Annotated in this window: 108 protein-coding genes and 2 pseudogenes (2 of these 110 running past the window's edge); 53 read left to right on the top strand and 57 right to left on the bottom strand. The window is 71.3% G+C overall.

Annotation, left to right across the window (positions count from 1 at the left end; translation table 11 throughout):
* The 3 genes from ACVDFE_RS34255 to ACVDFE_RS34265 all read right to left on the bottom strand — a co-directional run.
* Positions 1-127: the 5' end (the start) of a hypothetical protein gene (locus ACVDFE_RS34255; RefSeq protein ID WP_458433389.1), read on the bottom strand. The gene continues 731 nt to the left of window position 1, outside the view; 127 of the gene's 858 nt are visible here — the first part of the coding sequence; its start codon is at positions 125-127; the stop codon falls past the left edge of the window.
* A 67-nt stretch (positions 128-194) separates the two neighbouring features.
* On the bottom strand, positions 195-1,697 hold the full coding sequence (locus tag ACVDFE_RS34260) for a sugar transferase (RefSeq protein ID WP_360386819.1): 1,503 nt from the start codon (positions 1,695-1,697) through the stop codon (positions 195-197).
* A 376-nt stretch (positions 1,698-2,073) separates the two neighbouring features.
* Complete coding sequence (locus ACVDFE_RS34265) at positions 2,074-2,289, bottom strand: RNA-binding S4 domain-containing protein (protein WP_360386817.1); 216 nt, start codon at positions 2,287-2,289, stop codon at positions 2,074-2,076.
* A 91-nt stretch (positions 2,290-2,380) separates the two neighbouring features.
* Here ACVDFE_RS34265 and ACVDFE_RS34270 point away from each other — a divergent pair, with 91 nt between their 5' ends.
* Positions 2,381-3,064, top strand: a complete 684-nt coding sequence (locus ACVDFE_RS34270; RefSeq protein ID WP_458433390.1) for a DUF2306 domain-containing protein — start codon at positions 2,381-2,383, stop codon at positions 3,062-3,064.
* Between the two features lie 269 nt (positions 3,065-3,333).
* On the opposite strand, the gene ACVDFE_RS34275 is transcribed toward ACVDFE_RS34270, so the two are convergent.
* The 4 genes from ACVDFE_RS34275 to ACVDFE_RS34290 are packed head-to-tail and all read right to left on the bottom strand — an operon-like array spanning position 3,334 to position 5,831.
* Entirely contained in the window at positions 3,334-3,750 is a 417-nt protein-coding gene (locus ACVDFE_RS34275; protein ID WP_360386813.1) for an SLATT domain-containing protein, read from the bottom strand.
* Positions 3,747-4,949, bottom strand: coding sequence for a DUF4231 domain-containing protein (locus ACVDFE_RS34280; protein WP_458433391.1), 1,203 nt, complete (start codon positions 4,947-4,949; stop codon positions 3,747-3,749). Before ACVDFE_RS34280 ends, ACVDFE_RS34275 begins: the two co-directional genes overlap by 4 nt.
* A 43-nt stretch (positions 4,950-4,992) precedes the next feature.
* The gene (locus ACVDFE_RS34285; protein WP_360386808.1) at positions 4,993-5,115 is read right to left on the bottom strand and encodes a hypothetical protein; all 123 of its coding nucleotides are present in this window, start codon (positions 5,113-5,115) and stop codon (positions 4,993-4,995) included.
* Complete coding sequence (locus tag ACVDFE_RS34290; RefSeq protein ID WP_360386805.1) at positions 5,112-5,831, bottom strand: haloacid dehalogenase-like hydrolase; 720 nt, start codon at positions 5,829-5,831, stop codon at positions 5,112-5,114. The genes ACVDFE_RS34285 and ACVDFE_RS34290 overlap by 4 nt, the downstream gene beginning before the upstream one ends.
* Positions 5,832-5,867: 36 nt before the next feature.
* On the opposite strand from ACVDFE_RS34290, the gene ACVDFE_RS34295 reads away from it, so the two are divergent.
* The 4 genes from ACVDFE_RS34295 to ACVDFE_RS34310 all read left to right on the top strand — a co-directional run bounded on the left by ACVDFE_RS34295 (position 5,868) and on the right by ACVDFE_RS34310 (position 11,732).
* A complete protein-coding gene (locus ACVDFE_RS34295; RefSeq protein WP_360386802.1) occupies positions 5,868-7,253 on the top strand; it encodes an SDR family NAD(P)-dependent oxidoreductase in 1,386 nt (461 codons plus the stop codon).
* A 94-nt stretch (positions 7,254-7,347) separates the two neighbouring features.
* Positions 7,348-8,010, top strand: coding sequence for a non-homologous end joining protein Ku (gene ku / locus ACVDFE_RS34300; RefSeq protein WP_458433392.1), 663 nt, complete (start codon positions 7,348-7,350; stop codon positions 8,008-8,010).
* Between the two features lie 108 nt (positions 8,011-8,118).
* Positions 8,119-10,989, top strand: coding sequence for a DEAD/DEAH box helicase (locus tag ACVDFE_RS34305; protein WP_458433393.1), 2,871 nt, complete (start codon positions 8,119-8,121; stop codon positions 10,987-10,989).
* 311 nt (positions 10,990-11,300) lie between these two features.
* Entirely contained in the window at positions 11,301-11,732 is a 432-nt protein-coding gene (locus tag ACVDFE_RS34310) for an LPXTG cell wall anchor domain-containing protein (protein WP_458433394.1), read from the top strand.
* Positions 11,733-11,837: 105 nt separating this feature from the next.
* Here ACVDFE_RS34310 and ACVDFE_RS34315 read toward each other — a convergent pair whose 3' ends face one another.
* Complete coding sequence (locus tag ACVDFE_RS34315; RefSeq protein WP_360386792.1) at positions 11,838-12,584, bottom strand: PIG-L family deacetylase; 747 nt, start codon at positions 12,582-12,584, stop codon at positions 11,838-11,840.
* A 103-nt stretch (positions 12,585-12,687) separates the two neighbouring features.
* Positions 12,688-14,478, bottom strand: a complete 1,791-nt coding sequence (locus tag ACVDFE_RS34320) for a S8 family serine peptidase (protein ID WP_458433395.1) — start codon at positions 14,476-14,478, stop codon at positions 12,688-12,690.
* Between the two features lie 298 nt (positions 14,479-14,776).
* On the opposite strand from ACVDFE_RS34320, the gene ACVDFE_RS34325 reads away from it, so the two are divergent.
* Positions 14,777-15,589, top strand: coding sequence for a helix-turn-helix domain-containing protein (locus tag ACVDFE_RS34325; protein WP_458433396.1), 813 nt, complete (start codon positions 14,777-14,779; stop codon positions 15,587-15,589).
* Positions 15,590-15,669: 80 nt separating this feature from the next.
* Here ACVDFE_RS34325 and ACVDFE_RS34330 read toward each other — a convergent pair whose 3' ends face one another.
* Complete coding sequence (locus tag ACVDFE_RS34330; RefSeq protein WP_458433397.1) at positions 15,670-17,547, bottom strand: S41 family peptidase; 1,878 nt, start codon at positions 17,545-17,547, stop codon at positions 15,670-15,672.
* Between the two features lie 118 nt (positions 17,548-17,665).
* Here ACVDFE_RS34330 and ACVDFE_RS34335 point away from each other — a divergent pair, with 118 nt between their 5' ends.
* Together ACVDFE_RS34335 and ACVDFE_RS34340 are read left to right on the top strand one after the other, a co-directional pair.
* Positions 17,666-20,206: a hypothetical protein gene (locus ACVDFE_RS34335; protein ID WP_458433398.1), complete on the top strand. Its 2,541-nt coding sequence runs from the start codon at positions 17,666-17,668 to the stop codon at positions 20,204-20,206.
* A 13-nt stretch (positions 20,207-20,219) separates the two neighbouring features.
* Positions 20,220-20,831: a superoxide dismutase family protein gene (locus tag ACVDFE_RS34340; RefSeq protein WP_458433399.1), complete on the top strand. Its 612-nt coding sequence runs from the start codon at positions 20,220-20,222 to the stop codon at positions 20,829-20,831.
* 98 nt (positions 20,832-20,929) lie between these two features.
* On the opposite strand, the gene ACVDFE_RS34345 is transcribed toward ACVDFE_RS34340, so the two are convergent.
* A complete protein-coding gene (locus tag ACVDFE_RS34345; protein WP_360386775.1) occupies positions 20,930-21,985 on the bottom strand; it encodes a helix-turn-helix domain-containing protein in 1,056 nt (351 codons plus the stop codon).
* A 143-nt stretch (positions 21,986-22,128) separates the two neighbouring features.
* Between ACVDFE_RS34345 and ACVDFE_RS34350 the strand changes: the two genes are divergently transcribed.
* The 3 genes from ACVDFE_RS34350 to ACVDFE_RS34360 all read left to right on the top strand — a co-directional run bounded on the left by ACVDFE_RS34350 (position 22,129) and on the right by ACVDFE_RS34360 (position 28,115).
* A complete protein-coding gene (locus ACVDFE_RS34350) occupies positions 22,129-24,792 on the top strand; it encodes a type 2 lanthipeptide synthetase LanM family protein (protein ID WP_458433400.1) in 2,664 nt (887 codons plus the stop codon).
* Entirely contained in the window at positions 24,789-24,977 is a 189-nt protein-coding gene (locus tag ACVDFE_RS34355; protein ID WP_360386770.1) for a hypothetical protein, read from the top strand. The genes ACVDFE_RS34350 and ACVDFE_RS34355 overlap by 4 nt, the downstream gene beginning before the upstream one ends.
* A 258-nt stretch (positions 24,978-25,235) precedes the next feature.
* Positions 25,236-28,115 carry an ATP-binding protein gene (locus ACVDFE_RS34360; RefSeq protein WP_458433401.1) on the top strand — a complete coding sequence of 960 codons (2,880 nt, stop codon included), beginning with the start codon at positions 25,236-25,238 and terminating at the stop codon, positions 28,113-28,115.
* On the opposite strand, the gene ACVDFE_RS34365 is transcribed toward ACVDFE_RS34360, so the two are convergent.
* On the bottom strand, positions 28,064-28,462 hold the full coding sequence (locus ACVDFE_RS34365) for a hypothetical protein (protein WP_360386765.1): 399 nt from the start codon (positions 28,460-28,462) through the stop codon (positions 28,064-28,066). The genes ACVDFE_RS34360 and ACVDFE_RS34365 overlap by 52 nt on opposite strands.
* 88 nt (positions 28,463-28,550) lie before the next feature.
* On the opposite strand from ACVDFE_RS34365, the gene ACVDFE_RS34370 reads away from it, so the two are divergent.
* From ACVDFE_RS34370 to ACVDFE_RS34380, 3 genes are read left to right on the top strand one after another with little or no spacing between them, the layout of a single operon-like run.
* A complete protein-coding gene (locus tag ACVDFE_RS34370) occupies positions 28,551-28,982 on the top strand; it encodes a DUF4383 domain-containing protein (protein WP_360386763.1) in 432 nt (143 codons plus the stop codon).
* The gene (locus ACVDFE_RS34375) at positions 28,966-29,943 is read left to right on the top strand and encodes a carboxylate-amine ligase (protein WP_458434446.1); all 978 of its coding nucleotides are present in this window, start codon (positions 28,966-28,968) and stop codon (positions 29,941-29,943) included. The genes ACVDFE_RS34370 and ACVDFE_RS34375 overlap by 17 nt, the downstream gene beginning before the upstream one ends.
* Positions 29,943-30,929, top strand: a complete 987-nt coding sequence (locus tag ACVDFE_RS34380; RefSeq protein WP_458433402.1) for an iron-containing redox enzyme family protein — start codon at positions 29,943-29,945, stop codon at positions 30,927-30,929. The genes ACVDFE_RS34375 and ACVDFE_RS34380 overlap by 1 nt, the downstream gene beginning before the upstream one ends.
* Here ACVDFE_RS34380 and ACVDFE_RS34385 read toward each other — a convergent pair.
* Together ACVDFE_RS34385 and ACVDFE_RS34390 are read right to left on the bottom strand one after the other, a co-directional pair.
* Positions 30,851-31,075, bottom strand: a complete 225-nt coding sequence (locus ACVDFE_RS34385; protein ID WP_458433403.1) for a CDGSH iron-sulfur domain-containing protein — start codon at positions 31,073-31,075, stop codon at positions 30,851-30,853. The two genes, ACVDFE_RS34380 and ACVDFE_RS34385, sit on opposite strands and share 79 nt — an antisense overlap.
* Positions 31,017-31,712 carry a HemK2/MTQ2 family protein methyltransferase gene (locus tag ACVDFE_RS34390; RefSeq protein WP_458433404.1) on the bottom strand — a complete coding sequence of 232 codons (696 nt, stop codon included), beginning with the start codon at positions 31,710-31,712 and terminating at the stop codon, positions 31,017-31,019. The genes ACVDFE_RS34385 and ACVDFE_RS34390 overlap by 59 nt, the downstream gene beginning before the upstream one ends.
* 72 nt (positions 31,713-31,784) lie before the next feature.
* Here ACVDFE_RS34390 and ACVDFE_RS34395 point away from each other — a divergent pair, with 72 nt between their 5' ends.
* Complete coding sequence (locus ACVDFE_RS34395) at positions 31,785-32,384, top strand: hypothetical protein (RefSeq protein WP_458433405.1); 600 nt, start codon at positions 31,785-31,787, stop codon at positions 32,382-32,384.
* Here ACVDFE_RS34395 and ACVDFE_RS34400 read toward each other — a convergent pair.
* From ACVDFE_RS34400 to ACVDFE_RS34410, 3 genes and pseudogenes are all read right to left on the bottom strand, one after another.
* Positions 32,379-32,576, bottom strand: coding sequence for a DUF1360 domain-containing protein (locus ACVDFE_RS34400; protein WP_458433406.1), 198 nt, complete (start codon positions 32,574-32,576; stop codon positions 32,379-32,381). The two genes, ACVDFE_RS34395 and ACVDFE_RS34400, sit on opposite strands and share 6 nt — an antisense overlap.
* 61 nt (positions 32,577-32,637) lie before the next feature.
* Positions 32,638-32,796: pseudogene (locus ACVDFE_RS34405) on the bottom strand (DUF1360 domain-containing protein); the annotation flags it as partial.
* A 128-nt stretch (positions 32,797-32,924) separates the two neighbouring features.
* On the bottom strand, positions 32,925-33,719 hold the full coding sequence (locus tag ACVDFE_RS34410; RefSeq protein WP_458433407.1) for an SDR family NAD(P)-dependent oxidoreductase: 795 nt from the start codon (positions 33,717-33,719) through the stop codon (positions 32,925-32,927).
* Between the two features lie 162 nt (positions 33,720-33,881).
* Here ACVDFE_RS34410 and ACVDFE_RS34415 point away from each other — a divergent pair, with 162 nt between their 5' ends.
* From ACVDFE_RS34415 to ACVDFE_RS34425, 3 genes are read left to right on the top strand one after another with little or no spacing between them, the layout of a single operon-like run.
* Entirely contained in the window at positions 33,882-34,874 is a 993-nt protein-coding gene (locus ACVDFE_RS34415; protein ID WP_360386743.1) for an efflux RND transporter periplasmic adaptor subunit, read from the top strand.
* The gene (locus ACVDFE_RS34420; RefSeq protein WP_360386741.1) at positions 34,874-35,584 is read left to right on the top strand and encodes an ABC transporter ATP-binding protein; all 711 of its coding nucleotides are present in this window, start codon (positions 34,874-34,876) and stop codon (positions 35,582-35,584) included. The genes ACVDFE_RS34415 and ACVDFE_RS34420 overlap by 1 nt, the downstream gene beginning before the upstream one ends.
* A complete protein-coding gene (locus ACVDFE_RS34425) occupies positions 35,584-36,906 on the top strand; it encodes an ABC transporter permease (RefSeq protein WP_360386739.1) in 1,323 nt (440 codons plus the stop codon). Before ACVDFE_RS34420 ends, ACVDFE_RS34425 begins: the two co-directional genes overlap by 1 nt.
* Before the next feature lie 117 nt (positions 36,907-37,023).
* Here ACVDFE_RS34425 and ACVDFE_RS34430 read toward each other — a convergent pair whose 3' ends face one another.
* Both ACVDFE_RS34430 and ACVDFE_RS34435 read right to left on the bottom strand, forming a co-directional pair.
* Complete coding sequence (locus tag ACVDFE_RS34430) at positions 37,024-37,815, bottom strand: aldo/keto reductase (RefSeq protein WP_360388317.1); 792 nt, start codon at positions 37,813-37,815, stop codon at positions 37,024-37,026.
* A 54-nt stretch (positions 37,816-37,869) separates the two neighbouring features.
* On the bottom strand, positions 37,870-38,640 hold the full coding sequence (locus ACVDFE_RS34435) for an SDR family NAD(P)-dependent oxidoreductase (RefSeq protein WP_360386737.1): 771 nt from the start codon (positions 38,638-38,640) through the stop codon (positions 37,870-37,872).
* An 84-nt stretch (positions 38,641-38,724) separates the two neighbouring features.
* Between ACVDFE_RS34435 and ACVDFE_RS34440 the strand changes: the two genes are divergently transcribed.
* Genes ACVDFE_RS34440 through ACVDFE_RS34455 form a run of 4 tightly spaced genes read left to right on the top strand, consistent with a single transcriptional unit; the run spans position 38,725 to position 41,560 of the window.
* Positions 38,725-39,162, top strand: a complete 438-nt coding sequence (locus tag ACVDFE_RS34440; RefSeq protein WP_360386734.1) for a MarR family winged helix-turn-helix transcriptional regulator — start codon at positions 38,725-38,727, stop codon at positions 39,160-39,162.
* A 21-nt stretch (positions 39,163-39,183) separates the two neighbouring features.
* The gene (locus tag ACVDFE_RS34445; RefSeq protein WP_360386732.1) at positions 39,184-40,284 is read left to right on the top strand and encodes an acyl-CoA dehydrogenase family protein; all 1,101 of its coding nucleotides are present in this window, start codon (positions 39,184-39,186) and stop codon (positions 40,282-40,284) included.
* Positions 40,285-40,310: 26 nt separating this feature from the next.
* Positions 40,311-41,108 (top strand): thymidylate synthase, encoded by a 798-nt coding sequence (locus ACVDFE_RS34450; protein WP_360386729.1) that lies wholly within the window; start codon positions 40,311-40,313, stop codon positions 41,106-41,108.
* Positions 41,105-41,560: a dihydrofolate reductase gene (locus ACVDFE_RS34455; RefSeq protein WP_458433408.1), complete on the top strand. Its 456-nt coding sequence runs from the start codon at positions 41,105-41,107 to the stop codon at positions 41,558-41,560. The genes ACVDFE_RS34450 and ACVDFE_RS34455 overlap by 4 nt, the downstream gene beginning before the upstream one ends.
* 18 nt (positions 41,561-41,578) lie before the next feature.
* Here the strand turns inward: ACVDFE_RS34455 and ACVDFE_RS34460 are convergent, their stop codons facing one another.
* The gene (locus ACVDFE_RS34460) at positions 41,579-41,938 is read right to left on the bottom strand and encodes an MmcQ/YjbR family DNA-binding protein (RefSeq protein WP_458433409.1); all 360 of its coding nucleotides are present in this window, start codon (positions 41,936-41,938) and stop codon (positions 41,579-41,581) included.
* A 9-nt stretch (positions 41,939-41,947) separates the two neighbouring features.
* On the bottom strand, positions 41,948-42,838 hold the full coding sequence (locus tag ACVDFE_RS34465) for a proteasome assembly chaperone family protein (RefSeq protein ID WP_360386720.1): 891 nt from the start codon (positions 42,836-42,838) through the stop codon (positions 41,948-41,950).
* A 159-nt stretch (positions 42,839-42,997) separates the two neighbouring features.
* Between ACVDFE_RS34465 and ACVDFE_RS34470 the strand changes: the two genes are divergently transcribed.
* Positions 42,998-43,588, top strand: coding sequence for a DUF4230 domain-containing protein (locus tag ACVDFE_RS34470; RefSeq protein WP_360386718.1), 591 nt, complete (start codon positions 42,998-43,000; stop codon positions 43,586-43,588).
* Between the two features lie 96 nt (positions 43,589-43,684).
* Positions 43,685-45,310, top strand: coding sequence for a serine/threonine-protein kinase (locus tag ACVDFE_RS34475; protein ID WP_458433410.1), 1,626 nt, complete (start codon positions 43,685-43,687; stop codon positions 45,308-45,310).
* A gap of 54 nt (positions 45,311-45,364) precedes the next feature.
* Here ACVDFE_RS34475 and ACVDFE_RS34480 read toward each other — a convergent pair whose 3' ends face one another.
* The 4 genes from ACVDFE_RS34480 to ACVDFE_RS34495 all read right to left on the bottom strand — a co-directional run bounded on the left by ACVDFE_RS34480 (position 45,365) and on the right by ACVDFE_RS34495 (position 52,077).
* The gene (locus ACVDFE_RS34480) at positions 45,365-47,362 is read right to left on the bottom strand and encodes a DUF3488 and transglutaminase-like domain-containing protein (protein ID WP_458433411.1); all 1,998 of its coding nucleotides are present in this window, start codon (positions 47,360-47,362) and stop codon (positions 45,365-45,367) included.
* Positions 47,359-48,474, bottom strand: coding sequence for a DUF58 domain-containing protein (locus ACVDFE_RS34485; protein ID WP_458433412.1), 1,116 nt, complete (start codon positions 48,472-48,474; stop codon positions 47,359-47,361). Before ACVDFE_RS34485 ends, ACVDFE_RS34480 begins: the two co-directional genes overlap by 4 nt.
* Before the next feature lie 481 nt (positions 48,475-48,955).
* Positions 48,956-49,921: an AAA family ATPase gene (locus ACVDFE_RS34490; RefSeq protein WP_458433413.1), complete on the bottom strand. Its 966-nt coding sequence runs from the start codon at positions 49,919-49,921 to the stop codon at positions 48,956-48,958.
* Complete coding sequence (locus tag ACVDFE_RS34495; protein WP_458433414.1) at positions 49,918-52,077, bottom strand: hypothetical protein; 2,160 nt, start codon at positions 52,075-52,077, stop codon at positions 49,918-49,920. Before ACVDFE_RS34495 ends, ACVDFE_RS34490 begins: the two co-directional genes overlap by 4 nt.
* 244 nt (positions 52,078-52,321) lie before the next feature.
* Between ACVDFE_RS34495 and ACVDFE_RS34500 the strand changes: the two genes are divergently transcribed.
* On the top strand, positions 52,322-52,966 hold the full coding sequence (locus ACVDFE_RS34500; protein WP_360398621.1) for a hypothetical protein: 645 nt from the start codon (positions 52,322-52,324) through the stop codon (positions 52,964-52,966).
* 179 nt (positions 52,967-53,145) lie between these two features.
* Here ACVDFE_RS34500 and ACVDFE_RS34505 read toward each other — a convergent pair whose 3' ends face one another.
* Entirely contained in the window at positions 53,146-53,790 is a 645-nt protein-coding gene (locus ACVDFE_RS34505; protein ID WP_458433415.1) for a fibronectin type III domain-containing protein, read from the bottom strand.
* Positions 53,791-53,816: 26 nt separating this feature from the next.
* Positions 53,817-54,419 (bottom strand): hypothetical protein, encoded by a 603-nt coding sequence (locus ACVDFE_RS34510; protein ID WP_360398625.1) that lies wholly within the window; start codon positions 54,417-54,419, stop codon positions 53,817-53,819.
* 80 nt (positions 54,420-54,499) lie between these two features.
* Between ACVDFE_RS34510 and ACVDFE_RS34515 the strand changes: the two genes are divergently transcribed.
* The gene (locus ACVDFE_RS34515) at positions 54,500-55,387 is read left to right on the top strand and encodes a LysR family transcriptional regulator (RefSeq protein ID WP_458433416.1); all 888 of its coding nucleotides are present in this window, start codon (positions 54,500-54,502) and stop codon (positions 55,385-55,387) included.
* On the opposite strand, the gene ACVDFE_RS34520 is transcribed toward ACVDFE_RS34515, so the two are convergent.
* Positions 55,290-56,153, bottom strand: a complete 864-nt coding sequence (locus ACVDFE_RS34520) for an EamA family transporter (RefSeq protein ID WP_458433417.1) — start codon at positions 56,151-56,153, stop codon at positions 55,290-55,292. The two genes, ACVDFE_RS34515 and ACVDFE_RS34520, sit on opposite strands and share 98 nt — an antisense overlap.
* A gap of 93 nt (positions 56,154-56,246) precedes the next feature.
* On the opposite strand from ACVDFE_RS34520, the gene ACVDFE_RS34525 reads away from it, so the two are divergent.
* A complete protein-coding gene (locus ACVDFE_RS34525; protein WP_458433418.1) occupies positions 56,247-57,155 on the top strand; it encodes an RluA family pseudouridine synthase in 909 nt (302 codons plus the stop codon).
* Here the strand turns inward: ACVDFE_RS34525 and ACVDFE_RS34530 are convergent.
* Both ACVDFE_RS34530 and ACVDFE_RS34535 read right to left on the bottom strand, forming a co-directional pair.
* A complete protein-coding gene (locus ACVDFE_RS34530) occupies positions 57,150-58,043 on the bottom strand; it encodes a hypothetical protein (protein WP_458433419.1) in 894 nt (297 codons plus the stop codon). The genes ACVDFE_RS34525 and ACVDFE_RS34530 overlap by 6 nt on opposite strands.
* 13 nt (positions 58,044-58,056) lie before the next feature.
* The gene (locus tag ACVDFE_RS34535) at positions 58,057-61,251 is read right to left on the bottom strand and encodes a GH92 family glycosyl hydrolase (protein WP_458433420.1); all 3,195 of its coding nucleotides are present in this window, start codon (positions 61,249-61,251) and stop codon (positions 58,057-58,059) included.
* Between the two features lie 133 nt (positions 61,252-61,384).
* Between ACVDFE_RS34535 and ACVDFE_RS34540 the strand changes: the two genes are divergently transcribed.
* The 4 genes from ACVDFE_RS34540 to ACVDFE_RS34555 all read left to right on the top strand — a co-directional run bounded on the left by ACVDFE_RS34540 (position 61,385) and on the right by ACVDFE_RS34555 (position 64,273).
* On the top strand, positions 61,385-61,768 hold the full coding sequence (locus ACVDFE_RS34540; RefSeq protein WP_360398637.1) for a VOC family protein: 384 nt from the start codon (positions 61,385-61,387) through the stop codon (positions 61,766-61,768).
* A 109-nt stretch (positions 61,769-61,877) separates the two neighbouring features.
* Positions 61,878-62,567, top strand: a complete 690-nt coding sequence (locus tag ACVDFE_RS34545; protein ID WP_360398639.1) for a chitinase — start codon at positions 61,878-61,880, stop codon at positions 62,565-62,567.
* 112 nt (positions 62,568-62,679) lie between these two features.
* Complete coding sequence (locus ACVDFE_RS34550) at positions 62,680-63,744, top strand: glycoside hydrolase family 19 protein (protein ID WP_360398641.1); 1,065 nt, start codon at positions 62,680-62,682, stop codon at positions 63,742-63,744.
* A gap of 37 nt (positions 63,745-63,781) precedes the next feature.
* Positions 63,782-64,273, top strand: coding sequence for a DinB family protein (locus ACVDFE_RS34555; RefSeq protein ID WP_360398643.1), 492 nt, complete (start codon positions 63,782-63,784; stop codon positions 64,271-64,273).
* Between the two features lie 63 nt (positions 64,274-64,336).
* Here the strand turns inward: ACVDFE_RS34555 and ACVDFE_RS34560 are convergent, their stop codons facing one another.
* Positions 64,337-64,582 (bottom strand): mycoredoxin, encoded by a 246-nt coding sequence (locus ACVDFE_RS34560; RefSeq protein ID WP_360398645.1) that lies wholly within the window; start codon positions 64,580-64,582, stop codon positions 64,337-64,339.
* Positions 64,583-64,864: 282 nt separating this feature from the next.
* Between ACVDFE_RS34560 and ACVDFE_RS34565 the strand changes: the two genes are divergently transcribed.
* Both ACVDFE_RS34565 and ACVDFE_RS34570 read left to right on the top strand, forming a co-directional pair.
* Positions 64,865-65,491 (top strand): DUF4360 domain-containing protein, encoded by a 627-nt coding sequence (locus ACVDFE_RS34565; protein ID WP_360398647.1) that lies wholly within the window; start codon positions 64,865-64,867, stop codon positions 65,489-65,491.
* Positions 65,492-65,545: 54 nt separating this feature from the next.
* Positions 65,546-66,190, top strand: coding sequence for a DUF4360 domain-containing protein (locus ACVDFE_RS34570; protein ID WP_360398649.1), 645 nt, complete (start codon positions 65,546-65,548; stop codon positions 66,188-66,190).
* 54 nt (positions 66,191-66,244) lie between these two features.
* Here the strand turns inward: ACVDFE_RS34570 and ilvA are convergent, their stop codons facing one another.
* Entirely contained in the window at positions 66,245-67,480 is a 1,236-nt protein-coding gene (gene ilvA / locus ACVDFE_RS34575) for a threonine ammonia-lyase IlvA (RefSeq protein ID WP_360398651.1), read from the bottom strand.
* A 104-nt stretch (positions 67,481-67,584) separates the two neighbouring features.
* Between ilvA and ACVDFE_RS34580 the strand changes: the two genes are divergently transcribed.
* Together ACVDFE_RS34580 and ACVDFE_RS34585 are read left to right on the top strand one after the other, a co-directional pair.
* On the top strand, positions 67,585-68,295 hold the full coding sequence (locus ACVDFE_RS34580) for a lytic polysaccharide monooxygenase auxiliary activity family 9 protein (RefSeq protein ID WP_458434447.1): 711 nt from the start codon (positions 67,585-67,587) through the stop codon (positions 68,293-68,295).
* Positions 68,296-68,378: 83 nt separating this feature from the next.
* Positions 68,379-69,614: a ThuA domain-containing protein gene (locus ACVDFE_RS34585; protein WP_360398653.1), complete on the top strand. Its 1,236-nt coding sequence runs from the start codon at positions 68,379-68,381 to the stop codon at positions 69,612-69,614.
* A 12-nt stretch (positions 69,615-69,626) separates the two neighbouring features.
* Here ACVDFE_RS34585 and ACVDFE_RS34590 read toward each other — a convergent pair whose 3' ends face one another.
* The gene (locus tag ACVDFE_RS34590; RefSeq protein ID WP_360398655.1) at positions 69,627-70,007 is read right to left on the bottom strand and encodes a hypothetical protein; all 381 of its coding nucleotides are present in this window, start codon (positions 70,005-70,007) and stop codon (positions 69,627-69,629) included.
* A 164-nt stretch (positions 70,008-70,171) separates the two neighbouring features.
* Here ACVDFE_RS34590 and ACVDFE_RS34595 point away from each other — a divergent pair, with 164 nt between their 5' ends.
* The 5 genes from ACVDFE_RS34595 to ACVDFE_RS34615 are packed head-to-tail and all read left to right on the top strand — an operon-like array spanning position 70,172 to position 73,910.
* A complete protein-coding gene (locus ACVDFE_RS34595; RefSeq protein WP_360398657.1) occupies positions 70,172-70,609 on the top strand; it encodes a helix-turn-helix domain-containing protein in 438 nt (145 codons plus the stop codon).
* A 3-nt stretch (positions 70,610-70,612) separates the two neighbouring features.
* The gene (locus ACVDFE_RS34600; RefSeq protein WP_360398659.1) at positions 70,613-71,125 is read left to right on the top strand and encodes a hypothetical protein; all 513 of its coding nucleotides are present in this window, start codon (positions 70,613-70,615) and stop codon (positions 71,123-71,125) included.
* The gene (locus tag ACVDFE_RS34605) at positions 71,125-72,234 is read left to right on the top strand and encodes an MAB_1171c family putative transporter (protein ID WP_360398661.1); all 1,110 of its coding nucleotides are present in this window, start codon (positions 71,125-71,127) and stop codon (positions 72,232-72,234) included. Before ACVDFE_RS34600 ends, ACVDFE_RS34605 begins: the two co-directional genes overlap by 1 nt.
* A 15-nt stretch (positions 72,235-72,249) precedes the next feature.
* Positions 72,250-73,314, top strand: a complete 1,065-nt coding sequence (locus tag ACVDFE_RS34610; RefSeq protein ID WP_458433421.1) for an ATP-dependent DNA ligase — start codon at positions 72,250-72,252, stop codon at positions 73,312-73,314.
* A complete protein-coding gene (locus tag ACVDFE_RS34615; RefSeq protein WP_458433422.1) occupies positions 73,311-73,910 on the top strand; it encodes a YigZ family protein in 600 nt (199 codons plus the stop codon). Before ACVDFE_RS34610 ends, ACVDFE_RS34615 begins: the two co-directional genes overlap by 4 nt.
* Here ACVDFE_RS34615 and ACVDFE_RS34620 read toward each other — a convergent pair.
* Entirely contained in the window at positions 73,907-74,722 is an 816-nt protein-coding gene (locus ACVDFE_RS34620; protein ID WP_458433423.1) for a helix-turn-helix transcriptional regulator, read from the bottom strand. The two genes, ACVDFE_RS34615 and ACVDFE_RS34620, sit on opposite strands and share 4 nt — an antisense overlap.
* 108 nt (positions 74,723-74,830) lie before the next feature.
* On the opposite strand from ACVDFE_RS34620, the gene ACVDFE_RS34625 reads away from it, so the two are divergent.
* Complete coding sequence (locus tag ACVDFE_RS34625) at positions 74,831-75,883, top strand: aldo/keto reductase (protein WP_458433424.1); 1,053 nt, start codon at positions 74,831-74,833, stop codon at positions 75,881-75,883.
* Between the two features lie 60 nt (positions 75,884-75,943).
* Here the strand turns inward: ACVDFE_RS34625 and ACVDFE_RS34630 are convergent, their stop codons facing one another.
* Positions 75,944-78,547 carry a glycoside hydrolase family 3 protein gene (locus tag ACVDFE_RS34630; protein ID WP_458433425.1) on the bottom strand — a complete coding sequence of 868 codons (2,604 nt, stop codon included), beginning with the start codon at positions 78,545-78,547 and terminating at the stop codon, positions 75,944-75,946.
* Between the two features lie 217 nt (positions 78,548-78,764).
* Positions 78,765-80,411 carry a glutamate--tRNA ligase gene (locus ACVDFE_RS34635; RefSeq protein WP_458433426.1) on the bottom strand — a complete coding sequence of 549 codons (1,647 nt, stop codon included), beginning with the start codon at positions 80,409-80,411 and terminating at the stop codon, positions 78,765-78,767.
* 76 nt (positions 80,412-80,487) lie between these two features.
* On the opposite strand from ACVDFE_RS34635, the gene ACVDFE_RS34640 reads away from it, so the two are divergent.
* Both ACVDFE_RS34640 and ACVDFE_RS34645 read left to right on the top strand, forming a co-directional pair.
* Positions 80,488-81,669, top strand: a complete 1,182-nt coding sequence (locus ACVDFE_RS34640; RefSeq protein WP_360398673.1) for a zinc-dependent alcohol dehydrogenase — start codon at positions 80,488-80,490, stop codon at positions 81,667-81,669.
* A 20-nt stretch (positions 81,670-81,689) separates the two neighbouring features.
* Positions 81,690-82,310 carry an L-threonylcarbamoyladenylate synthase gene (locus ACVDFE_RS34645; protein WP_458433427.1) on the top strand — a complete coding sequence of 207 codons (621 nt, stop codon included), beginning with the start codon at positions 81,690-81,692 and terminating at the stop codon, positions 82,308-82,310.
* A 324-nt stretch (positions 82,311-82,634) separates the two neighbouring features.
* Here the strand turns inward: ACVDFE_RS34645 and ACVDFE_RS34650 are convergent, their stop codons facing one another.
* Both ACVDFE_RS34650 and ACVDFE_RS34655 read right to left on the bottom strand, forming a co-directional pair.
* Complete coding sequence (locus tag ACVDFE_RS34650) at positions 82,635-84,461, bottom strand: S8 family serine peptidase (protein ID WP_458433428.1); 1,827 nt, start codon at positions 84,459-84,461, stop codon at positions 82,635-82,637.
* A 254-nt stretch (positions 84,462-84,715) separates the two neighbouring features.
* The gene (locus tag ACVDFE_RS34655; protein ID WP_458433429.1) at positions 84,716-85,072 is read right to left on the bottom strand and encodes a hypothetical protein; all 357 of its coding nucleotides are present in this window, start codon (positions 85,070-85,072) and stop codon (positions 84,716-84,718) included.
* Between the two features lie 349 nt (positions 85,073-85,421).
* Here ACVDFE_RS34655 and ACVDFE_RS34660 point away from each other — a divergent pair, with 349 nt between their 5' ends.
* Entirely contained in the window at positions 85,422-85,673 is a 252-nt protein-coding gene (locus tag ACVDFE_RS34660; protein WP_458433430.1) for a hypothetical protein, read from the top strand.
* 324 nt (positions 85,674-85,997) lie between these two features.
* On the opposite strand, the gene ACVDFE_RS34665 is transcribed toward ACVDFE_RS34660, so the two are convergent.
* Complete coding sequence (locus ACVDFE_RS34665; protein WP_360398681.1) at positions 85,998-86,582, bottom strand: NUDIX hydrolase; 585 nt, start codon at positions 86,580-86,582, stop codon at positions 85,998-86,000.
* 130 nt (positions 86,583-86,712) lie between these two features.
* Here ACVDFE_RS34665 and ACVDFE_RS34670 point away from each other — a divergent pair, with 130 nt between their 5' ends.
* Positions 86,713-87,810 (top strand): helix-turn-helix domain-containing protein, encoded by a 1,098-nt coding sequence (locus tag ACVDFE_RS34670; RefSeq protein WP_458433431.1) that lies wholly within the window; start codon positions 86,713-86,715, stop codon positions 87,808-87,810.
* Between the two features lie 15 nt (positions 87,811-87,825).
* On the opposite strand, the gene ACVDFE_RS34675 is transcribed toward ACVDFE_RS34670, so the two are convergent.
* Together ACVDFE_RS34675 and ACVDFE_RS34680 are read right to left on the bottom strand one after the other, a co-directional pair.
* Complete coding sequence (locus ACVDFE_RS34675; RefSeq protein WP_458433432.1) at positions 87,826-88,719, bottom strand: streptomycin biosynthesis protein; 894 nt, start codon at positions 88,717-88,719, stop codon at positions 87,826-87,828.
* Between the two features lie 79 nt (positions 88,720-88,798).
* Complete coding sequence (locus ACVDFE_RS34680) at positions 88,799-89,191, bottom strand: CoA-binding protein (protein ID WP_458433433.1); 393 nt, start codon at positions 89,189-89,191, stop codon at positions 88,799-88,801.
* A 131-nt stretch (positions 89,192-89,322) separates the two neighbouring features.
* Between ACVDFE_RS34680 and ACVDFE_RS34685 the strand changes: the two genes are divergently transcribed.
* Positions 89,323-89,745: a YciI family protein gene (locus tag ACVDFE_RS34685; protein WP_458433434.1), complete on the top strand. Its 423-nt coding sequence runs from the start codon at positions 89,323-89,325 to the stop codon at positions 89,743-89,745.
* Between the two features lie 59 nt (positions 89,746-89,804).
* Here ACVDFE_RS34685 and ACVDFE_RS34690 read toward each other — a convergent pair whose 3' ends face one another.
* Entirely contained in the window at positions 89,805-90,551 is a 747-nt protein-coding gene (locus ACVDFE_RS34690) for a LysR substrate-binding domain-containing protein (RefSeq protein WP_458433435.1), read from the bottom strand.
* Between the two features lie 74 nt (positions 90,552-90,625).
* Between ACVDFE_RS34690 and ACVDFE_RS34695 the strand changes: the two genes are divergently transcribed.
* From ACVDFE_RS34695 to ACVDFE_RS34705, 3 genes are read left to right on the top strand one after another with little or no spacing between them, the layout of a single operon-like run.
* Entirely contained in the window at positions 90,626-90,991 is a 366-nt protein-coding gene (locus ACVDFE_RS34695; RefSeq protein WP_360398876.1) for a DUF5997 family protein, read from the top strand.
* A gap of 56 nt (positions 90,992-91,047) precedes the next feature.
* The gene (gene ligD / locus ACVDFE_RS34700) at positions 91,048-91,992 is read left to right on the top strand and encodes a non-homologous end-joining DNA ligase (RefSeq protein ID WP_360398693.1); all 945 of its coding nucleotides are present in this window, start codon (positions 91,048-91,050) and stop codon (positions 91,990-91,992) included.
* Positions 91,982-92,899 carry a DNA polymerase domain-containing protein gene (locus ACVDFE_RS34705; RefSeq protein WP_458433436.1) on the top strand — a complete coding sequence of 306 codons (918 nt, stop codon included), beginning with the start codon at positions 91,982-91,984 and terminating at the stop codon, positions 92,897-92,899. Before ligD ends, ACVDFE_RS34705 begins: the two co-directional genes overlap by 11 nt.
* Before the next feature lie 5 nt (positions 92,900-92,904).
* On the opposite strand, the gene ACVDFE_RS34710 is transcribed toward ACVDFE_RS34705, so the two are convergent.
* From ACVDFE_RS34710 to ACVDFE_RS34740, 7 genes and pseudogenes are all read right to left on the bottom strand, one after another.
* Entirely contained in the window at positions 92,905-93,765 is an 861-nt protein-coding gene (locus ACVDFE_RS34710) for a hypothetical protein (protein WP_458433437.1), read from the bottom strand.
* Between the two features lie 89 nt (positions 93,766-93,854).
* Positions 93,855-95,546, bottom strand: coding sequence for an ABC transporter family substrate-binding protein (locus ACVDFE_RS34715; protein WP_360398699.1), 1,692 nt, complete (start codon positions 95,544-95,546; stop codon positions 93,855-93,857).
* A 77-nt stretch (positions 95,547-95,623) separates the two neighbouring features.
* Positions 95,624-97,429 (bottom strand): dipeptide ABC transporter ATP-binding protein, encoded by a 1,806-nt coding sequence (locus tag ACVDFE_RS34720; protein ID WP_458433438.1) that lies wholly within the window; start codon positions 97,427-97,429, stop codon positions 95,624-95,626.
* Between the two features lie 97 nt (positions 97,430-97,526).
* Positions 97,527-97,754: pseudogene (locus ACVDFE_RS34725) on the bottom strand (ATP-binding cassette domain-containing protein); the annotation flags it as partial.
* Positions 97,751-98,731 (bottom strand): ABC transporter permease, encoded by a 981-nt coding sequence (locus tag ACVDFE_RS34730; RefSeq protein ID WP_360398703.1) that lies wholly within the window; start codon positions 98,729-98,731, stop codon positions 97,751-97,753. The gene ACVDFE_RS34730 and the pseudogene ACVDFE_RS34725, both read right to left, overlap by 4 nt.
* A 14-nt stretch (positions 98,732-98,745) precedes the next feature.
* Entirely contained in the window at positions 98,746-99,723 is a 978-nt protein-coding gene (locus ACVDFE_RS34735; RefSeq protein ID WP_360398705.1) for an ABC transporter permease, read from the bottom strand.
* A 526-nt stretch (positions 99,724-100,249) separates the two neighbouring features.
* Entirely contained in the window at positions 100,250-101,287 is a 1,038-nt protein-coding gene (locus ACVDFE_RS34740) for a hypothetical protein (protein ID WP_458433439.1), read from the bottom strand.
* 18 nt (positions 101,288-101,305) lie between these two features.
* Here ACVDFE_RS34740 and ACVDFE_RS34745 point away from each other — a divergent pair, with 18 nt between their 5' ends.
* Together ACVDFE_RS34745 and ACVDFE_RS34750 are read left to right on the top strand one after the other, a co-directional pair.
* Positions 101,306-101,851, top strand: a complete 546-nt coding sequence (locus tag ACVDFE_RS34745) for a DUF6886 family protein (protein WP_458433440.1) — start codon at positions 101,306-101,308, stop codon at positions 101,849-101,851.
* Positions 101,852-101,896: 45 nt separating this feature from the next.
* Positions 101,897-102,274, top strand: coding sequence for a PH domain-containing protein (locus ACVDFE_RS34750; protein ID WP_360398711.1), 378 nt, complete (start codon positions 101,897-101,899; stop codon positions 102,272-102,274).
* A 52-nt stretch (positions 102,275-102,326) separates the two neighbouring features.
* Here ACVDFE_RS34750 and ACVDFE_RS34755 read toward each other — a convergent pair whose 3' ends face one another.
* The gene (locus tag ACVDFE_RS34755) at positions 102,327-102,755 is read right to left on the bottom strand and encodes a hypothetical protein (protein ID WP_360398713.1); all 429 of its coding nucleotides are present in this window, start codon (positions 102,753-102,755) and stop codon (positions 102,327-102,329) included.
* A 274-nt stretch (positions 102,756-103,029) separates the two neighbouring features.
* Here ACVDFE_RS34755 and ACVDFE_RS34760 point away from each other — a divergent pair, with 274 nt between their 5' ends.
* Complete coding sequence (locus ACVDFE_RS34760; protein WP_458433441.1) at positions 103,030-103,428, top strand: VOC family protein; 399 nt, start codon at positions 103,030-103,032, stop codon at positions 103,426-103,428.
* Between the two features lie 72 nt (positions 103,429-103,500).
* A complete protein-coding gene (locus tag ACVDFE_RS34765; RefSeq protein ID WP_360398718.1) occupies positions 103,501-103,902 on the top strand; it encodes an SAM-dependent methyltransferase in 402 nt (133 codons plus the stop codon).
* Here ACVDFE_RS34765 and ACVDFE_RS34770 read toward each other — a convergent pair.
* The 7 genes in view from ACVDFE_RS34770 to ACVDFE_RS34800 are tightly spaced (at most 33 nt apart) and all read right to left on the bottom strand, a layout consistent with a single transcriptional unit that may run on beyond the window.
* Positions 103,885-105,591: a DUF2264 domain-containing protein gene (locus ACVDFE_RS34770; protein ID WP_458433442.1), complete on the bottom strand. Its 1,707-nt coding sequence runs from the start codon at positions 105,589-105,591 to the stop codon at positions 103,885-103,887. The genes ACVDFE_RS34765 and ACVDFE_RS34770 overlap by 18 nt on opposite strands.
* Complete coding sequence (locus ACVDFE_RS34775) at positions 105,588-106,538, bottom strand: hydroxyacid dehydrogenase (RefSeq protein ID WP_458433443.1); 951 nt, start codon at positions 106,536-106,538, stop codon at positions 105,588-105,590. Before ACVDFE_RS34775 ends, ACVDFE_RS34770 begins: the two co-directional genes overlap by 4 nt.
* Positions 106,535-107,368, bottom strand: a complete 834-nt coding sequence (locus ACVDFE_RS34780) for a carbohydrate ABC transporter permease (RefSeq protein WP_458433444.1) — start codon at positions 107,366-107,368, stop codon at positions 106,535-106,537. Before ACVDFE_RS34780 ends, ACVDFE_RS34775 begins: the two co-directional genes overlap by 4 nt.
* Entirely contained in the window at positions 107,365-108,243 is an 879-nt protein-coding gene (locus ACVDFE_RS34785) for a carbohydrate ABC transporter permease (protein WP_360398730.1), read from the bottom strand. Before ACVDFE_RS34785 ends, ACVDFE_RS34780 begins: the two co-directional genes overlap by 4 nt.
* Positions 108,240-109,538 (bottom strand): ABC transporter substrate-binding protein, encoded by a 1,299-nt coding sequence (locus ACVDFE_RS34790; protein ID WP_458433445.1) that lies wholly within the window; start codon positions 109,536-109,538, stop codon positions 108,240-108,242. Before ACVDFE_RS34790 ends, ACVDFE_RS34785 begins: the two co-directional genes overlap by 4 nt.
* A 33-nt stretch (positions 109,539-109,571) precedes the next feature.
* Entirely contained in the window at positions 109,572-110,603 is a 1,032-nt protein-coding gene (locus tag ACVDFE_RS34795; protein WP_458433446.1) for a substrate-binding domain-containing protein, read from the bottom strand.
* Between the two features lie 7 nt (positions 110,604-110,610).
* Positions 110,611-111,033, bottom strand: the 3' portion of a protein-coding gene (locus ACVDFE_RS34800; protein ID WP_458433447.1) for an MFS transporter. Its footprint extends 768 nt past the window's final position; 423 of the gene's 1,191 nt are visible here — the last part of the coding sequence; its start codon lies off the right edge, out of view; it ends in the stop codon at positions 110,611-110,613.

A 111,033-nucleotide genomic window follows, 5' to 3' on the forward strand; every position in this document is an offset into this window, starting at 1 on the left:
CGCCCGGTCGCACCACGGCCGCGCTCGAGGTCAGTTCCACCTCGGGCGGGGCCGCCGTGGCCGGCACCGCCGCAGCGGCGCCGAGCAGTCCGGCGATCGTCGTGATCGCCAGCGTTCGCCGAAACATCGTTCTCCTCCGGCTCGTCGTTGTTCCAGACCGATCCACTCCCCTCCCCCTGGAGGCCTTGGGCACCTCAGTACGCGCCGTGGCCGCCGAAGACGGCCCGGAACGTCTTCCACAGGATCACCGCGTCCAGGGCGAGGGACCAGTCCTCGACGTAGCGCAGGTCCAACCGCACCGACTCCTCCCAGGAGAGGTCGCTGCGCCCGCTCACCTGCCACAGCCCGGTCAGCCCCGGCTTGACGAGCAGCCGGCGCCGCACGTCGGAGGAGTACCTCGCGCTCTCCTCCGGCAACGGCGGGCGGGGGCCGACCAGCGACATGGCGCCGGTGAGCACGTTGAGCAGCTGCGGCAGCTCGTCGATCGAGTAGCGCCGCAGGAACGAGCCCACCTTGGTGATGCGCGGGTCCTTCTTCATCTTGAACAGCAGTCCGTGGCCCTCGTTGGCCGCGGCGAGCCTGGTGCGCAACGCGTCGGCGTCGGTGACCATCGTGCGGAACTTGATGATCGTGAACGGGACGCCGTCCTTGCCGACGCGCTTCTGGCGGTAGAACACCGGACCGCGGCTGTCGATCATCACGAACGCCGCGACCGCGAACATCAGCGGTGCGAGCAGGAGCAGCAGGAGGAACGCGCCGACCTTGTCGACGACGCCCTTGACGAGGCGGCGGAACCCGGTCAGCGCCGGTTCGCTCACCCGGAGCAGCGGCATGCCGAGCACGGCGCTCATGTGCAGGCGAGGACCGGCGACCTCCATCAGGCCCGGCGAGACGACCATCTCGGTGCCGGAACCCTCCAGCGCCCAGGCGAGCTGCTGCAGCCTGCGCGGAGTCCAGTAGGCGTCGGGGGTGACGGCGACGATGCGGTAGCCGCCGCGGCGGACCTGGTCGGCGAGCTCGCGCAGCTGGCCCACGACGGGCACGCCGTCGACGTCGGGACCGACGCGGCCGCGGCCGTCGAGCGTGCAGACCGCGTCCACGCGCCAGCCCAGGTGGGCCATGCGGCGGGTGCGGTGGATGAGGTCCTCGACCGTTTCCAGGTTGCCCGCGGCCAGGACGGAGAGCATGAACCTGCCTTCACCGCGACCGCTGTGCAGCGGCCGGCGCAGGAGGTAGCGCAGGGGGAAGGCCACCAGGGCGATGGCGGGCACCACGACGAACACCCACAGGCGGGCGCCGGGGATATCGACGGCGAGCGCACCCAGACCGAGTGCGACCACCGCCCCGAACAAGCCCCGGCCGAGTCGCCGGAACTCCTCGGCCCCCTGACCGAGCACGGCCGGCGTCCAGACCCGGTTGAGGGTGAGCGAGCCGACCACGACGACTACTGTGAGTATGTCCAGCAGGGCAAGGGAAAGCGGGCCGAAGGCGGCGTGCCGCGAGTGCATGACGGCGCCCACCGCCACGACGACCAGCACCGTCGTCAGCACGTCGGCCGTGATGACGGCGTAGCGGTAGCGCGTCTCCCACCGTGCGATCGGCGGGTGCGTCTGTCTGTGTTCGTGGCTGCGTTCAGGACTGAGCGTCGAGCCCCGCCCGTGCACAGCGTCACGGGCAGAGCGGACCTGCTCACTCATCGTTGTGATCTCCCCGGCTCAGCGGTGATTCCGGACGTGCAGGTGCGCAGGTCACCCCGAGGACCTTTGGTGCTCCGCGCAGACCGCACAGCCCCTCCCACAGGGCGGTGCCGGAAATCCCGGAGCTTGCAAACCGTGATTCGCCCGCTCCGGCGTCCGCGTTACAGGCTGTGGAAAAAAGTTTCCTCCGCGCCCGAATGGCGGACGTGACGTGCGTCTCACCATCTGGAAACCGAGCAGCCACAAGACGATTGGCCAAGTCCACAACGGACACAAATGTCACGCGCGGTATGAGCCGACGGTCGGAAAAAGGTCTTCAGACTCTGGCGCTTCGACCTGTTTTGAGCGTTGTATTACCGCCGAACGGAGCAATCACCTACGGCCGAACGGAAATGCGCACCTCTTCCCGGCCGACCACCACCACGTCACCCGCGCGCAGCTGCGCACCCCTGCGCAGCTCCACGGCACCGTTGACGTGGACCTCTCCGTCCTCGATGAGCTCCTTCGCGTGCGCGCCGTCGTCCGCGAGCTGGGCCAGCTTGAGGAACTGCCCTAGCCTGATCGGCTCTTCCGAGATCTCCACCGTCCGCATGAGCCGCATCATCCCAGTAGGGCCGTCCCCACTGCTCGCTCGGGGGCGCGCACCAGGGCGAACGGGTGACGTCGTTGACAGGCTCACGGCCATGAAAACTTCGTGGGGGTACACCGCCTGGTTGGCGGTGTCGGGACTGGTCGCGGTGGGCATCACGGCGTTCGCCGCGAGTGCCTACGTCACCCTGGACGTGGCGCAGGCGCGGCCGGAACTGCACGGGCCGGCGCATTACGGCCTGCTTGTCGCGCACATCTTCACCGGAACGGTCGCGGTCCTCGCGGGCGTCTCGCAGTTCTGGCCGCGGCTGCGGGCCAGGCACCCGCGGGTGCACCGGGTGCTGGGCCGCGTGTACTTCGGCGCGGTCCTGCCGTCGTCGGTGCTGGGCGTCGTGTGCGCGCAGCTGTCGTTCTACGGGCTGGCGTCCTCGGGGCCGCTGGCGCTGCTGTCCGTCCTGTGGTTCGCGAGCGCCGTCCTGGGCCTGCGGACGGCACGGCGGCGCCAGTTCGGCGCTCACCGCATCTGGATGATCCGCGGGTTCGCGCTGACGGGCGCCGCCGTGACCGGCAGGCTGTGGGGACTGCTGCTCGGCGGCCTGCTGCCCGAGGCGGACGGGCTGCTGGTCTTCGCCACCGCGAACTGGCTGTCGTTCGTGGTGAACCTGCTGGTCGCCGAGTGGTGGATCCAGTCGCGGGGCTACACCCGCGCCTTGCCCTCCACGGCCGACAGGCCGAGCATCTCGAGCAGGTCGGCGCAGTCCAGGGCGTCGGTCGCGTGACACGCCACGGTGCGCGCGGCCTTGCTGTTCTGGATCGTGCTGTGCTCCTTCTCCGCAGCCTTGGCCTCGGCGAAGGTGCCGGTGTCAGGCTCAGCCAAAGGGGTACGCGCCCAAGTCATGTCGTGCCTGCTTCCGCATCGGGGGATGTGGTCATCATGACAACGGGATCACCGAAACACCAGAACTAGTGCTTTCCGTAATCGATCGTCCACGGAGCGTGCAAAACGCGAAAACGCTTTCCGCGGCTGTTTTTGATCAATTACCGGGAATCAGCGCCCGTACCTGAGCACGGACTCCACTTCGGTCACGAATGCGACGAGGCGCTCGTCGTCCACGTCGTCGGGCGTGGGACCGTCCACGGCGAGCCGTTGCAGCGCAACGGATGCCGCGGCGTTCTCCCGCGCCAGCCGGCGGAAGCCGAACGTCGCCTCGTACGCGGTGACCGCGGTGGCAAGTGCCGCAAGGGTTGTGGCCGCGAAGCCCCACACCGCGCGGCGCGGTCCGTCCGCCATCCCGGCTGCGGCCGCTGCGGCGGCCGCGATGAACAGCGCGGCGGCGATCGCCACCGTCCACGTGCGAGCGCTGGAGTACCGCCTGCGGCCGCGTTCGAAGTGGTCGAGGCGGTCGGAGAACCGGTGCCGCAGGTACGCCTCGACGAACTGGGCCTGGCGCTGCTCGTCGCTCATGTCCGCACCACCTCGTGCTTGCGGTCGCTGACCGCGGCCTCCAAGTCCGCCACCCGGTCCTGCCGCTCCTCCTGCGTGCCGGGAGCGGGAGCGGCGAGGTGGGCGAAGTACAGCGCCCGCAACCGTTCCGCGCGGGCACGGGCGGTCAGGTACCTGTCGAGCGACTCCCGCTTGCGCGCCACGATCGTGATCGCCGCGGCGAACGCGCCACCGGCCACCACGAGCACACCGGGCCACGGCGTCTCGTTCAGCCACGTCTGCAGCGCGCCGAACACCGTGGTCATGAGCCCGCCGGCGATCGCGAGGACCGCGAGCAGCCGGTAGCGGTTCTGCTCGGACTCCGCCTCCGCGTCGAGCTCGTGGAACACCGGCGCCACGACCTGGTTCGCGTCGTGGATGGCGTCGGCGAGCAGCGGGTAGGCGACCACGAAACCGGGGTCGACGAGCGGGCGCGGTTCCGGTGCCCGGTAGCGGACCCGCGGCCAGATCCGCGGCGGCATGACGGGCTTCTCCTCGCCCAGCAACCGTTCCAGCGCGGTGACGACCTTGCCGGGTCCCTCGTCGGCGTGGACGACGGAGACCTTGCCGCTGCGCACCAGCACGGCGAGGTCGCCGGTCAGGTCACCGGTCGCGATCCGGTCGGCCAGTCCACCGGTGCCCGCGACGACGAGCAGCGGGTGGTCGCCGCTGAGGTGCTCGACGACCTCCTGCTCGCTCTCGCCGCCGACGACGAGCGCGACGGTGGCCTTCTTGCCGCGGATCGCGTCCACGACGCGGAACAGCACCGGTGTGGCGTCCGTCCACTCCGAACCGGGGACGACGACGGCGACGCCGTGGTTGGGCTCCAGCGCGACCTGGTCACCGGTGGGGGTCTCGGTGCGGTCGTGCACCTTGCTGGAGGGTGCGACGCCGACCACGACGGGCCGGCGCCCCTCACAGGCCTGCAGGGCCAGGCCCAGCAGGTGGACCACACCCCTGTCGGTGCCTTCGGTGACGAACACGGCGCCGTTGCGCGCCGCGATCACCACCACGGATCTGAGCACCGGCAACAGCTTCGCGGCGAGATCCGTCTCGATGTCCGCTGTGGAGCCGAACACGGGGATCACCGCGCGGCCTCGGGGCAGACCGAGGGAACGGGGCCTTATGTCGGCGTCCGGCTGGGACAGCCGGGTGACCGTCGGGCCGCCTGCATTGGGCATGCCGCGCACCATAACGTCGTGATCGACCGCGGACCAGGGCCGTTCAGACGTCCTCGTCGAGCGGGACCTCGCGCTCGGCGTCGAGCGGCGCCGGCTCGACCGGCTCCTGGGGCACCACGTCCTGCTGCTGTTCGGCGCTGTCGGCTTCAGGCACTTCGGGGTTCATGCGGTGCGGGTTCCCCCGTCCAGGCCGGACCACACGTGCCGGCGCACCCGGTCGAGGTCGCTCAGGTCGTCGAGCACGGTCGTGGCACCGGCCGCGGCGAGCTGTGCGGCGGTGCTGCGCCCGGTGGCGACCGCGACGAGCCGCACCCCCGAGTCCAGCGCGGCGCGCACGTCGTGCGGCGTGTCGCCGATCAGCACGACCTCGTCGTCGGCGAACCGGCGGACGTGCCGGGCCCGGTCGCGGGCGAACGCCACCAGCTCGGCCCGGTCGGCATGATCGTCGCCATAGGCGCTGACGTCCCAGTCGACCAGGTGCGCGAGCCCGAACTCCTCCAGCTTCACCCGCGCGACGCTGCCCAGGTTGGCCGTCAGCACGCCCTGGTGCACCCGCGGGTCGGCGGCGAACGCCTCCAGCGCCTCCCGCGCGCCCGGCAGCACCTCGCCGTGCCCGGTCAGCTCGCCGCGACGGGCCTCGAAGCAGCCGGCCAGCGCCGCCGCGAGCCGCGCGGAGGACTCCGGCGTGTGCTCGATGCCGTGCTGCCGCAGGCACTCGGCGATGATGTCCAGCTCGGTGCGTCCGCCCAGGTCGACGGGGCCGGCGAGGTCCCGCCCGAACGCGGTGCGGAACGCCTCCCGGTACATCAGCCCGCCGAAGCCCCTGGCCGAGATCAGCGTGTTGTCGATGTCCCACAGGACCAGCACGTCGGGACCCGTCACCGGACCGCCACCTCTCCACCCGTAAAATGCCTGCTCATGACCTCGATCGACCCCGCAGAGCTGGAAGTCTGCCTGCGCGTGCTGGCACAGGTCGAGGACCTGCCCGCGGAACACGACGACGCGGTGCGCGTCCGCCTGGCCACCGCCAAGATCTTCAAGGCCGCGAAGAAGCACCGGAAGTCCGAGCGCAGGGCCGCCATCACCGCGAACGACCGCGCGGTGACCTCGCTCACCGCGACCGGCTCACCGGACCGCATCGACGACGAGACCCAGGGCCTGCCGCTGGTCTCGACCGCCGCCGGTGCCACCGCGGGCACCCTGCTGCGCGCCCGGTCCTGCTACACCTGCCGCAAGCGGTTCGTCGAGGTCGACGCCTTCTACCACCAGCTCTGCCCCGACTGCGCCCGGTTCAACCACGGCAAGCGCGACGCGCGGACGGACCTCACCGGCCGCCGCGCGCTGCTCACCGGCGGCCGCGCGAAGATCGGCATGTACATCGCGCTGCGGCTGCTGCGTGACGGTGCCCACACCACGATCACGACCCGGTTCCCCAAGGACGCCGCGCGCCGGTTCGCGCAGATGCCCGACGCCGGCGAGTGGATCGACCGGCTGCGCATCGTCGGCATCGACCTGCGCGACCCCGCCCAGGTGCTCGGGCTCGCCGACTCGGTGGCCGACCAGGGGCCGCTCGACATCCTGATCAACAACGCGGCGCAGACCGTGCGCCGCTCCCCCGGTGCCTACGCGCCGCTGGCCGCCGCCGAGCACGAGGCGCTGACCGGCGACGCCCGCCGCCCCGAGCTGATCACGTTCGGCGGGCACGGCCAGCTGGCCCTGCCCGGCACCGCAGTCCCCGAGGCGCACTCGGTCACGACGCTCGCGTTGATGGCGGGCGGCAAGGAGATCGACGCGGGCGGTCTCGTGCCGGACACGGCGGCGACGAACTCGTGGATCCAGAACGTCGACGAGGTCGACCCGGTGGAGCTGCTGGAGGTGCAGCTGTGCAACTCCACGGCGCCGTTCCTGCTGATCTCCCGGCTGCGCGCGTCGATGGCGAAGTCGTCGTACCGGCGCAAGTACGTGGTGAACGTGTCGGCCATGGAGGGCCAGTTCTCCCGCGTGTACAAGGGTTCCGGCCACCCGCACACGAACATGGCCAAGGCAGCGCTGAACATGTTGACGCGCACCAGCGCCGAGGAGATGCTGCAGGCCGACGGCATCCTGATGACCGCCGTCGACACCGGGTGGATCACCGACGAGCGCCCGCACCCGATGAAGATGCGCCTGGCCGACGAGGGCTTCCACGCCCCGCTGGACCTGGTCGACGGCGCGGCCAGGGTGTACGACCCGATCGTGCGCGGCGAGGCCGGCGAGGACCTGTACGGGTGCTTCCTGAAGGACTACGCGCCCTCGGCGTGGTGACGCACGTGTCCGAGGTACCCGTCGGACGCACCCGAACGAGCTGTTTCGTCAGGTCATAGCGGTATTTGAACACCTGTTCGAGTACTCATTTGTCATGAGGACTGTGTGGCGGGGAGCACTTCGGTTCGGCATGACGACGATGGCGGTGCGGCTGGGGTCCGCGGCGTCCGAGCACCGCGGCAGGGTGCACCTCGTGCACCGCGAGGACAGCGGCCGGGTGCGGCACCAGCAGGTGTGCGGCGAGTGCTCGCTGCACCTGACACCCGACGACATCGGCCGCGGCTACGAGCTCGACGACGGCCGCATCGTGCAGGTGGACCCGCGGGAGCTGCCGGCGCCCGAGGAGGGGGTCATCGACGTCCAGCAGTTCGCGCCGGTCGCGGACGTCGACCCGATCTCGTTGCACCGCAGCTACTACGTCGAGCCCGACGACCTGTCGGTGCGCTCGTACGTGCTGCTGCGCGAGACGCTGGAACGCACGAAGACCGCCGCGATCGTGAAGTTCGGGCTGCGCGGCAAGGACACGCTGGCGGCGATCCGGCAGCAGGCGGGCGTGCTCGTGCTGCACACGCTGCTGTGGCCGGACGAGGTGCGCGAGCCGCACTTCGCGTTCCTGCACCGCGACACCGAGGTGCGCACCGGTGAGCTGGCCGCGGCGGCCGCTCTGGTGCGGGCGCAGACCCGGCCGTTCCGGCCGCACGACTACCCGAACTCCCACCACGAGGCGCTGCTCAGGCTGGTCGAGGCAGCCGTCTAGTCAGCGGGCGGACGGGCCGCGTACCGGGGATGGACGCGGGCCGTCCGCCCGTGTCCGCCGGGTGGCGTTGCCGGGGTCCGCCGGTGCCGGCGGCTAGCATCGGCGGTCATGCTCGCCAGTCCGTCGGACCTCGTCGACCTGCTCGAGTGCGAGCACCGCAGCTTCCTGGGGCGTTCGGAGCGGCGGGGTGACCCGGAGGAGCTGCACCGCGCGGCCTCCCGCACGGCCGCCGACGTGCGCGCGGGTGCGGAGATCGTCGAAAACGCCGTCTTCTTCGACGGCGCCTTCCACTGCGCGGTGCCGAGCCTGGTGCGGGTCGGCACCGGCTACGAGCCGTGCTTCGACGGCTCTGAGGCAACTCCGTTGGCCGTGCTGAACCTGACGGCGGCCGCTCTGGCGTTGGGTGCCGAACGCGCGCACCTGCTGGTCAACGGCCGGCGGACGACTTTCCGGGTGGCCGACTTCGCACCGTTGCTGGGCCGTCTGCGGACCAGGCTGGCGAAGCCGGGACCGGCGCCGGCGCGCTCGTGGGGTGACGTGCGGGCGGCCTGCACCGGGTGCCGGTTCGCCCGTCATTGCGCCTCCGGGCGGGAGGAGGCCCGCGACCTGTCGCTCGTGGCCGGACTGCGCGCCGACCAGCGGCGGAAGCTGGTTTCGGTTGGCATTGAAACAATCGATGCGCTAGCGGCGACCGAGGAGCGACCACCTGCCCTGTCCCCCGCGAGCTTCGCCGCGCTGGCCGCGCAGGCCCGGTTGCAGGTGCGGCAGGAGCGCACCGGCGTGACCACCTACGAGGTCGTGGCCCCCGAGGCGTTGCAGACCCTGCCGGAACCGGCGGAGGACGACGTGTTCCTGGAGGTCGAGGGCGACACGTTCCGCACGCCGGGCTGGGAGGGCACGTTCGCGGAGTTCGTCGACCGCACGCCGACCGGCCGGGTCTACCACTTCACGCCGCACGACCTCGCCGGGCGTGCGGCGCGCACCGCGACCAGGGAGTCCGAGGTGGACGAGCTGGTGCGGCGCTGCGTCGACCTGGGTGCGTTGACCCGCCGGGTGCTGCGGGTGTCCACAAGGGAGTACACGCTGCCCGCGCTGCGCCCGTTGCTCGCGGACGACAACCCGACGCGCGGGGTGCGGGACCTGCTGGAGAAGGTGAAGCGGGAGCACGGCGTGCAGACCGCTGTACGCGACGAGGAGCTGGACGAGGCGGCGCGGGAGAAGGCCGCCGAGCGGGCCCGCAGGATGGCGGCGCTGACCGAGCCGCTGCTCGCGGAGGGCCACGCGCTGTTCGCGGCGACCGTCGGCTACCACCGGCGGGAGGCGAGCCCGGCCTGGGGCGACTTCTTCCGGCAGGCCGCGGCGCCGATCTCGGACCTGGAGACGGACTCGAACTGCGCGGTGCCGATCACGCTGCGGGCCGAGGACTGGGTGCCGCCCAGCGGGCGGGTGCGGACGTCGAAGCGGCAGGTGCGCGCGCGGATCGACCCGGAGCGGCCGCACCCGTTCGGCGCGGGCGAGCAGGTCAGGCTGCTCTACCCCGGCAACGTCACGCGCCCGGCCGTGGTGTCCGATGACAACCCGCACGAGCTGGTGCTGACCGAGAGCGCGGCGGCCGAGCACACCGAGCTGCCGCTGGCGGTGCTGCCCGGCAGCCCGGTGCCGGCGAAGCCGAAGGACGAGGCGGTCGCCGAGCTCGCGCAGCAGGCCGTGGAGCTGTTGCCGTTGCTGCCGCGCAGCCCCGGCATCGACCTGATGCTGCGCACGCCGCCCGCGCAGCCGCTGCCGCGCGACGAGGACACGGTGCGGGCGGTGATCAGGGCGGTCGACCAGCTCGACGGCGGCACGCTCGCGGTGCAGGGCCCGCCCGGCGCGGGCAAGACGTACCTCGCGACGAAGCTCGTGGCGCACCTGGTCGACCAGGGCAAGACGGTCGCGGTGACCTCGACGTCGCACAAGGCCGTGGAGAACGTGCTGCGGTCGTGTTCCGGTGACGTGCCGATGGCCAAGCGGCCCAAGGGGAAGCCGGAGGAGGACGTGCCGTGGGACCAGCCGAAGGACAACGGTGCGCTGGCCCGCTGGCGCGAGGAGCACCCGGCCGGACACCTGGTCGGCGGCACGGCGTGGACGTTCTCCAACGCGGTGATCAAGGCGCAGCCGTTCGACGTGATGATCATCGACGAGGCCGGCCAGTTCGCGCTGGCGGACGCGGTGGCGGTGGGGACGGCGGCCCGCAACCTCGTGCTGCTCGGTGACCCGCAGCAGCTGCCGCAGGTCGTCCAGGGAGTGCACCCACCGGGGTCGGACGCGTCCGCGCTGGGCCACTTGCTCGGCTCGGCGGACGTCATCCCCGGCCACCTCGGGTACTTCCTCGCGGAGACCAGGAGGATGCACCCCGCGGTGTGCCGCCCGGTGTCCGAGCTGTCGTACTCCGGGCTGCTCCACTCGCACCCGGTGGCGGCGCAGCGGTGGATCGAGGGCGTCGAACCCGGCATCTACCTGCGCGAGGTCGACCACCGGCACAACATCACGTCCTCGGCGGAGGAGGCCGACGCCGTGGTGGACACCGTGCGGTCGCTCGTCGGTCGCACGTGGACGGACAACGGCGAGACGCGCGAACTGACCGACGCGGACGTCCTCGTCGTGGCGCCGTACAACCTCCAGGTGCGGGTGATCCGCCGGCGGCTGGCCGACGCGGGGTTCGACGGGACGCGGGTCGGCACCGTCGACCGGTTCCAGGGCCAGGAGGCACCGGCCGTGGTGATGTCGATGACGTCGTCGTCCACCGTGGACCTGCCGCGCGGCCTGGACTTCCTGCTGTCGCGCAACCGGTTGAACGTGGCGCTGTCCCGCGCGCAGGCGGTGGCCGTGGTGGTCTGCTCACCGCGCCTGCTGGACGCCGACGTGCGCGGGGTGGAGCAGATGCGGCTGGTGGCGGGGTTCATCGCCCTAGCGGAAAACATGAAGGTTTGTTCGTGGTGACACCTCACCGTTGTCAGACGGTGACCTTTCGACTGCCGTCGGTTGCTAGCGTGGCGCGGTTCACCCGGTCGGGTGATTTGTGTTTTGAATGGTTTTCCCGCCACGCATCAACCCTGAGCAGGAGTTTCCGTTGGCAAGACGAGTTCTCGGCGCGTTCGCGGTGACCGCCACCGCGGCTCTGGCGTCAGTGGCGCTGGCCACGCCTGCCTCCGCACACACCGACGTCGTGGACGCCGGGTGCAACGAGAAGGCCGGCAAGTCCTTCCTGAGCGTCGAGCTGCACGAAGTACAACGGCCAGGCCGACAACTTCTTGACGATCACCGTCGACGGCAAGGAGCAGCCCGCTCAGCCGTTCCGCGAGTCGTTCAAGCAGACCTGGACGTTCCCCGCCGACGTCAAGCACGACTTCAAGATCAAGGTCGCCGCGCACGACGATCCCAACAACAAGCACGGCTACTCGAAGACCTACGACCGGTCAAGCACGGCGTGCGTCAAGTACGTCCCGCCGACGACCACCACGACCACGACGCCGCCGGTGACGACCACCACCACGGAGGCGCCCTCGTCCTCCGCCGAGGTGCCGCCGTCGACGACCTCCGCCGCCCCGGCCCCCGGTGGCAGCACCCCCGAGCCGCCGCTCGCCGCGACCGGCGCGTCCCCGACCTGGCTGCTGCTGTCCGGCCTGGGCCTCGTGGGCGCCGGTGCCGCCGCACTCCTGGTCGTCCGCCGCCGCCGCGCGTGACCCGCTGAAGGGGCGGCCCGCACGTGGCGGGCCGCCCCTTCACGTTCCCAGGCGTCTGCAAGTACCAGTACTTGCAGACGCCTGTGCAGCAAGGGGGGCGGGCGGTCAGAGGGCGAGGGTCTTTTCGGGGCCGTGGCCCGCGCGGATGAAGTACTCCGTGCCGAACGCGTGCGCGAAAGTCTCGTCGTCCAGCGACAGGAAGAACGACTGCTCGGGGATCTGCGAGGCGTGTGCCCGCATCGCGGCCCGCTTCACCCCGAGGTACTCCGCGACGTCCACCTCGGTCGTGATCTCCGACTCAGGCACGGCTCCCTCCATGAGCGGCGGCTCCTCGGCCCCCGACCGCCTCATCGCCTCCCGGAACCGCGTCTCGCTCACCATCGCCTGGTACACGGCGGGCGTGCCGGCGATCTCCGCGGCCCGCATGCCCACCCGGTGCACCTGGATGTGGTCGGGGTGCCCGTACCCGCCGAAGCTGTCGTAGGTGGTGAACGCCTTCGCGTCCTCCTCCCGCAGGATCGCGGCCAGCTTGTGCGCCGCCTCCTCGACGTCCGCGGTCCAGAACGAACCGGGCCGGTCGTTGAGCTCGTCCCCCATCATCCCGGAGTCGCGGTAGCCCAGGAACTCGACGCGGTGCACCCCCAGCAGCTCGGCGGCGGCGTGCGTCTCCCGCACCCGGCGCTCCCACAGCTCCTCGCCCTCGTCGAGGAAGTCGGGAACCTCGCCGCTCTCACCGCGGGTGGCGACGACGAGCACGACCCGGTGGCCCTCGTCGGACGCCTTCCGCATCACACCTCCCGTGACGATGCACTCGTCGTCGGGGTGGGCGTGGAACGTCACCAGTGTTGCCATGGGTAGGACGTTACCCGCGGCGGGCGGCGGTGCTCCCGGCACGTGAAAGGGCGGCGCCTCCCGGAATCCGGTGGGAGGCGCCGCCCTCGGCGAACACGTGGAGCTATCGCAGGGTCAGGTTCCAGGAGTTGATGTACCCGGTGTCACCGGAGTACACGTCCTGGACCCGCAGCTTCCACGTGCCCGCCGCGACCTCGGACGAGGCGTTGACCGTGTAGGTCGCCACCACGTTGTCGGCGCTGTCCGAAGTGGACGAGTTCTTGAGTCGGTAGGCGGTGCCGTCCGGGGCGACCAGGTCGACGACCAGGTCTCCGCGGTAGGTGTGGACGATGTCCACGCCGACCTTGGTGGTGGAGGAGGCGTTGCCCGTCAGCGAGGACGTGATCGAGGACGTGACGGCGGTGCCGCGGTCCGGGATGGCCACGTCGGTGGTGTTCTCCAGGCCACCCGACGGGGGCTGCGTGGAGTCGACGGCGTTGACCGTCTTGGTGGCGTCGGCGAGGCCGGCGCCGCAGCCGCCCGAGCAGGTGCCGGGCAACGGGCGGACGTTGGCCTTGATCAGGTCCTTGACCTGGGCCGGGGTCAGCGACGGCTTCTTCGCGACCAGCAGCGCGGCGAGGCCCGCGATGTGCGGGGCGGCCATCGAGGTGCCCTGGTACGGCTTGTAGTTCTCCGCGCCGGGAACGGTGGTGCCCGCGTTCAGGGTGGACCAGATGCCGTTCTCCGGCGTGGTGATGGTGCCGGGGGTGTCGGTGCCGCGGCGGGTCTCGCCGCCGGGGGCCGCCACGTCGATGCGGGTGCCGTAGTTCGAGTAGAACGCCTTGTTGCCCTCGCGCGAGGTGGCGGCGACGGTGATGACGCCGGTGCAGTTCGCGGGGGTGAAGTTCGCGACGTTCATGTTCGAGTTGCCGGCCGCGACGACGACGGTGGTGCCGCGGTTGATCGCGCCGTTGATGGCGTTCTGGTAGGTCGTCGAGCAGGACGACTGACCGCCCAGCGACATGTTGATGACCTTGGCGGGCGTCTGGTTCGCCGGGACGCCGGTCACGGTGCCGCCGGACGCCCAGGTGATGGCGTCGGCGATGTCGGAGGTGGCGCCACCGCACTTGGCGAGCACGCGCAACGGCTGGATCTTCGCGTCGTAGGCGATGCCCGCGACGCCCTTGCCGTTGTTGGTGGACGCGGCGATGGTGCCGGCGACGTGCGTGCCGTGCCAGGACGAACCCTGGTCCGCGGCGGGCACCGGGTTGCCGTTGGCGTCGGTGCCGCACTCGCCGCGGGCGACCCAGTCGCCCTCGTCGGCCGGGTTGGAGTCGCGGCCGTTGTTGTCACGGGCGCGCGCCGAGTCCGACACGAAGTCGTAGCCCGCGACGACCCGCGACGACAGGTCGCTGTGCGCGACGTAGCCGGTGTCGATCACGGCGACGGTGACGCCCGCGCCGGTGCTGCTGGCCCACGCACCGGGCACGTTCATGCCCGCGGTTGCCTCGAAGAGGTCCCACTGCCGGGAGTACTCGGTGTCGTTCGGGTCGGCGAACGGCTGCATCAGCAGGTCTGGCTCGACGTACGCGACGTCGGGGTCGTTCCTGAACGCCTGGATGGTGTTCTCGGCGTTGGCGGTCTTCTCACCCAGGTTGACGACGACGGCACCGCTCGACATGCGGCGGTGCACGGACTTGCCCTTCTTCCGCACGTCGTCCGAGGCGGCGGTGTCGGACGTGGCCTCGGCGGTGCCCGGCTTGTAGCCGACGATCAGCCGCTCGAAGGGGCGGTTCACCTGTGTCGAGTCCGGCTGGGACTGGATGGGGGCAGCGGTCGCCGACGGGGCGACAACGCTGAGCACGGCGGCGGACACTGCCGCGGCGCACACGCTCGTGCGTCGCAATCCGTTCACGTGAGGTCCTTCCACGCAGGGCCTTCGCGTGCCGTTGAGGGCGTCAGGGTTCTGAACCGGCTGCGGAGGTGGGGAGGACCGTAAGTCGGGTCACAGCGGGGAGAACAGGTCTGGCGGAGTCCGAATGACGACACTGGCGTGTTCACGACAGGGCCGCTACCCCGAATGGCGCACAATGTGACCGTGTTCGGACACTTGGGCGTCGCACCGGAGCCTCTCCGCGGTCTACGAGCTGCTGGTCACGGGTGGCAGCCGCACCACGGAGGAGACCGGCGCCTCCCCCGCCGCGCTGGAGCGGATGCGCGAGCTCGGCCTGGTCAGGCACCTGCCCGGCGACGTGTGGCAGGCCGTCGCGCCCGACCTCGCCGTCGAGGCGCTGATCGCCGCGCGCGAGGAGGCCAACCGCAGGGCGCGCGCCGACGTCGGCCCGTTGATGGAGCTGTACCTGCGCAACCGCGACGAGGAGCAGGCCGACAACGCGTTCGTCGAGGTGGTGTCCGGGGTGGCCGCCGTCCGCGAGCTGTGGCACGCCCTGCTGCGCGGCGCCCGCGAGGAGGTGTGCGTGCTCGACCAGCCGCCGTACGTGACGCCGCTGGGCCAGCACGTGGCGCTGGAGGACGAGACCCGCGAACGCGACGTGCGGTGGCGCGTCGTCTACGACCGCTCCGCCGTCGACATCCCCGGCCGCGTCGTGGAGATCATCGACCTGGTCGCGGCCGGCGAACGCGCCCGCGTCACCCCGACGCTGCCGTTCAAGCTCGCGGTGATCGACACGCACGCGGCGGTGCTGCCCGTCGTGAACGGCGACGTGGTCGACGAGGTGCTGCTGATCCGGCCGTCGGCGTTGCTGGACGTGCTGCGCTCGACGTTCGAGCTCTACTGGGACAAGGGCATCCCGTTCAGCCCCGGCGGGATCTACGCCGCGGCGGCCGACGTGGACCCGAACCTGCTGGGCCTGCTGGCCGCCGGGCTCACCGACTCCTCGATCGCGCGGCAGCTCGGGCTGGCGCCGCGGACCGTGCAGCGGCGGGTGCGGCAGCTGATGGACCGGTGCGGGGCGCAGACGCGGTTCCAGGCGGGGGTGCAGGCGATGCGGCGCGGCTGGTTGTGACGACAGCACGGCCCGGTGCGGTGACCGCGCGGCCGAAACGGGCGCTTCCGGTCATGGCGTCACCGGAAGCGCCCGTTCGATCAGCTGGCGACCTTGCGCGCGGCCACCAGCCGTCCGTCCGCGAACCCCTCGACGCGCACCTCGCTGCCGGACGTGGTGAGCGGCACGGTGTGCGCGCCGTCGGTCACGTCGATCGAGGTGGCGGGGCGGCCGTCGACGTAGACGTCCACCCGGTCGAGGTTCACGGTGTCCAGTGAGGCGGTCGTGCCCGCGACCGCCACCCCGAGCCGGCGCACGGGCTGCTCGGCCAGCAGCTCGGCCGCGCGGTTCAGCAGGTCCACGTTGCCCTGCAACAGGTCTGCGCGCGTGAGCTGGTGCCGGTGCGTCGGGCGCACGCCCAGGTCCTCCACCGGGGTGCCGGCGAGCTTGCCGACGCGCAGGGTGCGGCGGATGGAGACGCGCATGTTCGCCTTGCCGGGCAACGGCTTGTACGGCGTGTCCGGGTCTCCGGGCGCCGGGATGCTCAGCAGGGTGGACAGCAGGCCGTGCGTCCACACGTTCGCGCCGCCCGCGCCGGTGTTGTCGTCGACGCCGAGGATCGGGCCCAGCGCGTGGTCGGCCCAGCCCGCGGCGAAGATGTCGGTCGCGGAGTAGCAGCGGGCGTCGGTGACCAGCACGACCGGGCCGTGGTAGGTCTGGCCAACGGAGTTCGCGCCGTCGACGGGTGTGATCGTGTGGGCGCAGGAGAACGCCTGGCCGGTCTCGGTCGAGGAGTCGAGCGACGGGAACCACGGGCCGAGGTTGATCTGCCCGGTCGGGTCTTCCGCGTGGCGGCGGCAGATGCGCAGGTTCAGCGGCGTGCTGAGGAACTGCACGGGTTCGGGCTCGACGCGGCGCGGGGTCATCGTCTGCAGCAGGAACTCCGCGGCGAAGATGTGGCCGCCGCCGTTGTCGCGCACGTCGACGATCAGGCCGTTCTGCGGCAGCAGGGCCGCGAGCCGCACGAACTCCCGCAGGAACGCCTCCGGGTCGTCCACGCTGAACGTGAAGATCCGCAGGTGCCCGAACGTACCGGACGGCGTGGTGACCGGGCGGGCGCGGAACACGCCGGGCAGGGTCGTCGGCACGTCCTGCTCGCTCATCGCGACGGCACCGCCCGCGGCCTCGGCGGCCACGACCTTGGGCGCGTGCAACAACTTCTTGGCGCGCGCCTTCTCGTCGGAGTCGAGGTCGACGCCCTGCGCGGCGGCGGCCGGCGAGAGCGCGTCGACGTCGGTCATCGGCGGCAGGTTGTCGGTCACCTGCCAGTCCACCCGGACGTCCTCGCTCGTGCCGCCGGCGGTGCGGTGGGTCACGACGACCCAGTCCTCGTCCGGCGGGAGCTGGATCACCAGGGGGCGCAGCGTGAGCGACTCCAGGCCGCGGGCGAGGTTCGCGGCGGTGTTGCTGCCCGCGAAGATCGCGCCGTTCACCGCGACGGCGCGCGCGATCGCGGTGCCGTTCCAGTGCGTCACCTCGTCGCCGACGGCCAGGCCGGTGAACCCGGCGACCGTGCGGGCCACGAGGTACCGCTCGGCGCCGTCCGGGTCGAAGCAGCGCTCCAGCTGGAACGGCAAGAACGCGATCTTGCCGGCGAACGGGGCCGGCAGCAGGTAGTTGGTGTGCAGGTCGCGCACCGAGTGGAAGGTGCTCGACAGCTCGCGGTGGAACTGCCACTCGGGCTCGGCCGTGGCGTCGGTCTGCCGTTCGAGTCTGGCTCTGAGCACCCTGAGCCGTTGCACCGGGTTCACCGCGTGCATGGCGACCTTCAACGGCAGGTGCGCGTAGTTCTGCTCCAGCAGGATCAGCGCCTGGTCCACGACGAGCTTGCGCTGGGCGAGCGTGAGGGTGCCCGCGGTGGCGAGGAACTCGGCCAGGCCGATCGAGTTCGCGACGTTCGGGTGAGCGGTTGCGGTCATGGTGAGGCCTCCTTGCCAAGTAGAGGCTTCCCGAGGTGCCGGGATACACCTTTTTCACCCGGATGGCCGCTAATCGGAGCAGCTTCAGGGACGACAACTGGAGTAGAGGGAGGCTGCCATGCGTCCACGTGCCTTGGAACTGCGCATCCACGGGGTCAACAACACGCCCCCGGCCGCTGTGCTGGCGCTCCCCGACCACGCCGTCGAGCAGTTCCGCGGCGACCGCTTCGGCAGCTTCTGGCGCCCGGTCCCCGCGAAGCTCGCCGACCTGCCGGCGAACGACCCCGGACGGCCCCGCGCCGACGTCGAGCGCGAGGCCTACTCGTGGGGCGGCATGGCGCGCAGCACACCGGGTGCGCCGGGCAGCGGGGTGGCGTCGGTGGTGGCGAACGTGGCCGGGCGCGTCGGGTGGGCGTTGCTGCTGCCGTTCGGGCTCGCGAACGTCGCGTACTGGAGCCGGGAGATCCCCAGGACGTGGACGGAGGACGACGAGCTGACGGACGTCGAGAAGGCAGCCGGGGGCACCGCGGCGGAAGCCGCGAAGGGCACGTGGTGGAACGCCGGCCGCGGCGCCGCCAGCACCCGGCTGTTCGGGCTCGGCCTGACGGTGCTGCTGGTGCTGTCGGTGGGCGTGGCGGTCGTCGACCTGTACGCGGTCCAGTGCTCGTTGGCCGACACGACCTGCCGCCGGCTGCCGGAGTGGCTCGACCTGCTCGGCGACCCCGCGCAGCACGTCCGGGTGCTCGCCGCCTCCGCGGTGCCGGTGGCGCTGCTGTTCGGGTTGCTGCTGCTGACCTCGTTGTCCCGCAGCAGGTACGAGTCGGCGGCCACCGGTGACCGGCAGCCGTTCCGGGCGGGTGTGCTGCTCAGCAGGAGGTCGATGTGGCGGGGCAGCCCGCGGCTGCGCAGGCTGACCCGGCTGCACCTGGCCGCCGGGTTCTGCGTGGTGGTGTTGCTGACCGGCGCGGAACTCTGGCCCCAGGCCGCGGTTTTCCTGGTCACGACGGTGCTCGCCGGGGTGTTGCTGGCGCTCGTCGCGTACCGGGTCGTGCACACGGCGGCGGACTGCCCGGACGCGCCCAGGACCGAGAAGGGCGGCCTGTGGTCGTGGGCCCTCCTGGTGGCCACCGGGGTGGTGCTGGCGGTGCACGGGTTCGCGATCCTCTACGCCGAACCCGTTTTCGGCCGGTCGCTGTGGCTGGCGCGGTGGGGACCGCCCGCGGTGACGGCCTGCCTGCTGGGCATCGCGCTGTCGGGGTGGTCGTGGCGCAAGCGGGAGAAGCGCGTGCCGTGGCTGGCGGGCCTGGCGTTCGCCGCGGGGCTCGTCCTCACCGCGGTGTGGCAGCCGCTCGGACTCGTCGCCGTCGTGGCCGGTGCGCTGCTGGTCGGGTACGCGGTGCGGGACAACCGGGAGTGGGAGGCGTGGGGCGGCACCGGACCCGGTGTGCTGCTGGGGTTGTCGCTCACCACGTCGCTGCTGCTCGCGACGGTGCTGGTGCTGACGGTGCGCGGCTGGCTGGCCGGTTCGGAGCCGCTGCGGAAGGTGCCGCAGGCGCCCTGGTTCTCCTGGTGGGCGAGCGGTGCGTTCACGGCGGCGCTCGCGGTGGTGGCGGGCCTGGTCGTGGTGCTGGTGGTGCTGCTCGGGCTGCGGGTGCGCGGGCCCGCCGACTTCGAGCGGGACACCAGCCCGGCGATCCCGGCCGGGCAGGAGGAGCTCGTCATGCGGTGGCGGCACGTGATCGCGAACGCGCACCGGGCCGAGGTCGTGGTGGGCGTGCTGTCCGCGGTGAGCACCGCGGCGGTCGTGCTGGCGGTGCACGTGGCGTTCGCGCGACCGTCCTGGGTGGACTGGGAGGTGCCGGCGTGGGTGTTCGAGCAGGGCGTCACGTACACCGGGCTCGCCGGGGTGGCGCTGGTCGGGTCGTTCGTCGGCGCCGGGGTGCTCGCCAACCGCAGACCGCTGGGGCTGCTGTGGGACCTGATGTGCTTCCTGCCGCGCACCGCCCACCCGTTCGCCCCGCCCTGCTACGCGGAGCGGGCCGTGCCGGAGATCGCCGAACGCGTGCGCGACTGGCTGGACCGGCACCCCGACGAGGACCTGCCGCCGCAGGAGCGCTCGGTCGTCGTGCTCTCCGCGCACAGCCTCGGCGCGGTGCTCGCCGTCGCCGCCGTCTACCAGCTTCCGGAGAAGCACCTCGCCCGCGTCAAGCTGCTCACGTACGGCGTGCAGCTGCGGCCGTACTTCGGGCGGATCTTCCCGGAGCTGCTGGGCCCCGGTGTGCTCGGCACCGCGCGCAGCCGCAGGGGCGCGCTGTGGGCGCTGAACCCGTGGCACCGGCAGGACGACGACGAGCCGCGGGCGGAACCCGTGGTCGACGAGGCCGACACGCTGCGGGTGCTGCTGGCGGACCGGTGGGTGAACCTGTGGCGGCGCACCGACCACCTCGGGTTTCCCGTCATCGGGTACGGGCGGCCGGACGGCACGTCGGTCGACCAGTGGGCGGACGAGACCGGCGGCGGTCCCGGCGAGGTGGAAACCCACTCCGGCTACCACCGTTGTGCCGCCTACGCGTCGGCGTTCGAGCGGCTCGTCCCGGCCGACGTGCGCCGGTCACCCGATCGTGGTCAGGTAGGAGGTGGGAACCTGGACCGCAGCTGATCTGAGGAGAAACATGCGCACGACTGTGGCGGCCCTCGTGGGTGCCGCTCTGCTCACCGGCGGACTCGCGGCCTGCTCGGGCGGCACCGACACCGGCTCGACCGGCTCGACAGGGGCTTCCAGCACCACGTCCCCCGCACCGACGCCCGTCGCCGAGGCCGTTCTCGCCGCACCGGCGGAGTCCGGCGACCAGCCGAAGGGCGTCACCTACACCGTCGCACGGGTGCCGCTGGGCGCGAAGCTCTCCACCTCGTCGTCCGTCGCGAATGGACGGACGACCGTGGAGCTGAAGGTGTCCGGGCTGCTGCCGGACACCCAGTACGGCTCGCACGTGCACACCAAGCCGTGCGGCGCCAAGCCGGCCGACTCCGGGCCGCACTACCAGAACGAGAAGGACCCGGTCACGCCGAGCGTGGACCCGAAGTACGCCAACGCGCAGAACGAGATCTGGCTCGACTTCACGACCGACGCGCAGGGTGCCGCCACGGCCAGCTCGGCGGTGGACTGGGAGTTCCACAAGGGCGAGGCGAACGCCATCGTCATCCACGCCGCGCACACCAGCACCGAGCACGGCAAGGCGGGCACCGCCGGCGACCGCCTCGCGTGCCTGACCGCGGCGTTCTGACCCCGGCACCCTGACCCCCGGCGCCCTGACCGCAGCGTCCTGATCCGGCGTCTGCAAGTACTGCCAACTCGCAGTTGGCAGTACTTGCAGACGCGTGCTCAGCAGGGCCAGGTCAGGGTTACGCCGCCGGTCAGCTGAGGTCCCGACACCGGTTCCAGCACCGCCGCGCGGACGAGGTTGAGCACCTCGTACCGGGGCCCGGTGCGGCGGACCAGCCCGCGGACGCTCAGCGCGTGCACGGCGTCCTCGTCCTCCCAGCCGATCCGGTCGACCATCCGCACCAGCACCTCGCGCTCACCAGCGTCCAAAGTGGACAACGAGCGGCGCAGCGAGTCGCGCAGGTGCGCCGAGGTGGGGTCGAGCGGGTTGGTGCGCAGCCGCTCCAGCAGGTGCTGCGGCGAGTACACCATGAACCACCCGGCGGCGAACTCCAGCGCCGACGGCAGGCCGTCCAGCTCGTGCACCAGCCCCATCAGCGCGGCGTGGTTCGCGGGCTCCGGCCGGAACCCGGGCCGCACCCGGCGCACGTGCGTCACGAGCAGCTGCACCGCGGCGTCGTCGGCCAGCGGTGCCAGCGGGAACACGTGCTCGCCCGGCAGCCCGGTGGGCGCGAGCGCGGTGACGACGATCCGCAGCCGCGGGTGCAGCTCCAGCAGCCGCGGGTCGGGCACGTGGTCGGTGACGAGCAGGGTGTCCGTGCCCGCGTCGATCGCCGGCATGCGCGCGGCCGGCAGCCACAGCACCGACCAGCCGAGCCGGAAGTGCAGCTCGCCCGCGACCTCCAGGGCGAGCCGGGTCTTGCCCACCCCGCTGACACCGGTGACGGTGACCAGCCGGGTGCCCCCGACGAGCAGGTCCGCCAGCGCGCCCGCCTCCGCCTCACGGCCGACGATCGCCGACGACGGCGCGGGTGGCGCCACCGACACCTTGCGGGCCGGCCGTCCGCCCGCCTGCTGGAGATCTGCCCGGCTGGTGTCGTCCAGCCGCAGGCCGTCCGCGAGCAGGCGCACCGTCTCGGCGCGCGGCGACCGGGTGCGGCCGCATTCCAGGTCCCGGATGGCCCGCACGCTGAGCATCGCGAAGTCAGCCAGCTGCTGCTGGGTGAGGCCGGCGTGGATGCGGTGCGTGCGCAGTAGTTCCCCGAACTCCTTCATGGTCCGTTCCTCCCTCTCCCGAGTGAGTTTCAGACCTCGCGCGCCTCGGAACATGGGTGCCGGTCCCCCATTTTCCCGTCGCGGGCGAATCTGGGTACTCGGCCCCCATGTGTTCTCCACCCGCACGTGCGAGGTTCGGCCTCGTGACCCCTGCAGCGGCGGAGTTCCTGGAACGCGCCACGGCCGCGTCCCGCCCCGGCGCCCCCTCCGACGACAGCTGGACCGCCGCGTTCGCGCACGCGCTGCGGCCCCTGGTCGACGCCGCGCGCACCGAGGTGGCGCCGCCGTTCGACGCCGCTTTCGCGCAGCAGCTCGGCCAGCGGCTGGTCCGGATCGCGGCCCGCACGCTCGTGCTGGAGCTGAACCAGGCCCGCGGCACGCTGGCAGGTCAGACACCGCAGGAGCGGTTCCTGTCCTTCACCCGCACGCTGGACCTCACGGCGTTGTTCGGCCGCTACCCGGTGCTGGCGCGGATGCTCGCGCAGGCGTGCGAGCAGGCGGTCGCGGCGCACCACGAGCTGTCGTCGCGGTTCACCCGCGACCGCGCGGACGTGGTGCGGACGGTGTTCGGCGGGATCGACCCCGGTGCGCTGACGACGATCGAGACCGGGCAGGGCGACCCGCACCAGCAGGGCAGGACGGTGGCGGTGCTGACGTTCGCCTCGGGCGCGCGGCTGGTGTACCGGCCGCGCCCGGTCGAGCTGCACGCGCACTTCACCGCGCAGGTGGCGTGGTTCGCGCGGCGCACCGGCATCCTGTTCCGCTCGCCGCGGCTGCTGGTGCGCGACGGGTACGGGTGGCTGGAGCACGTCGAGCACCAGCCGTGCGCGGACGTCGCCGGGGTGGCGGAGTTCTACCGGCGGCTCGGGGCGCTGCTGGCGCTGCTCTACGCCGTCGACGGCACGGACATGCACTACGAGAACCTGATCGCGTGCGGCGACCAGCCGGTGCTGGTGGACGTGGAGACGCTGTTCCACCCGACGCTCACCATCGCGAGCGACCCGGCCGCGCTCGCGATGGCGCGCTCGGTGCACCGCACCGCGCTGCTGCCGCACATGCTGCTGGGCGACAACGGCATCGTCGACGTCTCCGGCGTGGGCGGCGACCGGGGCGTGCCCTCACCGCTGGACGTCGTGGACTGGGCCGACGCCGGAACGGACCGGATGCGCCTCGTGCGGCGCCCCAGCACGTCCACGGGGGCGTTGAACCGGCCGGTGCTGGGTGATGTGCCCGCCGAGCCCGCCGACTACCAGGACTCGCTGCTGGCGGGCTTCCGCGCGGGCTACGACGCGATCGCCGCCCACCGCGACGAGCTGCTGCGGCTGGTGCGGGAGTGCGCCGAGGACGAGGTGCGGTTCGTGGCCCGCCCGACGCGTCTGTACGGGACGCTGCTGGACGAGTCCACGCACCCGGCGGTGCTGCGCGACGCGCTGGACCGGGACATGGCGTTCGGCGTGCTGGTGGTCGACGACCCGCTGCTGGACGCGCTGGTGCCGCACGAGGTCGTGGAACTCTGGCGCGGCGACGTGCCGTTGTTCGTCTGCAGGCCGGGTTCGCGGGACCTGTGGACCGGGTCCGGGCTCCGGCTGCCGGGGATGCTGCCGGAGCCCGGACTGCACGCCGTGGAACGCAAGATCGCCGGGCTCAGCGAGGTCGACCGGCACGACCAGCAGTGGGTCATCTCCGCCTCGCTGGCCTCACGCCCGCGCCCGGTGTCGCACCGCAGCGGCGCCACCGTCTCCGGCCACGTCGCACCGGTCGACCCGGACCCGGCGCGGCTGCTGGTGGCGGCGTGCGGCATCGCCGACCAGATCCTGGCGCAGGCGGCGACCGGGCCGGACCGGGTGAACTGGCTGGGCCTGGAGCTGGTCGACGACCGGCACTGGACCGTGCTGCCGATGGGCGCGGGCCTGACCAACGGCTACACGGGGGTGGCGCTGTTCCTGGCGGAGCTGGGCGCGCTGACCGGTGCCGCGCGGTACGTCGACTTCGCCTCGGCCGCGCTGCGCCCGTTGCCGGCGCTGCTGGAGTCGTTCGCCGCGTCCCCGGAGCTGGTGCTGGCGGCGGGCGGCGGACTGCACGGCCTGGGCGGCGTCTGCTACGGCCTGTCCCGGCTGGTGCCGCTGCTCGGGCTCGAACCGGCGCTGCTCTCCCTGGCCGTGTCGCTGATGCCGCTGACCGACACGTCGTTCACGGTCGCCGACGGCGTCGCCGGCTCCCTCGCGGCGATGCTCGCGGTCGGCACGCCTGACTCCCTCGTGCTCGCCGATCACTACGCGACCGTCCTACGTGCCGCGATTTGCCCCGCCAATGGGTTCGCCCGCGGCCATGCGGGAATCGGATGGGCTCTGCGGCGTTACGCGGCAGCGGTGGGCGACGAGTTATCTGATGTGGCAGGACGGACCTTCCTGGAGAGCGACACGACCGACCCGGCCGACACCGGCTGGTGCTCGGGCGTGGCCGGCGTGGCGCTGGCACGGCACGACGAACGCGTGGCCGGTGCGCTGGCCACGCGGGAACCGTTGCGGGACATGAGCCTGTGCCACGGCGAGCTGGGCGTGGTCGAGGCGCTGACGCCCCACCACCCGAACCTCGCGACCCGGCGCACCGCGCTGCTGCTCGGCAGGCTCGACGAACACGGCCCGCAGTGCGCCACCCCCGGTGGCGTCCCGTCGCCGGGGCTGCTGACCGGTCTCGCCGGCATCGGCCACGGTCTGCTGCGGCAGGGTTTCCCGGTGCCCTCCGTCCTGCTGCTCGAACCGCATCACCACACCGGATCGACCGACGACGAGGAGTCCACCAGATGAACGAGTCCCTGCACCGCCCGGCCGACCAGCCCGTGCCGGTCGAGCACGTGATCGGGGAGATGGAGCTCTCGCCGCGGTCGCGGGCGGGTGCGCGAGCGCGTGCGCTGGCCGGCGTGACGCTGGCGGTGGGCGCGTTCGCCGCGATCACGCCGGCGCTGTCGGACACGACGGTGAGCGTGGTCTGAGCCGGGGGTCGCGGGGGCCGGGCCCTGTCCGGGGTCTGGCCCCCGCGCCGTTCCCGGGGCCGGGCACGGCCGGTTCCGGCCGAACTTCCGAGGGCCGCACCCCCTCGTCCACCCGCTCACGCGACGCCTGCCGCGCCTGGCCGCGAGTGATCGCGGAAAGGTCCTTTCCTGATCACCGGGAATTGCTCCACTCCCCCCAGGCCGAATACGCCTGAGCAGCCGTTACGGACCACACCACGCGGACGTTAGGGTCCAGCCATGCAGACCCGAGCGCCCCAGGTGGTCGGCCGCGACCGGGAGGTCGAGGCCGTCTCCACGGCACTCGAACGCACCCGCCGCGGGCAGGGTGGCGCTGTGTTCCTCACCGGAGAGGCGGGGATCGGCAAGTCGCGGCTCGCCCGGTTGGCCGCGGGGCAGGCGTTCGACGAGAGCATGCGGGTGCTCAAGGGGCGGGGGACGACGATCGGGCCGATGGTGCCGTTCCGGCCCATCGCGGAGGCGTTGCTGGGGTTGTTCCGGCACGAGCCGCCCGACGACAGCGCGCTGGGCCCCTACAAGCCGGTGCTGGGGACGCTGATCCCCGAGTGGCACGACCGGCAGTCGACCACGGAGTCCGTCGTCGTGCTGGCGGAGGCGGTGCTGCGGCTGCTGACGTCGGTGGCGCGCAAGACGCCCTGCCTGCTGGTGCTGGAGGACCTGCACGACGCGGACGCGGAGACGCTGGCGGTCGTCGAGTACCTGGCGGACAACCTGGAGGAGCAGCCGGTGCTGCTGCTCGCCACCATCCGCAACGACCCCGGCAACGCGCTGGAGCTCGTGCACCAGATCGTGCAGCGCGGGGCCGGGTCGCAGCTGGAGCTCAAGCGGCTCGACCGGCGGCAGGTGCGGGCGATGACGGCGGCGTGCCTGGAGAGCGAGCAGGTACCGGACGAGCTCTGCGATCGCCTGTGGACGGACAGCGCCGGGAACCCGTTCGTGGTCGAGGAGCTGTTGCACGGCATGGTGAGCGGCGGGTTGCTCGTGGCCGGCGCGCGCGGGTGGCAGGTGCTCGGGGAGCTGAAGCTGCCGGTGCCGGCGGCGTTCGTGCGCAGCGTCGCGCACCGCACGGACCGGCTGGGGCCGCAGGGGCGCGAGGTGCTGTCGGTGGCGGCGGTGCTGGGGCACCGGTTCCCGCTGTCAGTGGTGCAGAAGGTGACCGGGCACGACGACCGGGCGCTGCTGAGCCACCTGCACGCGGGGGTCGCGGCGCAGCTGGTCACGCCGGACGAGCCGGCACCGGACTGGTACGCGTTCCGGCACCCGCTGACGGCGGACGCGTTGCTGGCGCAGCTGACGCCGGCGGAGCGCGGGACGTTGTCGGAGCGGACCGCGGACGCGGTCGAGGAGCTGCACCCCGGGCTGCCCGGCGACTGGTGCCCGCTGGTGGCCAAGCTGCGGTTCGACGCGGGTGAACCGGCGGACGCGGGGCTGCTGTTCGCCGAGGCCGGCCGGCGCGCGCTGGGCAACGGCGCCACGAGCTCCGCGGTCAAGCTGCTCGACCGGGCGCACCGGCTGCTCACCGAGTCGGCCGCGCGGGCCGACGTGCTGGACGTGCTGCTGCCCGCGCTGGCCGAGGCCGGGGAGTTCGAGAGGGCGTTCCAGCTCGGCGGTGCGCTCAGCGAGCTGCGCGGGCTGGACGGGCCGCGGCGGGCCAAGCTGCACACCCGCCTCGCGCGCGTCGCCTACCTCGCGGGGCGGTTCGCCGACGGCGCGGAGCAGGTGCGGGCCGCGCGCACGCTGCTGGGGCCGGGCGCACCGGACGAGCTGACGGCGCCGCTGGACGTGAACTCCGCCTTCCTCACGCTGAACATCCCGAGCCCCGACCGGATCTCCTCCGCGGCCCGGCTCGCGCACCGGGCGGCGGACGCGGCGGCACGGGCGCGGCTGCCGATGGTCGGGTGCGAGGCGTGGCAGCTGCTCGGGATCATCGCGCGCGAGCAGGACCTCGACGAGGCCAACGCGTGCTTCGACAAGGCGCGAGCGCTTGCGGACGCCCACCGGCTGCCGATCCAGCACATCTACGCGCTCGTGCGCATGGCGGGCAACGACTGGCTCGCCACCGGCAGCACCGCCTCCCTCGACAGCGCGCACGACGAGGCGTGCCGGGCCGGCGCGATCACGGTGGCCTACAACGTCGACGCCATCGTGGCGCTGCAGTCGGTGCTGACCGGCCGGTACACCGAGGCGAGCGAGCAGGTCGACCGCTGCCTGCAGGCCACGGCCCGGTTGCACCTCAGCGCCCTCACCCGCTACCTGCTGATGGTGCGGGCGACGCTGCACGCGCACCAGGGCAACCGGCCGGCGACCGACCTCGCGGTGCAGGCGTTCGAGCAGAGCGCCAAGGGCGGTGCCCAGGAGGTGCCGCTGTGCTCGGGGCTCGCCAAGGCGTTCTGCGCGCTGCTGGAGGAGGACCGCGCGCTGGCGGTGCGGGAGCTCGACCGGGCGGCCGCGCAGGAGTCGCAGAACCCCACCACGTTCCACCTCTCCGGCACGCACGGCATGCGCGTGCTGCTGGGCGTGCTCGACGGCCGGTTCGGCTGGCCGGAGTACCACGCGCTGGCCGGCGCCTCCCCCGCGCGCATGCGGTGGAACAAGCAGTTCGCCGACCTCGCCCACGCCGTCCTGCTCGGCCGCGACGGCAGGTGCGCCGACGCGGCCGTGGCGTTCGACGAGGCCCAGGACGCCGCCGCGCCGTACCCGATGGCACGGCACCTGGGGTTGCGGCTGGTCGCGGCCGAGGCGCGGCGGTGGGGCGACCCGGTGACGTGGCTGCGCTCCGCGGAGGAGCACTTCCACCAGGCGGGCAACACCGCCGTCGCCTCGGCGTGCCGCGGGCTGCTGCGCCAGGCCGGTGCGCCCGTGCAGCAACGCCGCAGCGGCACCGACCAGGTGCCCAAGCAGCTGCGCGGGCACGGGGTGACGGTGCGCGAGTTCGAGGTGTTCGTGCTGCTGGCCGACCGGATGGGCAACAAGGCCATCGCGACGCGCCTGCACATCTCACCGCGCACCGTGGAGAAGCACGTGGCGTCGCTGATCGCGAAGACCGGTCAGCCCGACCGGGAGTCCTTGTCGGCGTACGCGGCGGCGCTGAACCGCTGACGGTCGCGCTTGAGCCGGGCCTCCAGCTCGTGCCGCTTGCCGCCGGCCAGGTCGGTGCGGGCGGCGCGTTCGACGTCGCGGAACACGTCGTAGTACATGTCGTCGTACTCCTCGACGACCTGGAACGTCCACCGTCCCGGCAGGACGTTGCGCCCGACGAGCTCGCGCTGCACCCGGTCGGCGTGCTCGTGGTGGCCCGCCTTGCGCAGCAGCTCGATCGCCTCGTCGAGCATGAAGTCGGCGGTGCCGGTGAGCTGGTGGAAGGAGTAGAGGTGGCCGCGGGCGCGTTCGGTGGTCTCCAACGCGGCGCTGAGCTTGCCGAGCGCCTCAACCGTCTGGTCGTCCATGCCGCACCGGATACCCCGCACGCGTTTGCCTCTACCTTCGCCGGGTAGTCGCTCACTGACCGTGTCCACACAGAGCGAGGTGACCCCGATGGTCGACGTAAGGACACGAACGACCGTGCAGCAGGCCGCATTAGCGGTCGCAGCGGTGTTCGCGCTGGTCGGTGTGCTGGGCTTCATCCCCGGCATCACCACGAACTACGACACGATGACGTTCGCCGGGCACCACTCGGAGGCGATGCTGCTCGGCGTCTTCGCCGTCTCGGTGCTGCACAACATCGTCCACCTGCTGTTCGGCGTGGCGGGCTTCCTGGCCGCGCGCACGGCGAGTGGCGCGAAGGCGTACCTCATCGGCGGCGGTGCCGTGTACCTGGTGCTGTGGCTGTACGGGCTCGTCATCGACAAGACGAGCCAGGCGAACTTCGTCCCGCTGAACACCGCGGACGACTGGCTGCACTTCGTCCTCGGCGTTGGCATGATCGGACTGGGAGTGGCGCTTGGCCGGCGTGCCGCAGTGCGCTGACACAGTTGGCGTAGAAGAAGAGTTCCTGCTCGTCGACGCGGCGTCCGGACGCACCTCGGTGCGTGCCGACGCCGTGTTGGCGCGCCTGCGGGACACGGAGCTGACGAAGTTCCACGCCGAGCTCGCCGGCACGCAGGTGGAGGCGGCGACCGGGCCGTGCACGGACATGACCGCGCTCGGTGCGGCGCTTCAGCAGGCCCGTGACGCCGTCACCGCCGCGGCGCGCGAGGTGGGCGTGGACGTGGTGTCGCGCGGCACCCCGGTCAAGGCGTCGGTTCACCCGGTCGTGGCCGACGGGCCGCGGTTCCGGCAGGTGCTCGACCTGTACGCGGGGGTCGTGGACACGTACGAGGCCTCCGGCTGCCACGTGCACGTGGGCGTGCCGGACCGGGAGACCGCGGTCGTGGTCCTCAACCGGGTGCGGCCCTGGCTGCCGACGCTGCTCGCGCTGGCGGCGAACTCGGCGGACCACGGCTACGCGAGCTGGCGGATGGTGCTCCAGTCGCGGTTCCCCGGCTCCGGCGTGCCGCCGGTGTTCACCGGTACGGCCGACTACGACGCGCAGGTGGCCCGGCTGGTCGCCTGCGGGACGCTCGTCGACGCGGCCCAGACGTTCTGGCTGGCCCGGCTGTCGCCGAAGCTGCCGACCATCGAGTTCCGCGCGGCCGACGCGGCGGCGACCGTGCCCGACGCGGTGCTGCAGGCCGCGCTCTGCCGCGCGCTCGTGCAGACGGCCGCGGTGGTGGAGACACCGCCGGTGCGCGACGACGTCTGCGCCGCGGCGGTGTGGACGGCCTCCCGGTACGGGCTGGACGGTCCCGCGGTGGACCCGTGGCGGGCCTGCCGGGTGCCCGCGACGGCGGTGCTGGACGACCTCGTGAAGCACGTGGCGCCGGCGTTGGAGGAGCGCGGTGAGTTCGCGCTCGTGCAAGACCTGATCGCTCGACGGAATGAGACGTGATGCTGCTCCCCTCTGCCCGCGGACCGCTGTCCGAGACCGTCGTCGCCGCGCTGCGCGGTGCTCCGGGCGGCGGCCCGATCCCGTTCACCGACGCCGACCCGTACGGCGAGGACCTCACGATCGCGCTGTACACGTTGTACGAGCTGCACTACTGCGGTTTCGACGGCGTGGACCCCGCCTGGGAGTGGGACCCGGAGCTGCTGAGGCTGCGGGCGCAGGTCGAACGGGTGTTCCTGGACGCGTTGCGGTCCGATGTGGACATGACCGACCTCGACACGGCGCTCGGCGCGTTGCTGGTCGAGCAGGTCCCCGGCACCGGTGTGTCGCACTTCCTGCGCGACGACGGGACCTGGGAGCAGATGTGCGAGTACTTCGCGCACCGCTCGGTGTACCACCACAAGGAGGCCGACCCGCACGCGTGGGTGATCCCGCGGCTGCGCGGGCGGGCGAAGGCGGCGCTGGTGGCCGTGGAGTTCGACGAGTTCGGCGGTGGGCGGGCCGACCGGATGCACTCGCAGCTGTACGCGGACCTGCTCGAAGGCGCCGGGATGTCCGCGGAGTACCTGCACTACCTCGACGACGTGCCCGCGCCGGCGATCGCGATCGTCAACATGATGTCGCTGTTCGGGCTGCACCGGTCGCTGCGCGGCGCGCTGGTCGGCCACTTCGCCGCCGCGGAGATCACCACGGCCCCGAGCGCCCAGCGCATGGCGCAGGCGTTGCAGCGGCTCGGCGCCGACCCGAGGTGCGTGGAGTTCTTCACCGAGCACATCGAGGCCGACGCCGTGCACGAGCAGATCATGCGCCGCGACGTCATCGGGTCATTGCTGGAGCAGGACCCCGGCCTGACCGATGACGTCGCGTTCGGCATCCAGGCCACGGAGCTCCTGGAGGGCCGGCTGGCCGATCACCTGCTGTCGGCCTGGGGCGCAGGCGAGTCGTCGCTGCGCACGCGCTTGCGGTGGCTGGTGTCGCAGAACGGGTAGCGCTTGCTGCGCCGGCAGGCGCACACCGCGACCACGAACCGGTCGCTGGTGTGCGTCTGCCCGTCCACCTCCAGGCTCACCGGCCCCTCAACGAGCACCGGGCCGTTCGGCACCACCGTCACCCTGCGCACGTTCGGGTCGGTCACCTCGGATCACCACCAGTTCCTCGTCCTGCTGACCGGGTTCGATCAGGCCGTGCTCTTCCAGGAAGCCGACGCGCCCGCGCATCACCGGTCCGAACGGCACCCAGCGGCGCTGCACGACCGACGCCTTCAACCCGTTGTCGCGCAACTGCTGCAACGTGGTCTCCACGCCGCACAGCGCGGAGTGGACCATCAGCGTCATGCCGCCGGGCACGAGCAGGTCGAACATGCGCGCGCACAACGGGTCCAGCAGCTGCCGCCCGTCGAGGCCCGCGTCCCACGCCCGTGCGGGGCCCCTGGCCGCGCCGTCCCGCTCGGCCGGCACGTACGGCGGGTTGGCGAGCACCAGGTCGAACCGCTCACCGGCGACGACCTCCAGCGCGTTGCCCAGCCGCACCCGCAGCGGAAGCCGTTGCAGGGCAGCGTTCATCCGTGCCGTCCACACCGCACGGCGGGAAACGTCCACACCGGTCACCTCGGCGGCACCGGCGCGCAGAGCGGCCAGTGCCAGCGCTCCCGTGCCGGTACCGATGTCCAGGACGCGCGCGCCCGTGGGTATCGCCGCCGCGTTCATCGCGTCGACCAACAGCTCGGTGTCGTCCTGCGGCGCGTACACGCCCGGTGCTCTGAGCAGCCTCACGCGGGTGGAGTTGCCATGAGGAATAGCTTGAAACACCGTGTTTTCCCGCGGTTTTCGCGGGTAGACCAGGGTGTGCTGACGACTGCATTCCGCCTGCTCGCCCGTGCGCGGCGCGCTCGTGCGGTCCACCCGCGGGGCGTGCTGATGACCGGTGAGCTCACCGGTTCCGCGCCGTTCCCGGCCTCCGCCACCGTGATCGCCCGGCTGTCCAAAGGGGCCGGAACCGGGCGCGGCCTGCCGGACGTGCTCGGCCTCGCGCTGCGGATTCCCACCGGATCGGGTGACTGGGACCTGCTGCTGTCCACCACGGGCACCGGCCGGTTCTCCCGGTTGCTGCCGACGCCGGCGACCGGCTGGCAGCGCGCCCGGCTCGGTACGATCCTGCCGTACCGCCACCGGGGCGCGCTGCTGTGGCTCATGGCCGTTCCCCTCGACCCCACCGCGAGCGCACCGGGACGGCCGCCGACGCGGTTCAGCCTGCACGCGAGCGGAACGACCGCGGACTGGCGGCGGGTGGGCGAGGTGCGGTTGCGCGACCTGCGCCACGACGAGCCGGTGCCGTTCGACCCGGTGCTCAACCGGCCGCGGGAGCTGGAGCTGGCGCCGCGCTGGCTCGCCGCGCTGCGCGAACAGGCGTACGCGGGGAGCCGGCGCGGCCGCCGGGTGTCATGACTTGAGCTTGTCGTAGAGCACGTTCAGCACGTCCGACGCCGCCACGGCGGTGAGCGCGGTCGACACCAGCCGGGTGAGCCGCGGTGCGAAGACCAGGCCCGCGGTCAGCCCGCTGGCCGCCCAGACGCCGATGCAGAACGGGCACGTGAGCAGCTCGCCGATCGCGTGCTGCGCGGCGTTGTGCGCCCGCACGGACTCCTTGAGCTTCCGCGTGCCCAGCAGGTTCCTCGTAGCGCGTGAAGGGCGCCCGCAGCGGGCTCGTCACGGCCTCCTTGGTCAGCAGCCTGCTCAGCTTGTGCGTCGCGATGGACACCAGCGCCGTGTCCGCGAGGGAGAACCGCTCCGGCAGGCGGACCCCGGCGCGGTGTCCCGCGGCGGAGACGGCACCGACGACGGCGGCATAGGTGCCCATGGCGAGGAGGTAGCCGGGCAGTGGCCGGCTCGCCCCGTACTGCTGCCTGATCCCACCCACGTCCTCGGAGCTTCCCGCTGCGGCGGTGTTCGGACAGATCCGGTCGACTCATGAGGCGCGTGTACCCCTCAGGAGTCCGCTGAACCGGGTTCGGTCATCGACCGCATCACCTTGGCCTTGACCGGGTCCGGCGCGACGCGTCCGGCGACCGCCTGCACCTTGTTCCTCACCGACCCGGCCACGACGTGGTCGTCGCCCTTCATGAGCGCGTCGAAGCCCTGCTGGGCGACCTCGGCCGGGTCGTCCTTGTCCCCCGTCGCGACCTTCGTGTCCTGCATCCCGGCGCGGTCGAAGAACTCGGTGTCGGTCGGTCCCGGCATCAGCGTCGTGACGGTCACGCCGGTGTCGCGCAGCTCCTCGCGCAGCCCCTGGGCGAACGAGGCCAGGAAGGCCTTCGACGCCGCGTAGACCGAGTGGAACGGGCCGGGGGCGGTCGCCGCGATCGAGGACGTGTACAGGACCTTGCCCTGCCTGCGTGCGGCCATGTCGCCGACCAGCCGGTGCGAGAGGTGCACGGCCGAGCGGACGTTGAGGTCCACGACCTCCAGGTTGTCGTCCAGGGAGGTGTCGCGCACGAAGTCGCCGCCGACGCCCACACCGGCGTTCACGGCGAGCACCTCGACCGGCCGGCCCAGTGCGCGCACCCGTGACACGAGCGACTCCACGCCCTCGAAGGTCGAGAGGTCGGCCCGCACCGGTTCGACGTGCACACCGCCGCTGCGCAGGGCGAGCTGTGCGGCCGTGTCGGTGATCCGCTCGTCCTCGGCGGCGACCACGACGTCGAAGCCGTTGTCCGCGAGCACCTTCGCGAGCTCGTAGCCTATTCCACTCGACGCACCGGTCACCACGGCAAGCGCATTCACAGTTTCCTCCAGGTCGTCGAGACGCGTTGAAATGCGTCGTCAACACCCCGTGTACCCGTGACCGCGCGGTCGATGCGGCATCGGCCGAAAGTCCGATGCAACCTCGGACGGGGATGCGGTGTCCTTATCGGTAGGTTGGTCGAAACGACATGGGGGACATTCGTGCGCAACATTCTTCTCGCGCCGCTGTGCGCGCTGGTCACGGTTGCCGTGGCGGCGTGCAGTCCGTCAGGTTCGGAACAGGCCAATCCGGAGCTGGCGCCGCGCGGCACGACGATGACCAAGGTCAAGCCGGGCAAGCAGGACCTGACCACCACGATCAGCATCACCGGCAAGGTCGAGATGAACCCGACGTTCGGGCTGGTCGCGCCGGTCGCGGGACAGGTGCGGTTCTTCGACCTGCAGCCGTCGGGCGCCACGCCGACGAAGGCCACGCGGGTCGCGACGGTGTGGAAGGACGGCGCGCCCAACTACGTCGAGATCCCGGCGGGAGCGGTGTTCGCCGGCCGCCTGGTGGACGACAAGTCGACCGTCACCGCCGGCATGCCGCTCGCCTCGGCCAAGCACGTGGGGTACGCGCTGGTCGGTGACATCGACGGGCAGCAGGCGTACAAGGTCAGCGGCGCGCTCGGCGAGGTCAAGGCGCAGATCAAGAACGGGCCTGGCCCGTTCCCGTGCGCGGTGCTCGGCACGATCGCCGCACTGCCGCAGGGCACCATCCCGGAGAAGCCGGTGCAGACGCCGGACCCGAAGTCGACGCCCGACGCGAACGCCCCCAAGAACCCCGACCAGCAGCAGCAACCACAGCAGCAGCCGAGCGCGTCCACCGGCCTGCGGATCGTCTGCACCGCGCCCGCCGACACCAAGATGATCAACGGCGCGGCCGCGTCGATCGAGGTCATCACCGGCAAGTCGGCGCAGGCACTGGTCGTGCCGGTCGAGGCAGTCGCGGGCCAGCAGGGCAAGGGCAGGGTCGACGTGCTGCAGCCGGACGGCTCGCGCAAGACCGTCGAGGTGGAGCTCGGTCTCACCGACGGCAAGGTGATCGAGGTCAAGTCCGGACTCACCGGCGAGGAGGAGCTCGCGGTGCCGGGCCCGAACCTGCCGGAACCGCAGCAGGGCGGCGGCGACCAGAGCAAGCCGACGGGTCCGTGATGACCGAGTCCGAGACGACCACGACGATGGCGGCCGTACCGCCGCTGCTCCAGCTGAACGGCATCACGAAAGTCCTGAAGGGCCAGGAGGAACCGCGGACGATCCTGTCCGGTGTGGACCTCACCGTCCACCCGGGGCAGAGCGTGGCGATCCTGGGCCGGTCCGGTTCCGGCAAGTCGACGCTGCTGAGCCTGATCGGGCTCTTCGACCGCGCCGACGAGGGGCAGTACCTGCTGCACGGCAACGACATCACGAAGCTCCCCGAACGCAGGGCGGCCGCGTTGCGCAGCGCCGAGTTCGGGTTCGTGTTCCAGCGCTTCTTCCTGCTCAAGCACCTCACCGCGGCGCAGAACGTGGCTATGGCGCTGGTGAACGGCCAGGGCTGGGCCGCGCGCCGCAAGCGCAGGCAGCAGGTGATGGAGGCGCTGGAGCAGGTCGGCATCGCCCACCTGGCCAAGAGCAAGCCCTCCCGGCTCTCCGGCGGTGAGCAGCAGCGCGTGGCGATCGCGCGGGCCCTGGTCCGCAAGCCGCGGGTGATCCTCGCCGACGAGCCGACCGGCGCGCTCGACACCGAGACCGGCAACCTGGTGGTCGAGGTGTTGCTCAACACGACCAGGCAGGGCTGCGGCCTCGTGCTGGTCACGCACGACCACGACCACGCGCGCAAGATGGGCCGCGTGCTGGAGCTGCGCGACGGGCGGTTCAACTGATGTTCTCCGGCAAGCTGCGGTCCGCCCTGATCATCGGCGGACAGGGCATCCGCGCCCGCAAACTGCGCACGTTCCTCTCGATGGTGTCGCTGTTCCTCGGCGTCCTCGCGGTCGTGGCCGTGCAGGCCGGCGCCGCGCTCGCCGAACGCGCCATGCTCACCGACGTGGAGCTGCAGCAGGGCAGGGACGGCACGTTCCAGCTCTACGTCTCCGGCGAGGGCAAGTCCACCTCGGTCGTCGAGACCACGCTGAAGGGCAACTCCCAGGCCGTCGGCATCGTCGGCATGAACGCGGTGATCGGCGAGCCCGGCGTGCGCCCGATCAACGAGGGCGCGACACCGTTCGAGCACGTCGGCCGCGGCGACTTCTACGGCGGCCCGTCGGTGTACTGCGACCAGAACGGCATCTGCACCGAGCAGAAGAAGCAGGAGAAGAAGCCCGACGGCCAGGCCATCGAGGTCCAGGTGAGCGCGCTGACCGGTGACCTCCGCCAGTTCCGGCCGTTCCGCCCGGTCTCCGGCTCCTGGCTGGACTTCGGCACCGCCCCGTCGCTGGCACCGAAGATCGTGCTGAACGAGGAGGCCGCCAAGGGCTTCGACCGCTACAAGGTCCCCGGCGAGATGATGCTGACCGGCGCGACGCACCACGTCTCGCCGCAGATCATCGGTGTGGTGTCCGACGGCATGTACCAGCCCACCGTCTACATGCGACTCGACGAGGTGCGCAACTGGCTGCCCTCGTCGGACAACGTCCAGGTCGACCGCTTCCGCGGCGGCCCCGGCCTGCAGGTCATGCTCGCACCGGGCACCCAGGACCTCCAGCAGCTGCTGACCGCACGCCTGGTCGGCGCGGGCATGCGCTCCGACGACGTCCGCTTCAACGAGATCCAGTCGAAGAAGCGCATGGAGAAGGAGCTGCTGATCATGCGATTGATCTTCCTGGGCATGGCGGGCCTCGTGCTGCTGATCGGCGTCGCCGGCATCCTCAACGTCGGCCTCGCCACCGTCGGTGAACGCGTCGAGGAGTTCGCGCTGCGCCGCGCGGTCGGCATGTCCCGCATGCTGCTGGCCGGGATCGTGCTCGCCGAGACCCTCCTGACCGGCCTGCTGACCGCCGCACTGGCCATCGGCACCGGCGCGGCGGGCCTCCAGGTGGGCCTGATGCTGTTCGGTTCGAGGTTCCCGTCGCTGGCGGACGTCGCGTTCCCGTGGGAGGCGGGCGTCGCGGGCGTGGTCGCCGGGCTGGTGGCGGGTGTGCTCGGCGGGCTGATCCCCGCGATCCGGGCGGCGCGGATTCCGATCGCCACGGTGATGCGGGCGTGAGCCCGTGGTGGTGACAGACGTGCGGGCCCGATAGAGGCAGGGTCCGTTGCCGACGAAGCCCCGGTCCGCACCAAGGCGGGCCGGGGCTTCGTACTTCCGAGTGCGCGTTGCAGTCGGTCAGGCCTGGTTGAACTCGTCCGGGTTCGGCCCGATCCGCCCGCCGCGGTCCAGGGTGGACAGCGCGGCCAGCTCCTCCTCGGCCAGCTCGAAGCCGAACACGTCGATGTTCTCCCTGATCCGCGCCGGCGTGACCGACTTCGGGATCACGACGTTGCCGAGCTGCAGGTGCCAGCGCAGCACGACCTGGGCGGCGGACTTGTCGTGGCGGGCCGCGATCTCGGTGACCACGGGGTCCTTCAGCAGCTCGCCGCCCTGGCCGAGCGGCGACCACGCCTCGGTGACGATGCCGTGCTCGGCGTGGAACGCCCGCACCTCGGCCTGCTGCAGGTACGGGTGCAGCTCGATCTGGTTGACCGCGGGCACGACGCCGGTCTCGTCGATCAGGCGCCGCAGGTGCGCGGGCTGGAAGTTGGACACGCCGATGGCGCGGACGCGGCCGCTCTCCCGCAGCTCGACGAACGCCTTCCAGGTGTCGACGTAGAGGTCGCGCTCTGGCGTCGGCCAGTGGATCAGGTACAGGTCGACGACGTCGAGGCCGAGCTTGGACTGCGAGGCGTCGAACGCGCGCAGGGCGGCGTCGTGGCCGTGGTCGGCGTTCCACAGCTTGGTGGTGACGAACACGTCCGCGCGGTCTACATCGGACTTGGTGATCGCCGCGCCGACGCCGGCCTCGTTGCCGTACGCGGCCGCGGTGTCGATGCTGCGGTATCCGGCGTTCAGCGCCTCGGTGACGGTGGGGATGGCCTCCTCGTCGGGCACCTGCCAGACGCCGAAGCCGAGCTGGGGCATGGTCACGCCGTTGTTGAGCTTCACGGTGGTCAAAGCGGTTTCCTCACGGTGGTGTCAGGGGATGAGCGTCGGGGCGGTGCCGCCGTCGACGCGCAGTGCGGCGCCGGTCGTGGCCGAGGACAGGTCCGACGCAACGTAGGTGATGAGGTTCGCGACCTCGTGCGGCCGGATCAGGCGGCCCAGCAACAGGGTCGGGCGTTCGGTGCGGACGAACTCCGCCTCGCCGCCGTCGCCGACCCGGTCGCGGATGAACTCCTCGACGCCGGGCGTCAGGGTCGGGCCGGGCAGCACCGAGTTGACGGTGACGCCGGTGCCCTTCACCGCCTGGGCCATGCCGCGCGCGATGGCGAGCTGCGCGGTCTTCGTCATGCCGTAGTGGACCATCTCGGTCGGGGTGAAGACGGACGACTCGCTGCTCACGAAGATCACCCGGCCCCAGCCGCGCTCGACCATGCGCGGCGTGTAGTGCCGCGAGAGCCGCACGCCGGACATGACGTTGGTGTCGAAGAAGCGCTGCCACTCGGCGTCGTCGATCTCGAAGACCGGCTTGGCGCCGTAGATGCCCAGGTTGTTCACGAGCACGTCGACGTCGGGCACCTGCGCGACGAGGTCCGCCGCGCCCTCCGCGGTCGAGATGTCGGCCGCGACACCGCGGACGTCGCCGGAGCCGTTGCCGCTGAGCTTGCCGACCGCCTCGGCGACCCGCTCCTCGCTGCGGCCGCTGACGACGACGGACGCGCCCGCCTTGAGCAGCGCCTCCGCCGTGGCGTAGCCGATGCCCGCGGTGGAGCCGGTCACAAGTGCCGTGCGTCCCGACAGGTCCATGTCTCTCCCCGGTAGACTTGTTGATGACGATTACAAGCGTACGCAATAGTTGCAGACGCTGTCTATTCGGAGGGGATGTACTTCATGTCACTGGACGACGACGCCGTCCAGGCGCGCGCGCAGGGCTGGCGCACGCTCGCGGCGCTGCACGCGCGCATCGAAGACCGCCTCGAACGAGCGCTGCAGAAGGCACACGAACTCTCCGTCAGCGAGTACACCGTTCTGGACGTCCTCAACCGCCAGGACGGCTTCCACCTTCGGATGAACCAGCTCTCCAACGCCGTCGTGCTGAGCCAGTCCGCCACGACCCGCCTGGTCACCCGGCTGGAGGACCGCGGCCTGTTGCAGCGCTACCTGTGCCCCACCGACCGCCGCGGCATCTACACCGAGGTAACCGAGAAGGGTCACGAGCTGCTCGCCCTCGCCCGCCCCACCCACGACCGCGCGCTGAGCGAGTCGCTGGACGAGGCGGGCGCCACGCCGGAGCTGAAGCCACTCGTTGAGGCGCTCGCCAAGCTGTAGCCGCTCCAGCAAGATCAGCGCATGCCCGCACCGGACCTGCACGCGTTGATCCGCTCCGAAGCCCACCTGGCCGAGCAGCAACGCGCGCTCACCGAGCCCGTGCTGACCGCGCTCGTCGACGCCGGCGTGCACCGCATGATCGCGCCCCGGCGCTACGCGGGCGCCGAGCTCGGGCTGCCGGAGTGGAGCCGGGAGATCGGCGAGCTGTCCCGTGCGGACGCCTCCACCGGCTGGACCGCCATGACGACCACCTCCTCGTCGTCGCTGGCCTGGTACCTCCCGGCCGACGCCGCCGACGAGGTCTTCACCGACCCGCGTGCCCTGATCGCGGGCACCGCCGCACCGCACGGCCGTGCCGAGGCGGTCGACGGCGGCTACCGCGTCTCGGGCCGCTGGGGCTGGGGCAGCGCCGTGCCGTGGTGCTCGTGGGTCATCGGCGGCACCCTCACACCCAAGGGCCCCCGTCTGGCCGTGTACCCCCGCGCCGACGTGACCGTCCACGACACGTGGCACTCCGCCGGCCTGCGCGCCACCGGCTCGCATGAGTTCTCGCTGTTCAACGCCTTCCTCCCGTCCCGCCGCGCCATCTGGCCGGTCGGCACGACCCCCGGCATCGAGGGCCCGGTCACCGCCTTCCCGTTCTTCAGCTTCCTGGCCGTCGGCGTCGCCTCCGTGTGCCTGGGCATCGCCCGCCGCGCCATCGACGAGGTCGAGGCGCTGGCCGTGGAGAAGACCCCGCAGCACACCACCACCCGCCTCGCCGAGCAGACCGGCCTGCAGATCGACCTGGGCCTCATGGAGGCACGGTTGTCCTCCGCCGCCGCGTTCCTGCACGAGACGTTGAGCGCCGTCTGGGACATGGCCGTGCAACGCACGTACGTGCCCGACGACGCCAAGGCGCGTATGCGGCTCGCGTGCACGTTCGCGGCGTCGGAGTCCGCCGAGGTGACGCAGAAGGCGTTCGCCGCGGGTGGCGGCAGCTCGGTGTTCGAGTCGTCGGCGCTGCAACGTTGCTTCCGTGACGCGCACACGGCCGCCCAGCACACCGTGGTGTCGAAGCGGCTGCTGGAGACGTACTCGATGCACCGGCTCGGCCTGGAGCCGGACATGGCGCGGTTCTAGGTCCAGGGCTGGGTAGGCTCACCCGTATGGCCGACACGCAGTACGAAGACCTCCTCCGCCACGTCCTGAAGGAGGGCGTGCGCAAGGAGGACCGCACCGGCACCGGCACCCGGTCGATCTTCGGTCACCAGCTGCGCTACCCGCTCGCCGCGGGCTTCCCGCTGGTCACGACCAAGAAGGTCCACTTCAGGTCGATCGCGTACGAGCTGCTGTGGTTCCTGCGCGGCGACAGCAACGTGCAGTGGCTGCGCGACCACGGCGTGACGATCTGGGACGAGTGGGCCGCTCCCGATGGTGAGCTCGGGCCCGTCTACGGCGTGCAGTGGCGGTCGTGGCCCACGCCCGGCGGCGGTCACGTCGACCAGATCGCCGAGGTCCTCAAGACGCTGCGGACGAACCCGGACTCGCGGCGGATCATCGTGTCCGCGTGGAACGTCGGCGAGATCGCGCAGATGGCGCTGCCGCCGTGCCACGCGTTCTTCCAGTTCTACGTCGCCGACGGCAAGCTGTCGTGCCAGCTCTACCAGCGCAGCGCCGACCTGTTCCTGGGCGTGCCGTTCAACATCGCCTCGTACGCGCTGCTCACGCACATGATCGCCGCGCAGACCGGTCTTGGTGTCGGCGACTTCATCTGGACCGGCGGCGACTGCCACATCTACGACAACCACGTCGAGCAGGTCGAGCTGCAGCTCAGCCGGGAGGCGCGGGAGTTCCCGACGTTGCGGATGGCGCACGCGGACAGCCTCTTCGACTACCGCTACGAGGACTTCACGGTCGAGGGCTACGACCCGCACCCCGGCATCAAGGCACCGGTGGCGGTGTGATCGGCCTGATCTGGGCCCAGGCCGCCGACGGTGTGATCGGCCGGGACAACGCCATCCCGTGGCACGTCCCGGAGGACATGAAGCGCTTCCGCGAGCTCACCACTGGCGCGGCGGTGCTGATGGGCCGCCGCACGTGGGAGTCGTTGCCGCCCCGGTTCCGCCCGCTGCCCGGCCGCCGCAACATCGTGCTCTCCCGCACGCCCCAGGACGGCGTGGAGACGTTCGCCGACCTCGGTGCAGCGCTCGGCGCGGTCGACGGTGACCTCTGGGTGATCGGCGGGTCGGCGGTCTACGCGGCCGCGCTGCCGTTCGCGGACCGGGTCGAGGTCACCGAGATCAGGGAGACCTTCGAGGGCGACACCTACGCGCCGGCGGTCGGCCGTGAGCCGAAGACCGTCGGCGAGTGGCAGCTCTCCACATCCGGCCTGCACTTCCGTTTCCTGAGCTTCTGACCCCCTGCTGCTCCGACATCAGCGGCGGCGGGCACGTGCGTGCCACGCCTCGACGATCAGCTCCTCCAGCTCGTCCACCGGGATGTGCTCCAGCCGCACCAGGATCGCCGGGTAGCCCTGGAAGTGCGGGGTCGTGAAGTACACCGACTCGTCCGCGGCCAGCAGCGCCTCCTTGACGCCCAGGTCCGGCACCCGCGCGGCCAGGATGGGCCCGTCGGGTGCCGACGGGCCCAGTGCCGCGAGGTCGGTCTTGCGCAGCGGCCGTTCCCAGACGAAGAGCTTGTCGCTGACCCGCCAGTCGACGACGCCCTCCCGCACCCGTTCCGTCACGTCCGGCATGGAGGTGGCGATCCTGCGCACGTCGTTCCAGGTGGCCATGGGAAGCTCCTACAGGTGGTCCGGCGGACGCTGCTGCTCGGCCAGGAACCGCTCGAACTCGGCGCCCAGTTCATCCGCGGAGGGCAGATCGGTGTTCCCGACAGTCTGGATGAAGGCGTCGTACTGCCGCTCGAGCGCTTCCACCACCTGGGCGACCTCCTCCGACTCCGCGACCTGCCGGTGGATCTCGGCGTCGGCGGCCTGGGCGGCGTCGATCAGCGCGCCGATGGGCAGCGCGAGACCGGTCGCGCGGGCGACGGCGTCGAGCAGGGTGACCGCGGCGGTCGGGTACGTCGACTGGGCCAGGTAGTGCGGCACCTGGGCGGCGAAGCCCATGGCGTCGTGACCGGCCTGACCGAGGCGGAGCTCCAGCAGGCCGGAGACGTTGCCCGGCACCTGCACCCGGTTGAAGAACGGCTGGTACTCCGAGACCAGCTCGGGGCGGGTCGCGTGACCGATGACGTTCAACGGCCGGGTGTGCGGCACGCCCATCGGGATGCCGTGGAAGCCCAGCGTCAGGCGCACGCCCCAGCGGTCGACCAGGTCGCGCACGGCCTGCACGAACGCCTCCCAGCCGCGGTCCGGCTCCGGGCCGTTGAGCAGCAGGAACGGGTGGCCGGCGCTGTCGTGCAGCAGGTGCACGACCAGCTCGGGCGTGGCGTAGTCCTCCCAGTGGTCGGTCGCGTAGGTCATCAGCGGCCGCCGGGAGCGGTAGTCGATCAGGCCGTCGACGTCGAATCGGGCGATGACGCGGCTTTCGAGGGTCTCCAGCAGGTGTTCGGCGAGCAGCCGTCCTGCGGCGCCCGCGTCCATGAAGCCCTCGAAGTGGTGCAGCAGCACCGCACCGGTCAGGTCCGGCACCTCCGAGTCCACCTCGTACAGGTTGTCCGGGTCCAGCACCGCACGCCTCCCAACATCGTTCCCGTGTCCATCAAGCCAACCATGTGGACACCGGACTGATTCCGCACGGGTCGATTACCCCATACGGCCCGACTGAGCGCATCACCCCACGGGTACTCCAACGCGGTGGAGAGGCGCTGGGTGACGCGGGGAGCACTGGTGGCGGTCGTCGTTCTCGCGATCGGCGCGACGATCGGGCTCCTGGGCCAGTTCCGGCCGTTCGGGGACGTGCTCGGCGAGCAGACGGTGGACCGCAGCCAGCCCGCTGTCCTCAAGGCGGTGCGCGACCTCAGCCAGTACCACGCCGCCTCCGGCGAGTTCCAGGTCGTGCTCGACATCGAGCAGGACGTGAAGTGGGTGCCCGCGGTGCTGGCCGGTGAGCGCACCCTGTTCGTGGCGGCCGGGTCGGTCAACGCCTACGTCGACCTCGGCGCGCTCGCGGAGGACGGCCTCGTCGTGTCGCCGGACGGGAAGTCGGTCGAGCTGCGGCTGCCGTCCGCGCGGCTGGACAGGCCGAACCTGCACCACGACCGTTCGTACGTCTTCAGCCAGGAGCGCGGCCTGGTCAACCGGTTGAACGCGCTCGTGGAAGTGCCCGACCAGCAACGGTTCTACGTCGCCGCCGAGGCGAAGCTCGCCGACGCGGCGAAGGAGTCGGAGCTGACCAAGCGCGCCGAGGACAACACGCGCACGATGCTCACCGGAATGCTGCAGGGCCTGGGTTTCCAGGTCAGGGTGCAGCCCGGCTGAGAACCGGAACGCGCTCTGCGGCGAACGTCGTACGTGCAGCTCAACGGTTTCGCCGACCCCGCCGGGCACCCGGCCCCACCGGGTTAGGATCCGCTCGTGGACGACGACCTGATGGCCTGGGCTCCGGCGAGCGGTGCCGCGCAGGCACCGGGAATCGCGTTGCCGGGCTACAGCGGTTTCCGCGTGATCGCCCAGGGCGGCGAGGGCACGATCTACCGCGCCCGCCAGGACGGTCTGGGCCGCGACGTCGCCGTGAAGGTCCTCCAGGTCACGGACCCGGCCACGGTGACCCGCTTCCGCCGCGAGCTCGCCATCACCGTGGAGCTGGGCCGCCAGCACCCGCACATCGTCACCGTGCTCGACACCGGCACGTTGCCCGACGGTCGTCCGTGCATCGTCATGGAGTACTACGAACGCGGCTCGCTGCACGACCGTTTGCGCGCCATGGGCCTGTTGCCGGTGCCGGACGTGGTGGCCGCGGGCATCGCCGTGGCCGACGCGCTGGCGTTCGCGCACGGTCAGGGCATCCTGCACCGCGACGTGAAGCCGCAGAACGTGCTCGTGCTGCCCACGTCCTACGTGCTGGCCGACTTCGGCATCGCTCGCGGTGCCGACGCGGGCCACTCCGCGTCGCTGCAGATGGTCAGCTACCGCCACGCCGCACCGCAGATGCTGGAGGGCGGCGCGCCGTCGTTCGCCGACGACGTCTGGTCGCTCGGTTCGACGCTCTTCACGCTGCTGGAGGGCAAGCCGCCGTTCGCCTCCGACAACCCCGACGAGGACACGCTGCTGTCCTACGTCGGCCGGGTGAGCACGGCGGAACCGCGGTCGCTGACCCGGTTCGACGTGCCGGCGTCGCTGGCCGCGGTGATCTCCCGCTGCCTGCGCAAGGACCGCGCCGAACGCTTCTCCTCCGCGCTGGAGCTGCGCGACGCCCTGGTGAACGTGACCTCCGGCGCCACCCTGGCACCGCTGTCCGTTGTGGACCCCGACTCGACGCAGATGATGGGCGAGCGCCCCGTCTTCTACCCCGAGGGCCCCACCGAGGCACCGGGTTTCGGGCCGCGCGGGGTGAAGGAGGAAGAGCCGGAACCCGAGGAGCCGCAGGAGGAACCCGACGACTCCTGGCAGGGCAGGCTCGCTGACCTCACCTACCGCCGCACCGACCTCCCGCCTCCCCCACCGCCGGTCGTCGCGGCACCGCCGGTCGTGCTGCCCACCGTCGACCTGCCGCCGTACGAGCCGCCGGTCGAGCCGATGACCGCCCCGGTCCGCCGCCGCAACCGCGGTGGCGTGCTCGCGGTCCTCGCCGTGGTCGCGGTGGCGGGCGGCGTCACCGCAGGGGTACTGCTCAACCGCGGCGAGACAAGCACCGCGGCCCAGCCGACGACCACGACCACGTTGCCCGTGCCCACCTCGGAGTCCCTCGACGCCGGACCGCCCCCGAACGCCGACCCGCGGTTCGTGCCGGTGCTCAAGCGCGCCGAGTACGAGGGCAGGGCGATCGAGCTGGAGTGGAGCGACCCGAGCGGCGGGCAGGCCGAGTTCGTGGTGATCGACGTGACCGGGGCGAAGCCGCAGGCCGTGACGCGGGTGACCGGCGGCGGCACCACGTACGTGATCGAGGACGGCGGCGGGGTGCGGCGGTGCTTCCAGATCGCCGCGTTCGGCTACCAGGGTGAGCGCGGCAGCTCCTCGAAGGTGTGCGCGGCGAAGAACTGACGCCCGCACCACCTTCTTCGGAGGTGGCGGGGCGGGGTGCACGTGGCCTGAGCCTCAGCGGCGGCGGAACAGCGGGCGCGGGTCGACCGCCCACAGCAGCCGGCGCCACCAGGAAGCCTTGCGCCGCACCGCTTTCTCCACCTGCCGCGCGAGCCGCCAGCCGTGCTCGGCGCGGGCGGGTCGCGGTGCGAACGCCGCCTCGTCGACCATCGTGGCCAGCCGCGCGCCCGCCTCGCCCCACTCGCGGCCCACGTCGGGTGCGGTGCGGCTCGGGTGCGGGCGCAGACCGGCCAGCAGCAACGAGTCGAGCACCGCGTTCCACGCGCCCACCGGGCCGGCCGCGCGCAGGCGGACGCGGCGGGTGGTGCGGGCGGCGTACAGCGCCAGCAGCAGCACCACCGGGGTGAGCGCCCAGAACGGGAAGCCCTGCCGGAGCTCGGGTGCGGCGACGTTCTCCTGACCGACGGCGGACGGCTGGACGAGCGGCGGCACCGACGCGAGCGAGGTCGGGGTCGGCTTGGCGGTGCTGGAGGCGAGGCGGTTGAGGACCTCGCGCTTGGAGGCGGCGCTGGGGCCGCTGCCGTTGCCGGACACCGGGTCGAACGCCACCCAGCCCCAGCCGGTGAAGTAGACCTCGGGCCAGGCGGTGGCGTCGGCGGCGCGCACGATGCGTTCGCCGGACTGCTCCGGCACCGGCTGGAAGCCCACGACCACACGGGTCGGGAGGCCGACGGCGCGGGCCAGGACGGCGTAGGCGGAGGCGAACTGCTCCGCGGTGCCCGCTCCGGCCCCGGCCTCACCGGGGTTGCCGAAGAGGAACGTCTCCAGGCGGGCGTAGGAGGACCCGACCGGTGCCTCGGCGTCGGGGCGGCGGTTGAGGCGCACGACCTGTTCCAGCGCAACGGCCTTCTCGTACGGGGTGCGCGCGTTCTGAGTGGCCTGCCGCGCGTACTCGGCGAGGGTGAACGGCAGCCGCGGCACGGCGGTGTAGCGGGTGTCGCCGGGGACGGCCGCCTCGGCCAGGTCGGTGTCCGCGGGGGTGTCGAGGATGCCGCGGACGGTGTAGCTGAGGCCGGTGCGCAGGCCGTCGGCCACCACCAGCGAGCCGGTGTCGGGGTCGACCATGGCGTTGCTGAGCGACACGGACCGCGGTTTTCCGATGCCCGGCAACCACTCGCCGTCGAGACCGGTGATCGTCAGGTCGACGCTCGTGTCCTGGAACTTGCCGCCGGTCGGGAGGTCCGGGGCGTCGACCACGCCGAGCGGCCCGTAGGTGGAGGCCGCTTCCCAGGAGGCGCCGGAGAACCGGCTCAGGGTCACCAGCCGGACCGGCACCTCGGGGCCGCGCATCCGGAACAGCTCCGCGTCGCCCCGCGCCGCCCACGCGGCGAGCCGCGGCAGCGGGTTGGAGATCGCGACGTTCGTGATGGGTGGCGTGACGAGCTTGCGCGGCTCGAAACCGTTGGTGGGCAGCACGATCGTCAACAGCGTGAGCGCGGCCAGCACCGTGGCGAGCACCGCGGGCGGCACGACGGGACCGCGCCGGTCGATGACCAGCCAGCCCAGCGCCAGCAGCACGACGAGGACGAGCGCGGTGATGCCGTAGCGGTCGGCCTTGCCCGCGGTGAGCAGCGCGGCGGACACGTAGAGGACGGCGGCACCGAGCGCGGGCACGAACAACGCGGTGCGCTGCCTGCCGATCGACAGGACGGTCGCGACGGACATGCCGAACACCAGCAGCAGCCCCGGCACCAGCAGCTCCGGTGTGGCCGGTGCGGGACGCGCGGCGGTGAGCAGCCGCGGCACGGTGTCGAGCAGCACGTGCGTCGGGTCGCGGCCGGGCACCGCACCGCGGGCCGCGAAGTAGCCGCCGGCCATCGCCACGGCCATCAGCGCGATCCCCGCCAGCCCGGCGGGAACGAGGCGCCGCAGCGGAACCGCGAGGAACCCCAGCGCGGCGGCGAGTCCGAAGTAGACGACCGCGCCGTCCCAGGCCTGGGCCAGCTGCACCGCGGCGACCAGCAGGACGGCGGCGACCCACCCGTACCTCATCGCGCCACCACCGCGTTCCACTGGCCGACCAGGTCTTCGGCCTTGGGCCCGCTGACGACGAGCACCGACCCGGCGGCACCAGCGGGTTTCTCCTCGCCGACCACGAGCACGGTGCCGAACGCGGCCCGCCCGGCCTCCAGCACGAGCGCGGGACTGGTGTGCCCGCTGACCACCGCCACCACGTCGAGGTCGCGCACGGGCACGGTCAGCGCGCCGTCGAGCGCGGTCAGCTCCAGGTCGGCCAGCGTCGCGAGGAGCGGCGCCGAGTCCTGCGCCTCCTCCAGGTCCGCGCTGCCGGAGGTGGTCATGAGCCGCACCGGGTGCCCCTGCTCCAGCGCCGAGGTGACGAGCGAGGCCGCGACCTCCACCGCCTCCTCGAACAGCGCCGGGTCGCCGTAGGCGGCAGAGCTGTCGTCGAGCAGCACGGCGAGGTGCGGCCGGGCCGGGTCGGCGTCCTCGCGGATCATCAACGTGCCGGTGCGCGCCGACGTGGCCCAGTGCAGCCGCCGCAGGTCGTCACCGGGCACGTACTCCCGCAGCCCGACCAGGTCCGTGCCGCCGCGCTCGACCCGTTCGTCCGCGCCGACCTGCCCCCGCCGGGCCCCGGACGGCAAGCCGCGCACGGGCAGCACCCGCGGCACGACCCGCACCTGCACCACCTCACCGAGCACGGTCCGTGCCTGCGCGAGCCCCGCCACCCCCTTGCGCCGCAACGTCAACGGCCCCACGTCGAACACACCGCGCCGCTGCGTCGGGATCGCGTAGTCCACCGCCTCGGTGACACCGGGCTTCAACAACGGCACGTCGACCGCCATCGGCTCCCCCGCCACCAGGTCCACGGCGTCGAGCGCGACGGGCCACCGCCCGGTCGTCGACAGCTCCAGCCGCCCACTGCACCGCGCGAGCCGCGGCACGGTGCGCGGCCGGACCGTGCGGGCCGTCGTCAGCGGGCTGGCGACCAGCACGGACACCGTCGAGGCCACGACCAGCGCCGTCAGCGCCAGGCCGAACCCGGTCATGCCCGCGTACCGCCACCACAGGCCGACGCCGGTCATGGCGAGGCCGAGGACCAGCACGCCGGTACCGCGCAGGGTGAGCCGGAGCGCCTTCACGCCGCCCACCGCCGGGCGGGGCGGGATGCGGGCGATGACGGGGGGTGGGAGTTGCGCGCCACCGTTTGGGAGGCGGTGGGACGGAGCCCGGTGGGGCGGAGCCCGGCGGGGTGGAGTCCGGTGGGGCGGAGCCCGGCGGGGTGGAGTCCGGCGGGGCGAAGCCCGGCGGGGCGAAGCCCGGCAAGCCGGAGCCCGGCGGGGCGAAGGCCGGCGGGGCGAAGGCCGGCGGGGCGAAGGCCGGCGGGGCGAAGGCCGGCGGGGCGAAGCCCGGTGCGGCGGAGGTCAGTGGTGCGAAGCCCGCAGGGGCGAAGCCCGCTGGAGCGCAGTCCGCTGGAGCGCAGTCCGGCAAGGCGGAGTCCGTGCGGTGCGCGGTCCGAGACAGCACCTGGTCCGGCGAACCGGACCAGGGCGAGGTGAGCCGTGACCGACGGAGAGCGGCGCCGCGCCGCGCGGGTGAGCGCGGCGCGGGGTGCGGGCGGTCTCATTGCGTCGCGGGCTTGGGGACCGGCACGCGGGACAGCACGTCGGCCAGCACCTCGGACGTCGTCACGCCCGCCAGCACGCTCTCCCTCGTCAGCACCAGGCGGTGTGCCAGCACCGGGTCCGCGATGTCCTGGACGTCCTGCGGCACCACGAAGTGCCGGCCCTTCGAGGCCGCGTACACCTGGGCGCAGCGCACCAGGGTCCGCAGGCCGCGGGTGGACGTGCCGAGGCGCAGGCGGTCGTCGGAGCGGGTGCCGGTGCCCAGGGCCGAGATGTACTGCAGGATCGGGTCGGCCACGTGCAGCAGCTGCAGGCGGCCGCTGAACGCGCTCACCTCGCGCGGTGAGGTCACGGTGCGGACGTCGGTGATGCGGCCGGCGCCGCTGCCGGGGCGCAGCACGTCCAGCTCGTCGGCGACCGAGGGGTAGCCGATGGAGGTGCGCAGCATGAAGCGGTCGAGCTGGGCCTCTGGCAGGCGGTAGGTGCCGTCGAGGTCGATCGGGTTCTGCGTGGCCACCACGAGGAACGGGTCGGGCACGGTGTGGCCGACGCCGTCGATCGTGACGGTCCGCTCCTCCATCACCTCGAGCAGCGCCGACTGGGTCTTGGCCGCGGCGCGGTTGATCTCGTCGGCCAGCACGATGTTCGCGAACACCGGGCCGGGGCGGAAGCGGATCTGGCCGGTCTGCGGGTCGTAGACCGACGTGCCGGTCACGTCGGAGGGCAGCAGGTCCGGCGTGAACTGCACGCGCCGCGACACCCCGCCCAGCGCGCCCGCCACGGCGCGCGCCAGCGTCGTCTTGCCGGTGCCCGGCACGTCCTCCAGCAGCACGTGACCGCCCGCGAACATGGCCACCAGCACCAGGTCGACCACGTCCCGCTTGCCGCGCACCGCGGCCTCGACCGCGTCACCGAGGCGGGTGTGCAGGTCGCGGAAGGCCGAGACCTCGCCCGTGTCGATCACTGTTCCTCTTCCCTTCGCGGCTTGATCCGCAGCAGGAACGCCGCCGCGAGCAGGCCCAGGCCACCGGCGCCCATCGGGGCCGTCTCCACGCCGGCCGGTGCCATGCGCGGGATGCACGACGGCTTGCCGGCGCACTCGTCGTAGGTGAACAGCGTGGTCCGCGCGGCCGAGTCGACCTGGCCGCCGCCGGAGGCCGCGTAGGCGCGCACGACGATCCGGTTGCTGCCCTCGTCCACGTCGATCGTCGCCGACGTGGCGTTGCACGGGATGCCGACCGCGAAGCCGTACGTCACGTTCACGACCTCGCAGCGCCCGTTGTGGCTCGCCCAGTCCGCGGGCGGGGCCATGGTCACGCGGCGCGTCGGGATCGTCCGCGCACCGGTGAGCCCGGTGATGACCGTGGCACCCGCGCTCGGCAACGACGGCGGCGGCGGGGGCGGCGGAGGCGTGGTCGTTGTGGTCGTCACGACCGGCGGCGGAGGCGGTGGCGGCGGCGGAGGGGGCGTGGTCGTCGTCGTGGTGGGCGGTGGAGGCGGGGGCGGGGTGTTCGGCGGCGTCACCGTGAACGCGGCCATGCCCGCGGCACCGGCGGCGGTCGCCGTCGACGCGCGCACCGTCACGTCCAGCCTGCCGTTCGTGCAGAACGTCGAACCCGCGCACGGCAGCGACAGCTCGGCCGTCGTGCCCGCCACCTGGGCCGACTTCGACCCGCCGGTGAACGAGCCGGAGCCCGACACCGTGTAGCCCGCGATCGGCTCGGCCGACGCCGGCGCGGTCCAGCTCACCGTCACGACGAGCGCCGAGGAGCTGCGCGACTTCTCCCGCACGGACACACCGGCGGGCGCACCGGGAGCGGCACCACCCGCGGAAGGCGTCGTGGTGGTGGTCACCGGCGGCGGCGACACCTCGGTCGTCGGGCCGCTGCCGTCCGGGGTGCCGCCGGGGTTGCGCGGCGGCTTCGTCGGCTCGTTCGGGTTCGGCGGCGGGGGCGGCGGCACCGACGGCGGCGGCGAGCGGTCCGGGTCCTTCACCGGCAGCTCGGGCGAGCGGATCGTCAGCGAGCGGGTCGCGCCGTCGGCGTCGACCAGCACACCGGTCGAGGAGCCCGGCACGTTCACGAACAGCCGGCCGTCGTCGAACACCAGCTCCGGGTCGGACCCGCCGGCGGTGCGCACGTCGTCACCGCCGCGCTTGCCGCCGCGGTCGAGCACGATGACCTTGCCGGACCCCTTGCAGGGCACGTAGACCTTGTCGCGGAACACCGCGGGACGGCCGGGCTTCGGGCAGCCCAGCGAGCCGACGTCGACGCGCAGCACGTCGCGGCCCACGACCAGCACGACGACCGACGACGACGGGACCGAGGCGGGCACGAGGTCGAGCGGCGCGAGCTGCGCGGCGATCACCTCGGCGTCCAGTCGGCCGGTCGAGGCGGAGACGTCCTCGCCGGTGCCGTCGCGCACCACGACGCCTCCGTCCAGGCCGAGCAGCGTCACGCCCTGGTCGTGCGGCACGAGCACGGTGCGCGGCCCGGCACCGGTGACCTGGCGGTGCGACCGCTCCTCGAACTTCTCCTCGTCCACCGACCAGTCGAGCGCGCGCAGGGTGCCGCCGTGGTCCACGACCCACAGCACGCCGCGCTCGTCCACCACGGCGTCCGCGAGCGGCTGCCCCGCCTGCCACGTCTGGCCGACGTCGTCCAGCGTCAGCGGGTCGGCGGTGTGCACGGTGCCCGCCGCGCGGTCGACGACGAACACCAGCCCGTTCGCCACCAGCACCTTGCTCGTCGCTCCCGGCGGGGCCTGCCTGCGCCCGGAGGCGAGCAGCGTCGCGAGGTCGATGACGGTGATCTCGCCCGTGCGCCGGTCCAGCACGATCAGGCGCCCGTCCTCCTGGGCGATCTCCAGCTGCGAGTCCGGCCCGCTGATCTGCAGGCGGGTCTGCGGCTTGCCCGACACCGGGTTGACCTGCACGACCTCACCGCGCTGGTCGTCGCCCAGCCAGGTGAGACCGTCGGAGACGTCCACCGAGGTGCGCGAGATGCCCTGCCCGAGCGCGGCGCCCGCGAGCACCAGCACGCCGAGCAGTGCCGCGACGAAGCTCGCCGACTCCCGCCCTCCACCGGAGATGATCCGTCTGATCCGGTGCCACCAAGCCATCGCGCACCCTCCCTCGCCCGCCGGGGATGCTAACCCCCTGCTCTGACAGCTTCGGACGGTGCTCGGTTCCCGGATCGCCCGATCAGCCACACGGCCGACATGGACAACGGTAATGACGGGGTCTGACAATTCCGGATTCCGAATGGCACTGGACCGAACCGCTCAGCGCGGCAGACCGAACGGATCAACGCGGACACACGGCGGACGCTCTGCCGCGGAGCGCTCTCCTGAATACAGTGGACCCATGGAGATCCCCGGCATGGGACTGGCCAGGCAGGTGCTGGGCACCGCCGTCACGACGACGACCGCGGTGGCCGCGGTTCCCGGCCGCGTGCTCGACCTGATCGGCGAGGTGGAACAGCTCGTCCGCAAGGTCAACGGCACGATCGACGCGGTCGACGCCGTCGTCGCGCGGGCGGACGGCCTGGTGGAGCGCACCGGCAACGTCATAGCCGACGCGGAGAAGGCGGTCGACCAGGTGCGCGCGATCACCGCGAGCGCCGCGGACGTCGCAGAGCGTGCGGGTGGCGTCGTCGCGACGGCCGGGAGGACGGCGGACACCGCCGACGAGCTGATCCACATCTACGAGCCGATCGCGAAGCAGGCCCAGCCGCTCGCGAAGCGGTTCGTCGACGAGCTGTCGCCGCAGGAGATCGAGGCCGCGATCAGGCTGGTCGACGAGCTGCCCGCCCTCACCGAGCACCTGACCAGCGACATCTTGCCGATCCTGGCCACGCTCGACCGGGTCGGACCGGAGGTGCACCAGCTGCTGGAGGTCACGAGCGACGTCCGCCAGGCCATCCTCGGCATCCCCGGTTTCGGGTTCATGCGCCGGCGCGGCGAGAAGAAAGAGGAGGAAGAGGGTGTGAAGGACGGCGAGAACGGGTAGCCGCTTCGACATGACCGGTCTGAGACATGAAGATCAGCTCACGTGGTGGCTGCTGAGCGGCATCTTCGCCCTGCTGGCCGCGGTGAACGTCGGCCTCGCCGTCACCGAGAGCGCGACCTGGCCCTACGCGCTCGCGACCGTGCTGCTCGCCGCGAGCGCGTGGAGCGCCCGGCAGGCGTTCAGGCCCTTCCCGTCTTCTGGCGCGTCAGGTTCGACGCGACCCCGAATCGGAACGCCCGCACCCGATACGTCGCGTTTTTCTCGTCTGGGAGTGTGATCAGCCCGAACGAGGTGACGTCCGGGTCGAGCTGCGCCGCGACGCGGTAGTCCGCCGCACCCGCGGGCCTGAGCTCGATCAGGTACCCCTCCTCGTCGGACGCGTGGTCCTCCCACGTGAACAGGATGCCGTTCGCGTGCTTGACCTCCGCCTTCAGCACGCCCGGCGCCGCCTCCGGTGACGACACCGGGTGCGTGCCCCCGCCGGTCCTGCGCGGTTCCGCCCACTCGTGGCCATCGGTCTCCGGCACCTCCTCCCCCGGCGGCAGCGCGACGTCCACGGTGTCCGTGGCCGGTCCGGTGAACGGCCGGACCCGGTAGTAGAACTGCGTCTCCGGGATCAGGTCCGGGTGCTCGTAGGTGTTCTTGCCCGGCGGCGCGAACTCCAGCACCGCGTACTCGCCGTCGGCCGCGTTCGCGTACTCGACGACCTGCCCGGCCGCCCCCGCCTCCGGACGCCAGTGCAGCGTCACGTCGACCGGCGAGGTCAGCTCGGACGTCAGTGCAGGGGCCTGCTGCTCCTGGCCACAGGCAGCCAGGAGCAGCAAGACCGCCAACCACGTGTGCCGTCGGGTCACTTGCGCCAGAACCGGATGTTGCTCCAGACGACCGTGGCAGGTCCTTGGCCGCTGGAGGTCCGATAAGCGCCGAACTTGTCGTAGAAGCTCGTACCCGAGCTCGCATAGGTGTGCTTGCGCGAGCCGTTGATGTACGTGCGGTGCTCGGTGGCCGTGTTGTGCACGGTGTTCACCCGCACGGTCGTGCCCACGGTCGCGCCGGTCGCGATGGTGTCGCCTCCGTGCACGGCGTAGAGCCGGCCGCCGCGTTCCACGGCGAGCATCCAGAACGGTCCCGCGGTGGGCCCTTCCCGGAACGTCTGCTTGAGACTGACGCGGGTGCCGCCGAGACTGGTGATCCGGAAGCTCCCCTCGAACTGCCGCGTGCCGCCGGAGTAGGTGGCGTACCGGCGCTCTGCGCGCTGGTCTCCGCTCGCGGTGGAGCAGGTCAGCCGGAACGTCAGGTCGTCGACCGTGCCGCAACCGCGTTCCTGGACGGTGAACGATGGTGAGTAACCGGTCCACGGACCGGTTTCCACCTGGGCCTGCGCGGGCGAACCCGCCACGAGCAGACCGGTTGCCGCTGCGATCCCCGCGACGGTGCGGAGTCGTGTGGACATACCGATTCCTCCTCAAGACGTGCTGAGGACAGCACGTTTTCTCAGGGGGCGGTAGCGGCAGCGTAGCCGATAATGATCGGATGTTCGACCTCCACCGGCTGCGGCTGCTGCGCGAGCTCTCCAGAAGGGGAACGCTCGCGGCGGTCGCGCAGGCGCTGAACTACAGCCCGTCCTCGGTCTCGCAGCAGTTGTCGTTGCTGGAGAACGAGGTCGGCGTGCCGTTGCTGGAGCCGGTCGGCCGCCGGGTGCGCCTGACCCCGCAGGCGGAGATCCTGGTGCGGCACACCGAGGAGGTCCTCACCCGGCTGGAGCAGGCCGAGTCCGAGGTCGCCGCGTCGCTGCACGAGGTGACCGGCACGCTGCGGGTCGCGACGTTCCAGACCGCGGCGCTCGCGCTGATCCCGGCGACCCTGGCGCGGATGCGCGACGAGCACCCGGCGCTGCGGGTCGAGTTCCAGGTGCTCGACCCGGCGGAAGCGCTGTCCGCCTTGAACGCCAGGGACTTCGACCTGGTGTTCGTGGAGGAGTGGCCGGACCAGCCGGAGGCGAGGTTCTCCGGCCTGGAGTACCGGGAGGTGTGCCGTGACCCGATCCGGCTCGCGGTCCCGCGTGGACTGCCCGCCGCCGAGGTCGCCGCGTTCCCGTGGATCATGGAGCCGGCCGGGATGCCGCAGCGGGTCTTCGGCGTGAACTGGTGCCGTCACAACGGTTACGAGCCGGACGTGCGGTTCTCCTCGACCGACGTGCTGGTGAAGCTGCGGTTCGTGGAACGGGGACTCGCGGTCGCGCTGCTGCCGGACCTGGTCTGGTACGACCGCGACGTCACCGTGGACCTGCACGAGCTGCCGGTGCCGCAGTCGCGGCTGCTGTTCACCGCGGCACGGGCAGGGCGAGGTCAGCATCCCGCGGTGCGGGCGTTCCGGGAGGCGCTGGCGCTGTCCACAGCGCCGCTCCGACCCCCGCGGTGATGACGAGCCCGACGGCGCACAGCGAGACCAGGTCCAGGTGCTGGCCGAGCAGCACCGCGCCGGCGAGCGCGGCCGCCGCCGGTTCCAGCGCGAGCACCACGCCGAACGTGCTGGCCTGCAACGTCTTCAGCGCCCTGATCTCCAGCGTGTAGGGGATCGCGGAGGCCAGCACCGCCACGAGCGTGCCCAGCAGCAAGATCCGCGGCTCGAACAACGCCGTGCCCGCCGTCGACAGCCCGTACGGCAGGGTCAGCGCCGCCGCGACGGCACTCGCGCCCGCGAGCCCGCCGGTGCCGAGGCCCAGCGTGGCGATGGTGCGGCCGGCGAGGACGTAGCAGGCCCAGAAAGCAGCGGCGACCAGCGCCAGCACGACGCCGACCAGGTCGAGGCCGGCACCGCTGTGCTCGCGCAGCCCCAGCACCACGACCCCGGCGAACGCGAGCCCGACCCACACGAAGTCCCTGGGCCTGCGGCTCAGGACGGCCGCGAGCCCCAGCGGCCCGAGGAACTCGATCGTGACCGCGACGCCGAGCGGGATGCGTTCGAGCGCGAGGTAGAACGTGCCGTTCATGCCGGCCATGGTCATGCCGAGCACGAGCGTCTCCTGGCGGAACTTCGGCCGCACCATTACCGCCAGCAGCAACGCCGCGATGCCCAGCCGCAGCGCCGTGGCCCCCGGCGCGCCGATCTGGCCGAAGAGCTGACTTGCGAACGCCGCTCCGAACTGCAGGGAGATGACCGAACCGAGGACCAGGAAGACCGCCATGGGCACAGCCTCGTTGACCAGGTCTCTTCGGTACAGCTCAAGTTTTCGAGCGATGTCGTTCGGTTTTTCCGAACGTTTAGACTGGCGGGTGCGATGAGACGCAAACCCTCCTCCCCACTCCCCCAGCGCAACGGCCTGGACGCGGCGCGCCTGAAGCTGCCGCCGGACGGCACGTGGCCGTCGTTGCGCGCGCACCTGGTCGAGCGCCTGCCGCGGGTGGCTCCCGAGCGCATCGAGGAGATGCTGCGCGAGGAGCGGATCTGGGGCGTCACGGGCCCGCTGGGCGTCGACGCGCCGTTCGTGCCGGACAGCTACATCTGGTTCCACCGCGACCTGCCGGTCGAGGTGCCGGTGCCGTTCTCCATCGGTGTCGTGCACCGGGACGACGACATCGTGGTCGCCGACAAACCGCACTTCCTCGCCACGATCCCACGCGGTCAGCACATCATGCAGACGGCGCTGGTGAGGCTGCGCGACGAGCTGGGCCTGCCCGACCTCTCCCCCGCGCACCGCCTGGACCGCGTCACGGCCGGGCTCGTGCTGTTCGTGGCACGCCGGGAGCTGCGCGGCCGGTACCAGACCATGTTCCGCGACCGGGTGGTGCGCAAGGAGTACGAGGCGGTCGCGCCGGTGCGGCCCGACCTGGAGCTGCCGTGCGTGGTGCGGTCGCGGATCGTCAAGGAGCGCGGCATCATCACCGCGTTCGAGGAGCCCGGCGAGCCGAACGCGGAGACGCACGTGTCGCTGGTGGAGCAGCGCGGTGCGCTGGGGCGCTACCGGTTGCGGCCGCTGACCGGGCGCACGCACCAGCTGCGGCTGCACATGTCCGGTCTCGGCGTGCCGATCCTGAACGACGACTTCTACCCGGTGCTGCGGGAACGCCCGCTCGACGACTTCTCCTCGCCGTTGCAGCTGCTGGCCCGCACGTTGTCCTTCACAGACCCGGTCTCGGGCGTCGAGCGCTCGTTCACCTCGCGGCTGTCGTTGTCCGCCTGGTCATGAGACGTGCGTGCGCACGGCTGGAATGCTGTGCTCCGGCCAGATCTCGCACATCCGCTCGTGCAGCCGCCGTGCGAGCGCGCTCGTCTTCGGGTGCGTCTCGGTGAACGCCGCCACCACCCGCGTGCGGAACATCAACCGGTCACGCGCGGTCGTGGTCGTCCACGCCCAGTCCCCCTCCACCACCCTGGCGAGGTGGTCGGTGCCGTCGCGGTGCAGCCGCCGCACGAGAGCGTCCCCCTGCACCAACCAGCGCACGCACGCGTCCTCCAACGGCGCGGTGAACCCGCGTTCGGCGAAGTAGGCCTGTTCGGCTGCCTCCCGCAACGGTGCCGGTGTCTCGCTGACGAGCGCGCACGTCGGAAAGCCGATGCGGAGGTAGACGAGCTCGCTGAGGCCGTCGCCGAGCGCCGCTCCTTCGAGGTCCACGAACCGTGCGCCCCGATCGGTGTACAGGTCGTTGCCGGGACAGGGATCGCCGTGCAGCAGGTCGAACCCGCCGGTGTCGGTGAACACCAGCTCGTCCTCGGCGCCACCGGTCTCGACTCCGAGTGCGTGGACCAGCCGCAGGAACGGCTCCGGGTCCGGTACCCGCTGGCGTGGCAGCAGACCGGCGTGCCGCGGACCGGTGGACATGTGCAGGCGGGCCAACGCCCGCGCGTAGTCGACCACCCAGTCCTCTCGCGGCGGCTCGGACTGCAACCGTTCGAGCACCACGGTCTGTGCGGCCTCGTCGACGTCGAGGACACGCGGCACCACGCCGGTGTGCGCGGCCAGCCGCAGCGCGGTGACCTCGCGGGTGAAAGCGGCCGGATCGCCGATGACGCGTTTGACGATCCGGTCGCCGTCAGCCCACACGCTGGACCGCGGGTTGTCGTTCAGCAGCTCCACGGTCCCATCATCCTCAGGCGAGCGTGAGCGCGTACAGCTCCACCCGCGGGTCGTCCGGCAGCGTCACCGACCGCACGGTCTTGGCCGGGTCCAGCCGCAGCGACTGCCCGAACAACCGCACCGGCGGCCCGTCCACGCCCTGGCCCGCCTTGATCCGGTGCGGCATCTCCAGCACCGCGAGCCCACCGCCGGCCCAGTCCGGCACGGTGGCGGCGACCTCGGCGGAGGTGCCGTCGGTGTACCAGACGGTGAAGCCCGCCGACACCGGCCCGTTGTGCGAGGAGCCGACGACGTGCAGCCACGAGAACTGACCGGACGGCAGCAGCAGGCCCTGGCCGCGGGCCTCGACGAAGTTCGCCGCCGTGCCCGTCGGGTCCGGCGCCTGGTAGGTGATGCCGCCCCAGGTCACGGGTCCGGCGGGCGGCAGCAGCGCCTCGTCGTAGCTCCAGCCGCCGCCGTCGAAGTTGCCCGACGAGGACGCGGTGACGGACGCGGTGCCGTCGTGGTTGCGCTCCGGTGCGATGTCCACCGAGCACGCCGAGAACGCGCAGAGCGCGGCCTGCTTGACCTCCACGGTGGCCTTGAGCTGCACCGCCTCGACCTTCACCGCCACCTCGTAGGTGCCCACCGGCGTGCCCGCGGGCACGGAGACCGTCAGCGGCACCGTCTTCTGCGTCGGCAGGCCGCGCGAAACGATCGCGAACGGCCGTGCGCCGGTCACCGCCCAGCCCGCGGGCGCGGTCACCTCCGGCCGCACCGTCGTGGCCGACGGCGACTGCGCCAGCACGTCGAGCTGCAGCGTCAGCGACTGCGCCGACTCGGAGGTGGGCATGACGACCTCGGTGCCGCGCAGCGAGGCGTTCAGCGACCGCCGCGAGTCCACCTTGCCGTCGTTGAGCGACGGCGGCTCGTCACCGCGGCTCGTGCCCCACGACGACGGTTTCGCCGACACCTCGTAGGACAGCTTCCCGCCGCGCTGCACCGTGGACCAGTCGACCCACGTCCTGCGCACGTCGCGGCCGTTGAACGACGCCGACTTCACGTACCGCACCGAGTCGGAGACACCGGGCGCGGTCACCGTCAGCGTGCCGCCCTGGGAGCCGTGCTGTCCGATCCGGACGGTCGCGGACGGGAACTGCGGTGACGACAGGGCCAGGAAGCCGGAGCCGCTGAACGTCGGGTACAGGCCCAGCGACGAGAACACGTACCAGGCCGACATCGTGCCCAGGTCGTCGTTGCCGGTCATGCCGTCCGGGCCGGTGGTGAACAACGTCATCGCGGCCCGCACCACGGTCGCCGCCTTCGACGGCGTGCCCGTCCACAGGTACACGTACGGCGCCAGCAGGTCGGGCTCGTTGTTCGGGTTGTAGGTCGGCTTGCCGTAGTAGTCGTACGGCTCGGTGATCCAGTCCTGCCGTGCCGTGCCCGCCGGGTCGACGAGCAGCTTGTCGTAGGCGAAGAACGCGTCGAGCCGCTTCTCGGCCTCCCTGCGTCCGCCCATCAGCGAGATCAGCCCGGCCGGGTCCTGCGGCACCAGCCACTGGTACTGGTAGGCGCCGCCCTCGTGGAACTGGTGCGCGGCGTCGACCGGGTTGTACGGCGACAGCCAGGTGCCGGCGGCGGTGCGCGGCCGGAAGTGACCGGTCGAGGCGTCCCACAGGTTGCGGTACCACTGGCCGCGGTCGGCGAACAGCCGCGCGTCCGAGCGGTGGCCGAGCCCCTTCGCCATCAACGCCAGCGACGCGTCCGCCGCCGAGTACTCCAGCGTGGCCGAGGCCGGGTGCACGCAGTCGTTGTCGCCGCCCTTGTGCGCGCAGTCCGTGCCGAGCTTCAAACCGGACGGGATGTAGCCGCGCTCGTTGTAGTGCTCGACGCCCGAACGCCCGTTGTAGGGCGAGTCGGCCGGCGGCAACGTCAGCGCGTTCTTGCGCAGCAGCTGGTAGGTCTCCTCCTCGAAGCCCTTCAGCAGCCCCTTCTCCCACGCCTCGACCAGGAACGGCGTGACGGGGTCACCGGTCATGATGTTGGTCTCGGAGGAGGCCAGCGCCCACCGCGGCAACCACCCGCCGTCGCGCCCGCCGGCCACCACGGACAGCGCCACGTCCCTGGCCACCCGTGGTTCGAGGACCTGCAGCAGCTGGTTCTGCGGCCGGTAGGTGTCCCACAGCGAGAAGTTCTGGTACGGCGTGTAGCCCTCGGCGGTGCGCACCTTCCCGTCGAACCCGGTGTACCTCCCGTCGACGTCTCCGGCGACGTTCGGGTGCAGCACGGAGTGGTAGAGCGCCGTGTAGAACGCGACCTGCCGCTCGCGCGTGCCGCCGGTGATCCGCACGGCGTCGAGCTGCTTCCTCCACACCGCCTTCGCCGCGGCCACCGCGGCGTCGAAGTCGAACGCGGGCGCCTCGGCGGCGAGGTTCTTCCGCGCGCCCTCCAGCCCGGTGTAGGACAGGCCGACCTTCAACACGACGTCGCGGTCGGCCGTGGCGTCGAACGTGACCCACGCGCCGTTGCCACCCGTGCCGGCCGCGTCCCGCGACCCCGGCGTGGGCACGTTCCCCCGCCACGAGCCGAAGGACGCGAACGGCCGGTCGAACGTCGCCGTGAAGTACACGGTGTGCTCGTCCTTGCCCGCGCAGAACCGCCCGTTGCGCACACGGCCCTCGATGGTCCGGTCGCCGACGACGTGGATCTCGGAGTCAAGCACGGTCTGGTTGGACTTGCCGGTGTTGAACAGGACGTTCGCGGCGCCGTTGGACGGGAAGGTATACCTCTGCCAGCCGGTCCGCTGGGTCGCCGTGACCTCGGCGTTCACGCCGTACCGGGACAGCCCGACGCGGTAGTAGCCGGGCTGCGCTTGCTCGTCCGAGTGGCTGAACTCGGACTTGTAGGCGTTGATGTCAACGTTGTCAACGGACCCGACCGTCGGCATCACCGGCAGCTCGCCCATGACGCCGCACCCCACGCCCGAGAGGTGCGTCTGGGAGAAGCCGTAGATCGACGTGGCCTTGTAGTCGTAGCCGCCCTGACCTCCCGTGTCCGGGCTGACCTGCACCATTCCGAAGGGCACCGACGCTCCGGGGAACGTGTTGCCGAAGTTCTGCGTCCCCACGAAGGGGTTCACCAATGACGACGGGTCCTCCTGCGCCGGTGCCGCCTGCGCAGGAACTGTCAGACCCAGCAACAGCCCGGCTACAACCAGTGTCCGCATGGTCAGTCAGTATTGCCCGATCACCGCCACCCCGGCAGCTTCTGTCGTGTTTTGTCAGCCGGTGCGCAGCCGGCGAACCGCTTCCACCGACACGATCGCTGACAACTCCCCGGCACCGGGGTAAGCAGGAGGCATGCCCGTACAGCTCAACCACACCATCGTCCACGCCACCGACCAGGAGCGCTCCGCCCGCTTCCTCACCGACCTGCTGGGCCTGCCCGCCCCCGTGCGCTTCGGCCCGTTCCTCGTCGTCGAGGTCGCGAACGGCGTCTCGCTCGACTACGTGACCGCGCCCGGCCCGATCGCCGAGCAGCACTACGCGTTCCTCGTGACCGAGGACGAGTTCGACGAGGTCTTCGGCCGCATCCGGGAGCAGGGGCTCGAGCACTGGGCCGACCCGTTCCGCAGCCGCCCCGGCGAGATCAACCGCAACGACGGCGGCCGGGGCGTCTACTGGAGCGATCCGGACGGCCACACCCTGGAGATCATCACCCGGCCCTACGGGTCCGGCTCCTGACGGATCAGGCCCAAAAGGTATAGACCACCTCTTGTGCTCGGAGTGCCTGCCTGCCACCGTGAGAGCGGTAACACAGTGGGCGCGCAGATGCTCGGAGGAGTTGGTCCGCATGTTCTCCACACGCGCCGCCGCCCTGCTCGTCGCGCTGCTGGGCGTCTTCACGCTCGTGCAGCCGGCGACGGCGGCGCCGTTCATCGTCAGCGAGGCGCAGTTCAACCGGATGTTCCCGTCCCGCAACGGTTTCTACACCTACAGCGGCCTGCGGAACGCGATGGGCGCGTTCGGCTCGTTCGCGAACCAGGGCAGTGACACGGTCAAGAAGCAGGAGCTCGCGGCGTTCCTCGCGAACGTCTCGCACGAGACCGGCGGGCTCGTCTACATCCGCGAGATCAACCAGAGCGGTGACTACTGCGACGAGACCAAGCCCTACGGTTGTCCGGCGGGCACCAGGGCGTACTACGGCCGCGGCCCCATCCAGCTGTCGTGGAACTTCAACTACAAGGCCGCGGGCGACTACCTGGGCATCAACCTGCTGAGCAACCCCGACCAGGTCGCCACCAACGCCACCACGTCGTGGAAGACCGCGATCTGGTACTGGATGACGCAGAGCGGTCCCGGCACGATGACCCCGCACAACGCCATGGTCAACTCGCGCGGTTTCGGTCAGACCATCCGCAGCATCAACGGGTCGCTGGAGTGCGACGGCCGCAACCCGGGAACCGTCGAGAGCCGCGTCTCGAAGTACCGCTCGTTCACCGGGATCATCGGCGTCACGCCGGGTTCGAACCTGTACTGCTGAGGGCAGAAGAGGTCTAGACCCTTGACTGGTCTGGACCATTGATGCCAGGCTCAGCAGCACTGTTCACATCCTTGATCCCTCGGATGCGCAAAGACTCCAGAGGTGGGTGACCTTGCTGAAAAAACGCATCTTGGCGTCTCTCGCGGCGGGTGTGGTGGCGGCTTCCCTCGCCGTCATCGCGCCGACCGCGTCCTCTCAGGCAGAAGTGTCCGCGCAGGCCTGCACCTTCACGGACTGGGTCCAGGGCAAGTGGTACACCACCGGCTCGATCGTGAGGTTCGAAGGCAACTACTACGTCGCCGAGCACGACAACCCGGGCTACAGCCCGACGGTCTCCACCTGGTACTGGGAGCCGACGGGCTGTGACGGTGGCGGCGGCGGTGGCGGCGGCACCACCTGCAGCAGTGCGACCGACTGGGTGGCCGGCCGGCAGTACTACACCGGCAACATCGTGCGCTACAACGGTTCCTACTACATCGCCGAGCACGACAACCCCGGCTACGACCCGACGGTCTCCACGTGGTTCTGGGAGCCGCACAACTGCGGTGGCGGCGGCAACCCCGGTGGCTTCCCCGTCACCGAGGCCCAGTTCAACCAGATGTTCCCCGGCCGCAACAGCTTCTACACCTACCAGGGTTTCGTCGACGCGGCCCGCACCATCCCCGCGTTCGCCACGACCGGCAGTGACACGGTGAAGAAGCAGGAGGTCGCGGCGTTCCTCGCGAACGCGTCGCACGAGACCGGTGGCCTGGTCTACATCGAAGAGATCAACAAGAACAACGACCTCTGCGACGAGAGCCAGCCCTACGGCTGCCCGGCCGGTACCTACGCCTACTACGGCCGCGGTCCGATCCAGCTGTCGTGGAACTTCAACTACAAGGCCGCGGGCGACTACCTCGGCCTGAACCTGCTGCAGAACCCGTACCAGGTGGCGCAGAACTCCACGACCGCGTGGCGGACGGCGATCTGGTACTGGATGACGCAGCGCGGCCCCGGCACCATGACCCCGCACGACGCGATGGTCAACAGCGCCGGCTTCGGTCAGACGATCCGCAGCATCAACGGGTCACTGGAGTGCGACGGCCGCAACCCGGCGCAGGTGCAGAGCCGCGTCTCGAAGTACCAGTCGATCACCGGCATCATCGGTGTGACGCCGGGCGGCAACCTGTACTGCTAGGACTTGAGCTGTCCTGGTTCGCTGTCAGCTTCACTGCATGACCATGGAGCTGGACGAACTGCTGCACGAGCTGAACGACCAACGCAAGACCTTCCGCGTCACCGTGCGGGGTCTGACCGCTGCGGAGGCCGCGAAGCGCACGACCGCCAGCGAGCTCACGCTGGGTGGGTTGCTCAAGCACCTCACCCGGTGTGAGCGCGGCTGGACGCACATCCTCACCGAGCAGCCCCTGCCCCCGCCGGGAATGCTGGACTTCGACCAGTACACCTGGACGGGCGGCGACTTCGACGCGCTGCTCGCGTCCTACGACGAAGCGGTGCGCGCGACCGACGAGGCCGTGCGCACCGCTTCGCTCGACCACCCGGTGCCGTTGCCGTCCGCGCCCTGGGACCCGGACCCGCGGCCGATGTCGATCCGCCGGATCGTGCTGCACCTGATCAGGGAGACCGCGCAGCACGCGGGCCACGCGGACATCCTGCGCGAGTCGCTGGACGGCCAGTCGACCACGGCGTTCCTGTACGAGGACTGAGCACCTGGCCAGAAGCCTCGCCCGCCGTTGCTGCCCAGGCGTCTGCTCAGCCCCGGAAGGGGACTAGCTCGCGAGCTGTTCCTTCACCTGCGCCAGCGACGGGTTCGTGAGCGCCGTGCCGTTCGGGAAGTGGACGGTGGGCACCGTGCGGTTGCCGCCGTTCACGCTCATCACGAAGTCGGCCGCGCCGGGCGTCTCCTCGATGTTGATCTCCGCGTACTCGATGCCCTCGCGGTCGAGCGAGCTCTTCAGGATGCGGCAGTACCCGCACCACGAGGTGGAGTAGACGGTCAGCTGGTCCGGAGCCATCAGGCACTCCTCGTCGAGTCGTCGGACGTCACCGTTGTCAACGTGCGGCGGGACCGCCTGATGCCGGGATGAGCGCCAGATCACTCCGGCGTGGGCCGCCGCGCTGCTCCGGCGAGGCGGCTTTCGCTCGTTCAGAGCAGCCGCGGCGATCGTCAGACAACCGTCAGGTCAATTCCGCCCGCGGTCGGCGAGCATGGTTCGCGCACACCCCGAAATCATCCGGAAACGCGATCGGTTCCCATTCCGCCGCCGGTTCCGCACCCCAGGAAAGAAAGGCTGGCCATGCTGAAAACGCTGGCGGCTGCCGCCCTCGCGCTGTCCGCGGTCGTCGTTGCCGCGCCCGCCGCCCAGGCGGTTCCCGACGTCCCCGACTTCGTCACGATCGACGTGGTCACCGTGAACGGTTCCGGCTGCCCCGCCGGTACCGCCGCCGTCGCCTCCGCCGACGACCGCACGGCGTTCACGGTGACCTACAGCCAGTACCTCGCGCAGGCGGGGCAGGGCTCCGCGCCCACCGACTTCCGCAAGAACTGCCAGCTCAACCTGCGCGTCACCTACCCGCAGGGCTTCACGTTCGGCATCGCCCAGGCCGACTACCGCGGCTTCGCCCACCTGCAGGCGGGAGCCACCGGGACGGAGAAGGGGAACTACTACTTCCAGGGCATGTCCCAGACCGCCAGCCGCACCCACACGTTCACCGGCCCGAAGAGCGACAACTGGCAGGCGACCGACCGTGCGCAGGTGGCGGAAATCATTTACGCGCCCTGCGGTGAGGTCCGGCATCTCAACATCAACACCGAACTGCGCGTGAACGCGGGAACCGCGTCGAAGGCGAACAGCTTCATGACGATGGATTCCACCGACAGCAGCGTCAGCACCAAGTACCAGTTCTCCTGGAAGCGCTGCTGACAGCTGCGTCCACCGCCGCCGGTCTTTGTCGGATTCCAGTCGGAAAGGTGCCCCATGCTCAACGCAGTGGCCGCGGCCGTGCTCGCGACGTCGACGATCATCATCCCGCCGGGAGGCGCACCCGGCACCACGCCTCCGCCGGACCACATCACCATCGACGTCGTGACCATCAACGGGTCGGGCTGCCGGGCCGGCACGGCCGCCGTCGCCGTGTCCCCCGACAACAAGGCCTTCACCGTCACCTACAGCGAGTTCATGGCCCAGGTCGGCCCGCAGGCCCTGCCGACCGACTTCCGCAAGAACTGCCAGCTCAACCTGCGCGTCAACGTGCCGTCCGGCTTCACCTACGGCATCTCCTCGACCGACTACCGGGGGTTCGCGCACCTCGAACGCGGCGCCACCGCCCTGGAGCGGGCCAACTACTACTTCCAGGGCATGTCGCAGACCGAGTACAGGCAGCACAACTACAAGGGCCCGTTCAGCGACGACTGGCAGGCGACCGACACGACCGACGTGGCCGCGATCGTCTACCACCCGTGCGGCGAGAAGCGGAACTTCAACATCAACACGGAGCTGCGGGTCAGCGCGGGCACGTCCGACCCGAAGAAGACCACCAGCTTCATCGCGATGGACTCGACCGACGGGTCGATCGAGACGACGTACCACTTCGCGTGGAAGCTCTGCACCCCCAGGACGTGACACCCGGTCAGGGAGCTCCGGGTCGCGCACCGGCGCGGCCCGGGGTTTCCGTTCTCAGATCAGGAAGCGGTACGCGGTCGACCCCGGCTCCACGTGCTGGATCTTGAGCGGGGACTCCTTCATCCGCCCCCACAGCAGATCGTAGTCCTCACGCCGGCCCAGCTCGATGCACACGAGCGCCGCGCCGGTCTCCCGGTTGTCCCGCTTCACGTACTCGAACTGCACGATGTCGTCGTCCTTGCCGAGCACGTCGTCGAGGAACCGCCGCAGCGCACCCGGCTCCTGCGGGAACTCCACCAGGAACCAGTGCTTGAGGCCGCGGTGGATCATCGACCGCTCGACGATCTCGGCGTAGCGCGACACGTCGTTGTTGCCGCCGGAGAGCAGGCAGACGACCGTCGCGTCCGGCGCGACCGAGATCTCCTCCAGCAGCGCCGCCGAGGCGAGCGCGCCCGCGGGCTCGGCGATGATGCCGTCGATCTGGTACAGCTCCAGCATCTCCGTGCAGACCGCGCCCTCGGCGACGGTGAGCAGCTCGGCACCGGAGTCGCGCACCATCGGGAACGTGACGTCGCCCGCGCGCCGCACGGCCGCACCGTCGACGAACGTGTCCACCTCGGGCAGCGTGACCGGGTGGCCCGCCTGCATCGCGGCGATCATGCTGGCCGCGCCCGCGGGTTCCACGCCGATGACGCGGGTGCGCGGGAAGCGCTCCTTGAACCAGGTGCCGACGCCGGAGAGCAGGCCGCCGCCGCCGACCGGGGCGATGACCACGTCCGGGGCGCCACCGAGCTGCTGCACGATCTCCAGGCCCACCGTGCCCTGGCCCGCGACCGTGCGCGCGTCGTCGAACGCCGGCACGAGGGTGGCGCCGGTGTGCTGGGCGTACTCCTTGGCCAACGCCGCCGCGTCGTCGTAGGTGTCGCCGTCGACGATGAGCTGCACCATGCCCTGGCCGAGCGCGGCGATGCGGTCGCGCTTCTGGCGGGGCGTGGTGCGCGGCACGTGCACGCGGCCCTCGATGCCCAGGCGGCGGCACGCGTACGCCATGCCCTGGCCGTGGTTGCCCGCCGACGCGCAGACCGCGCCGCCGAAGGCGAACTCGGTCTGGCAGAGCAGGTTGAAGGCGCCGCGCAGCTTGTACGAGCGGCCGACCTGGAGATCCTCGCGCTTGAACCAGACGCGGGCGCCGGTGCGCTCGGACAGCCGCTGGTTCACCTCCAGCGGGGTCGTGCGAGCGACTCCACCGAGCCGGGCTGCGGCCGCGGACACCTCATCAGCGAAGGACATGACACTACATCTTCCGTGAACGACTCGGGTCTGGCACGCGTACCCCTGGAAGACAGGGAGGTGCCGAATTGTTTCGCCTTGTGGGCGTGTCAGCGCTGCTCATGATGCTCTCCGCGGTTCCCGCGCACGCCCATGGCGCGCCCACCGACCCACCGAGCAGGGCTTTTCTCTGCTCACCGGGCCGGCAGACAGCATCATCCTCGCCGTGCCGGACCGCCATCGCAGCGGGGTTGCCGTCCACGGAGTGGGATGACGTCCGGCTGGCGAACGTCGCCGGGCAGGACACCGCGCGCGTGCCCGACGGCAAGCTGTGCAGCGCCGGGCTGCCGAGGTACGCGGGCCTGGACCAGCCGCGCGCCGACTGGCCGGCCACCCGGCTGACGAGCACGGCGTTCACCTACCGGGCGACGATCCCGCACCAGGGCTCGTTCCGGTTCTACGTCACCCGCGACGGCTACTCCCCGGCCCGGCCGCTGCGGTGGGCGGACCTGGAGCAGTTCCTGACCGTGCCCTCTCCCCCGCTGGTGAACGGCGCGTACCGGTTCACGGTGCAGCTGCCGAAGCGAACGGGCCGGCACGTCGTCTACACGGTCTGGCAGAACACCGACACGCCCGACACCTACTACTCGTGCACGGACGTCGAGCTCGCGGCAGCACCCGCGACCGCTTCGGCGCGGAAGCCCGTTCCCGTTGCGTCGAGCACCGAACAACCTCCTTCCGCCGCAACGAGGATCGGGCTGTCGGCGGTGATCGGAGCGGTCGGCGGGCTCGGTGTCCTGGGCGGCTTCCTGTTGTGGCGCAGAAGAATTCTGTGAACGTCCCGGTACCCAACAGGTCTGGACCACCCTTACGATGATCTTCGGGCGCGCAACCCCTGCGAGATGGAGTGTGTGCCCCCATGGCCCGAAAACTGCTGGCGTTGCTGGCGATGCTCGCCGCGGCACTCGTCCCGGTCGCCGTCCCGGCACCGGCCCAGGCCGCCCCGTTCAAGGTGCTGGCGTTCTACAACGGCACGTTCGACGCGGCGCACGTCGCCTTCGTCAACGAGGCGAACCCGTGGCTGACCCGCGCGGGCCAGGAGAACGGCTTCACCTACGAGGCGACGCGGGACTGGAACCGCCTGGCCACCCTCACGCCTGCTCAGGCGCAGGTCGTGGTGTTCCTCGACGACGCGCCCACCGGTGCCGCGGCCCGTGCCGGGTTCCAGCGGTACGTGGAGGCCGGTGGCGGGTTCTTCGGCTTCCACGTCAGCGCGTTCACCCAGAACGCGAACGAGTGGTCCTGGTACCACAACACGTTCCTGGGCAAGGGCAACTTCGTGAGCAACACCTGGGAGCCCACCACGGCGGTGCTGAAGGTCGAGACCCGCACCCACCCGGCGACCCTGCGCCTGCCGGAGCGCTTCACTTCGTCGGTCAGCGAGTGGTACAGCTGGTCGCGCGACCTGCGCACCAACCCGGACGTCCAGGTGCTGGCGAGCGTCGACCCGTCGAGCTTCCCGCTCGGCACCGACCCGAACCAGCAGTGGCGCAGCGGCTACTACCCGATCATGTGGACCAACAAGAACTTCAAGATGGTCTACGCGAACTTCGGCCACAACGCCATGGACTACGTGAACAACGTCCCGAGGTCCTCGACGTTCGCCTCCGCCACGCAGAACGACTTCCTGGTCGACAGCCTGCTGTGGCTGGGCGGCGGCACCCGGCAGCCGCAGCCGGAGTGGAAGACCCTCGTCAACCGCGGCAACGGCAAGTGCGTCGACGCCCGCGCCGCCGGTACCGGCAACGGCACCGTCGTGCAGCAGTACACCTGCAACTCCACCACCGCCCAGAACTTCCGCGCGGTGGCCACCACCGACGGCTTCTCCCGGCTGGAGTACCGCAACAACCCCGCGAAGGTGGTCGACGTGAGCGACGTGTCCACCGCGGACGGCGCCGGCCTGCACCTGTGGGACTACGTCGGCGGCGCCAACCAGCAGTGGCGGGTGACCACCGGCTCCGACGGCTACTCGACGATCGTCGCGCGGCACTCGGGCAAGTGCCTGTCGGCGCCGGCCGGGAACAACGCCGACGGGGTGCAGCTGGTGCAGGCGACGTGCACCGGCTCGGCCGCGCAGAGCTTCCGGATCGGCTGACCGGCCGGGTCGTCAGTCGGCGGTGCCCGGCTGCGGCCTGGCCGTCACGGTGACGCGTTCGGCCGGTCTCCGCGCCGCGGAGGCCGGGCCGGGCGCGGGGAGGAAGCCGTACATGTCGTTGAGCTGGTGCAACGCCGACACCGCGTCCCTCCACACCGGGCACGGCCAGGCGCGGTGGCGCCCGTACCAGGTGTGGCACGACTTGCACCGGTGCTTCTCGTCGGGCTCGTGCATCCGCAGCAGTCCGCGCCACCACGGCAGCGCCGAGCGCAGCTGTTCGCGCAGCTCGACGACCTCGTGCGGCGAGTCCGCCCGCGCGAGCCGGCCCATGGTGCGGTAGACGACGTCGATCACCGCCCGGTGGAACGGTCCCTGCCGTTCAGCGAGCGCCATGACCTGCTGCCTCCCAGGTCGCGGGTACCCCGGTCGCGGTTGAGACTCCCACGGTGGGAGTCTATGTTGGCCCACGGCGGCTTTCAACTGGTGAAAATCCAGTCACCCGCACAGCTCTTTCCGTGGGTGGAAATGCTCACCGCGCGCAACGGGAGGAGTCGGCAATGGCGGGGGAACGGTCCCTGGCTGACAAGCTCAACCACCTGTTCGCCGCTCACACCGCGCGGTCCGGGCAGGAGTACAGCAACGAGCACGTCGCGGCGGCGATCGCCGACACCGGGGTGACCATCTCGCAGAGCTACATCTGGCAGCTGCGCAAGGGCCGCAAGGACAACCCGACCTTCAAGCACCTCCAGGCGCTGGCGGGGTTCTTCGGCGTGCCGGTGAGCTACTTCTTCGACGACGAGGTCACCGACCGGGTCAACGAGCAGCTGCAGCTGCTCAAGGAGGAGCAGTCCAGGTTGAACGAGCTGACCGCCTCCAGCGACGCGCAGCTGATGGCCATGCGCGCGGATGCGTTGTCACCGGACCGGCGCCGGCTCGTCATGGAGCTGCTGGACGTCGTCTACCGGCAGGAACAGGCCGAGCGCGGCGAGGGCTGACCCGTGGCCGAACGAGAGCTGCGCAGGCGCTGCCGCCGGCTGCTGAACGAGCTCGACATCCAGCCGCCGCTGGACGTCGCCGAGCTGTGCCGCCGCGTCGGCGAGCAGCGCGGCAGGCCGATCCGGCTGCTCGCGCACCCGATCCCGGTGCCGGGGCCGTTCGGCGTCTGGATCGCGACCGCGCAGGCCGACTACATCCTGTACCAGCGGGAGACGTCGAAGGCGCACCAGAACCACATCATCCTGCACGAGCTCGGGCACCTGCTGGCCGGTCACACGACCTCCGAGCAGGACGACGGTCTGCTCGCCGGCCTGTACCCGGACCTCGAACCGGAGGCGGTGCGGCGCGCGCTGCGGCGCACCTCCTACGACTCCGCGCACGAACGCGAGGCCGAGACGGTCGCGACGATCATCCTCGAATGGGCGTCGGTGCTGGACCAGGTCGCGCCGCGCAGCTCGGAGGGCCCCGCGCGGCGGATGGCCTCCTCGCTCGCCGACCGGATCGGGTGGCTGTAGTGGAGTACCTGAAGGAGACGCAGGGCATCGTCGCGTTCTCCGCGCTCGCCGTGGTGCTGTACCTGCTGGTGCGCCGCCCGCACGACCCGCGGCTGCGCTCGGTGACCGGTCTGGTGGCCGGTTGGGCGGTCGGCTACCCGTTCGGGCGGGCGGCGGCGAACGGGCGGTGGTTCCTCGGGCTCGACCCGATGGTGTGCCAGCTGGTCCAGCACTCGATGCTGCAGGTCGGGGTGTTCTGCCTGATCTGCTTCTTCCTCTTCTCCGCGCTGGACGACGAGGGTGCGCGCCGGAAGGCGGTGCAGCACCTGGTGCCGCTCGCCGGGTGCATCGCGGTCATGACGTGGGCGGTGCTGTCGATCCCGGACGAGCTGCGGGTGGCGGCGGCGCGCGTGCCGAACTCGCTGGGCGGCGGGCCGACCGGTGTCCTCGCGATCACGGTGTTCTACGCGCTGGGCAACGGCTACCTGCTCTACGGGTTCGCGACGATGTTCGGGTGGGCCCGCCGGTACGCGCGCGGTGCCGAACCGCGGCTGCGCAGGGGCCTGCTGATCACCTCGACCGGCCTCGCGCTGCTGGTGCCCGCCGACGCGATCTTCGTGTCGTCGAACGTCTCGCGCTACTTCGGCGAGCCGCTCCCCCGCTGGCTGCTGACCGCGGCCGTGTGGTTCCTGCTGCCCGGGGTGCTGCTGTGCGTGGTCGGCGTGCTCTACCCGGTCGCGGCGATGCGGTTCGCGGCGACGAGGCTGTGGTTGCGGCACCTGCGCGCCTACCACCGGCTCGGTCCGCTGTGGACGCTGCTGCACCAGTCGTTCCCGGAGGACGCGCTGCACCGGGTGCCGTCGCGGCGGGACGCGTTCTCGTTGCGCGGCGTGCACCGGCGCTACTACCGGCGGGTGATCGAGTGCCGGGACGGCCTGGTGCGGATCAGCCCGTACGTCGCGCAGACGCCGGAGGACCTGCCGTTGGCCGAACGGCTGCGGGCCGGCCTGGAGACGCGCAGGGCGGGCGGGGTGGCGCAGCGCAGGCCGATCGCGCTGGCCGTGCCCGAGCACGACGGGATGGACGCCGACGTCGGGGAGCTGGAAAAGCTCGCGGTGGCGTTGCGCTGAGCTTATGGTCCGGAGGTGGACCTGCCCGTGATGCCTCCGGTGAAGCCGATGCTCGCGAAGTCCGTGCCCGAGCTGCCGCGCGGGGACGGCCTGCACTACGAGCCGAAGTGGGACGGCTTCCGCTGCATCGTGTTCCGCGACGGCGACGAGGTCGAGCTCGGCTCGCGCAACGACAAGCCGCTGACCCGCTACTTCCCCGAGGTCGTGGAGCTGCTGCGGGACGCGCTGCCGCCGCGGTGCGTGGTCGACGGCGAGATCGTGCTGGTCACCCCGGACGGCCTGAGCTTCGACACGCTGCAGCTGCGCCTGCACCCCGCCGCGTCCCGCGTCCGCAAGCTCGCCGCCCAGACCCCGGCGAGCTTCGTGGCGTTCGACCTGCTGGCCCTCGGCGACACCGACGTGACCGGTCTCCCGCTGGCCGAGCGCCGCGCGATGCTGGAGGACGCCGTCCGCGAGGTGCCCGGTGCCTACCTGACACCGTCCACAACGGACCCTGAGGTGGCGCAGGACTGGTTCACCCGCTTCGAGGGCGCCGGCTTCGACGGTGTGGTGGTGAAGGCGCTGGACGGGGTCTACGAACCCGACAAGCGGGTGATGTTCAAGGTCAAGCACGAGCGCACGGCCGACTGCGTGGTCGCGGGCTACCGGCTGCACAAGGACGGCGAGACCGTCGGGTCGCTGGTCCTCGGCCTCTACCGGGACGGCGAGCTGCACAACGTGGGCGTGGCCAGCAGCTTCACCGCGGCCCGGCGGCGGGAGCTGGTCGAGGAGCTGGCGCCCCTGCTCGACCCCGCGGAGCACCCGTGGAGCGCGTGGGCGACGTACGAGGGTCCCGGCATGAACAGCCGCTGGAACCCCGACAAGCAGCTCCAGGTCGTGCTGCTCGACCCGGTGCGGGTGGCCGAGGTGCGCTACGAGCACGTGCAGGGCGGCCGGTTCCGGCACACGGCGCGGCTGGTGCGGTTCCGTCCCGACAAGGAGCCGCGGGACTGCACGTTCGAGCAGCTGGAGGAGGTGCCGCCCGCGGAGCTGGACGCGCTGTTCGGCGAGGCGGAGCGGCGGCGGATGATCGAGCCGTGAAGGTGATCAAGCGGAACGGCACGCACGAGATCGAGATCGGGCGGTCGCGGTTCCTGTGCCACGTCGCCCGCGTCACCTCCGACCAGGAGGCGTCCGAGTTCTTCGCCCGCGTCCGCAAGGAGCACTGGCAGGCCACGCACAACTGCACGGCGTTCCGCACCGCCGACACCCAGCGGTCCTCCGACGACGGCGAACCCGCGGGCACGGCCGGTGTGCCGATGCTGGAGGTGCTGACCCGGCGCGACCTGGTCGACACCGCCGTCGTCGTCACCCGCTACTACGGCGGCATCAAGCTGGGCGCGGGTGGTTTGGTCCGTGCGTACGGACGAGCCGTATCCGAGGCGGTCGACGCACTGGGCACGCTGACCCGCGAACGGCACGAGAGCGTGCTTCTGGCCGTTCCGCACGACCAGGCCGGGAAGCTGGAGAACGCGTTGCGCGCGGCCGGGTACCACGTCGCCGACACCGAGTACGGCCACGACGTCACCTTCACCGTGCTGACGAAGGACCCGGACGGCTTCGAGGTCTGGCTCGCCGCGCAGACCGGCGGTGCGGTCACCGCGATCAGGGGCGAGCCGGTCGACCTCGACAGCTAGGCCGTCAGGGCGTCCAGAGCGGACTGGCTCGTGGCGTCCGCGGCGCGGTGCACCACCACCAGCTGGCCGGGGTCCTGCACCGGCCGCAGCGTCTCGAACCGGGTGGTGATGACGCCGGCGTCCGGGTGGTGCAGCACCTTGTGCCCGCGGGCGTTGACGCGGACCTCGCCCGAGGCCCAGAGCCGGGCGAACTGCTCGTCCCCGGCCACGCACTCGGCGATGAGCGCGCCCAGCACCCGGTCGTCGGAGTGCGCGGCCCACGCCGTGCGCAGGTGCGCGACCCCGTCCCGCACGACCTGGTCGCGGTCGGCGTAGAGCGTGCGCATCCGCGGGTCCACCAGGCACACCAGGATCGCGTTCCGCCTGGCTGGCGGCAGCGTGCCGAAGTCGAGGAACAGCCGCGCCATCGCGTCGTTCCAGGCCAGGACGTCGTAGCGGTGGTTGAGGACCATGGCCGGGCGCGGTGCGAGGTCGGCGACCAGCGCGGCGAGCGCCGGGTCCGCGGTGGTGGCGGGCTCGGCGGTACCGCGCGGGCGCTGCCGGGTCAGGCCGTAGAGGTAGGCGCGCTCGTCCGGTGCCAGGCGCAACGCCCCGGCCAGCGCCTCCACCACGTCCGCCGACGGCCGCAGCCCGCGGGCCTGTTCCAGGCGCACGACGTAGTCGACGCTGATCCCGGCCAGCTCGGCGACCTCCTCGCGGCGCAGACCGGGTGTGCGGCGGGAACGGCGTTCGGGCAGGCCGACGGCGCGGGGGTCGAGGCGTTCGCGCCGGGTCCGCAGGAACGCGGCCAGCTCCGCGGTGGTGCTGATCACCCCTGGTCCAACCCGCCGGGTGGGACGGCTGTTCCCAGGAAGCGCCGTCCCTTACCCGCCGCTCGCCGCCGGCCGACCCTGGTCGCACGACGAGCACAGGAGGACCTGATGGCAACCACCCTCGACACCTACCGGCTGCTGGGCCGCTCGGGGTTGCGGGTCTCCCCGCTGGCGCTGGGCACGGCCACGTTCGGCAGCGAGCTGGGCTGGGGCGCCGACCGCGCCGACGCGCGGAAGCTGTTCGACACCTACGTCGAGCGCGGCGGCAACTTCATCGACACCGCGAGCGGCTACGGCGGTTCCGAGCGCCTGCTGGGCGAGTTCGCCGGGGACCGCCGCGAGAGCCTGGTGCTGGCGACGAAGTACGCGACGCTGCGCCGGCCCGGCGACCCGAACTCCGGTGGCGCGCACCGCAAGAACCTGGTCGCGTCGGTGGAGAACAGCCTGCGGCAGCTGCGGACCGGCTACCTCGACCTGCTGCACGTGCACGTGTGGGACTTCGCGACACCGGCCGAGGAGGTGCTGCGCGGCCTCGACGACCTGGTGCGCCAGGGCAAGGTGCTGTACGTGGCGGTGTCGAACACCCCCGCGTGGGAGATCTCGCGCATGCAGGCGGTCGCTGACCTGCGCGGGTGGTCGCCGCTGGTGGCGGTGCAGGTCGAGTACAGCCTGCTCAACCGGGCCGCGGAGCGCGACCTGGTCCCGATGGCGCGGGCGCTGGGACTGGGCGTGACGCCGTACTCGCCGCTGGGCGGCGGGGTGCTGACCGGCAAGTACCGCCGCGCCGACCTGACCGCGCCGGACACGACCGAGAGCACCCGCAGGAGCTTCAACGCGGCCCTGGGCATGGTCACCGAACGCGCGCTGGGCATCGCCGATGTCGTGCGGGAGGTCGCCGCGGAGCTGGACCGCACGCCCGCGCAGGTCGCGCTGGCGTGGAACCTGCGGCAGCCGGGCGTGACCGCACCCGTCGTCGGGGCCCGCACCCCCGAGCAGCTGCTCGCGAACCTGGACGCGCTGGCGGTCGACCTCTCCGACGACCAACTGGCCCGGCTGGACGCCGTGAGCGCGATCGACCTCGGCCACCCGCACGACCTGCTGGCCGGTGAGCACCTCCGCGCGGTGACCACCGGTGGGCTGAAGGTCGAGGCCCGCCGCTGAGAACAGCAGCGGCGCGGCTCCCCCGCTCCCGGGAGGGCCGCGCCGCGGTCTGCTGACGAGCTACGTGCAGGGCAAGGCGTCCGGATCAGCCCCCGCCTTGGGCACCCACCGCACGTTCGCGAACGAGGCCTGGAACGTGCCGTCGGTGTAGACGAGGAACGGCGTGTTCACGGTCTCCAGGTCGAGCCCCTTGTCGGAGAAGCAGGAGACCGGGATCTTGACGGTCGCCTTCTGCCCGATCGGGAGGCTGCGGAACGCCTGCGTGGCGTCGAACTCCGCCAGGCACGGGTACACGCAGTGCGCGCTGAGGACCGTGCGGTTGGCCGGGGCCTGGTGCACGATCACGTCGAACTGGACGGCCGCGTTGGCGTTGCCGTAGCCGCGCAGGTCGGCTGCGGCCGGGCTCTGCAGGTACACCTGCGCGGGGCCGGTGCCGGTCCACGTCGTCTTGAGCGCGTCCTGCTGGACGTTCACGTCGGACTGCACGACGTTGATCTCGGCGTGCGCGGCCTGACCGTCGGGGCCGATGACCGTGCCGCCCCAGTTCTCCGCCGACCCGATCATCGACTGGTAGGGCGCGACGTCGGTGCGGTTGAAGACCTCCAGGTCCTCGGTGGCCGTGCCGCCGCCACCGCCGGAGCACAGGGCGCCGGGGCTGGTCTCGTCGAGCTTGCCGACGTTGCCGGTCTGCCAGTCGCGCAGGCCGTAGCCGAGCTTGAACAGCGGCGTCTTCGCGGGCTCACCGGGCAGCGCCGGGCAGGCCTCGGCCGGCCACGAGTAGGACAGCTTGCCGCTGAACCCGTTGTGCTTGCCGCGGATCAGCAGGTCCGCGATGCCCTGGCCCTCGGTGCCCGGCAGCCAGGCGGCCACGAACGCGTCGGAGCGGTTGATCTCCTTGTTCATGTACAGCGCTCGGCCGCCGACGTAGACGGTGATGACCGGCTTGCCCTTGCCGGAGACCTTGTCCAGCACGGCGATGTCCTGCGGGTGCAGGCGCGCGGCCTCGAACGAGCGCTTGCCGAGGTCGCCCACGCCCTCCGCGTACGGGGTCTCGCCGATGACGGCGATGACGGCGTCGAACTGGCTCGCGTCCACGCCCTCCGCGGTCTCGGCGAACGTGACGTTGGCGGTGCCCAGGGTGTCCTGGATGCCCTTGAGGATGCTGGTGGCGTTGGGGAAGTCGGCGTTGGTGTTGCCGGTGCCCTGCCAGGACAGCGTCCAGCCGCCCGTCTGGTTCGAGATGTTGTCCGCGCTCTTGCCGACCACGAGCACCTTGCTGCGCTTGGACAACGGCAGCACGCGCTTGTCGTTCTTCAGCAGCACCGCGGACTCGCGCACGGCCTCGCGGGCGAGCTCCTTGTGCAGCAACGCCTTCTGCTCACCCGCGTGCTCGCGCTGCGAGGGCTTGGGGGCGTCGAACGTGCCGGCGCGCAGCTTGACGCGCAGGATGCGGGTGACGGCGTCGTCGATGCGCGCCATCGGGATCTCGCCGGCCTGGACCTGCGCGATCGTGTTGGTGATGAACGCCTTCCAGTCGTTGGGCACCATGATGATGTCCATGCCGGCGTTGATCGCCTGCGCGCAGCTCGCGTTGGTGCAGCCGGTGACCTGGCCGATGCCGTTCCAGTCGGAGACGAGCAGGCCGTCGAAGCCCATCTTCTCCTTGAGGATGCCGGTCTGCACGTACTTGCTGCCGTGCACCTTGCCCTCGTTGATGACGTCGTTCGTCCAGCTGTTGAACGAGATCATCACCGTCTGCGCACCGGCGGCGAGGGCACCGTAGTAGCCCTGCCCGTGCACGTTGATCATCTTCTGCTCGGTGGACGGGTTGACGCCCTGGTCCTTGCCGCCGGTCGTGCCGCCGTCACCGATGAAGTGCTTCGCGGTGGCGATCACGCCGTCCTCGCCGATGCGCTTCTTCGCGTTGTCCTGCAAGCCCTTGACGGCCTCGTAGCCGTAGGCGCGGGTGATCCGCGGGTCCTCGGAGAAGCCCTCGTAGGTGCGGCCCCAGCGGTCGTCCTCGACGACGGCGAGGGTCGGCGCGAACGCCCAGTCCTGGCCGGTGGCGCGGATCTGCTCCGCGGTGGCCGCGCTGATGTCGCGGACCAGGCACGGGTCCTGCGCGGCACCGAGACCGATGTTGTGCGGGAAGACCGTGGTGCCGAAGACGTTGTTGTTGCCGTGCACCGCGTCGATGCCCCAGATGACGGGGATCTTGGTGCGCGTCTGCTTCGACGCCTCCCAGTAGGCGTCGGCCAGCTTCAGCCAGTCCTGCGGCGTGGCCCGCTTGTTGCCGCCGGGGAAGCTGCCGCCGCCGTTCAGGACAGAGCCGAACCCGTAGGTCGTGACGTCGGCCGGGGTGATCGCGGCGATCTCCGGCTGCGTCATCTGGCCGACCTTCTCGGCCAGCGTCATGTCCTTGAGGATCGCCTTGACGCGCGCCTCGTCCCTGCGGTCACCGTCGAGCTGGCTGTCGACCTTCGGCCAGTCCTTCAACGTCGGCAGGGACTTCTCGATGCGGGCGCACCCGTGCTCGGTCTTGGGCTGCCCGATGACCGTCTGCTTCGGCGGCCGGTGCTGCGCTTCCTGCGCGGTGGCCGCCGACGTCGCGCTGGCGGCGAGCGTCAACCCCAGCACTGCGGCGAGAGTGCTTCTCCAATGCATGCCGCCGATCCTCAACTCCGTGTTACACCCACGTCAATGGGAACGCTCTCATGACTTTGTTCCGGAACGGGCTTGGACGAGGTTCCACTGTCCGGGCTGTGCGTTCGTGTGGGATTTTGGTCGAGGATTTTGAGGTGGGGCGGGTGTGCACGTGCGTGCCCGGACAGCGAACGGCCCCCGGCTCCTTCCGGAACAGGGGGCCGTTGTCAGCCGAAGATCAGCCGGCGAGCGCGCGCACCCGCCGCAGCACCTCGTCCTTGCCCAGCGTGCGGGCGACGGAGTGCAGGTCGGGGCTGCGGGTCGACCCGGTCAGGGCGACGCGGACCAGCTGCGCCGCCTCCTTGATGGAGCCGGGGTAGGCGTCCGGGTTCTTCTTGAACTCCTTGGGGTTCGGCGCGAAGCCGTGCTTGCCGGCCAGCTCGCGGATCTGGCCGAACCACTCCTGCCCGTCCTCGAGGTCGGCGTAGCCGTCCGCGAAGTCCGCGGCGAAGGCCGAGATCAGCTCCGGGGACAGGCCGCCGAGGCGCTCGTCGGTGCGGTCGGTGACCAGCTCGAACAGCGACGGGAAGAAGAACCCGTAGGCGGAGCGGAAGTCGGACCACTTGCGGAGGTCCTTGCGCGGGTTCGAGACCTCCGGGCCGCGCTCGACCTGGAGGGCCGCCAGTGCCTCCTCGCGCGACGACGACAGCACCTCGACCAGCTCGGGGTCGTACGTGGCCGCCCACACCGAGATGCGCTCGACGATCTCCTCGCCGGACAGGGTCGCGACGTAGTCGGCGCAGATGTCGTCGAGCTTCACGAGGTCGACCAGCGGGCCGGCGACGCCGCACTCGGCCAGCATCAGGGGCGACTCGAGGGCCTCGGCCAGGGGCAGCTCGGCCAGGCGGGCGTTGACCAGTCCGCGCAGGTAGTACTGGACGGCCTGCGCCGGGAAGCCCGCCTCGATGAAGTACTCGACGGAGGCCTCGGGGTCCTTGCGCTTGGAGAGCTTGCGGCGGGAGCCGCCCTGCTGCTTCATCAGCGGCGCGATGTGGGCGTACTCGACGCGCTCGAAGCCCAGTGCGTCGAACAGCTGCAGGTGGGTGGGGACCGAGGAGATCCACTCCTCGCCGCGGATCACCAGGTTCACGCGCATCAGGTGGTCGTCGACGGCGTGCGCGAAGTGGTAGGTGGGCAGGCGCGGCGACTGGTCGGAGGCCTTGAGGACCACCACGTCGTTGCGGTTGGCGTCGTGCTCCAGCTGACCGCGGATCGCGTCCACGAACGAGGTGCGCTCCCCCGCCTTGCCCGGCGAGCGGAAGCGGACGACGTACGGGCGGCCGGCGTCCAGGGCCTCCTGGACCTCCTCGGCGGTCTTGTCGCGCCACAGCGCCCAGCGGCCGTAGTAGCCGGTCGGGAGCTTCGTCGCCTGCTGGCGGGCGGTGATGTCGGCGAGCTCCTCCTTCGTGGCGAAGCAGAGGTACGCCTTGTCCTGGCGCAGCAGTTCGCGCACGTAGGTCAGGTAGACCTGCTCGCGCTGCGACTGGTGGTACGGGCCGTAGGCGCCGACGGAGTCCGCCTCGTCGGGCTGGATGCCGAAGTAGGCGAACGCCCGGTTGAACTGGTCGACGGCGCCCTCGACCTCACGGGCCTGGTCGGTGTCCTCGACGCGCACGATGTAGGAGCCACCGGAGTGGGTGGCGATGTCGCGGTCGATCATGCCGACGTACAGGCCGCCGATGTGCAGGAAGCCGGTCGGCGACGGCCCCAGCCGGGTGACCTTGGCGCCTTCGGCCAGCCCGCGGGGCGGGTACTGCTCCTCCCAGTGGGACGGCTCGGGCAGGTCCGAGGGGAACAGGGCGTCGACGACGGCACGGTCGAGCATCGCTGAGGGTCTCCAAAACCGGGGAAAGAGAGTCGTCCCAGGTTATCAATGCGAACGACCGGGGAACGCCCTGGGCATGAAGGCAGTCACTTGGCACGGCAAACGCGACGTCCGGGTCGACAACGTTCCCGACCCGGCGCTCAAGGAACCAGAGGACGTCATCGTCAGGGTCACGTCCAGCGGCATCTGCGGGTCGGACCTGCACCTGTACGAGGTGCTGGGGCCGTTCCTCACCGAGGGCGACATCCTCGGGCACGAGCCGATGGGCGTCGTCGAGGAGGTGGGCGCCCAGGTCACCGAGCTCAAGCCCGGCGACCGGGTGGTGATCCCGTTCAACGTCTCCTGCAACCACTGCTTCATGTGCGACCAGGGGCTGCAGTCGCAGTGCGAGACGACGCAGGTCCGCGAGTACGGGTCCGGTGCCGCCCTGTTCGGCTACACGAAGCTCTACGGCCAGGTGCCCGGCGGTCAGGCCGAGTACCTGCGGGTTCCGTTCGGCAACAGCCTGCCGATCAAGGTGCCGGAGGGCCCGTCGGACGACCGGTTCGTGTACCTGTCGGACGTGCTGCCCACGGCGTGGCAGGCGGTCGAGTACGCGGGCGTGCGGGACGGCGGCACGGTCGCGGTGCTGGGCCTCGGCCCGATCGGCGACATGGCGTGCCGGGTCGCGATGCACCGGGGCGTGCGGGCGATCGGCATCGACCTGGTGCCCGAACGGCTGGCCCGCGCCAAGGCCAGGGGCGTCGAGACGATCGACCTGCGGGGTGCCGGCAAGCGCATCGCCGAGGTGGTCAGGGACCTCACCGGCGGTCGCGGGCCGGACGCGGTGATCGACGCGGTCGGCATGGAGGCCCACGGCGCACCGGTCGCGAAGGCCGCGCAGCAGTTCACCGGCCTGCTGCCGGACGTGGTCGCGCAGAAGTTCATGCGCGAGGCGGGCCTGGACCGGCTCAAGGCGCTGCACACCGCCATCGAGATCGTGCGGCGCGGTGGCACCATCTCGATCTCCGGCGTCTACGGCGGCATGGCCGACCCGATGCCCATGCTCACCATGTTCGACAAGCAGGTCCAGCTGCGCATGGGCCAGGCGAACGTGTGGCGCTGGGTGCCGGAGATCCTGCCACTGCTGACCGACGGCGACCCGCTGGGCGTGGACGACTTCGCCACGCACCGGCTGCCGCTGGCCGAGGCGCCCCGGGCGTACGAGACGTTCCAGAAGAAGGCCGACGGCATGGTCAAAGTGCTGCTCAAACCTTGATCGGCCTAGACTGCGCGGCCATGGCGAAGTACCTGGACGTCCACCCGGACAACCCGCAGAAGCGCGCGATCGACCAGGCCGTGCGGATCTTGCAGGAGGACGGCCTGATCGCGTACCCGACCGACTCCTGCTACGCGCTGGGCTGCCGTCTGGGCAACAAGGACGGCATCGACCGGATCCGGTCGATCCGCAAGCTCGACGACAAGCACCACTTCACCCTGATGTGCGAGAACTTCGCGCAGCTCGGGCAGTTCGTGCAGGTCGACAACGCGGTGTTCCGCGCGGTCAAGGCGGCGACGCCGGGCGGCTACACGTTCATCCTGCCCGCCACGAAGGAGGTGCCGCGCCGGATGATGCACCCGAAGAAGAAGACGGTGGGTGCGCGCATCCCGGACCACATCGTGACGCAGGCGCTGCTGCAGGCGATGGGTGAGCCGCTGCTGACGTCCACCCTGCTGCTGCCCGACGAGGCGGAGCCGCTGGTGCAGGGCTGGGAGATCAAGGAACGGCTCGACCACGTGGTGGACGCGGTGATCGACTCCGGTGAGTGCGGCACCACGCCCACCACGGTGGTGGACTTCTCCGACGGCGAGCCCGAGATCACCCGCTACGGCGCCGGCGACCCGTCCCGCTTCGAGTGACGTATCACGCGGGGCCCCCGCGTGCCCCCCAGGGGAACGCGGGACTCCCGCGTGACCCGAAAAGGGAACGCGGGGCCCCCGCGTGCTGTCGCACGCGGGGGCCTTTCGTGCGCTCAGAGAGTACGAAAGCTCCCCGCGTGCACCTTGCGTGATGGCGCACGCGGGGCTTGCGTGCTGTCGCACGCGGGGGCCTTCCGTGCGCTCAGAGAGTACGAAAGCTCCCCGCGTGCACCTTGCGCGATGCCGCACGCGGGGCTTGCGTGATGTCGCACGCGGGGGCCTTTCGTGCGCTAGGAGAGTACGGAAGCTCCCCGCGTGCACTCTTTAGGAGACGACGAGGGCGTAGTCGGCGTCCGTTGAGGCCGTCTCGCGGTGGCCGTCGACGTTGACCGCCGTCGCGATCACCTCGACCGTCCAGGTGCCCGCGGCGGGCGTCTGGACGAGCACGTTCTCGACGGTGTCGACGGTGTTCGCGGACCCGCCGGGCGTCGACCAGTTGCCGGCCAGCAGGCCGTTGTTGCCGTAGTAGACGGTGCCGTCGGGCGCGGTGACCTTGAGCGTGAGGTCGTTGACGGTGGCCTTGGCCGCGGTCGGCGAGCCGGCCGGGTCGGTGTAGGCCAGGGTGGCCCGCAACGGCGTCTGGCCGTTCGACGTCACGGTGTACTTGCGCGACTGGCCGGTCGTGAGCAGGTCGGTCTCGTTGACCAGCACCGGGAGCTTCCAGCCGCCGGCCTTCGCGCGGTCGTAGAGGTTGCGCACGGACGCGGTGCCCCAGCCCTGGTGGGTGCGGGTCTGGTCGTGCGTGGTGCCGGAGAACGCGTGCTGGTCGGCGGTGTTGATCAGCAGCGCCTTGGCCGTGGCCGCGTGCGGGCGCGCGGTGAACACGTCACGGCCCTTGCCGGGACCGCCGTCGAACACGCCGTCGGCCCACATCTGGAACAGCAGGCCGGCGTTGCCGCAGGTGATCGGCGTGGCGCCGGACGTGCCGCCGAACGACGTGGTGTAGGAGGTGTCCGAGGTGGACGACGTGGTGTCGATGCGGTCGTAGAAGTTCGACAGCTCCGGCTTGATGCGGCCGTCGGCGGCCGGTCCGATCGACGCGCCGCCGTTCCACTTGTCGTCGGCGCGCGAGGCGGTGTTGTAGTGGTAGTGGCCGCCGACCGACAGCACGTTCTTCGCCCACGCCTGCGGGCGTGAGCTGCGGGTGCCGGCGTTGCTCTGCGACTGGCAGATCAGGATGTCGTGGTCGAACACGATCCGGTCCATCTGCTGCGAGACCGACGTGTACGCGGTGGTGAGCGAGTCGCCCCAGCTGTTGCTCTGGAACACCGCCCGGTACTGCCCCGCCGGGTCGACGAGCTGCGCGGTGTGGGCGTAGCGGTCACCGGAGTTGTAGACGGCGAAGATGCCCTGGCCCTCCGGCAGCACGCCGCGCTGCGCGGCCGAGACGCCGGAGGCGAAGATCTGCCCGTAGGTCGACGTGCCGTGCGAGGTGCTCGACGAGTTGCCGGTGTGCATCAGCGGCGGGCGGGCCTTGAACTCCTGGTGCGTGGTGCGCAGCCCGCCGTCCATCACCTCGCCGCGCACGCCCTGGCCGCGGTAGCCGCCGGCGGCCTCGACGTAGTTGGCACCGGACGACTCGCGGGAGATCGCCATGTCGGTCTCCGGCGCGGACACCGGGTCGACGGCGAGCACGGCCGGCAACTTCGCGACCTGCGCCGCCTGCCCCGCGTCCAGGTGGGCCAGGATGTGCTCGCGGCTCGCCGAGATCGAGTCGACGCGCGCGCCGATCGCCTTGATCTTGTCGGCGACGGCCCTCTGGTCGTCGGCGTTCTGCTCGACGAGCGTCACCAGGTACGCGGCGGACCCGGACAGCGCGGCCACCTGCGGCCGGGCCTCGAACGGGCGCAGGTCCCGCACGTAGCTCAACCGGGCGATCCGCGCCGTGTTCGTCATCCGCGCCACGTAGGTGCCGTCCTGCACGAACGCGCCGAGCCGGACCCCGAGGCCCTTGAGCTGGACGCGTTGCGCGTCGGACAACGTGTCGCGGAACTGGAGCAGATATGCGCCCTCGACCGGTGCGGCGACCGCGGGCGTGGCACCGCTGATCAGCGCGAACACTGATACGGCGGAGAGAATTGTGCGCAGCACTAAAGGAACCTCCACATCGGCAGGGATGCCCGGACAGGAGGTGCAGTCCAGGCCCGTGACCAGCACGTTACCGTGATCGACGAGATCAGGGCATCAGTCGTTCGGCGGGAGATGATCTGTCATAGGGTGTAGGTCGGCCACTTTGCCCGTCGATATCCACATTCACCCGGACGGGTGCGTCCGCAGTAACGCCGGAGCAGGTGGGCCCGACATGTCCGGCGAACTGAAATCCGCGCGGAGGATGGATGTCTGTCTCACCTGAGCAGTTGATGGAAGAACTGCGCACGTTGTGCCGCGGGCGCGGTGTGCAGACTCCCGGAATCGACGTGCACGTCGGTCCTGCGCTGCGCCAGGTGTGCGGCATCGCGGAGGCGGACGGCGCGGAGACCGTGCGCACGAAACTGCGCGAGTGGGTGACGAACGCGGTGCGCGGATTCCCGGTGGAGGTCCGCAACGCCGTTCTCGCGCCGCTCGGACTGCACGACGAGGCGCAGTACCGGTTCCTCAACGAACGCATCGACTGGCTCGCGCGGCAGCAGGACCGCGGCGCGCGCACGGTGCGCAGGAGGATGGAGTCCGGTTTGCAGCGCCTCGTGGAGGTGGCGCTGCAACCGGCTCCGGCGACGGCGCCCCCGGCACCGTCCGAGTCGTGGCACGTCAAGGAGTTCGAGGCGCTGCTGAAGCTGGACGGCCCGACGCCGGCCTGCACGGAGCGCCGGACCGTCGTGGCCGACACCGACGGCGTGAACGAGATCGCCTGGTCCATCACGATCCCCTCCCCGACCCCCGAGGGCGCGCCGGGCGACCTGGACATCGAGGTGTTGCACGGGGTCGAGCTGCATCGGCCACGAACGACCGTCCCCGCGGCGCTTCCTCATGAAGCTGCGGTTGCCCCGACCCCTCAACACGGGGCAAACGCACCAGTTCGCACTGGAGGTGAGGGTGCCGCGGGGACAGTCGATGCGTCCGACCTACGTGTTCTGGCCGGAGCGGATGTGCGAGTCGTTCCGGTTGCGGGTGCGGTTCGACCGGAACGACCTGCCCGAGTCGGTGTGGCGCGTCGACGAGGCCTTGGCCCGCGACACCGACGACCTGACGCCCTGGCCCGCGAGGCTGCCCGTCGACGAGATCGGTGAGATCGACGTGGAGTTCTCACACCCCCGTCAGGGCCGCGGTTACGGCGTGCAGTGGGCACCACGTCCGCCGGTCTAGGCGAAGACGCCCAGCAGAGCGGACAGGAGCTCAACGAAGAAATGCGGTTCCACGGTTTCCACCTCCCTGTTTCGGCAAGGGAGAACCGCAGATCGAAGTCGGGTCAGATCACCGAGACGATGAGGAAACTACCGGCCACGAATCCCACCAGCAGGCAGATCGCGGCCACCTTCACCACGGTGGCGAGTGAGCACAGAACTCTCATCGCTAATTCACCTTCTCATTTCGACTGACTTCGGTCTGTTGTTCTCGCGTGCCACAAGAATGCGACCGGGCCGATCGGATGAGAACGGGTTTCCTGTTTCCTGGTGAATCAGGAAACACCTAGTGCGCGGTGGCGCGGCGCAGTGCCATCACGAGCACCGCGTGGGAGCTGCCGGCGTGCGGGAGCATGCCCTGCTGGACCAGTTCGAGCGCGTGCCGGAACGGGATCGTGCGCACCCGCAGGTCGGACTCGCCGGGTTCGAGGGACGCCTGGCCCTGGGTGAGGCCGGTGGCCAGGAAGATGTGGTCGACGTGGTTGCTCAGGCTGTCCGCGCCGTGGATCTGGCCGAGCCGTTCCCACCGCTCGGCGTGCAGCCCGGTCTCCTCGGCGAGCTCGCGGGCGGCCGCCTCGGCGGGACCCGCGTCGGTCTCGTCCACGGCACCGCCGGGTAGTCGCCACTGCGTGCCGTTATGCGTGTAGATCCACTGCCTGGTCAGCACGACCTGGTCGTCGTCGCGGATCGCCAGCACCGTCACCGACGCGGGCGCCACCACGTGCGTGTACACGCCGTGGCCGCCGTCAGGTCTGACGACGTCGTCGCTGCGGACTTCGAACCACGGCGAACGGTGCACCACGTTGGTCGCCAAGCGCTGCCAGACCATCACCACACCAGCCGAGGAGGAGTCGGGACACGTCGTAGCCATGCCTCACATGGAACCATCGCCAACCGTCCCAGATACGCCCAGTTGATCGTCAATGAATGGCCAAATCGTGGACATTCGGCTCGGTGGGGCGCGCGGCGCGACACACTGGCGCGGGGAGGGGGTGAGCCCGGTGTCGCCCACGTTCGCCCAGGAGGTGCGGCGCCTGCGCACCGAGCGCGGGCTGTCGCTGACCAGACTCGCCGAACAGGTCCGCTACAGCAAGAGCTACCTGAGCAAGATAGAGAACGGCCAGGTCCGCCCGACGCCGGAGATGGCGCGGGTGTTCGAGGACGCCCTGCACGCCGGCGGCCGGTTGACGGCGCTCGCCGACGCGCCGGCCCGCCCGATCCCGACTGACGACACGGTGCTGCTGACGTTCGACGCGATGTTCGGCAACATCCGCATGCTCGGTCACCGCTCCAGCCCCGAGGCGGTGCTGCAGTGGCTGCGGCCGCAGGTCGACACGCTGGGCACGATGGCGCGCTCCGCCGGAGACCCCGGTCTGGGCCAGGGCCTGTGGCTGCTGGCCGCGCGGTACGCCGAGTACGCGGGGTGGATGGAGCAGGAGAACGGCGACGAGGCGGCGGCCGCGGAGCTGACCCGCCAGGCGGTGCAGTACGCGATCAAGGGCGGTGACCGGGAGCTGGAGGCCTTCGCGCTGGTCCGGTCCGCCGAGTTCGCCCTGTACCGCGGTGACGCGCGCGCCACGGTCGAACGCGCGCGCCGGGCCGGGCGGTCGCGGTCACCGGCGGTGCAGCGGGCGGCGGCGCTGCGGGAGGCGCAGGGCTACGCGCTGGCCGGGGCCGCCCGGCGGTGTGAGGAGACGCTGGAACGCGCGTTGCTGCTGCAGCAGCAGGGCGGCGAGATCCGGTACGGCTCGACGAGCCTGGTCGACCAGGTGGCGATCACGACGGCGTGGGCGTTCCACGACCTGGGCCGCCACGCGGAGGCCGCCGCGATCCTCGACCTGCAGCTGCCGCTGATCGCCCCGGCGGCGTTGCGCGCCCGCACCCGGTTCGGGCTGCGGCGGGCGCTGGCCCACGCGGCGGCGGGCGACCTGGAGCACGCGTGCGAGCTCGTGACCGCGTTGCTGGACGACGTGCGGCAGGTGCAGTCGGCGACCGTGCACATCGACCTGACGGCGTTCAGCAACCTGCTCACCCGCTCCTGTCCCGCGGTGGGCCGGGAGCTGGCGGCGGAGATCGCGGAGCTCCTCTTCGCCGGCTAGCCGTCCGGCGCGGGGTCACACAGCGGCGCGGTTTTCGCGTTCCAGGGCGTCGGCCATCTCGGTCCACGCCTCGGCGCAGCTGCGCGCCATGTCCGCGACCAGCTCACGGCAGTGCGACGGCACCCCGTTCACCACCACGGCCCACTCCCCCGACGACACGGCGTGCGCCTCCAGCCAGCGCAGCACCAGCCGGCCGTGCTCGGTGAACCGCAGCGACGGGTCACGGCGCAGGATCGGCAGCGTCACGCCCGGTGCCCGCACCTCGGTGCGCACCTGCGGCACCACGGCGTCGGCCCTTTCGGCGGCGCGCATGCGTTCGGGCACCGGGTCCAGGCCCTGGCTCAGCCGCCGCCGCACGTCCCGCACCGTCCCCGGTGACACGCCGGCGGCGCGGGCGACGTCGCGCAACGACGCCCCCGGCCGGTCCTGGATCAGCTGGCCCGCGAGCCGGCGGCCGGCGGCGCTGTTGACCGGGCGGACCTTGCCGTCGCGACCGACCCTGCTCGGTGACTGGCCGCCCACGGCCCTGCGCAGGACGCCGACGGACTTGGCCGCGAGACCGGTGACGGCGGCGATCGAGCGGTCGGACCACTGCGGGTGCGACCGCAGCACCCGTCGGGCCGCCGCCTCGCGGTCGGCGGTGGACAGCGTGGCCTGGTTCAGCTCGACGGACAGGACGAACGCGTCCTCGACCGTCCCGTCGACGTACTCGACGTCGACCGAACTCCAGCCGCGCAGTGCCGCCGCCCTGACCCGGTGCACGCCGTCGACGACCCTCATCGAGGGCCGGTGCACGACGACCGGTGGGATCGAGGCGTCCGAGGACGCCAGGTGGCGGACGAACTCGTCACTGCAGCCGCCAACGCGCGGAGAATCCGCGGGCTGCAGCACGTCGATGTCAACGCGCATGGCAGAACAAGCCCCCCAGGCTCAGTGTCCCCGAACCCCCAGGTGCCGGAGACGACTACAACGCAGGGTAGCCAAGGCGTCAGCGCGAGCGCCACTCGATCGCCGGGCAGACGTCCATGACCATCCGCAGCCCCGCGTCCTTGGTGCGCCGGAACGCCTGGTCGTCGACCACGCCGAGCTGGAACCACACGGCTTTGGCACCGACCTCGACGGCTTCGTCGGCGAACTGCCCCGCGTCCTCGGAGCGCCGGAACACGTCCACGACGTCCACCTCGAACGGGATGTCCTTCAGCGAGGCGTAGCCCTGTTCGCCGTGGACGGTCTCGGCCGACGGGTGCACGGGCACGATCTTCTTGCCGCGCTGCTGCAGGAAGCGGGCAACGCCGTGGGCGGCGCGGGACGGGTTGTCGGACAGGCCGACGATCGCCCAGACCTGGCAGTTCTCGAGAATCCACTCGACGTCGTCACGCATGCGCCCAGCCTAGCCCCGCATCGCAATTTGTGACGCCGGTCACAATGGAGTCCGTGCTGTCGAAAGCCACCGCCGCCCGATCGACGCGTGGGTAGAAACGCACGCACACCCGAGTTCACGAGGAGACCGACATGCGCTTCATGGTCATCGTCAAGGCGTCCGAGGAGTCCGAGAGCGGCGTCCTGCCCACCGCCGCCGAGCTCGCCGAGATGGGGGCCTTCAACGAGGAGCTGGTGAAGGCAGGCGTGATGCTCGCGGGCGAGGGGCTCTACGACAGCGCGAAGGGCGTCCGCGTCCACTTCGACGAGAAGGGCGCGACGACCGTGGTCGACGGCCCCTTCGCCGAGACCAAGGAGCTGATCGCCGGCTTCTGGATCTGGGAGCTGCCCACGCTCACCGACGCCGTCGAGTGGCTGAAGAAGGCGCCGTTCCGCGGCGGTTCGGTCGAGATCCGGCAGATCCACGGCGCGGAGGCGTTCGAGGAGGTCATGACGCAGGAGCTCAGGGAGCAGGAGGACCGGCTGCGCGAGCAGATCACGGCGCAGAACCAGTAGCGGCGGCGCGTGGCGGGCCCACCCGGCCCGCCGCACCGTCCGGTGTGGACGCCGCGGGCCTAGCGGCGCCGGGTCTTCGCGCCCTTCTTGGCCGGCTTCTTCGGCTGCCGCTGCCCGGAGGACTGGCGCTGCCCGGAGGACTGCCGCGCCTGGGACTGCGACTTCGACTGGGCCGCCGCCTTGCGCGGCTTCTCGGCCGGTTCCGCGGCGGGACCGCGGGTGCTGTTGACCGTGCGGCCGCGCACGATGCCGATCAGGTGCTCGACCAGCTCGGGGTTCTCGTCCTCGATCAACCACGCCAGCGCGACCCGCGACTGCGGTGCGTCGTGCACCGGCACGTGCTTGAGGTCCTTGCGGTGGTGCAGGCGGGCCAGCGACTGCGGCACGACCAGCAGACCCACCCCCGCGGCCACGAGCTCGACGGCGGCCGCGGTGGTCTCCGGCCGTTCGACGGGCGCCTGTCCCGGCTGCTCGTCCCAGCGGAGGGTGTCGTCGGCGGGCTGCCACAGCACGTGCTCGCGCAGGTCGGCCAGGGACAGCTCCTCGGCGGCCGCGAGCTCGTGGTCCTTCGGGACGACGACGACCGTGGTCTCGGTGTAGAGCGGGATCGCGTGCAGGTCCTCGCGGTCGCCGGGCAGCCGCAGCAGCACGGCGTCGGCCTCCTTCGCGCGCGCCTTGGCCGCGGCCTCGGCAACGGGGACCTGGACGAGGTGCAGAGGGGTCTCCGGCAGGCGTTCCTGCCAGACCCGCGCCCACTTGCCCGGCGTCACACCTGGGACGTACGCGAGCGTGAAAGAGCCGGTCACCTCCCGAGAGTAGCCTGGTCCGCCGGGTGGCCGAACGACCCGGTTACCCTTTGCGCATGAAGTCGCAGCAGACGATGAAGCCCGCCACCGCCGCCAAGAAGCTCGGCGTGTACCTGGAGGCGACGCCCGAGGAGTTCCGGGCCGGCGTCGTCTCGCGCGACCAGCTGGACGAGATGCAGGCGAACCCGCCGGAGTGGCTGCGAGACCTGCGCCGCAACGGCCCGCACCCCAAGCAGCTGATCGCGCAGAAGCTCGGCATCTCGACGTCGGGCCTCGTGCGCGCGGGCATCACCGAGGCGCTGACCACCGAGCAGATCACCGCGATCAAGGAGGAGAACCCGGACTGGCTGGTGCGCGAGCGCGCCACCTACGCCGAGTTCAAGGCCGAGGAGGCGCGGCTGGCGGAGAAGGCCCGTCTGGAGGCGGACGCCGAGGCCTAGGAGCCGCCCCGCCGTTCCCGCTGAAGAAACCGCTCCGAGCGGTTAGGTTGAACGGCATGGGCAAGTCCCCGGCTGTGGAGCTCGAGGTGGAGGACCGCGTCGTGCGGATCTCCAACCCCGACCGCGTCTACTTCCCCGCACGCGGGGAGACGAAGCTGGACCTCGCGCGGTACTACCTGTCCGTCGGCGACGGCATCGTCCGCGCCCTGCGGGAACGCCCGTGCATGCTGCACCGCTTCCCCGAGGGCGTCACCGGCGAGAAGGTGCACCAGAAACGCCTTCCGCACGGTGCGCCGCCGTGGGTCCGCACGGTGCGGGTGCACTTCCCGCGCTACAACCGGCACGCGGACGAGCTGTGCGTCTCCCACCTCGCCGACGTCATCTGGGCGGTGCAGATGTCCACAGTGGAGTTCCACCCGTGGAACTCCCGCGCGGCCGACACGGAGAAGCCCGACGAGTGGCGCATCGACCTCGACCCCGGGCCAACGTGCCCGTTCGACCGCGTGCGCCGCGTCGCCCTGGTGGTGCAGGAGGTGCTCGCCGAGCTGGGCGCGGTGGGTTTCCCGAAGACGTCGGGTTCGAAGGGCTTGCACGTCTACGTGCGCATCAAGCCGTCCTTCGGCTTCCAGGACGTCCGCAAGGCCGCGCTGGCGTTCGCGCACGAGGTGGAGCGCCGCGCGCCCGACGACGTCGAGACCACCTGGTGGCGCAAGGACCGCGATCCGTCCCTGGTGTTCGTCGACTACAACCAGAACACCCGTGACCGCACGATCGCCAGCGCCTACTCGGTCCGCGGCCACCCGGAGGCCACGGTCTCGACCCCGGTCCGCTGGGACGAGATCCCGGACGTGGACCCGCGCGAGTTCACCATCGCCACCGTCCCCGCCCGGTTCGCGGAGCTGGGTGACCTGCACGCCGGCATCGACGACGCGGTGTGGTCCATCGAACCCCTGCTGGAGTGGGCAGCCCGTGACGAGCTCGAGGTCCCCGATGAGCAGTGACGCCGTGAAGTTCACGAGCCTCGACCAACCGCTCTTCGGCGGCACCGTCAAGGCCGACCTCGTCGACTACCTGGGCTTCGTCGCCGACCGCTTCGTCCCGATCCTCGCCGGCCGCCCGCTGTCGGTGTGGCGGGTCCTGCGCGGCCAGGACCCCTTCATGCAGAAGAACGTCCCGAAGTACACGCCGTCGTTCGTCAAGACCACCTCGGTCTGGGCGGAGGCCTCCCACCGCTCGATCCGGTACGCGCTGTGCGACGACGAGCGGACGCTGATGTGGTTCGCCAACCAGCGGGCCGTCGAGTACCACGTCCCGCTGTCCGCCGGTGAGCACCAGACGCACCTGGTCCTCGACGTCGACCCGCCGGAGGACGCGGGCTTCGACGTGGTCGTGCGGTCGGCGTTCCTGATCCGCGAGGCACTGGCGGCGGCCGGTCTCTCCGGCCTGGTGAAGACGAGCGGCGCCAAGGGCGTCCACGTCTTCGTCCCCCTGCTCCCCCACGACCCCGACGACGTCGCCGCCGCCACCCGCGCCCTAGCCGCGCGCGCCGAGAAGCTCGACCCCGCTCTCGCGACCACGGCGTACATCCGCGCGGAACGCGGCGGCAAGGTCTTCCTCGACTCGACCCGCGCGTGGGGCGCCACGGTGGTCGCCGCCTACAGCCCGCGGTTGCGCGAGGGCCTGCCGATCTCGTTCCCGGTGCCCTGGGAGTCGCTGGCCGACGTGACCCCGGCCGACTTCACCGTCCGCAGCCGGTTCGAGGGCGATCCGTGGACGTCGCTCATGCCCGCACCGCAGCAACTGCCCGCGGACCTCGTGGCCGAGGGGCACGAGATCCCGGTGGCCAGGGTCGTGGCGATGCACGAGGGGAAGCGGCGGAAGCGGGCGGCGGAGCAGGCGGGCGAGTAGCCGCGCTACGACGGGTCGGACCCGCGGAAGGCGCCCCACCACAGCCCGAGGGCCCCGGCGACCACCGTGGCCGTGACCCACCCGAAGAACCCGCTGTCGTCCAGGTAGGCCCAGAACAGCCCGACGAACGGTGCCGGGGCGAAGAACACCGAGTCGACCCGCAGCTGCGCCCACACCCCGCGCACCCCGACGGTCTCGGCGTCCGGCCGCACCGGGTTGTCCACGCGCCGTCCCCGCGGGTGCCGCGTCACCACCCGCCCCGACGGGTACACCGCCACCCCGTCCAGGACGAACACCCGCCCGCGCCGCTCCCCGGCCGACGGCGACGGCAGCGTCACGAGCACCGGGTCGTAGTACACGGGCACCCACCGCTCGGTGGGGCCGTCGAGCTCCAGCCACGACCGCACCATCAGCCCTGACTGCACCCGGATCCGCCGCACGGTCACCGCTTCCGGCGCACCGCGGCGGGAGGCGAGCAGCACCCGCACCGCACCGGCCAGCACGACCAGCACCGCCACCGCGGCGGGGAACGTCACGCCGCCCAGCGCGCGGTCCGTGTCCACCAGCAGGTCCGACCCCGGCAGCACCGCCCGCGACGGGTCGGCCGGGTCGTAGGCGACCTGCGCCTGCCGGCCGACCAGCTTGTCCCCGGAGGAGTAAGCCACCCGCGCCGAACCGGACGGCCAGCGGACGTCCACGTAACCGTCCGAATAGGACACGACGTCGGCGATGGCACGGGAGGTCAGCGACGCCAGCTCCGCGCGTTTGTCCGTGTAGGACAGCCACGAGAACAGGGCGACCACGCCGCACACGAGCAGCACCACACCGGTGGCGACGAGACCATGACGCAAAGCGCGGACGCGCACAGGAAACTCCTACGGGCAAAGCGAACGGCCCGGCGGGGAGACCCACCGGGCCGTTCGGGCCTTACTGCAACCGAGCACCTACAGCCGGGTCACTTCTGGATGAAGCCCATGTGGATGTAGTCGTACGGGCGGTTCGCGTACGCGACGGCACCGAAGTTCGCCACGGTGTCGCGGACCGCGACGGCGCCGGGCGACTGGTAGAGGGGCAGCTGGTGGCCCGCCTCCCAGATCTTCTTGTCCGCCTCGTTGGCGATCTCGAAGCGCTTGGCGTCGTCGAGCTCACCGTTGGCCTGCTCGAGCAGCTTGTTGATCTCCTCGGAACCGATGCGGCCGTAGTTCTGGTTGGTGCTGGCCTGGTCGAGGAAGTAGATGCCCTTGCTGTCCGAGATCGGCGAGGCCGAGGACAGCCAGCGGAAGCCGGTCATGTCGAAGTTGCCGACGTTCACGTACTGCTTGAAGTAGTCGGCGCTCGGCACGGCCTGGATGTCGACCTTGGCGCCGACGTCCTTCAGCTGCGTCTGGACCAGCTTCGAGATGTTGTCCGACACCGGGTTCGGGGTCGGGATGATGTACCGGATGACGAGCTCCTTGCCGTCCTTCTTCCGGGTCTCACCCTCGAGCTTCCAGCCCAGCTCGTCGAGCTGCTTCTTCGCGGCTTCCTTGTCGAACGCGGCGACGGCCGAGTTGTCCTTGTACTCCTTCGAGCCGATCAGGAAGAAGTGGTTGCCGACGACCTGCGGCTCGCCCTTGAGCATCTGGCCGAGCAGCGCCTTGGCGATCGTCTTGGTGTCGATGGCCTTCATCAGCGCGACGCGGAGCTTGGCGTCCTTGAGGATCGAGGTGTCCGCACCGTTGAACGTGATGTGCGAGTAGTCCGGCGACACGGCCTGGCGGATGACGGCGCCCGGCGTGGTCTTGGCACGCTGGAAGTAGTCGATGTTCGAGCCGATGTCGTAGAAGTCGATCTGGCCGTTCGCGAACGCGTCAGGGCCGGCGGTGCGGTCGACCTGGCGGAACGTGATCGAGTCGAGCTTCGGCTTCTCGCCCCACCAGTTGGCGTCGCGGACGACGGTCACGATCTTCGCGGTGCGGTCGATCGAGCCCAGCTTGAACGGGCCGGCGGTCGTCTGCGGCTGGTCGGCCCAGCCCTTGTTGAAGACCTCGGGCGAGTCGAACATCGCCTTCGGGTAGAGGGGCGAGAAGATGCCCTTCCACTCGGCGAACTTCTTCTTGAACGTCACCTTGACGTCCTGGTCGGTCGCGCCCTTCTCGACCTTCTCGATGTCCTCGTAGCCCGTGGTGGTCGACACCTCGTAGGCCTTGTTGGTGCCGTTGAGGGCCTTCCACATGGACTCGAAGTCCTGCCACGAGATCGCGGTGCCGTCCGACCACTTGGCCTTCGGGTTGATCTTGAACTCGAGGACCTGCGGGTCGGAGGAGGCGAGCTTCGCGTCCTCCAGGTAGTCCTTGTTGACCTCGATGGTCGAGTCGGCCTTCTGCGTGAACAGGCTCGGCATGAACGTGCGGAGCATGACGTCCGTGTCGGCGTTCGTGCCGTCGAGCTGCCAGTTGTTCCAGTTGTCCGCCAGCGAGGTGATCGGCCAGTTGAAGTTGCCGCCGTCCTTCACCTTGGACGCGTCCTGCGGGTTGATGTCCGCCTGACCGACGGCCTGGTCCGTTCCCTTGAGCCCGGTGTCGTTCTTAGCGGGCCCCCCACACGCCGTAAGCGTGAGGGCGACCGCGACCAGTGCGGCCGCTCCCACCTTGGTACGTCGACTCACTGTCGTGAACCTCCCTCGTGCCCGGACACCAGTTGCCGGGGACACTGTTCCTTCGTGCACGCAGGTCACCTGAGCCATCAGAGGACCTGTCGAATCTGGGCGAAGTGGCAGGCGGCCTCGTGGTCGGCTGCCTGGACCTCGCGCGGCGGTTCCAGCTCGATGCACGTGCGCTGCTTCTCGGGAGGCAGCGAGGCGTGCAGGAAGCACCGGGTGCGGAACCGGCAGCCGGACGGCGGGTTCGCCGGGCTCGGCAGGTCGCCGGTGAGGATGATGCGCTCGCGCTGGCGTTCCTTGACGGGGTCCGGGATCGGGATCGCCGACAGCAGCGCCTGCGTGTACGGGTGGCGCGGTGCGTCGAACACCGAGTCCACCTCGCCGATCTCGACGATCTTCCCCAGGTACATCACGGCCACCCGGTCCGCGATGTGGCGCACCACCGACAGGTCGTGCGCCACGAACAGGTAGGCCAGTCCGAGCTTGGACTTCAGCTCCTCCAGCAGGTTGATGACACCGGCCTGGATGGAGACGTCGAGCGCGGAGACCGGCTCGTCGAGCACGACGAGCTTGGGCTCCAGAGCGAGGGCGCGCGCGATGCCGATGCGCTGGCGCTGGCCGCCGGAGAACTCGCCGGGGTAGCGCGACACGACCTCGGGCCGCAGTCCGACGAGCGACATCAGCTCCGGCACCCGGCGGGCGATGTCGGACTTGCCGTAGCCGTGCACCTGCATCGGCTCGGCGATGATGTCGTAGATCGGCAAGCGCGGGTCGAGCGAGGCCATCGGGTCCTGGAACACGACGGACATGTCCCTGCGGATCTCGAAGCGGCGCTTGGCGTCCAGGGACGCCACGTCCCGCCCGAGCACGGAGATGCCGCCGCTCATGGGCTTCTCGAGGCCGAGGATCTCCATCAGCGTCGTGGTCTTGCCGCAGCCCGACTCGCCGACGAGGCCCAGGGTCTCGCCCTCGCGGATGTCGAACGTGATGCCGTCGACGGCGTGCACGGTGCCGACGCGGCGCTTGAACACCACGCCCTTGGTGACCGCGTACTCCTTGACCAGCTCGTCGAGGCCCAGCACGACGTCGCGCTGCTCGCGCGGCACCTTGGCGATCTCGGCCTCTTCGACGACCTCGGCGCCGTAGATCTCCGCCGCGGCCTCCGCGCCCTCGGCGTCGGTCGCCGCGATCTCGCCGGTGCGGATGCACGCGGCCTGGTGCTCTGGCGAGCCGTCCACGTCGATCAGCGGCGGCTCGGCGGTGTGGCAGGCGTCAACGACCATCGGACAGCGCGGCGCGAACGGGCACCCCGGGGGGAGGTCCGTGAGCGCGGGCGGCTGGCCCACGATCGGCACCAGCGCCTGCTTCTCGCCGACGTCCAGGCGCGGGATCGAGCCGAGCAGGCCGAGCGTGTACGGCATGCGCGGCCGCTGGTAGATCTCGTCGACCAGGCCGGTCTCGACGGCGCGGCCCGCGTACATGACCATCAGCCGGTCCGCGAACCCGGCGACCACGCCGAGGTCGTGGGTGATGAGCACGATGCCCGCGCCGGTGACCTCCTGCGCGGTCTTGAGCAGTTGCAGCACCTGCGCCTGCACCGTCACGTCGAGCGCGGTGGTCGGCTCGTCGGCGATGATCAGGTCGGGGTCGTTGGCGATCGCCATGGCGATCACCGCGCGCTGCCGCATGCCGCCGGAGAACTCGTGCGGGAACGCCTTGGCGCGCTCCGCGGCGTTCGGGATGCCGACCAGGTCGAGCAGCTCGACCGCGCGCTTGGCCGCGGCCTGCTTCGACACGGCGCCCCTGCGGTGCACCAGGATCGCCTCGGCGATCTGGTCGCCGACGGTGTAGACGGGCGTCAGCGCCGACAGCGGGTCCTGGAACACCATCGAGACGCGCCGGCCGCGGATCTTCGACAGCTCGGTGTCGGTGCGGCCGATGCAGCTCGCGGCCCTGGAACCTGATGGAACCGGTGATGCGCGCCGAGGACGGCAGCAGGCCCATCACGGCGAGCGACGACACGGACTTGCCGGAGCCGGACTCGCCGACGATGCCGAGCACCTCACCGGGCGAGACCTGGTAGCTCAGGCCGCGCACGGCCTGCACGCGACCGGCCTCGCTGGGGAAGGACACGTGCAGGTCCTCGACCTGCAGCACCGGCCCGACGGCCGCCGGACCGGCCGGCGAGTCGAACTGGATCTCCGAGGTGGTCATCGGGACGCCTTCTCCTTGCTGTCCTTCTTCTCGCGCTTGCGCACGCGCGTGGAGGTCGGGTCGAGCGCGTCGCGCAGACCGTCGCCGACCCAGTTGACCGCCAGCACGAACACGACGAGGAAGCCCGCCGGGAACAGGAACAGCCACGGGAAGGTGGTCGCGGACTGCGACGCGGAACCGATCAGGGTGCCGAGCGAGACGTCGGGCGACTGGACGCCGAACCCGAAGTAGCTCAGGCCCGTCTCGGCGAGCACGGCCGACCCGACGTTGATGGTCGCGTCGATGATCAGCAGCGACGCCATGTTCGGCACGATGTGCTTGGCGATGATCGTGCGCGCCGGCTGGCCCATGAACTTGGCCGCCTTGACGAACTCGCGTTCCTTGAGCGTCAGCGTCATGCCGCGCACGATCCGCGCGGTGATCATCCACTGGAACGCCGCCAGCATGAACACCAGCAGCCACCACGACTCGCCGCGGAACAGCGGGCTGAGGATCGCGATGATCAGGAACGACGGCAGCACCAGCAGCAGGTCGACGACCCACATGAGCGCGCGGTCGGCGACGCCGAGGAAGTACCCGGCGGTCGCGCCGATGATCGCGGCGACGGTGGTGGAGATGAGCGCCACCAGCATGCCGATGATCAACGACTTCTGCAGCCCGCGCATCACCTGCGCGAACATGTCGGTGCCGATGTTGTCGGTGCCGAAGATGTGCTCGTTGTAGGGCGGCTGCAGGAACGCGGTGTAGTCGCGGTCGGTGTAGCTCCACTGCGAGAAGAACGGGCTGACGAACGCCATCAGGTACAGCACCACGATGATGCCGAGCCCGACCAGCGCCAGCTTGTTGCGCTTGAAGCGGATGAACACCAGCTTGCCGCGGGTCATCGCCTTGCCGGGGTCCGGAGCGGCGTCCACCGGGCTGCCGGAGGCGGCGCCGGAGGTTCCCGCGGAGTCGCCCTCGTTGAGGATCACGGTCACGTCGTCGTCCTCTTCTAGTTGACCCGGATGCGGGGGTCGAGTGCGGCGTACAGGACGTCGGCCAGCCAGCCGGAGAACAGCACGCAGACCGCCACGAACAGGGTGACCGTCGCGGTGACGTTCGTGTCCTGCTTCGAGATCCCCTCGACCAGCCAGTGGCCCATGCCGAACCAGTTGAAGATCGTCTCCGTGAACGTGCCGCCGACGACGAGCAGGCCGAACCCGAACGCGAACAGCGTCGCCATCGGGATGAGCGCCGTGCGCAGGCCGTGCTTGAACAGCGCCCGCCTGCGGGTGAGCCCCTTGGCCTGCGCGGTGCGCAGGAAGTCGCTGCCCAGCACGTCGAGCATCGACGAGCGCTGGTAGCGGCTGTAGTAGGCGATCTGGCCGAGCGCGATCGTCAGCGTCGGCAGGATCAGGTGCTGCATCCGGTCCCAGAAGTGCTCGAACCAGCTGCCCTCGAAGTTCGGCGTCGTCTCGCCGACGAACAGCAGCACGTTGCTGCCGACCGCCTCGTTGAGGTCCTGTGCGCCGATCTTGAGCAGGTTGCCCAGCACGAACACCGGCGTGGACAGCAGTATGAAGCTGAAGAGGGTCGCGAAGTAGTCGCTGAACTTGTACTGCCGGATGGCGCTCACGACGCCCAGCAGCACGCCGAACAGGATGCCGATCGTGATGCCCAGCAGGAACAGCCGCAGGCTCACGCCGACGCGCCGGCCCAGCTCCTCCGTGATCGGCCGGTCGGTGACCGTCTTGCCGAAGTCACCCTGCACGACCCCGCTCATCCACGTCACGAACCGCTGCGGGATCGGCTGGTCCAGGTGGAGGTCTCTCTTCTTCGCCTCGATCGTGGCTGCCGGCGGCGGGGGGTTGCGCTGCTGCAGCACCCCGATCGGGTCGAACGTGACGGAGGCCAACGTGAACGCGAGGAACGTCGCCACGAGGGCGAGCACCACGTAGTTGACCAACCGCCGCAACAGAAATCCGGCCACCCGTGTTCAGTCCTCTCCCCGGTGGTTGCGACGTCGGCGCACTGGATTGCAGTGGACGAGTTGCACGAGATTAACCGCCGTTCTGGCGGACCGCCGCCCACCCCCACCATTCGCGGGGGCCCACTGACCGGGCCATAGTCGCCCACGTCAGCGGCAAAGGACGGCCGATCAGCCACATCAACAGTTGACTCTCGGCAATTGTGTGTCCAAGCGTGACCATTGTGCGTCCAGATCGCTGTATTCCCGGGCTTGTTCTGTCTCGGCACGGATCGACATGCCGCATCCGGGTGAATGCATTGACCGGAAGACGTGGGACAAGCAGCGCAATGTCATCGCAAACCCGGCATCACACAGCGGAGCTATTCGGGTGTCCGGAGTGACTGGATCGATCAGGCCCAGCGGGTGCCGCCGGGCGGCCCACCGGTGGCTCCGCCACTCCGCCCGCGAGCCGGTCGTCCCGTGGCCGCAACCGCACCGCCTCCAGGTGGGCCAGCGGTGAGGCGTGACGCGCGGTGTGGCGCGCGGGTCAAGCCAGCCGCCACAGGCGGTCGCCCGCGATCACGAACACCTGCTCACCCGCCACCGCGGCGGCGCTGACCTTCCCGGTGGGCCCGTCGGCGGGCCGCTCGTCCCGTTCGGACACGAGCTTGACGCCGCCGTGGTCGACGAACAGCGTCGGGACGCCGTTGACCGGCACCGGTGGCGCGAGGTCGTCGCGGTCGCCCACCGGGACGTCGGGCGTGGAGACCTTCCGCCACCCCGCGGGCTCGGCCTGCGACCCCTGCCACCACGCGAGCTTCCCGCCGCTGCGGCCGACGACGTGGCAGGTGCCGTCCCAGCAGCGCGCGGCGAGCGCGGCGTCACCGTCGGGGAGGGTCGCGGTGGTCCAGGTGCCGCCGTCGAACCGCCAGACCGCGGCACCGGTGCTGCCGCCGCCGGTCTGCCAGCCGACGACGAGCGCACCGCCGTCGTCCGTCGAGGTGGCCGCCATCGGGAACTTCAGCAGCTCCTGCGAGCTCTCCAGGACCGTGCCCGCGCTGGGTTCGCGGGTCCACGTACCGGCGCCGTAGGTCCAGGTGGCGATGTCGAGACCGGCCTTCGCGCTCTGCCAGCTGCCGATGATCCGCGGGCCGGTCGCGGTGCCGACGACGGTGAGCAGCTCCCCCGCCCCGTACCCGCCGAACGTGCTGAAGCCCTGCGGCTGCTCGGCGATCTGGCGGCCGTCACCGGTCCACGCGCTCCACCGGACGTTGCCGTGCGCGCCGCCGCGTTCACCGCCGACGCCGAAGACGTCCCGGCCGTCGGACGTGAGCCCGTACCAGTGCGCCTCCTTGCCGTACGGGGTGGCCGGCGTGAGGCGGACGGCGCTCTGGGTGCCGTCCTTCGCGCGCAGCACCAGCTCGGGGTGGTCGCTGGGCCGCGTGCCGACGAGCAGCGCGTCCCCGTGCGGCGCCAAGGCTTCCGGGGTCGCGGTCAGGTCCACGCGGACCAGCTCGACCCCGTTCGCCGCGGTGCCGGAGCACCCGGTGAGCACCAGCAGAACCACGAGCACCAACCTGCGCATGGGCGTCAGTATGACCACATGCGCCCTGAACGCGGACAGGTTCTGCACTTCTCCGAGGACCCGGCGATCACGCGGTTCGTGCCGCACCTGGCGGCGACCGCGCGGCAGTCCGGCGAGTACGTGTGGGCGGTGGACGCGGAGCGGTCGCCGGACTACTGGTTCCCGCGCCAGTGCCCGCGGGTGCTGGCCTGGGTGGTGGACGGGACGACCGCCGGGGACCGCGACCGGGTCATCGGGCCCGGCTGCGGCGACCGGGTGCACGCCGTCGAGTACGGCTGGCTGGAGCGGATGCGGACGGTGGTGCTCTACGCCTACCGGTTCGACGCCGGGCCGTTCCGCCCGTTCGGCGAGCAGGGCGAGGGGCCGGGGCACGCGGTGGTGGCGACGGTCCCGGTCGAGCCGCTCGGGCCGCCCGAACGCGTGGGCGACCTGTTCGAGCTGCACGAGGAAGCGGAGATCTCGTTGCGGGTGCTGCCGGCGCTGCAGCCGTTCTGGGCCGCGGTGCGCGGGAGCACCCTCGGGTGGAGCGGCATCCGGTTGGGCAACGCCCGGCCGGTGGGGTGACCAGCGTGCGGACGAGTTCCCGGGAAGCCTGGTAAACGTGGACGCATGGGACTTCTCAGCGGGATGATGGGCAACGCTTCCAAGCTCGACCCCAGGGCGGCCGCGCAGGAGTTCGGCCGGCTGCTGGCCCAGGGCGAGCAGGTGCACGCGGCGTACCAGCTGCTGCGCGACGCCTTCGTGTTCACCGACCGGCGCCTGATCCTGGTCGACAAGCAGGGCATGACCGGCAAGAAGGTCGAGTACCACTCGATCCCCTACCGGGCGGTCACGCAGTTCAGCGTGGAGACCGCGGGCCACTTCGACCTCGACGCGGAGCTGAAGATCTGGGTCTCCGGCGCGGACGCGCCGATCGCCAAGCAGTTCGGCAAGGGCGTGGACGTGTACGAGGTGCAGGCCCTGCTGGCCGCTTTCGTCGCACGGTAGCCGGTGTCCTGTGTGGACACCGGCGGCGCGGGAACCCGTTCTGCGGTGAGCCCTAGCGGGCCTGCAGCATCGGGCGGAACCGGTCGCGGTACGCCCATGCCAGACCGATCTCGGCGGCGACGACGAGCAGTGCCGTCACCAGGCCGCCGGTCTCCAGGAAGACGTGGAACAGGAAGATGTTCACCACCACCGGCGCCAGCAGTGCGAGGGCCAGCGGCACGAACCGGCCGACCATCAGCAGCACGCCGGCGACGAGTTCGACACCGGCGGTCAGCTGCAGCATGTACCCGGTGGCGTACAACGCCCCGGTGAACGCGACACCACCCGGCGCCATGGTGCTCGGGTCCGGTGCGGGCAGGAACATCAGGAAGCCGTTCAGGCCGGTCGTCGCGAACAGCAACCCGGTCAGCACCCGCGTCACGGCGGTGGCGTAGCGGCCGACGGCGAACTTGCGGGTGGCGGTGGCGGTCGTGGCGCTCATGGTGATTCCCTCCAGGATGTCGTGTCCTTCCACTGATGCGTCGAACGGCACCGGCACCGGATCGACACGCGCCGCGAAAAATCTTGAAAGAGTTCTGCCGCCGTCCCGAGCACGAGGACCACGTCGTCTCCACGGTCCTGCCAACGTTGTCACCTCGGGCGCGGCACCGCGTGGCCACGTTCGCACGGCTGGCACGGTGCGGCGTGCTTCAGGTTGTCGGCATGGCAGGGCTTTGCGAGTATGCGGGTCCGTCTCTTCGTGAGGAGCGATTCCGGTGGCCACTCGCCTCAACCCGTACCTGCGCTTCGACGGCTCGGCCCGCGAGGCCATGGAGTTCTACCACTCGGTCTTCGGCGGCGAGCTGAAGGTGAGCACCTTCGGCGAGTTCGGCATGCGGGACACGCCGCAGGCCGATCAGGTCATGCACGCCCAGCTGGAGACCGAGGCCGGTTACACGATCATGGCCTCGGACACGCCGCCCGGAATGGACCACCAGCCCGGCGACACCATCACCGTGTCCCTGTCGGGTGACGAGGAGGTGCTGCGCACCTACTTCGAGAGGCTGTCCGAGGGCGGCGAGGTCGGGACGCCGCTGGAGAAGCAGATGTGGGGTGACGAGTACGGCGACCTCACCGACCGCTTCGGCGTGCGGTGGATGGTCAACCTCGGCTGACCGGTCCGGCGAGGTCCTCCCACCGGGTCGCGGCGGTGGCCCCGCCCGCCGCGCTGCCGCATCATGTGGACCATGAGCGAGCGTCTGCGCCGGGTGGTCGGCCGGCTCGGCGTCCGGCCCCGCGACCGGGTGCTGGAGATCGGCTGCGGCCAGGGCGTGGCCGCCGGGCTGGTGTGCGAGCTGCTGTCCACCGGGACGCTCACGGCGATCGACCGGTCGGTGAAGATGGTGGAGGCCGCGACCCGGCGCAACGCGGCGCACGTCGCGTCCGGCAGGGCCGAGTTCCTGATCGCCTCGCTGGAGGACGCGGACCTCGGCGACCGCCGGTTCGACCTGGTCTTCGCGGTCAGGGTCGGGTTGTTCCACCGCGACCCCGGCCGTGCGCACGAGCTGGTGCGGCCCTGGCTGGCACCGGACGCGCGCGTGCTGTCGTTCTTCGACGAGCCCGGTGTCGCCTCAGCGCGGCTCCCCTGACGGGCCGCGCGGCGCGTCGAGGCTCTGCCGCAGGACCTCCTCGGCCCTGGCCCGCCAGTCGGCGGTCTCGTCGACCACGCCGTTGAGCACGGCGACGGCCACCAGCGTGACGGTGCCCTGGACGTCCGCGGTCAGCGCCGGGACCACCGGGGCGGCGGTGAACGCGGTGCCCTGCGGTGCTTTGTGCCGTGCGGTGCCGGTCCAGCCGGCGACCGGGACGAGCGCGGACGGCAGGTCGGTGGCCCAGCCGGTGAGCTCGGCGCGGGTGCCGGGCGGGGCGCCGACCACCCGGTGGATGCGCAGCTCCTGGTCGTCCCACACGGCGGTGACGCTCTCGACCCGCAGGCCGGGCACCATCGGCTGGTGCGCGTCGAACACCGGGCGGTGCGCGGAGGCGGCCCAGTTGTCCCGCGCGCCGAGCGGCTGGATGCGGCGGCGGACGCTGCGGTCGCCGTTGACCGTGAGGCAGAGGTGGTTGTCGGCGGTGTTGTGCCGCGCGGTCGGGCCCGTGGCGGTCGAGTAGGCGAAGCGGCCGTAGAGCGGGTCGTCGTCGGTCGCGTGCTCGCCCTCGAACGGGCGGACGTGGTCGCTGCCGTGGTTGTGCAGCCGGGTGATGCCGTTGTGCCGCTGGACGAGCAGCCCCGGTCCCGGGAGTGCGAGCACGCGGTCCTCCTCGTCGGCCTGCTCCTCCGGTGCGGTCCACAGCGGGTGGTCCGGTCCGGCGAGCAGGCAGACGAACGCCTTGCCGGCCCAGTACGGGGAGGCGGGACCGGAGTAGGGCTGCAGCGACGCCTCGTGCGGGCCGTGCCAGCCGAGGCTGAGCAGGCCATCGGTGAGGGCGCCGCGGTCGAGGAAGTAGCGGAGGTTCCGGCCGATCAGGTCGCGGGACCGGCCTGGGCTCAGCGGCGTCTCGCCGGTGACCGCGCCGAGGGCGATCGCGGCCGAGGCGGCGAAGCGGTAGGTGAGCGACCGTCCGAAGTAGACAGGGGCGCCGTCCGCGCCGAACAGCAGGGCGAAGCTCTCCAGGTGCTCCCCGAGGTGGGTGGTGACCGGTGTGCCGCCGAGGTGCGCGTCCAGCGCCGGGTAGAGGTGCAGCGCCCAGCCGTTGTAGTGGTCGAACGCGCGGCCGTCGCCGTCGGAGTACCAGCCGTCGCCGACGTACCAGCCTTCGAGCAGCTCCATCGCGCGGTGCCGCGCCTGGCGGGTCTCGGCGTCTCCCCTGCCCACGGCGTCGAGGAACGACGCGACGGTGTACGGGAAGAAATACCAGTTGTTGGCGGCGGGCACGTGCCGGAGCGCTTCCCGCAGCCACGCCTCGGCGCGGTCCTGCTGGGCTTCGCTCAGCCCGTCCCACAGCCACGGCTTGGTGAGGCGCAGGCCGAGCGCGACCGACGCCGACTCGACCATCGGCTGACCGACGTCGGTGATCGCGGGCCACTCCCCCGCCGTTCCCGCGGTGAGGCCGGCCGCGTAGCGCTCCAGCAGGTTGTCCGGGTCCTCACCGTGGGCGGTGCGGAAGGCGGCGGCGAGGAACGTCCGCGCGTAACCCTCCAAGCCGTCGGAGCGGACACCGCTGCGCGAGGGCCGCCCGGGCAGGTCGAGGAAGGCGTTGTCGGGTGAGGCGTGCCGCCAGGCGGCGGCCAGCAGGTCGTCGGCGGTGCGGACCCAGTGCTCGCGGCTGAGGCTCACGCGATGTGCTCCCGTCGTTCGGCCGGTACCGGTGTGGCGAAGGGTTCGCCGCCCGCCCACCTGCGGACCTCGGCGACGGCGTGCTCGGCGAGGCGGCCCCACTCGTTGCCCTGCGACCCGGCGAGGTGCGGGGTGATCAGCACGTTCTCGTTGTGCCACAGCGGGTGCTCCGGCGGCAGGACCTCGGGGTCGGTCACGTCGAGCACGGCCCGGATGCGGCCGGCCTCCTCGGCGAGCGCGTCCTGGTCGACGACGGCGCCGCGGGCGGTGTTGATGAGCACGGCGTCGTCGCGCAGGAGGCCGAGCAGCTCGCGGCTCACCAGTCCCCTGGTCTCGGGCAGCAGCGGGGTGTGCACGGTGACGACGTCGCTGCGGCGGAACAGGTCCGTGAGCGACACGGACTCGGCACCGTCCACACAGGACACGAACGGGTCGTGCACCAGGACGTGGAAGTCGTGCGGGCGCAGCAGTTCGACCACCCGCCTGCCGACCAGCGAGGCGGACAGGACGCCGACGGTGGTGCGGAAGTTGCCGACGGTGCCCGGGACGTCGTAGAGCCCCATCTGCCCGGTCTCGCGGTAGTCGCGGGCGCGTTCGAGCACGCGTTTGCCGCTCAGCAGGATCATGGCGAGCGCGTACTCGGCGACCGGCACGGCGTTGGCGGGCGCGGCGCTGGACACGGCGATGCCGCGGTCCCAGCAGGCGTCGGTGACGAAGCCCTTGACGGACCCGGCGGTGTGCACGATCGCCTTCAGGCTCGGCAACCGGCGCAGCACCTGTTCGGTGATCGGCGGGCAGCCCCAGCCGGTGACGAGCAGGTCGACGTCGGGCAGGTCGTCGAGGTCCCCGGTGACCGGCCCGAAGTCGCAGAGCTGCCGGAGCCGGTCGAGCACGGGCGCGAGGACGGCGGCCTGCGCCTGCGCCGACATCGCGGCGGCGGCCCTCACTTGACCGCTCCCGCGGTCAGGCCGGCCCGCCAGAACCGTTGCAGCAGCAGGAAGGCGACGATCAGCGGCAGGACGGCCAGCAGCGATCCCGTGATCACCACCGGGAAGTACTCGGGGCTGACGGTGGCGGAGCTGTTCCACTGGTAGAGGCCGAGGCTGACCGGGTAGAGCTTCTGGTCGGACAGCATGACCATGGGGAGGAAGAAGTTGTTCCAGATCGCGGTGAGCTGGAACAGGAAGATCGTGACCGCGCCGGGGCCGAGCATGCGCAGCGCGACCTTGAAGTAGGTGCCGAGGTCGCCGGCGCCGTCGATGCGGGCGGCCTCCAAGACCTCGTCGGGAACGTAGCCCTGGCTGAAGATGCGGCCGAGGTAGACGCCGAAGGGGTTGAACAGCACCGGGATGAACACCGCCCAGAACGTGTTGACCAGCCCGGCCTCGGACGCCATCAGGTAGAGCGGCAGCGCGAGCACGGTCTGCGGCACCATGACGGCGGCGAGGACGAGGGCGAACAGCTTCTCCTTGTGCCGGAACGCGTACTTGTCGAACGCGTAGCCGGCGGCGATGGAGACGAACGCGCTGACGGCGGCACCGACGACCGCGTACAGGACGCTGTTCAGGTACCAGCGGCTGTAGAGGCCCTTGTCCATCGCGAAGAGCTCCTTCACGTTGTCAGCGAAGGAGAAGTCGCTGAGCGAGAGCAGGTCGCTCTGGAACAGCGCGTCGACGTTCTTCGTGGCGGCGAGGACGAGCCACAGCACCGGCAGCAGGGTGTAGAGGACCGAGATGCCGACGACCGCGTTGACCGCGGTGCGGCCGAGGAGGGTCATCGGGCCGCCTTCCTGTTGGTCCAGCGGGTGATGGCGTAGGACAGCGCGACCGTGAACGCCAGCAGCACCACGGACGCGGCGGCGGCGAGGCCGTAGTTGTTGCGGGTGAAGGCGGCGTCGTAGATGTACATGCTGGGCGAGAAGCGGGCGCTGATCACCGGGGTGGACTGGCTGAGCAGCACCGGTTCGGTGAACAGCTGCAACGCCCAGATGAGCGTGAACATCGAGACGGTCACGATCGCGGCCTTGACCAGCGGTGTCTTGATCCGGATGGCCTGCTTGACCGGTCCGGCGCCGTCCACGACGGAGGCTTCGAGCACCTCGCGCGGCACGGCCTGGAGCGCGGCGTAGAAGATCACCATGTTGTAGCCGAGGTTCGACCACAGGGCGATGTTCACGATGGACGGCAGGACGGTGTGGATGCCGAGGAAGTTGATCCGGACGTCGGCGTGGGCGAACAGGTCGATGATCGGGCTGAGGCCGGGGGTGTAGAGGTAGAGCCAGATCAGCGCGGCGATGATGCCGGGCACCGCGTGCGGCAGGTAGAGGCCCATCTGCGCCCAGCCGCGCAGCTTCGCGACGCCGGAGTCGAGCAGGAGCGCGAGGGTGAGCGCGCCGACGACCATGACCGGGAGGTAGATCAGGCAGTAGAGGACGACGGTGAGCAGACCGGAGCGGAAGGTGGGGTCGCTGAGCACGGCGGCGTAGCTGCGCAGGCCGACGAACACGGTGCTCTCGGGGCCGAAGCCGAGGCCGGGCTGGTCCTGGGCGAAGAAGCTCAGCCAGACCGCGGTGCCGGTGGGGATGAGGAAGACGGTGGTCAGCAGCAGGAAGAACGGCGCCATCAGGACGGCGCAGGCGAGCTTGCTCCTCACCGGTCGACCTCCTCTGTGGACAGTCCGAGCGCCTTGAGGTCGGGCATGGTGCCGCTCTGGGCTTCCCTGACGGCGTCGAGCAGGGTGCCTTCGCCGGCGCCGGCCCTGGCGAAGCCGTCCTGCATGACCTTCTGGGTGGCGGTCATCCGCGGGCCCCACACCCAGCCGTCGAGGATCTTGTCGGCTTCCTGCTTGAAGAGCCGGTAGACGTCCTGGCCGCCGTAGTAGTCGCTCGGGAACGCCTTGGCGCCCGCCTCGACCAGGCCGGGTGCCACCGGGTACTGGCTGCTGGTGCCGCTCTTGAGGCGGGCGGTGAGCGCGTCGGGGTGGGTGGTCTGCCACTCGATGAACTCCATGGCGGCCTCGGGTTCCCGGCAGTCCCTGGTGACCGCGAACGTGGAGCCGCCGTGGGTGCCGACGTGCGGCCGGTCCCAGATCGGCATGGGGGCGATGCGCCACTTGCCCTTCTGCCCGGGGCGGGCGCGCATCTGGGCGCCGGCGTCCCAGGCGCCGCTGAGCCGCGTCAGCACGAGGTCCTGGCCGAGCTGGGCGTCGTGCTGCTTGCTGTCGGCGGCGTTGCGGAAGACGAGGTCCTCGTCGATGAGGCCCTGCCAGTAGCCGGCGACCTTGCGGGTGGGGCCGTCGGCGAGGCTGACCTGCCACCTGCCCGCGCTGGTGTCGAACCACTTCGCACCGGCCTGCCAGGCGAAGCAGGCGAACTGCGTCGCGCCGTCGGTGGGGAAGAGCGCGAGCCGGCGGTGCGGGTGGCCGGCCCTGACCTTCCGCGCCAGTGCGGTGAACTCGTCCCAGTCCCGCGGCGGCTGGTAACCGCTTTCCGCGAACAGGTCGGCGCGGTAGTGCAGGACCATCGGCTCGACGTCGAGGGGAACGCTGAACACGCGGCCGTCGAACGTGGTGAGCTTGAGGGCCTGGGGCAGCAGCTTCCGCTTGACGCGGTCGGTGACGAGGTCGGTGATGTCGCGGGCCACGCCGTCGATGGCGTAGCCGGGGACCTGCGGGTACTCGATGGTCGCGACGTCGGGCGCGTTGCCGGCGCGGGCGGCGTTGCTGAGCTTCGCGTAGCCGCCCTGACCGCCGGAGGGGATCTGCTGGAAGACCACCCTGATGCGGTTCTGCGAGGAGTTGAACGCGTCGACGACCTGCTGACTACCGCGCAGTGCCGACCAGAAAGTGATCTCTACCGGACCTCCGGCACCGCGGCGTTGCGGAGTGGAGCAGGCCGCCAGTGGTGCCGCGAGACCCGCCGCGAGGAGCGTGCGACGACTCAGGCGCATACGACGCATCCTGATCGCCTGATCGCTTTTGCGTCAAGAAACGGTCAAACGCTCAGTCGATGACCGGACCTTCAACTCGGGCAGCAGCTCGATCCGTTCGCCGGTCGTGCTCTCCCCGCGCAGCTTCCTCAGCAGCAGCTCGGCGGCCACCCGCCCGACCTCGGTCTTCGGTGGCGCGACGGCGGTGAGCGGGATGCTGCCGAGCGCCGCGACCACGTCGTCGTAGGCGACGACGGAGACCCCGCCCGGCACGCTCACCCCGGCGTCGACCAGCTGTTGAACCAGGATCAGCGCGTCCACGTCACCGTGCAGGACCATCGCGGTCGCCTTGCGGGCCTTCACGACCTCCACCAGGCCGAGCCCGGGGTCACTGCCCATCGCGACCGCCAGGTCGAGCCCCTCGCGGGTGATCTCGGCAAACGCTTTCCGCAACGCCCGCGCCGTCGGGCTGTCGTCCCGCGCGGCCAAGATGACCCGCCGGTGCCCGAGCGCCCTGAGGTGCTCGACGGCGAGCTGCATGCCGTACCAGTGGTCCGAGCACACCGAGCTCATGGCCCGCAGCGCCCCGCCCGGCCGCCGTTCCATGAGGACGGTCGGCACGCCGGTCCCGGCCAGCCACGAGTCGGCGAGCTCCTCCTCGTGCGTCCGCCACCGCGGCGCGATCAGCAGGCCCTGCACGGGTTCCTGCAGCGCCCGTTCGACGATCGGCCGCTCCGCGCCCCTGACCTGCGGCGCGATGTGCAGCACCACCCGCAGGCCGGCCTCCTCGAGGGCTTTGCGGGCACCGTTCATCGTCTCGTACAGGTAGGTGTGCCGTTCCGGGACGACCAGCGCGACCGCGCCGTTGACCTGCTGGTGCACCACCGGTTGCGCGACCGGCACCAGTGACCGCACCACGCCGTGCCCGCGCCGCAGCCGCCCGCTCTGCGCGAGCTCCTCGACGTCGCGCCGCACGGTGACGACCGAGACGTCCAGTTCGGTCGCGAGGTCGCTCACCCGCACCGCACCGCGTGAGGCGACCACGGCCAGGATTCGCTGCCTGCGCACTTCGCCGACCTCGCGCATGGGCCTCCTACCGCGCCACTTCTCTGATCGTTTGACCGTTTGCCGGGAGCATAACCCGCGGTGTCGCGACCGCACCGGCAACCGCGCCGGCCGCCGTGACCCCGGCCGCCACGAACGCCGCCGTCCGCACGGACGTGCCCTCGGCGATCAACGGCCCCGCGACCGCACCCACGACCGTCGCAAACGCTTCCACCACCAGGAAAACGGCGCCGATCCGCCCGAGGAACCCGTTGGGCACGACCCGTTGCAGCACCGTCTGCGGCACGACCAGCGCCACCGACCCGCACACCCCGACCACCACCGCCGCCCCGGCCGCACCCACCGTCCCGCCCGCCGTGAACAACCCGACGAACCCCGCCGCAACCCCGAGCTGCGCCACCGCCAGCACCGCCCGCGGCTGCGCCCGGCCCACCCACCGGTTGACCACCGC

The organism is Lentzea chajnantorensis, from assembly GCF_054300775.1.

Bases quoted from the DNA above. Each gene is read 5' to 3' on its own strand.
- ACVDFE_RS34260 (WP_360386819.1), bottom strand. From the start codon at position 1,697: ATGAGTGAGCAGGTCCGCTCTGCCCGTGACGCTGTGCACGGGCGGGGC.
- ACVDFE_RS34265 (WP_360386817.1), bottom strand. From the start codon at position 2,289: ATGCGGACGGTGGAGATCTCGGAAGAGCCGATCAGGCTAGGGCAGTTC.
- ACVDFE_RS34270 (WP_458433390.1), top strand. From the start codon at position 2,381: ATGAAAACTTCGTGGGGGTACACCGCCTGGTTGGCGGTGTCGGGACTG.
- ACVDFE_RS34275 (WP_360386813.1), bottom strand. From the start codon at position 3,750: ATGAGCGACGAGCAGCGCCAGGCCCAGTTCGTCGAGGCGTACCTGCGG.
- ACVDFE_RS34280 (WP_458433391.1), bottom strand. From the start codon at position 4,949: ATGCCCAATGCAGGCGGCCCGACGGTCACCCGGCTGTCCCAGCCGGAC.
- ACVDFE_RS34285 (WP_360386808.1), bottom strand. From the start codon at position 5,115: ATGAACCCCGAAGTGCCTGAAGCCGACAGCGCCGAACAGCAGCAGGAC.
- ACVDFE_RS34295 (WP_360386802.1), top strand. From the start codon at position 5,868: ATGACCTCGATCGACCCCGCAGAGCTGGAAGTCTGCCTGCGCGTGCTG.
- ku (WP_458433392.1), top strand. From the start codon at position 7,348: ATGAGGACTGTGTGGCGGGGAGCACTTCGGTTCGGCATGACGACGATG.
- ACVDFE_RS34305 (WP_458433393.1), top strand. From the start codon at position 8,119: ATGCTCGCCAGTCCGTCGGACCTCGTCGACCTGCTCGAGTGCGAGCAC.
- ACVDFE_RS34315 (WP_360386792.1), bottom strand. From the start codon at position 12,584: ATGGCAACACTGGTGACGTTCCACGCCCACCCCGACGACGAGTGCATC.
- ACVDFE_RS34325 (WP_458433396.1), top strand. From the start codon at position 14,777: ATGCGCGAGCTCGGCCTGGTCAGGCACCTGCCCGGCGACGTGTGGCAG.
- ACVDFE_RS34330 (WP_458433397.1), bottom strand. From the start codon at position 17,547: ATGACCGCAACCGCTCACCCGAACGTCGCGAACTCGATCGGCCTGGCC.
- ACVDFE_RS34335 (WP_458433398.1), top strand. From the start codon at position 17,666: ATGCGTCCACGTGCCTTGGAACTGCGCATCCACGGGGTCAACAACACG.
- ACVDFE_RS34340 (WP_458433399.1), top strand. From the start codon at position 20,220: ATGCGCACGACTGTGGCGGCCCTCGTGGGTGCCGCTCTGCTCACCGGC.
- ACVDFE_RS34345 (WP_360386775.1), bottom strand. From the start codon at position 21,985: ATGAAGGAGTTCGGGGAACTACTGCGCACGCACCGCATCCACGCCGGC.
- ACVDFE_RS34355 (WP_360386770.1), top strand. From the start codon at position 24,789: ATGAACGAGTCCCTGCACCGCCCGGCCGACCAGCCCGTGCCGGTCGAG.
- ACVDFE_RS34360 (WP_458433401.1), top strand. From the start codon at position 25,236: ATGCAGACCCGAGCGCCCCAGGTGGTCGGCCGCGACCGGGAGGTCGAG.
- ACVDFE_RS34365 (WP_360386765.1), bottom strand. From the start codon at position 28,462: ATGGACGACCAGACGGTTGAGGCGCTCGGCAAGCTCAGCGCCGCGTTG.
- ACVDFE_RS34370 (WP_360386763.1), top strand. From the start codon at position 28,551: ATGGTCGACGTAAGGACACGAACGACCGTGCAGCAGGCCGCATTAGCG.
- ACVDFE_RS34380 (WP_458433402.1), top strand. From the start codon at position 29,943: ATGCTGCTCCCCTCTGCCCGCGGACCGCTGTCCGAGACCGTCGTCGCC.
- ACVDFE_RS34420 (WP_360386741.1), top strand. From the start codon at position 34,874: ATGACCGAGTCCGAGACGACCACGACGATGGCGGCCGTACCGCCGCTG.
- ACVDFE_RS34425 (WP_360386739.1), top strand. From the start codon at position 35,584: ATGTTCTCCGGCAAGCTGCGGTCCGCCCTGATCATCGGCGGACAGGGC.
- ACVDFE_RS34430 (WP_360388317.1), bottom strand. From the start codon at position 37,815: ATGCCCCAGCTCGGCTTCGGCGTCTGGCAGGTGCCCGACGAGGAGGCC.
- ACVDFE_RS34435 (WP_360386737.1), bottom strand. From the start codon at position 38,640: ATGGACCTGTCGGGACGCACGGCACTTGTGACCGGCTCCACCGCGGGC.
- ACVDFE_RS34440 (WP_360386734.1), top strand. From the start codon at position 38,725: ATGTCACTGGACGACGACGCCGTCCAGGCGCGCGCGCAGGGCTGGCGC.
- ACVDFE_RS34445 (WP_360386732.1), top strand. From the start codon at position 39,184: ATGCCCGCACCGGACCTGCACGCGTTGATCCGCTCCGAAGCCCACCTG.
- ACVDFE_RS34450 (WP_360386729.1), top strand. From the start codon at position 40,311: ATGGCCGACACGCAGTACGAAGACCTCCTCCGCCACGTCCTGAAGGAG.
- ACVDFE_RS34460 (WP_458433409.1), bottom strand. From the start codon at position 41,938: ATGGCCACCTGGAACGACGTGCGCAGGATCGCCACCTCCATGCCGGAC.
- ACVDFE_RS34480 (WP_458433411.1), bottom strand. From the start codon at position 47,362: ATGAGGTACGGGTGGGTCGCCGCCGTCCTGCTGGTCGCCGCGGTGCAG.
- ACVDFE_RS34495 (WP_458433414.1), bottom strand. From the start codon at position 52,077: ATGGCTTGGTGGCACCGGATCAGACGGATCATCTCCGGTGGAGGGCGG.
- ACVDFE_RS34500 (WP_360398621.1), top strand. From the start codon at position 52,322: ATGGAGATCCCCGGCATGGGACTGGCCAGGCAGGTGCTGGGCACCGCC.
- ACVDFE_RS34510 (WP_360398625.1), bottom strand. From the start codon at position 54,419: ATGTCCACACGACTCCGCACCGTCGCGGGGATCGCAGCGGCAACCGGT.
- ACVDFE_RS34515 (WP_458433416.1), top strand. From the start codon at position 54,500: ATGTTCGACCTCCACCGGCTGCGGCTGCTGCGCGAGCTCTCCAGAAGG.
- ACVDFE_RS34520 (WP_458433417.1), bottom strand. From the start codon at position 56,153: ATGGCGGTCTTCCTGGTCCTCGGTTCGGTCATCTCCCTGCAGTTCGGA.
- ACVDFE_RS34525 (WP_458433418.1), top strand. From the start codon at position 56,247: ATGAGACGCAAACCCTCCTCCCCACTCCCCCAGCGCAACGGCCTGGAC.
- ACVDFE_RS34535 (WP_458433420.1), bottom strand. From the start codon at position 61,251: ATGCGGACACTGGTTGTAGCCGGGCTGTTGCTGGGTCTGACAGTTCCT.
- ACVDFE_RS34540 (WP_360398637.1), top strand. From the start codon at position 61,385: ATGCCCGTACAGCTCAACCACACCATCGTCCACGCCACCGACCAGGAG.
- ACVDFE_RS34545 (WP_360398639.1), top strand. From the start codon at position 61,878: ATGTTCTCCACACGCGCCGCCGCCCTGCTCGTCGCGCTGCTGGGCGTC.
- ACVDFE_RS34555 (WP_360398643.1), top strand. From the start codon at position 63,782: ATGACCATGGAGCTGGACGAACTGCTGCACGAGCTGAACGACCAACGC.
- ACVDFE_RS34560 (WP_360398645.1), bottom strand. From the start codon at position 64,582: ATGGCTCCGGACCAGCTGACCGTCTACTCCACCTCGTGGTGCGGGTAC.
- ACVDFE_RS34565 (WP_360398647.1), top strand. From the start codon at position 64,865: ATGCTGAAAACGCTGGCGGCTGCCGCCCTCGCGCTGTCCGCGGTCGTC.
- ACVDFE_RS34570 (WP_360398649.1), top strand. From the start codon at position 65,546: ATGCTCAACGCAGTGGCCGCGGCCGTGCTCGCGACGTCGACGATCATC.
- ilvA (WP_360398651.1), bottom strand. From the start codon at position 67,480: ATGTCCTTCGCTGATGAGGTGTCCGCGGCCGCAGCCCGGCTCGGTGGA.
- ACVDFE_RS34580 (WP_458434447.1), top strand. From the start codon at position 67,585: ATGCTCTCCGCGGTTCCCGCGCACGCCCATGGCGCGCCCACCGACCCA.
- ACVDFE_RS34585 (WP_360398653.1), top strand. From the start codon at position 68,379: ATGGCCCGAAAACTGCTGGCGTTGCTGGCGATGCTCGCCGCGGCACTC.
- ACVDFE_RS34590 (WP_360398655.1), bottom strand. From the start codon at position 70,007: ATGGCGCTCGCTGAACGGCAGGGACCGTTCCACCGGGCGGTGATCGAC.
- ACVDFE_RS34595 (WP_360398657.1), top strand. From the start codon at position 70,172: ATGGCGGGGGAACGGTCCCTGGCTGACAAGCTCAACCACCTGTTCGCC.
- ACVDFE_RS34625 (WP_458433424.1), top strand. From the start codon at position 74,831: ATGGCAACCACCCTCGACACCTACCGGCTGCTGGGCCGCTCGGGGTTG.
- ACVDFE_RS34630 (WP_458433425.1), bottom strand. From the start codon at position 78,547: ATGCATTGGAGAAGCACTCTCGCCGCAGTGCTGGGGTTGACGCTCGCC.
- ACVDFE_RS34635 (WP_458433426.1), bottom strand. From the start codon at position 80,411: ATGCTCGACCGTGCCGTCGTCGACGCCCTGTTCCCCTCGGACCTGCCC.
- ACVDFE_RS34640 (WP_360398673.1), top strand. From the start codon at position 80,488: ATGAAGGCAGTCACTTGGCACGGCAAACGCGACGTCCGGGTCGACAAC.
- ACVDFE_RS34645 (WP_458433427.1), top strand. From the start codon at position 81,690: ATGGCGAAGTACCTGGACGTCCACCCGGACAACCCGCAGAAGCGCGCG.
- ACVDFE_RS34660 (WP_458433430.1), top strand. From the start codon at position 85,422: ATGCGTCCGACCTACGTGTTCTGGCCGGAGCGGATGTGCGAGTCGTTC.
- ACVDFE_RS34665 (WP_360398681.1), bottom strand. From the start codon at position 86,582: ATGGCTACGACGTGTCCCGACTCCTCCTCGGCTGGTGTGGTGATGGTC.
- ACVDFE_RS34675 (WP_458433432.1), bottom strand. From the start codon at position 88,719: ATGCGCGTTGACATCGACGTGCTGCAGCCCGCGGATTCTCCGCGCGTT.
- ACVDFE_RS34680 (WP_458433433.1), bottom strand. From the start codon at position 89,191: ATGCGTGACGACGTCGAGTGGATTCTCGAGAACTGCCAGGTCTGGGCG.
- ACVDFE_RS34685 (WP_458433434.1), top strand. From the start codon at position 89,323: ATGCGCTTCATGGTCATCGTCAAGGCGTCCGAGGAGTCCGAGAGCGGC.
- ACVDFE_RS34695 (WP_360398876.1), top strand. From the start codon at position 90,626: ATGAAGCCCGCCACCGCCGCCAAGAAGCTCGGCGTGTACCTGGAGGCG.
- ligD (WP_360398693.1), top strand. From the start codon at position 91,048: ATGGGCAAGTCCCCGGCTGTGGAGCTCGAGGTGGAGGACCGCGTCGTG.
- ACVDFE_RS34705 (WP_458433436.1), top strand. From the start codon at position 91,982: ATGAGCAGTGACGCCGTGAAGTTCACGAGCCTCGACCAACCGCTCTTC.
- ACVDFE_RS34720 (WP_458433438.1), bottom strand. From the start codon at position 97,429: ATGGTGTTCCAGGACCCGCTGTCGGCGCTGACGCCCGTCTACACCGTC.
- ACVDFE_RS34740 (WP_458433439.1), bottom strand. From the start codon at position 101,287: ATGCGCAGGTTGGTGCTCGTGGTTCTGCTGGTGCTCACCGGGTGCTCC.
- ACVDFE_RS34745 (WP_458433440.1), top strand. From the start codon at position 101,306: ATGCGCCCTGAACGCGGACAGGTTCTGCACTTCTCCGAGGACCCGGCG.
- ACVDFE_RS34750 (WP_360398711.1), top strand. From the start codon at position 101,897: ATGGGACTTCTCAGCGGGATGATGGGCAACGCTTCCAAGCTCGACCCC.
- ACVDFE_RS34755 (WP_360398713.1), bottom strand. From the start codon at position 102,755: ATGAGCGCCACGACCGCCACCGCCACCCGCAAGTTCGCCGTCGGCCGC.
- ACVDFE_RS34765 (WP_360398718.1), top strand. From the start codon at position 103,501: ATGAGCGAGCGTCTGCGCCGGGTGGTCGGCCGGCTCGGCGTCCGGCCC.
- ACVDFE_RS34780 (WP_458433444.1), bottom strand. From the start codon at position 107,368: ATGACCCTCCTCGGCCGCACCGCGGTCAACGCGGTCGTCGGCATCTCG.
- ACVDFE_RS34790 (WP_458433445.1), bottom strand. From the start codon at position 109,538: ATGCGCCTGAGTCGTCGCACGCTCCTCGCGGCGGGTCTCGCGGCACCA.
- ACVDFE_RS34795 (WP_458433446.1), bottom strand. From the start codon at position 110,603: ATGCGCGAGGTCGGCGAAGTGCGCAGGCAGCGAATCCTGGCCGTGGTC.